This is a genomic window from Photobacterium piscicola (genome assembly GCF_046058925.1).
GTDB lineage: Bacteria > Pseudomonadota > Gammaproteobacteria > Enterobacterales > Vibrionaceae > Photobacterium > Photobacterium piscicola.
In genome coordinates this window covers 2,133,845-2,249,187 of the sequence record NZ_CP175534.1, presented here as the reverse complement: position 1 = coordinate 2,249,187, position 115,343 = coordinate 2,133,845, and the positions used below count along the sequence as shown (strand labels likewise).

111 protein-coding genes and 5 tRNA genes (2 of these 116 running past the window's edge) are annotated in these 115,343 nt (G+C 38.2%); 65 read left to right on the top strand and 51 right to left on the bottom strand.

All coding sequences use genetic code 11. From position 1 onward, the window contains the following. On the bottom strand, positions 1 to 1,593 hold the 5' portion of the coding sequence (locus ACJZU6_RS10710) for a methyl-accepting chemotaxis protein (RefSeq protein WP_408900943.1). 375 nt of this gene lie to the left of the window's left edge; only the first 1,593 of its 1,968 coding nucleotides appear in the window; the start codon lies at positions 1,591 to 1,593; the stop codon falls past the left edge of the window. A 389-nt stretch (positions 1,594 to 1,982) separates the two neighbouring features. Between ACJZU6_RS10710 and hinT the strand changes: the two genes are divergently transcribed. The 6 genes from hinT to ACJZU6_RS10680 all read left to right on the top strand — a co-directional run bounded on the left by hinT (position 1,983) and on the right by ACJZU6_RS10680 (position 6,729). Continuing rightward, positions 1,983 to 2,333: a purine nucleoside phosphoramidase gene (hinT, locus tag ACJZU6_RS10705; protein WP_080156687.1), complete on the top strand. Its 351-nt coding sequence runs from the start codon at positions 1,983 to 1,985 to the stop codon at positions 2,331 to 2,333. Positions 2,334 to 2,530: 197 nt separating this feature from the next. Next, entirely contained in the window at positions 2,531 to 2,926 is a 396-nt protein-coding gene (locus ACJZU6_RS10700) for a YcfL family protein (protein WP_408900248.1), read from the top strand. A gap of 33 nt (positions 2,927 to 2,959) precedes the next feature. Continuing rightward, entirely contained in the window at positions 2,960 to 3,553 is a 594-nt protein-coding gene (gene lpoB / locus ACJZU6_RS10695; RefSeq protein ID WP_080156685.1) for a penicillin-binding protein activator LpoB, read from the top strand. Between the two features lie 35 nt (positions 3,554 to 3,588). Then, positions 3,589 to 4,506 carry a phosphotransferase gene (locus tag ACJZU6_RS10690; RefSeq protein WP_080156684.1) on the top strand — a complete coding sequence of 306 codons (918 nt, stop codon included), beginning with the start codon at positions 3,589 to 3,591 and terminating at the stop codon, positions 4,504 to 4,506. 215 nt (positions 4,507 to 4,721) lie between these two features. Further along, positions 4,722 to 5,261, top strand: coding sequence for an alpha/beta hydrolase YcfP (gene ycfP, locus ACJZU6_RS10685; RefSeq protein ID WP_045039371.1), 540 nt, complete (start codon positions 4,722 to 4,724; stop codon positions 5,259 to 5,261). A 178-nt stretch (positions 5,262 to 5,439) separates the two neighbouring features. Next, a complete protein-coding gene (locus tag ACJZU6_RS10680; protein WP_080156683.1) occupies positions 5,440 to 6,729 on the top strand; it encodes an NAD(P)/FAD-dependent oxidoreductase in 1,290 nt (429 codons plus the stop codon). Positions 6,730 to 6,814: 85 nt separating this feature from the next. Here ACJZU6_RS10680 and ACJZU6_RS10675 read toward each other — a convergent pair whose 3' ends face one another. The 5 genes from ACJZU6_RS10675 to ACJZU6_RS10655 all read right to left on the bottom strand — a co-directional run bounded on the left by ACJZU6_RS10675 (position 6,815) and on the right by ACJZU6_RS10655 (position 12,404). Then, positions 6,815 to 7,288, bottom strand: a complete 474-nt coding sequence (locus ACJZU6_RS10675) for an FKBP-type peptidyl-prolyl cis-trans isomerase (protein ID WP_080156682.1) — start codon at positions 7,286 to 7,288, stop codon at positions 6,815 to 6,817. Positions 7,289 to 7,385: 97 nt separating this feature from the next. After that, positions 7,386 to 7,634, bottom strand: a complete 249-nt coding sequence (locus tag ACJZU6_RS10670; RefSeq protein WP_080156681.1) for a YecH family metal-binding protein — start codon at positions 7,632 to 7,634, stop codon at positions 7,386 to 7,388. 100 nt (positions 7,635 to 7,734) lie between these two features. Beyond that, complete coding sequence (locus tag ACJZU6_RS10665) at positions 7,735 to 8,286, bottom strand: GNAT family N-acetyltransferase (protein ID WP_080156680.1); 552 nt, start codon at positions 8,284 to 8,286, stop codon at positions 7,735 to 7,737. Positions 8,287 to 8,371: 85 nt separating this feature from the next. After that, the gene (mfd, locus tag ACJZU6_RS10660) at positions 8,372 to 11,830 is read right to left on the bottom strand and encodes a transcription-repair coupling factor (RefSeq protein WP_107275425.1); all 3,459 of its coding nucleotides are present in this window, start codon (positions 11,828 to 11,830) and stop codon (positions 8,372 to 8,374) included. Then, positions 11,820 to 12,404, bottom strand: coding sequence for a PilZ domain-containing protein (locus tag ACJZU6_RS10655; RefSeq protein ID WP_080156678.1), 585 nt, complete (start codon positions 12,402 to 12,404; stop codon positions 11,820 to 11,822). Before ACJZU6_RS10655 ends, mfd begins: the two co-directional genes overlap by 11 nt. A gap of 242 nt (positions 12,405 to 12,646) precedes the next feature. On the opposite strand from ACJZU6_RS10655, the gene lolC reads away from it, so the two are divergent. The 4 genes from lolC (at position 12,647) to ACJZU6_RS10635 (ending at position 16,949) form a co-directional block, all read left to right on the top strand. Next, positions 12,647 to 13,855, top strand: a complete 1,209-nt coding sequence (gene lolC / locus ACJZU6_RS10650; RefSeq protein WP_408900247.1) for a lipoprotein-releasing ABC transporter permease subunit LolC — start codon at positions 12,647 to 12,649, stop codon at positions 13,853 to 13,855. Continuing rightward, positions 13,848 to 14,537 carry a lipoprotein-releasing ABC transporter ATP-binding protein LolD gene (gene lolD / locus ACJZU6_RS10645; RefSeq protein ID WP_080156676.1) on the top strand — a complete coding sequence of 230 codons (690 nt, stop codon included), beginning with the start codon at positions 13,848 to 13,850 and terminating at the stop codon, positions 14,535 to 14,537. The genes lolC and lolD overlap by 8 nt, the downstream gene beginning before the upstream one ends. Then, positions 14,537 to 15,781: a lipoprotein-releasing ABC transporter permease subunit LolE gene (gene lolE, locus ACJZU6_RS10640; protein WP_107275426.1), complete on the top strand. Its 1,245-nt coding sequence runs from the start codon at positions 14,537 to 14,539 to the stop codon at positions 15,779 to 15,781. The genes lolD and lolE overlap by 1 nt, the downstream gene beginning before the upstream one ends. Before the next feature lie 616 nt (positions 15,782 to 16,397). After that, a complete protein-coding gene (locus ACJZU6_RS10635; RefSeq protein ID WP_394165457.1) occupies positions 16,398 to 16,949 on the top strand; it encodes an outer membrane beta-barrel protein in 552 nt (183 codons plus the stop codon). A gap of 104 nt (positions 16,950 to 17,053) precedes the next feature. On the opposite strand, the gene ACJZU6_RS10630 is transcribed toward ACJZU6_RS10635, so the two are convergent. From ACJZU6_RS10630 to ACJZU6_RS10615, 4 genes are all read right to left on the bottom strand, one after another. Beyond that, on the bottom strand, positions 17,054 to 17,719 hold the full coding sequence (locus tag ACJZU6_RS10630) for a DedA family protein (RefSeq protein WP_408900246.1): 666 nt from the start codon (positions 17,717 to 17,719) through the stop codon (positions 17,054 to 17,056). Next, positions 17,712 to 18,134 (bottom strand): hypothetical protein, encoded by a 423-nt coding sequence (locus ACJZU6_RS10625; RefSeq protein ID WP_080156672.1) that lies wholly within the window; start codon positions 18,132 to 18,134, stop codon positions 17,712 to 17,714. The genes ACJZU6_RS10630 and ACJZU6_RS10625 overlap by 8 nt, the downstream gene beginning before the upstream one ends. Positions 18,135 to 18,311: 177 nt before the next feature. Then, positions 18,312 to 18,869, bottom strand: a complete 558-nt coding sequence (locus ACJZU6_RS10620; protein WP_080156671.1) for an HdeD family acid-resistance protein — start codon at positions 18,867 to 18,869, stop codon at positions 18,312 to 18,314. A 302-nt stretch (positions 18,870 to 19,171) separates the two neighbouring features. Next, positions 19,172 to 19,696: a DUF2062 domain-containing protein gene (locus ACJZU6_RS10615; RefSeq protein WP_080156670.1), complete on the bottom strand. Its 525-nt coding sequence runs from the start codon at positions 19,694 to 19,696 to the stop codon at positions 19,172 to 19,174. Between the two features lie 29 nt (positions 19,697 to 19,725). On the opposite strand from ACJZU6_RS10615, the gene ACJZU6_RS10610 reads away from it, so the two are divergent. The 5 genes from ACJZU6_RS10610 to kdsB all read left to right on the top strand — a co-directional run bounded on the left by ACJZU6_RS10610 (position 19,726) and on the right by kdsB (position 25,870). Beyond that, complete coding sequence (locus ACJZU6_RS10610; protein WP_408900245.1) at positions 19,726 to 22,029, top strand: DNA internalization-related competence protein ComEC/Rec2; 2,304 nt, start codon at positions 19,726 to 19,728, stop codon at positions 22,027 to 22,029. Between the two features lie 140 nt (positions 22,030 to 22,169). Further along, complete coding sequence (gene msbA, locus ACJZU6_RS10605) at positions 22,170 to 23,927, top strand: lipid A ABC transporter ATP-binding protein/permease MsbA (protein WP_080156668.1); 1,758 nt, start codon at positions 22,170 to 22,172, stop codon at positions 23,925 to 23,927. Between the two features lie 2 nt (positions 23,928 to 23,929). After that, positions 23,930 to 24,964, top strand: a complete 1,035-nt coding sequence (lpxK, locus tag ACJZU6_RS10600) for a tetraacyldisaccharide 4'-kinase (RefSeq protein ID WP_369924842.1) — start codon at positions 23,930 to 23,932, stop codon at positions 24,962 to 24,964. Beyond that, positions 24,945 to 25,124 carry a Trm112 family protein gene (locus ACJZU6_RS10595; protein WP_408900244.1) on the top strand — a complete coding sequence of 60 codons (180 nt, stop codon included), beginning with the start codon at positions 24,945 to 24,947 and terminating at the stop codon, positions 25,122 to 25,124. Before lpxK ends, ACJZU6_RS10595 begins: the two co-directional genes overlap by 20 nt. Then, positions 25,124 to 25,870, top strand: coding sequence for a 3-deoxy-manno-octulosonate cytidylyltransferase (gene kdsB, locus ACJZU6_RS10590; protein WP_408900243.1), 747 nt, complete (start codon positions 25,124 to 25,126; stop codon positions 25,868 to 25,870). The genes ACJZU6_RS10595 and kdsB overlap by 1 nt, the downstream gene beginning before the upstream one ends. 89 nt (positions 25,871 to 25,959) lie before the next feature. Here kdsB and ACJZU6_RS10585 read toward each other — a convergent pair whose 3' ends face one another. Together ACJZU6_RS10585 and elyC are read right to left on the bottom strand one after the other, a co-directional pair. Next, positions 25,960 to 26,196, bottom strand: coding sequence for an RNA-binding protein (locus ACJZU6_RS10585; RefSeq protein ID WP_080156665.1), 237 nt, complete (start codon positions 26,194 to 26,196; stop codon positions 25,960 to 25,962). A 214-nt stretch (positions 26,197 to 26,410) separates the two neighbouring features. Then, the gene (gene elyC / locus ACJZU6_RS10580) at positions 26,411 to 27,217 is read right to left on the bottom strand and encodes an envelope biogenesis factor ElyC (protein ID WP_080156664.1); all 807 of its coding nucleotides are present in this window, start codon (positions 27,215 to 27,217) and stop codon (positions 26,411 to 26,413) included. A 119-nt stretch (positions 27,218 to 27,336) separates the two neighbouring features. Between elyC and cmoM the strand changes: the two genes are divergently transcribed. The 9 genes from cmoM to ACJZU6_RS10535 all read left to right on the top strand — a co-directional run bounded on the left by cmoM (position 27,337) and on the right by ACJZU6_RS10535 (position 40,256). Continuing rightward, positions 27,337 to 28,170: a tRNA uridine 5-oxyacetic acid(34) methyltransferase CmoM gene (gene cmoM / locus ACJZU6_RS10575; protein ID WP_080156663.1), complete on the top strand. Its 834-nt coding sequence runs from the start codon at positions 27,337 to 27,339 to the stop codon at positions 28,168 to 28,170. Beyond that, positions 28,167 to 29,489: a chromosome partition protein MukF gene (gene mukF, locus ACJZU6_RS10570; RefSeq protein ID WP_080156662.1), complete on the top strand. Its 1,323-nt coding sequence runs from the start codon at positions 28,167 to 28,169 to the stop codon at positions 29,487 to 29,489. The genes cmoM and mukF overlap by 4 nt, the downstream gene beginning before the upstream one ends. Beyond that, positions 29,470 to 30,216 carry a chromosome partition protein MukE gene (gene mukE / locus ACJZU6_RS10565; protein WP_080156661.1) on the top strand — a complete coding sequence of 249 codons (747 nt, stop codon included), beginning with the start codon at positions 29,470 to 29,472 and terminating at the stop codon, positions 30,214 to 30,216. Before mukF ends, mukE begins: the two co-directional genes overlap by 20 nt. Next, complete coding sequence (mukB, locus tag ACJZU6_RS10560) at positions 30,216 to 34,679, top strand: chromosome partition protein MukB (RefSeq protein WP_408900242.1); 4,464 nt, start codon at positions 30,216 to 30,218, stop codon at positions 34,677 to 34,679. The genes mukE and mukB overlap by 1 nt, the downstream gene beginning before the upstream one ends. A gap of 216 nt (positions 34,680 to 34,895) precedes the next feature. Further along, positions 34,896 to 35,066 carry a periplasmic nitrate reductase, NapE protein gene (locus tag ACJZU6_RS10555; protein ID WP_080156659.1) on the top strand — a complete coding sequence of 57 codons (171 nt, stop codon included), beginning with the start codon at positions 34,896 to 34,898 and terminating at the stop codon, positions 35,064 to 35,066. Positions 35,067 to 35,106: 40 nt separating this feature from the next. Then, complete coding sequence (torC, locus tag ACJZU6_RS10550) at positions 35,107 to 36,291, top strand: pentaheme c-type cytochrome TorC (protein WP_080156658.1); 1,185 nt, start codon at positions 35,107 to 35,109, stop codon at positions 36,289 to 36,291. Positions 36,292 to 36,323: 32 nt separating this feature from the next. Then, positions 36,324 to 38,804: a trimethylamine-N-oxide reductase TorA gene (gene torA / locus ACJZU6_RS10545; RefSeq protein WP_080156657.1), complete on the top strand. Its 2,481-nt coding sequence runs from the start codon at positions 36,324 to 36,326 to the stop codon at positions 38,802 to 38,804. Between the two features lie 100 nt (positions 38,805 to 38,904). Then, entirely contained in the window at positions 38,905 to 39,360 is a 456-nt protein-coding gene (locus ACJZU6_RS10540; protein ID WP_408900241.1) for a group II truncated hemoglobin, read from the top strand. A gap of 116 nt (positions 39,361 to 39,476) precedes the next feature. Then, positions 39,477 to 40,256: a TSUP family transporter gene (locus ACJZU6_RS10535; protein WP_408900240.1), complete on the top strand. Its 780-nt coding sequence runs from the start codon at positions 39,477 to 39,479 to the stop codon at positions 40,254 to 40,256. On the opposite strand, the gene ACJZU6_RS10530 is transcribed toward ACJZU6_RS10535, so the two are convergent. Next, positions 40,207 to 41,052, bottom strand: a complete 846-nt coding sequence (locus ACJZU6_RS10530; protein WP_408900239.1) for a LysR family transcriptional regulator — start codon at positions 41,050 to 41,052, stop codon at positions 40,207 to 40,209. The genes ACJZU6_RS10535 and ACJZU6_RS10530 overlap by 50 nt on opposite strands. 297 nt (positions 41,053 to 41,349) lie before the next feature. On the opposite strand from ACJZU6_RS10530, the gene ACJZU6_RS10525 reads away from it, so the two are divergent. Further along, a complete protein-coding gene (locus ACJZU6_RS10525; protein WP_080156653.1) occupies positions 41,350 to 41,679 on the top strand; it encodes a hypothetical protein in 330 nt (109 codons plus the stop codon). Between the two features lie 50 nt (positions 41,680 to 41,729). On the opposite strand, the gene ACJZU6_RS10520 is transcribed toward ACJZU6_RS10525, so the two are convergent. After that, complete coding sequence (locus tag ACJZU6_RS10520; RefSeq protein WP_080156652.1) at positions 41,730 to 42,236, bottom strand: MarR family winged helix-turn-helix transcriptional regulator; 507 nt, start codon at positions 42,234 to 42,236, stop codon at positions 41,730 to 41,732. A gap of 479 nt (positions 42,237 to 42,715) precedes the next feature. Between ACJZU6_RS10520 and ACJZU6_RS10515 the strand changes: the two genes are divergently transcribed. From ACJZU6_RS10515 to uhpC, 6 genes are all read left to right on the top strand, one after another. Continuing rightward, positions 42,716 to 44,380, top strand: a complete 1,665-nt coding sequence (locus ACJZU6_RS10515) for a murein L,D-transpeptidase (RefSeq protein WP_408900238.1) — start codon at positions 42,716 to 42,718, stop codon at positions 44,378 to 44,380. A 201-nt stretch (positions 44,381 to 44,581) separates the two neighbouring features. Beyond that, positions 44,582 to 45,136 carry a DUF882 domain-containing protein gene (locus ACJZU6_RS10510; protein ID WP_408900237.1) on the top strand — a complete coding sequence of 185 codons (555 nt, stop codon included), beginning with the start codon at positions 44,582 to 44,584 and terminating at the stop codon, positions 45,134 to 45,136. 79 nt (positions 45,137 to 45,215) lie between these two features. After that, entirely contained in the window at positions 45,216 to 45,869 is a 654-nt protein-coding gene (locus ACJZU6_RS10505) for an MBL fold metallo-hydrolase (protein ID WP_080156649.1), read from the top strand. Positions 45,870 to 46,077: 208 nt separating this feature from the next. Beyond that, complete coding sequence (locus ACJZU6_RS10500) at positions 46,078 to 46,686, top strand: response regulator (RefSeq protein WP_408900236.1); 609 nt, start codon at positions 46,078 to 46,080, stop codon at positions 46,684 to 46,686. Then, positions 46,686 to 48,185 (top strand): signal transduction histidine-protein kinase/phosphatase UhpB, encoded by a 1,500-nt coding sequence (gene uhpB, locus ACJZU6_RS10495; RefSeq protein ID WP_408900235.1) that lies wholly within the window; start codon positions 46,686 to 46,688, stop codon positions 48,183 to 48,185. Before ACJZU6_RS10500 ends, uhpB begins: the two co-directional genes overlap by 1 nt. A gap of 94 nt (positions 48,186 to 48,279) precedes the next feature. Further along, positions 48,280 to 49,575 (top strand): MFS transporter family glucose-6-phosphate receptor UhpC, encoded by a 1,296-nt coding sequence (gene uhpC / locus ACJZU6_RS10490; protein ID WP_080156646.1) that lies wholly within the window; start codon positions 48,280 to 48,282, stop codon positions 49,573 to 49,575. Positions 49,576 to 49,577: 2 nt separating this feature from the next. Here uhpC and ACJZU6_RS10485 read toward each other — a convergent pair whose 3' ends face one another. Beyond that, on the bottom strand, positions 49,578 to 50,240 hold the full coding sequence (locus ACJZU6_RS10485; protein WP_408900234.1) for a DUF2982 domain-containing protein: 663 nt from the start codon (positions 50,238 to 50,240) through the stop codon (positions 49,578 to 49,580). A gap of 307 nt (positions 50,241 to 50,547) precedes the next feature. Between ACJZU6_RS10485 and ACJZU6_RS10480 the strand changes: the two genes are divergently transcribed. Together ACJZU6_RS10480 and ACJZU6_RS10475 are read left to right on the top strand one after the other, a co-directional pair. Next, the gene (locus tag ACJZU6_RS10480; RefSeq protein WP_080156644.1) at positions 50,548 to 50,928 is read left to right on the top strand and encodes a MarR family transcriptional regulator; all 381 of its coding nucleotides are present in this window, start codon (positions 50,548 to 50,550) and stop codon (positions 50,926 to 50,928) included. A gap of 207 nt (positions 50,929 to 51,135) precedes the next feature. After that, positions 51,136 to 51,441, top strand: a complete 306-nt coding sequence (locus ACJZU6_RS10475) for a hypothetical protein (RefSeq protein ID WP_080156643.1) — start codon at positions 51,136 to 51,138, stop codon at positions 51,439 to 51,441. A gap of 79 nt (positions 51,442 to 51,520) precedes the next feature. Here the strand turns inward: ACJZU6_RS10475 and ACJZU6_RS10470 are convergent, their stop codons facing one another. From ACJZU6_RS10470 to queE, 5 genes are all read right to left on the bottom strand, one after another. Then, on the bottom strand, positions 51,521 to 52,711 hold the full coding sequence (locus ACJZU6_RS10470; protein WP_408900233.1) for an amino acid aminotransferase: 1,191 nt from the start codon (positions 52,709 to 52,711) through the stop codon (positions 51,521 to 51,523). Positions 52,712 to 52,888: 177 nt separating this feature from the next. Further along, entirely contained in the window at positions 52,889 to 53,830 is a 942-nt protein-coding gene (locus ACJZU6_RS10465) for a GGDEF domain-containing protein (RefSeq protein ID WP_408900232.1), read from the bottom strand. A gap of 513 nt (positions 53,831 to 54,343) precedes the next feature. Beyond that, positions 54,344 to 55,636 carry a GGDEF domain-containing protein gene (locus tag ACJZU6_RS10460; protein WP_408900231.1) on the bottom strand — a complete coding sequence of 431 codons (1,293 nt, stop codon included), beginning with the start codon at positions 55,634 to 55,636 and terminating at the stop codon, positions 54,344 to 54,346. Between the two features lie 200 nt (positions 55,637 to 55,836). Further along, positions 55,837 to 57,237 (bottom strand): asparagine--tRNA ligase, encoded by a 1,401-nt coding sequence (gene asnS, locus ACJZU6_RS10455; protein ID WP_080156639.1) that lies wholly within the window; start codon positions 57,235 to 57,237, stop codon positions 55,837 to 55,839. A gap of 263 nt (positions 57,238 to 57,500) precedes the next feature. Then, positions 57,501 to 58,181 carry a 7-carboxy-7-deazaguanine synthase QueE gene (queE, locus tag ACJZU6_RS10450; protein ID WP_162841595.1) on the bottom strand — a complete coding sequence of 227 codons (681 nt, stop codon included), beginning with the start codon at positions 58,179 to 58,181 and terminating at the stop codon, positions 57,501 to 57,503. A 274-nt stretch (positions 58,182 to 58,455) separates the two neighbouring features. Between queE and ACJZU6_RS10445 the strand changes: the two genes are divergently transcribed. Beyond that, the gene (locus ACJZU6_RS10445; RefSeq protein WP_408900230.1) at positions 58,456 to 59,658 is read left to right on the top strand and encodes an ROK family protein; all 1,203 of its coding nucleotides are present in this window, start codon (positions 58,456 to 58,458) and stop codon (positions 59,656 to 59,658) included. A gap of 8 nt (positions 59,659 to 59,666) precedes the next feature. Here ACJZU6_RS10445 and ACJZU6_RS10440 read toward each other — a convergent pair whose 3' ends face one another. The 7 genes from ACJZU6_RS10440 to bioA all read right to left on the bottom strand — a co-directional run bounded on the left by ACJZU6_RS10440 (position 59,667) and on the right by bioA (position 67,924). Next, a complete protein-coding gene (locus ACJZU6_RS10440; RefSeq protein WP_080156636.1) occupies positions 59,667 to 60,569 on the bottom strand; it encodes a LysR family transcriptional regulator in 903 nt (300 codons plus the stop codon). A 144-nt stretch (positions 60,570 to 60,713) separates the two neighbouring features. After that, the gene (locus ACJZU6_RS10435; RefSeq protein WP_408900229.1) at positions 60,714 to 61,457 is read right to left on the bottom strand and encodes a lactate utilization protein C; all 744 of its coding nucleotides are present in this window, start codon (positions 61,455 to 61,457) and stop codon (positions 60,714 to 60,716) included. An 11-nt stretch (positions 61,458 to 61,468) separates the two neighbouring features. Next, entirely contained in the window at positions 61,469 to 62,884 is a 1,416-nt protein-coding gene (locus tag ACJZU6_RS10430; protein WP_408900228.1) for a LutB/LldF family L-lactate oxidation iron-sulfur protein, read from the bottom strand. Between the two features lie 12 nt (positions 62,885 to 62,896). Further along, positions 62,897 to 63,616, bottom strand: a complete 720-nt coding sequence (locus ACJZU6_RS10425) for a (Fe-S)-binding protein (RefSeq protein WP_080156633.1) — start codon at positions 63,614 to 63,616, stop codon at positions 62,897 to 62,899. 99 nt (positions 63,617 to 63,715) lie between these two features. After that, complete coding sequence (locus ACJZU6_RS10420; RefSeq protein ID WP_080156632.1) at positions 63,716 to 65,299, bottom strand: L-lactate permease; 1,584 nt, start codon at positions 65,297 to 65,299, stop codon at positions 63,716 to 63,718. A gap of 613 nt (positions 65,300 to 65,912) precedes the next feature. Next, the gene (locus ACJZU6_RS10415; RefSeq protein WP_080156631.1) at positions 65,913 to 66,476 is read right to left on the bottom strand and encodes an LON peptidase substrate-binding domain-containing protein; all 564 of its coding nucleotides are present in this window, start codon (positions 66,474 to 66,476) and stop codon (positions 65,913 to 65,915) included. A 167-nt stretch (positions 66,477 to 66,643) separates the two neighbouring features. Continuing rightward, on the bottom strand, positions 66,644 to 67,924 hold the full coding sequence (gene bioA, locus ACJZU6_RS10410; RefSeq protein ID WP_408900227.1) for an adenosylmethionine--8-amino-7-oxononanoate transaminase: 1,281 nt from the start codon (positions 67,922 to 67,924) through the stop codon (positions 66,644 to 66,646). A 199-nt stretch (positions 67,925 to 68,123) separates the two neighbouring features. Between bioA and bioB the strand changes: the two genes are divergently transcribed. From bioB to bioD, 4 genes are read left to right on the top strand one after another with little or no spacing between them, the layout of a single operon-like run. After that, positions 68,124 to 69,176 carry a biotin synthase BioB gene (bioB, locus tag ACJZU6_RS10405; RefSeq protein ID WP_408900226.1) on the top strand — a complete coding sequence of 351 codons (1,053 nt, stop codon included), beginning with the start codon at positions 68,124 to 68,126 and terminating at the stop codon, positions 69,174 to 69,176. Further along, positions 69,163 to 70,302 (top strand): 8-amino-7-oxononanoate synthase, encoded by a 1,140-nt coding sequence (gene bioF, locus ACJZU6_RS10400; protein WP_408900942.1) that lies wholly within the window; start codon positions 69,163 to 69,165, stop codon positions 70,300 to 70,302. The genes bioB and bioF overlap by 14 nt, the downstream gene beginning before the upstream one ends. Continuing rightward, on the top strand, positions 70,292 to 71,116 hold the full coding sequence (gene bioC, locus ACJZU6_RS10395) for a malonyl-ACP O-methyltransferase BioC (protein ID WP_107276168.1): 825 nt from the start codon (positions 70,292 to 70,294) through the stop codon (positions 71,114 to 71,116). The genes bioF and bioC overlap by 11 nt, the downstream gene beginning before the upstream one ends. Then, entirely contained in the window at positions 71,109 to 71,786 is a 678-nt protein-coding gene (gene bioD / locus ACJZU6_RS10390; protein WP_408900225.1) for a dethiobiotin synthase, read from the top strand. Before bioC ends, bioD begins: the two co-directional genes overlap by 8 nt. Positions 71,787 to 71,852: 66 nt before the next feature. Here the strand turns inward: bioD and ACJZU6_RS10385 are convergent, their stop codons facing one another. Next, complete coding sequence (locus ACJZU6_RS10385; protein ID WP_162841594.1) at positions 71,853 to 72,017, bottom strand: hypothetical protein; 165 nt, start codon at positions 72,015 to 72,017, stop codon at positions 71,853 to 71,855. 383 nt (positions 72,018 to 72,400) lie between these two features. On the opposite strand from ACJZU6_RS10385, the gene htpX reads away from it, so the two are divergent. The 6 genes from htpX (at position 72,401) to ACJZU6_RS10355 (ending at position 78,805) form a co-directional block, all read left to right on the top strand. Further along, complete coding sequence (htpX, locus tag ACJZU6_RS10380) at positions 72,401 to 73,285, top strand: protease HtpX (RefSeq protein ID WP_080156627.1); 885 nt, start codon at positions 72,401 to 72,403, stop codon at positions 73,283 to 73,285. 1,508 nt (positions 73,286 to 74,793) lie between these two features. Continuing rightward, complete coding sequence (locus ACJZU6_RS10375) at positions 74,794 to 75,942, top strand: polysaccharide export protein (RefSeq protein WP_408900224.1); 1,149 nt, start codon at positions 74,794 to 74,796, stop codon at positions 75,940 to 75,942. A gap of 537 nt (positions 75,943 to 76,479) precedes the next feature. Continuing rightward, complete coding sequence (locus ACJZU6_RS10370; RefSeq protein WP_408900223.1) at positions 76,480 to 77,319, top strand: TPR end-of-group domain-containing protein; 840 nt, start codon at positions 76,480 to 76,482, stop codon at positions 77,317 to 77,319. Between the two features lie 109 nt (positions 77,320 to 77,428). Beyond that, a complete protein-coding gene (locus tag ACJZU6_RS10365; protein WP_408900222.1) occupies positions 77,429 to 77,818 on the top strand; it encodes a hypothetical protein in 390 nt (129 codons plus the stop codon). Between the two features lie 21 nt (positions 77,819 to 77,839). Next, positions 77,840 to 78,634, top strand: coding sequence for a phosphorylase (locus ACJZU6_RS10360; RefSeq protein WP_408900221.1), 795 nt, complete (start codon positions 77,840 to 77,842; stop codon positions 78,632 to 78,634). Between the two features lie 80 nt (positions 78,635 to 78,714). Next, positions 78,715 to 78,805 (top strand) — tRNA-Ser (locus ACJZU6_RS10355). Positions 78,806 to 79,178: 373 nt separating this feature from the next. On the opposite strand, the gene ACJZU6_RS10350 is transcribed toward ACJZU6_RS10355, so the two are convergent. After that, on the bottom strand, positions 79,179 to 79,550 hold the full coding sequence (locus tag ACJZU6_RS10350) for a hypothetical protein (protein WP_080156622.1): 372 nt from the start codon (positions 79,548 to 79,550) through the stop codon (positions 79,179 to 79,181). Between the two features lie 288 nt (positions 79,551 to 79,838). Between ACJZU6_RS10350 and ACJZU6_RS10345 the strand changes: the two genes are divergently transcribed. Continuing rightward, positions 79,839 to 80,120, top strand: a complete 282-nt coding sequence (locus tag ACJZU6_RS10345) for a lipoprotein (RefSeq protein ID WP_107276164.1) — start codon at positions 79,839 to 79,841, stop codon at positions 80,118 to 80,120. 124 nt (positions 80,121 to 80,244) lie between these two features. After that, entirely contained in the window at positions 80,245 to 80,748 is a 504-nt protein-coding gene (locus tag ACJZU6_RS10340; protein WP_408900220.1) for a carbohydrate-binding protein, read from the top strand. Positions 80,749 to 80,798: 50 nt separating this feature from the next. On the opposite strand, the gene ACJZU6_RS10335 is transcribed toward ACJZU6_RS10340, so the two are convergent. Further along, complete coding sequence (locus ACJZU6_RS10335) at positions 80,799 to 82,109, bottom strand: hemolysin family protein (RefSeq protein WP_080156619.1); 1,311 nt, start codon at positions 82,107 to 82,109, stop codon at positions 80,799 to 80,801. Positions 82,110 to 82,363: 254 nt separating this feature from the next. Here ACJZU6_RS10335 and ACJZU6_RS10330 point away from each other — a divergent pair, with 254 nt between their 5' ends. Then, entirely contained in the window at positions 82,364 to 82,792 is a 429-nt protein-coding gene (locus ACJZU6_RS10330) for a lysozyme inhibitor LprI family protein (RefSeq protein ID WP_408900219.1), read from the top strand. A gap of 83 nt (positions 82,793 to 82,875) precedes the next feature. Continuing rightward, the gene (locus tag ACJZU6_RS10325) at positions 82,876 to 83,718 is read left to right on the top strand and encodes a DMT family transporter (RefSeq protein ID WP_297483187.1); all 843 of its coding nucleotides are present in this window, start codon (positions 82,876 to 82,878) and stop codon (positions 83,716 to 83,718) included. 68 nt (positions 83,719 to 83,786) lie between these two features. On the opposite strand, the gene ACJZU6_RS10320 is transcribed toward ACJZU6_RS10325, so the two are convergent. Further along, positions 83,787 to 84,170: an AzlD domain-containing protein gene (locus tag ACJZU6_RS10320; RefSeq protein WP_080156616.1), complete on the bottom strand. Its 384-nt coding sequence runs from the start codon at positions 84,168 to 84,170 to the stop codon at positions 83,787 to 83,789. Between the two features lie 11 nt (positions 84,171 to 84,181). After that, on the bottom strand, positions 84,182 to 84,967 hold the full coding sequence (locus ACJZU6_RS10315) for an AzlC family ABC transporter permease (protein WP_408900218.1): 786 nt from the start codon (positions 84,965 to 84,967) through the stop codon (positions 84,182 to 84,184). 327 nt (positions 84,968 to 85,294) lie between these two features. Between ACJZU6_RS10315 and ACJZU6_RS10310 the strand changes: the two genes are divergently transcribed. Both ACJZU6_RS10310 and ACJZU6_RS10305 read left to right on the top strand, forming a co-directional pair. Next, the gene (locus tag ACJZU6_RS10310) at positions 85,295 to 85,675 is read left to right on the top strand and encodes a Rid family detoxifying hydrolase (RefSeq protein WP_080156614.1); all 381 of its coding nucleotides are present in this window, start codon (positions 85,295 to 85,297) and stop codon (positions 85,673 to 85,675) included. A gap of 50 nt (positions 85,676 to 85,725) precedes the next feature. Further along, positions 85,726 to 87,015, top strand: coding sequence for a serine dehydratase subunit alpha family protein (locus ACJZU6_RS10305; RefSeq protein ID WP_408900217.1), 1,290 nt, complete (start codon positions 85,726 to 85,728; stop codon positions 87,013 to 87,015). 73 nt (positions 87,016 to 87,088) lie between these two features. Here ACJZU6_RS10305 and ACJZU6_RS10300 read toward each other — a convergent pair whose 3' ends face one another. After that, positions 87,089 to 88,489 carry an APC family permease gene (locus ACJZU6_RS10300; RefSeq protein ID WP_080156612.1) on the bottom strand — a complete coding sequence of 467 codons (1,401 nt, stop codon included), beginning with the start codon at positions 88,487 to 88,489 and terminating at the stop codon, positions 87,089 to 87,091. A 358-nt stretch (positions 88,490 to 88,847) separates the two neighbouring features. Between ACJZU6_RS10300 and ACJZU6_RS10295 the strand changes: the two genes are divergently transcribed. Genes ACJZU6_RS10295 through ACJZU6_RS10280 form a run of 4 tightly spaced genes read left to right on the top strand, consistent with a single transcriptional unit; the run spans position 88,848 to position 92,534 of the window. Continuing rightward, on the top strand, positions 88,848 to 89,504 hold the full coding sequence (locus tag ACJZU6_RS10295; protein WP_408900216.1) for a TetR/AcrR family transcriptional regulator: 657 nt from the start codon (positions 88,848 to 88,850) through the stop codon (positions 89,502 to 89,504). A 42-nt stretch (positions 89,505 to 89,546) separates the two neighbouring features. Beyond that, positions 89,547 to 90,509, top strand: a complete 963-nt coding sequence (locus ACJZU6_RS10290; protein WP_408900215.1) for an HlyD family secretion protein — start codon at positions 89,547 to 89,549, stop codon at positions 90,507 to 90,509. Further along, complete coding sequence (locus tag ACJZU6_RS10285; RefSeq protein WP_408900214.1) at positions 90,502 to 91,428, top strand: ABC transporter ATP-binding protein; 927 nt, start codon at positions 90,502 to 90,504, stop codon at positions 91,426 to 91,428. The genes ACJZU6_RS10290 and ACJZU6_RS10285 overlap by 8 nt, the downstream gene beginning before the upstream one ends. After that, positions 91,425 to 92,534, top strand: a complete 1,110-nt coding sequence (locus tag ACJZU6_RS10280) for an ABC transporter permease (protein ID WP_080156608.1) — start codon at positions 91,425 to 91,427, stop codon at positions 92,532 to 92,534. The genes ACJZU6_RS10285 and ACJZU6_RS10280 overlap by 4 nt, the downstream gene beginning before the upstream one ends. Positions 92,535 to 92,631: 97 nt before the next feature. Here the strand turns inward: ACJZU6_RS10280 and ACJZU6_RS10275 are convergent, their stop codons facing one another. Then, complete coding sequence (locus ACJZU6_RS10275; RefSeq protein WP_408900213.1) at positions 92,632 to 94,209, bottom strand: alkaline phosphatase; 1,578 nt, start codon at positions 94,207 to 94,209, stop codon at positions 92,632 to 92,634. A 247-nt stretch (positions 94,210 to 94,456) separates the two neighbouring features. On the opposite strand from ACJZU6_RS10275, the gene ACJZU6_RS10270 reads away from it, so the two are divergent. Continuing rightward, a complete protein-coding gene (locus ACJZU6_RS10270; RefSeq protein ID WP_408900212.1) occupies positions 94,457 to 95,518 on the top strand; it encodes an FAD:protein FMN transferase in 1,062 nt (353 codons plus the stop codon). Between the two features lie 83 nt (positions 95,519 to 95,601). On the opposite strand, the gene ACJZU6_RS10265 is transcribed toward ACJZU6_RS10270, so the two are convergent. The 12 genes from ACJZU6_RS10265 to ACJZU6_RS10210 all read right to left on the bottom strand — a co-directional run bounded on the left by ACJZU6_RS10265 (position 95,602) and on the right by ACJZU6_RS10210 (position 103,064). After that, positions 95,602 to 95,946, bottom strand: a complete 345-nt coding sequence (locus ACJZU6_RS10265) for a hypothetical protein (protein WP_327766003.1) — start codon at positions 95,944 to 95,946, stop codon at positions 95,602 to 95,604. Between the two features lie 143 nt (positions 95,947 to 96,089). Then, positions 96,090 to 96,166: transfer RNA gene (locus ACJZU6_RS10260), tRNA-Val, on the bottom strand. A 44-nt stretch (positions 96,167 to 96,210) separates the two neighbouring features. Then, a tRNA-Val gene (locus tag ACJZU6_RS10255) sits at positions 96,211 to 96,287 on the bottom strand. 44 nt (positions 96,288 to 96,331) lie between these two features. Next, positions 96,332 to 96,408, bottom strand: a tRNA-Val gene (locus ACJZU6_RS10250). A 45-nt stretch (positions 96,409 to 96,453) separates the two neighbouring features. Then, positions 96,454 to 96,530 (bottom strand) — tRNA-Val (locus ACJZU6_RS10245). Positions 96,531 to 96,760: 230 nt separating this feature from the next. After that, on the bottom strand, positions 96,761 to 97,021 hold the full coding sequence (locus ACJZU6_RS10240) for a DUF5062 family protein (RefSeq protein WP_036795114.1): 261 nt from the start codon (positions 97,019 to 97,021) through the stop codon (positions 96,761 to 96,763). Between the two features lie 93 nt (positions 97,022 to 97,114). Next, positions 97,115 to 98,173 carry a DUF3080 domain-containing protein gene (locus ACJZU6_RS10235; protein ID WP_408900211.1) on the bottom strand — a complete coding sequence of 353 codons (1,059 nt, stop codon included), beginning with the start codon at positions 98,171 to 98,173 and terminating at the stop codon, positions 97,115 to 97,117. A gap of 108 nt (positions 98,174 to 98,281) precedes the next feature. Beyond that, entirely contained in the window at positions 98,282 to 99,652 is a 1,371-nt protein-coding gene (locus ACJZU6_RS10230) for an MATE family efflux transporter (RefSeq protein ID WP_394167447.1), read from the bottom strand. A 207-nt stretch (positions 99,653 to 99,859) separates the two neighbouring features. After that, positions 99,860 to 101,014, bottom strand: a complete 1,155-nt coding sequence (locus tag ACJZU6_RS10225; RefSeq protein WP_408900210.1) for a hypothetical protein — start codon at positions 101,012 to 101,014, stop codon at positions 99,860 to 99,862. Next, the gene (locus ACJZU6_RS10220; protein ID WP_080156601.1) at positions 101,011 to 101,391 is read right to left on the bottom strand and encodes a GtrA family protein; all 381 of its coding nucleotides are present in this window, start codon (positions 101,389 to 101,391) and stop codon (positions 101,011 to 101,013) included. The genes ACJZU6_RS10225 and ACJZU6_RS10220 overlap by 4 nt, the downstream gene beginning before the upstream one ends. A gap of 27 nt (positions 101,392 to 101,418) precedes the next feature. Further along, entirely contained in the window at positions 101,419 to 102,417 is a 999-nt protein-coding gene (locus ACJZU6_RS10215; protein WP_080156600.1) for a glycosyltransferase family 2 protein, read from the bottom strand. Then, complete coding sequence (locus ACJZU6_RS10210; protein WP_408900209.1) at positions 102,414 to 103,064, bottom strand: riboflavin synthase subunit alpha; 651 nt, start codon at positions 103,062 to 103,064, stop codon at positions 102,414 to 102,416. The genes ACJZU6_RS10215 and ACJZU6_RS10210 overlap by 4 nt, the downstream gene beginning before the upstream one ends. A 227-nt stretch (positions 103,065 to 103,291) precedes the next feature. Between ACJZU6_RS10210 and ACJZU6_RS10205 the strand changes: the two genes are divergently transcribed. Next, on the top strand, positions 103,292 to 103,897 hold the full coding sequence (locus ACJZU6_RS10205) for a riboflavin synthase subunit alpha (protein ID WP_408900208.1): 606 nt from the start codon (positions 103,292 to 103,294) through the stop codon (positions 103,895 to 103,897). 5 nt (positions 103,898 to 103,902) lie between these two features. Here ACJZU6_RS10205 and ACJZU6_RS10200 read toward each other — a convergent pair whose 3' ends face one another. After that, positions 103,903 to 104,106: a CPXCG motif-containing cysteine-rich protein gene (locus tag ACJZU6_RS10200; protein WP_408900207.1), complete on the bottom strand. Its 204-nt coding sequence runs from the start codon at positions 104,104 to 104,106 to the stop codon at positions 103,903 to 103,905. Between the two features lie 179 nt (positions 104,107 to 104,285). Then, complete coding sequence (locus ACJZU6_RS10195) at positions 104,286 to 105,155, bottom strand: fructosamine kinase family protein (RefSeq protein ID WP_080156596.1); 870 nt, start codon at positions 105,153 to 105,155, stop codon at positions 104,286 to 104,288. 284 nt (positions 105,156 to 105,439) lie between these two features. Between ACJZU6_RS10195 and yqfB the strand changes: the two genes are divergently transcribed. From yqfB to rplT, 5 genes are all read left to right on the top strand, one after another. Further along, positions 105,440 to 105,766, top strand: a complete 327-nt coding sequence (gene yqfB, locus ACJZU6_RS10190) for a N(4)-acetylcytidine aminohydrolase (protein WP_327770750.1) — start codon at positions 105,440 to 105,442, stop codon at positions 105,764 to 105,766. A gap of 200 nt (positions 105,767 to 105,966) precedes the next feature. After that, a complete protein-coding gene (thrS, locus tag ACJZU6_RS10185; protein WP_080156594.1) occupies positions 105,967 to 107,898 on the top strand; it encodes a threonine--tRNA ligase in 1,932 nt (643 codons plus the stop codon). 3 nt (positions 107,899 to 107,901) lie between these two features. Then, positions 107,902 to 108,453, top strand: coding sequence for a translation initiation factor IF-3 (gene infC, locus ACJZU6_RS10180; protein WP_080156593.1), 552 nt, complete (start codon positions 107,902 to 107,904; stop codon positions 108,451 to 108,453). A 101-nt stretch (positions 108,454 to 108,554) separates the two neighbouring features. Then, the gene (rpmI, locus tag ACJZU6_RS10175) at positions 108,555 to 108,749 is read left to right on the top strand and encodes a 50S ribosomal protein L35 (RefSeq protein WP_005367387.1); all 195 of its coding nucleotides are present in this window, start codon (positions 108,555 to 108,557) and stop codon (positions 108,747 to 108,749) included. 46 nt (positions 108,750 to 108,795) lie between these two features. After that, the gene (rplT, locus tag ACJZU6_RS10170) at positions 108,796 to 109,149 is read left to right on the top strand and encodes a 50S ribosomal protein L20 (RefSeq protein WP_036795101.1); all 354 of its coding nucleotides are present in this window, start codon (positions 108,796 to 108,798) and stop codon (positions 109,147 to 109,149) included. A gap of 109 nt (positions 109,150 to 109,258) precedes the next feature. Here rplT and ACJZU6_RS10165 read toward each other — a convergent pair whose 3' ends face one another. The 3 genes from ACJZU6_RS10165 to ACJZU6_RS10155 all read right to left on the bottom strand — a co-directional run bounded on the left by ACJZU6_RS10165 (position 109,259) and on the right by ACJZU6_RS10155 (position 110,597). Continuing rightward, positions 109,259 to 109,741 carry a GNAT family N-acetyltransferase gene (locus ACJZU6_RS10165; RefSeq protein ID WP_107276153.1) on the bottom strand — a complete coding sequence of 161 codons (483 nt, stop codon included), beginning with the start codon at positions 109,739 to 109,741 and terminating at the stop codon, positions 109,259 to 109,261. Between the two features lie 152 nt (positions 109,742 to 109,893). Then, complete coding sequence (locus tag ACJZU6_RS10160) at positions 109,894 to 110,145, bottom strand: phenylalanyl-tRNA synthetase subunit alpha (protein WP_080156591.1); 252 nt, start codon at positions 110,143 to 110,145, stop codon at positions 109,894 to 109,896. 179 nt (positions 110,146 to 110,324) lie between these two features. Continuing rightward, positions 110,325 to 110,597 carry a hypothetical protein gene (locus ACJZU6_RS10155; protein WP_408900206.1) on the bottom strand — a complete coding sequence of 91 codons (273 nt, stop codon included), beginning with the start codon at positions 110,595 to 110,597 and terminating at the stop codon, positions 110,325 to 110,327. Positions 110,598 to 110,891: 294 nt separating this feature from the next. On the opposite strand from ACJZU6_RS10155, the gene pheS reads away from it, so the two are divergent. The 4 genes from pheS to ACJZU6_RS10135 form a co-directional block, all read left to right on the top strand. After that, complete coding sequence (gene pheS / locus ACJZU6_RS10150) at positions 110,892 to 111,875, top strand: phenylalanine--tRNA ligase subunit alpha (RefSeq protein WP_080156589.1); 984 nt, start codon at positions 110,892 to 110,894, stop codon at positions 111,873 to 111,875. 20 nt (positions 111,876 to 111,895) lie between these two features. Then, the gene (pheT, locus tag ACJZU6_RS10145) at positions 111,896 to 114,295 is read left to right on the top strand and encodes a phenylalanine--tRNA ligase subunit beta (RefSeq protein ID WP_408900205.1); all 2,400 of its coding nucleotides are present in this window, start codon (positions 111,896 to 111,898) and stop codon (positions 114,293 to 114,295) included. Between the two features lie 457 nt (positions 114,296 to 114,752). Further along, on the top strand, positions 114,753 to 115,049 hold the full coding sequence (ihfA, locus tag ACJZU6_RS10140; RefSeq protein WP_036795089.1) for an integration host factor subunit alpha: 297 nt from the start codon (positions 114,753 to 114,755) through the stop codon (positions 115,047 to 115,049). A gap of 220 nt (positions 115,050 to 115,269) precedes the next feature. Then, positions 115,270 to 115,343, top strand: partial view of a succinylglutamate desuccinylase gene (locus ACJZU6_RS10135; RefSeq protein WP_107276152.1) — the beginning only. 988 nt of this gene lie beyond the right edge of the window; only the first 74 of its 1,062 coding nucleotides appear in the window; it begins with the start codon at positions 115,270 to 115,272; its stop codon lies off the right edge, out of view.

The following is a 115,343-nucleotide window of genomic DNA, read 5'->3' as shown; positions in this document are numbered from 1 at the left end:
GGCTAGTACACGTACTTCATCTGCGACCACGGCAAATCCTCGTCCTTGTTCTCCTGCTCTTGCTGCTTCAATAGCGGCATTAAGGGCTAATAAGTTTGTTTGATCCGCAATATTACGAATAACATCCAAAATGGAGCCAATATTACTGCTCATTTTTTGTAATTGTTGAACAGCCTGAACGGATTCATCCAAACGAGTAGAGAGTTGATGGGCGGTATTGATATTACTGGTCATTACCTCACGGCCTGTTGCTGATGCTTGCTCTACTTCATTTACGCGCTCCATGGTGATTTGCGCGCTTTTTGATACATCAGTTACAGAGTGTTCCATTTCAATCATGGCTGTTGCTGCAGAAGCCGTTTGTTGACGTTGGTTATTTAACCGTTGCTTTGCTTCAGCTGTTGTGGCGTGGTTCTCCGTTGCAACGGTGCTTAATTCTGATGATGTGTGGCTAATTTGGGTTAAAATTTGTTGTAAGTTCTGCGCCAGCATATTGATGTGATGGTTAAGTTGACTAAATTCAATAAACGTACTGGCTGCTGTTCGCTGTGTCATATTGCCAGCGGTGAGTGCTTCTAACGTTTTTAATATCGCCATTAGAGGCTGACGCACACTACGAGCTAAATACCAGCCGACGGTAATAGCTAACAAGATTACTGCTATACCAATGATAATAGCTTTTGTCACCACTTCAGAGTAGGTCGTATCTGCTGTTGCAATCGTATTACTCATCTGGCTATTTGCTTGTTTATTGAAATCTCCAACAATAGTCATAGATTGGTTAATTTCTTTCGCTAACGTTGCAATATTACTGTAAAGGCGGTGTTGTGCCTGAATGTATTCAAAATGCTGGTCGAGAACGCCACCAGTACGACCAATATCAAGTCCATATTGTTCTACTGATTTGCCGAAAGCTTGCGTTAATTCTGGTTGTAATATAGATAAAGAACGAAAGGTGTTTTTAAGGTGATTAACGCTAATTTTGTTACTTCTAATAGCTTTTTCGATCTCGGCAGTATTATCAGATGCTAGGGCATCTAAAGTGATCGTTTCTGTTTCTTTTAATTTTAAGAAATAGTTTTTAGATAACATTTTAACGGTAAGGTTATCTTGCTCATTAATAAACTCTTTCATACCAATATTCAATTCTGTTTGTAGTTGCTGAAATTGACGCGCAGATTGTTGGCGTTCATTGGTGGCAAGCAGTAATAAGCGGTAATTGGTCATGGCAATAGTGGCTTCAGTAAAATAACGTTGTTCTAATTCGGTTAATGCCAGAATCGATTTTTCTAATTGAGGATTATTTTTTGTCACTTGTTGTAATTGATTTCGAGCTTGTTGAAAGAGGGTAGTTTGTTGTTCAAATTCTACACTATAAGCTGCCATTGCTGTTGGATCTTGGCTGGTCAGGTAATCTTTAAAAATTTTATCAGCGACAAGCAGTTGCAGACTAACATTATGTGATGCTGAAACTAGGGGTAAGGCACCAGTTGTAATGGACTTTAATTGATTGTGAATACGATCAACGCCATCAAGCATAAACATAATAGTAATAACAAATAGTGCTACTAAGATAGCGAAGCCTAAGTACATACGACGTATGACAGAGGTTTGAGATTTCTTTTTCATAATATCCCTAATTTCATAAAGTCCGAGAATTGCGCCGTTAATGATCGTAATATCGCTTTATAGCGATGGCGATTGGTATAAAAGCAACTCTAAAAGTGATTGATTTAATTGTTATAATTGATATTTGTAATATTACGTTAGTTTGATTTATCTATCGTCTTGAACTTCAAAATCTTAACTTTTTGATGATGGTATTGATGAATATTTTGATGGTTGTTGCAAAAAAAAACGGTAAAACATGAAATGAGGTGCGAAAAAAGTGTTTAAAACAGTGTTCAATATTGCCCTCTAGACGTGGGTAGCGCATACTTAGCTCAGAACTAATATAAGCTGATTATTTAATGGAGTCAGGTATGGCTGAAGAAACTATTTTTAGTAAGATTATTCGCAAAGAAATTCCAGCAGATGTTTTATATCAAGATGAGTTAGTGACCGCATTTCGTGATATTAATCCTCGTGCGCCAAGCCATATTCTTATTATTCCAAACAAATTATTGCCAACAGTTAATGATGTTGAAGCAGAAGATGAATTGATGATGGGACGTATGTTTACGGTTGCACGTAAGCTTGCAGAAAGTGAAGGCGTTGCTGAAGATGGTTACCGCTTGATTGTTAACTGTAATCCTTTTGGTGGCCAAGAAGTGTACCATATTCATATGCATTTATTAGGCGGCCGCCCATTAGGGCCAATGATTGTTAGCTAATAAGTCATCAATTCTTAGCATCAAGTTGCAATAGAATAAGTTGAGAATGAAGCTTGAGTAGTAAAATGGCTAATCTGCTAATAATGATGAGCTGTTGGTCACTCAAGCTTTTTTCATTTTATTGAGTAGACTTATAATATTAATTTATAATCCATTGAAATGTAGGAGGCTACAGCCTAGCTGTATATTAATGTAGCATGAAATATATATTTATATTGTTGATATTGTTTGTCACACTTATTTCAGGGTGTAGTGGTTCAGCAATATCAACGATCAGTCTTGAAAATAGTAACCATCATGTTGTTATTGGAAATACGGTATTAGCCAATAAACTTCAATTTAGTCATTCGAAAACACAACGGAATGACGGTTATTTGCATGCATCTGTTGAAGTCATGAATAAAACTGACGTAACCATATCATTGAACTATCACTTTTATTGGTATGATGCGAATGGATTAGAAATAAATCATTCACCGTCAGCATCACAAACATTGATCATTAATCCTCATCAAGTTTTGTTATTGCAAGGTCTTGCTCCTAATACAGCGGCAACGCAATATCGTATTGTTGTGGGTGAAACATACAATTAACGAATAAGAATAGTGACATTAAAGGTAGTGAAAATGAAAAAGAGTGTAATGGCCTTGTTAGCAGCAGCAACGTTATTAGGGGGTTGTGCTCAACCGATTAATTACGGTGGTGGATTACATGGACTTGAAAGTGCGGTAACTAACTTTGGATCCAATGATTTAGAGAAATTATCATCATCAATGGTTGATAAAATGTTAGCGTCATCGGCTGTGCGTTCTATGACAGCGAGCGGCGAACCCATTGTTGTGGTTGATAGTATTAAAAACCAAACTCGTCATCATGTTGATACACAAGATTTAACGGCGATAATTACTGAGCGTTTACAAGATTCTGGTAAATTTAAATTTGTTGATCCTGCCCGCGTAAAAGCGGTGCGCCAACAGTTAAATTTCCGTGAAGATGATCGTTTTGTAAATCAAAGTACGGCTATTCAATTTGGTAATATGGTTGGTGCTCAATATATGTTGTATGGCCATGTATCGACGGTAATGAAATCAACATCAAATGGCAAGCAAGCTTATTATAAAGTGACAATGCGTTTGATGGATTTGAAGTCAGGTGTGATTGAGTGGTCTGATCAAGATCAGGTTATTCAACGTGCATCAACCAATAGTGCCGCTTGGTAATTATACTGCTTTAGTATCAGGTGAGGAGTAGCAATATGGCTGATTATAAACATTTTGATTGTGATCTTTTAATTGCCTTACCTGATACTGAATTGATATCAGCATGTGAACTCACGGGAGGATTGACAAATCGATGTTGGAAACTCTCCTTATTTCACCCGTCAATCAAGCAGACTAAGCAGTATGTCTGGCGGCCATTTTCTATATCTGCGCAAGCATTTGGTATTGAACGCCAGCATGAGTATCAATTATTGTCGCTGATTGCTGATACTAAATTAGCACCACAACCATTACAGTTAGTTGTAAGTACAGACAAACCGACACCGCAAGTGATAGGGTTGGTGGTTGAATGGTTATCTGGCGTAGAAGCGACCACGACATTTTCTGATCAGAGCCTGTGTCAGTTACAAGCAAAAGTACATCAACTTCCCTTACCTTGGTGGCGATTGGATGTACATCAACGTGCCAAACAGTATTGGCAACACCTCCATACTGACCACCACACCTCGTCTCTAGTTTCAATCTACCATTTTTTTCAGAGCCAGCCATTGCCAGTCGCATTTGATGATTGTTGCTGTCACTTTGATCTCGGACGCTATAACGTTATCGTGCCATCGATTAATACCGACACTATTGCCAGTGCCAAAATTATTGATTGGGAATATGCAGCTGCAGGGGATCCCAGTTTAGATTTAGCGATGACTATTATTGCTAATGAATTAGATATTGAACAAGTAGTTAATGATTATTGTGATTATCGTGCGCTTATCAATGACGAAACGGTATTTAATAAACAGCAGTGGTTAGCGGCTGTTATCGCGTGGCAGCCATGGTGTCAGTATTTGGCATTATTATGGTATTTGGTTGGCTACGACATTTGGCAGCAACCTGAGTATTTACGACAAGCTTCGCAATTACAGCAGCAACTCATTGAATATATTAATAACTGTTGATTGATATATACAATTATTGTGTATCAAAATAATCAGTAACTTATGATAAGTAATACACAAACAGAGATGGTGCTTTGGGGCTTGAATCTGTTTTTGTAGGCGAGATCATGTTTTTTGTTTTAAATTTGTTAAAACATTACTTGGATTATGGATTTAACTCGTCGATGTCGGTATAGATAGTAAGTAAAATTATTACTAGATAGCGAGAGATAACAATGATTATTTATTTACATGGCTTTGATTCAACAAGCCCAGGTAATCACGATAAAGTATTGCAATTGCAGTTTATTGATTCTGATGTTCGTTTTCTAAATTACAGCACACTTCATCCCAAACATGATATGCAACATCTTCTAAAAGAAGTGCATAAATTGCTTGAAACCAGTAATGATCCTCAGCCTTTAATTTGTGGTGTTGGCCTTGGCGGTTATTGGGCGGAACGGATTGGATTCTTATCAGGTATAAAGCAGGTCATGCTAAATCCTAATCTGCATCCTGAGCGTAATATGGAAGGAAAAATAGACCGTCCAGAAGAATATGAGGATATTTTGACAAAGTGTGTAACAAATTTTCGTAAAAAAAATACAGGAAATTGTCTTTGTATCCTTTCAACTCATGATGAAGTGTTAGATAATCAGCAAACAAAAGATGCGCTAGATCAATTTTACGACATTATTTGGGATGAAAAAGAATCCCATAAGTTTGCAAAAATATCACAGCATCTACAAAAAATAAAAGCGTTTAAAGCGCAGTAACAACGGAACCATTACCTCCTACATATCACAGACGGGTCGTAGATCCGTCTGCCTACATGCGTGAGCTAATACTTTTTCGCCTAGCAGTCTTTATGCGTGATTATTTACTATCAGCAGACTGCTATGCAATTCAGTCTTTGTCAGTTTTTAAAAATCATAAAATAGAGAGGAAGCTATCTTGACACGTATAATCGTTGTGGGTGGTGGTGCTGGTGGCTTGGAGTTAGCTACTAAATTAGGTCGTACATTAGGCCGTAAACGTCGTGCAGAAATCACATTAGTTGATCGTCGTGCTAGTCATTTATGGAAACCGTTGTTACATGAAGTAGCAACAGGCTCATTAGATGCAGGTGTTGATGCGATTAGTTACCGCGCACATGCTAAAAATCATTCGTTTGATTTCCAGATGGGATCATTACAAGATATTGATCGTGAAACAAAAACGATCACATTAGCAGCATTATATGATAAGCAAAATGAGCTATTGGTACCTGAGCGTTCGTTAGAATACGATATTTTAGTCTTAGCGCTAGGTTCGACCTCAAACGATTTTAATACTCAAGGTGTACGTGATAATTGTATTTTCCTTGATAGCCCCGAACAGGCACACCGTTTCCGTAGTGAAATGAATAATCAGTTCATGAAGTTACATGCTAATAAAGATCAAAAAACGGTTGATATTGCGATTGTTGGTGCAGGCGCAACGGGCGTTGAACTGTCTGCTGAGTTACATAACGCTGTTCAAGAACTTCATAACTACGGTTTTGGCGATCTTGATAGTTCACGCTTAAACATTAACTTAGTGGAAGCGGGTGAGCGTATTTTACCTGCATTGCCACCACGAATCTCACAAGCGGCACATAATGAGTTAACTAAATTAGGTGTAAATGTTCGTACTGCAACCATGGTGACTAAAGCTGATGAAACAGGCTTAACAACTAAAGATGGCGAACATATTCCGGCACAAATTATGGTTTGGGCAGCGGGTATTAAAGCGCCTGATTTTATGAAAGATATCGCGGGTCTTGAAACTAACCGTATTAATCAACTTGTCGTTAAACCAACGCTACAAACCACCCGTGATGATAACATTTACGTTATTGGTGATTTAGCATCATGCGTGCAAGAAGATGGTTCGTTTGTACCACCACGCGCTCAAGCTGCACACCAAATGGCAAGTCGTTGTTTCTCTAATATCGTGGCTAAATTATCAGATCGTGAGCAAAAACCTTACATCTATAGTGACCATGGTTCATTAGTATCATTGAGCCGTTTCTCTACTGTCGGTAGCTTAATGGGTAACCTGTCTAAAGGTTCGATGATGGTTGAAGGGCGTATTGCTCGTATGGTTTACATTTCATTGTATCGTATGCACCAAATGGCGTTACATGGCATGTTTAAAACCGGTTTGATTATGTTAGTTGGACGTATTAATCGTGTACTTCGTCCAAGCTTAAAACTGCACTAAGATTTTTTCATGCAATAAAAAACGCCAGTATGATAAACGCTTGTTAATTGAGCGTCATACTGGCGTTGTTATTAGTGCTGATTATTTAGTTAATCTTAAATAATTCAACATCAAAAATAAGTACAGAGCCAGGTGGAATACTACCTGCACCATTATTACCGTAAGCAAGATTTGCGGGAATAAAGAAACGTACTTTTTCACCAACAACCATATGTTGTAAGCCTTCGGTCCATCCTTTAATTACTCGGTTTAATGGGAACGAAATTTTTTCGCCACGATCAACTGAGCTATCAAATACAGTACCATTAATTAATGTACCGTGGTAATGCACAGTTACTGTATCCGTTGCTTTTGGGTGTTCAGTGCCAGTACCTTGTTGTAGAACTAAATATTGCAAACCAGACGCAGTCGTTTGTACGCCTTCTTTTAGTTTGTTTGCAGCAAGAAATTCCTGCCCAATTTTAATATTTTCTTGCGCTGCCTGTTTGTTGCTGTAAGAGCGATAAAGAAAAAATGCAACTAATGCAGCGATAACGACTGCGATAATAATTTTTGGCACGAGTGTGTCCTTACTTAATAAAATTGATTTATCTTACCATTACTCGCAATAGCAAACTCGCAAAATTATCTGCCTTTTAAATCAGAGATATTATTTATTAATGGTGACAGATTTTATCTCGATTTGTGTGTAAGTTTTCACCGTCAAGTGTGATTTTATTACGAGATAGAAGGAAAGTAATCAACGCATCTAATGATAGATCATTTAATTTACAGGTATGAAAGTGGAGGTTAGTTCCCCAATGTTGTTCAACATACGCGTGTAATGTTTTGATGGTGAAAGGTATTGATGTATCTGCAATAAGGTTTAGTACATCGTGACCATGGCGACTTGCTGTTGTATTCATAATGAGTAACTATTTTTTTTTGAATAAAGAATAAGCAATGTTAGCTGAAATTGAGGTGCTAAAGATTGATGTATACCAATATCAATACAGTTAACGCTACTTAATATAAATCTTGTGGTATGAGTGAATATACATAGCCATTAATGGGTATATTTTGATAAAAAATACGGTTTCTCGCCTCGCATTCAAAAATGGCATTACACGCAAGTGCAGTTTTTTGACTGGCATAATTATCTGTATGGGTAATTATTTCTAAACGGGTTAGACCTAACATTTGAAAAGCAAATTGAATAATAGCGAGACTTGCTTCAGTCGCCATACCTTGGCGATGATAATTGTGGGTGATCCAATAACCGAGATTTGCGGAATTAAATAATGGCACAATGGCACTTAGTGAAACTGCGCCAATAAAGTCATCATTAAATCGATCAAAAATAGCAAGCTCATAACTGTAATCATGTTGCCAACTTAAACGGCTAGCTTCGATCCATTCGTGAGCTTGTTGTTGATCAAAATCAGCATCACACCATTCTAACCAAGGTTGAAGATACTCACTTGATTGGGTGACAGCGTCAACAAAAGCATTTAAATCTGCAGTCTTAAATGGACGTAAAATAAGTCGAGGCGTAGTAAGTTCAAAGTCAATTTTCATGATAATTCTAGTTTATGATGTAGTTGTGGTAATTTATGACAATCAAGAAATCGCCCCAGATGCTATGTCTAGGGCGAGAGGAGGGTTAAATCATATTTTCTCTAAACTGATTTAGTAGATCTTCAATAAATTTAACTCTCTTTTTACGATCTGTTTCATTTGATACGATTTTTAACTTTGTTGGTCCTTCCATTCTGAAATGCTGAGGCTGTGTTTGCAGTAAACCAACCAGAAAGTGAGGGTTAATGGCTGCATCTTGTTTAAATTCAAGATAGCCCCCTTTTTCATTACTCTCAACTTTCTTAACACCAATAATAGCGGCTTTAAGTTTAAGGCTATTAACGGTAATTAGGTTGATAGCAGCATCAGGTAAAAGACCAAATCGATCAATTAACTCTACTTTAATTTCATTAAGCTCATTATCATCTTTTGCACTAGCAATACGTTTATAAAGTGATAAACGGGTATTAATGTCCGGAATATACTCATCAGGTAGTAATGCTGGAATACGCATTTCAACTTCAGCTTGTTGTTTGAGTAGATCATCGAGTGTCGGCTCTCTACCTTCGCGCAATGACTCTACTGCTTGTTCTAGCATTTCCATAAAGAGGCTAAAACCAACAGATTGAATTTGACCACTTTGCTCATCACCTAATAGTTCACCTGCGCCCCGAATTTCTAAATCATGGGTGGCAAGCGTAAAGCCTGCACCAAGATCTTCTAGTGATGCAATGGCTTCTAAACGTTTCACCGCATCTTTGGTCATACGCTTTGGATGTGGTGTTAGAAGGTAAGCATATGCTTGGTGGTGAGAACGACCGACACGCCCACGCAATTGGTGTAGTTGTGCTAGGCCAAGATTATCTGCACGATCCATGATAATAGTATTGGCTGTGGGGACGTCAATTCCGGTTTCAATAATGGTGGTACAAACGAGTACATTAAAGCGTTGATGGTAAAAATCACTCATGATTCTTTCCAGTTCACGTTCGCGCATTTGGCCGTGAGCAAATGTTACTCGTGCTTCTGGAATTAATTTGGCTAAATCTTCTGTGGTTTGTTCAATACTATCGACTTCGTTATGCAAGAAATACACTTGTCCACCACGGCTAATCTCACGCAAGATGGCTTCGCGAATAATATTTTCATCACTTTGACGTACAAACGTTTTAATCGCTAAGCGACGTGCAGGTGGTGTGGCAATAATTGATAAGTCTCGCATGCCGCTCATCGCCATATTCAGTGTTCGAGGAATTGGGGTTGCGGTTAGTGTTAAAATATCAACATCAGCACGAATAGCTTTGATCTTTTCTTTTTGACGAACACCAAAGCGGTGTTCTTCATCCACAACCAATAGTCCGAGATCATGGTAATTAACGCTGCTATTGAGCAGTTTGTGAGTACCAATAAGAATATCAATCTTACCTTCTTCAACATCAGCTAGAATTTGTTTTTGTTCTTTGGCTGTTTTAAAGCGCGATAATACTTCAACGCGAACGGGCGTATTGGCAAAACGGTCTCGGAAATTTTCGAAATGCTGCTGTGCCAATAATGTTGTTGGTACTAAGATAGTAACTTGTTTGTTGTTATCTACTGCAACAAAAGCGGCTCGCATTGCGACTTCTGTTTTACCAAAACCGACATCACCACAAACCAAGCGATCCATGGCTTTTGGTTGGCACATGTCAGATAGAACAGCATTAATGGCTAATGCCTGATCATAAGTTTCTTCGTATGGGAAACTGGTGCAGAAATCAGCATAGCTTTCGCGATCAAGCTTGAATTTAAAGCCCGGTTTGAGCTCACGCATAGCATAAACTTCAAGTAACTCGGCGGCAACATCACGCACTTTTTCTGCCGCTTTTCGCCGTGCCTTAACCCACGCTTCACCGCCTAATTTATGAATGGGCGCTGTTTCTTCTGCGCCGCCGGAGTAACGGCTAATAAGGTGCAATGAAGCCACTGGGACATAAAGCTTAGCACCACCTTGATATTCAAGAGTGACATATTCGGTTTGAATCCCACCAGCTTCAAGAGTTTGAAGTCCTTGATAACGACCAATACCATGGTCGATATGAACTACGGGTTGTCCTACCTGTAATTCAGCAAGGTTACGAATGATGGTATCAGCATTAACTGTGGTTTTTTTATCATTACGACGGCGCTGTTGAATACGCTCGCCAAGTAAATCGCTTTCACAAATAAACGCGACCGCTGGCTTTTCAAGAATAAAACCATTTTCAGCAGCACCAATAACGAGACAATGTTTAGCTTTATCCGCCATTGCAGCATCAAGGTTATCAAAAACGGTTGGACGTAGTTTTATGCGCGCTAATAGATCAAATAATGCTTCTCGACGACCTTCCGAGGCGACAGAGAAAATGATTTTCCCTTTAAATTGCTCAGTAAAGTGACGTAACTCAGCTAACGGCTCTTTGAGTTGATGATTAATTGTTATAGCTGGGACGGGGGTTAAAGCTGGGTTATAGCGACCTGCTTTGTCTGCATCAATTACTTCACGTTGTATACGTACACGAGGCAGTTGCTTAAAGCCAGCAAACATTTCATCTTTAGTTAGCCATAATTCTTTAGGCGCAAGTAAAGGTCGTAGCGGATCAACGCGACGTTGGTCATATCGATACTCTGCATCATGTAAGAAAGTGTCGACCGCAGGCTCTAAATCACCGAGTGTCACTAATAGCGCATTGGTTGGTAAATAATCAAACAGAGTATCGGTATGATTAAAAAATAGTGGCTGCCAATATTCGATACCAGTTGGCCATATTTTTTTACTAACCTGCTGATAGATAGATTCAGGCTCTCGACGCGCTTCAAAACGTTCGCGCCATCGCATACGGAAGTTTTCTATTGCTAGCTCATCGGTTGGGAACTCATGCGCTGGTAGTAGATCTATGGTATTGATTTCAGCTGTTGAGCGTTGATTTTCAGGATCAAATTGACGAATAGAGTCTACTTCATCATCAAAGAAATCAATGCGGTATGGTGCGTTACTGCCCATTGGGAACAGATCAACCAATGAACCACGGCTAGCATATTCACCGTGCTCCATCACTTGATCAACGTGACGATAACCTGATGCTTCTAGTTGTAATCGCAGTTTTTCAAGTGAGATACGATCGTCTTTTTTAACGATTAACGCATGTTGGTGAATGAATTCTTTAGGTGTTAATCGCTGCAAAAGTGTGCTGATAGGGACTAAGATAATACCATTTTTTTGTGTTGGCATTTTATATAAGCGAGCTAAGCGCTCAGAGATAATATCTTGATGTGGAGAGAAATTATCATAAGGTAATGTTTCCCAATCAGGGAAAACATGGACGTCAAGATCACAAAATTGGCTGATCTCTGGCTGTAGTTTTAACGCAGTTTGCGTATCTGCAACAACGGCAAGTATAGGACCATTATATTTAGTGGCTATTTCTGCTAATGACAATGCCAACGCAGAACCAGATAAATTACCGATGTAACGATTATCCCCAGATTTTTTTGGTAAGGGGATTGAGAGTAATGTTTTATTCGTCATTGTTATTATTCATGTTTCGTTGTTGGGCCCGCTGACGTAAAAGCTTTTGTTGGCAATGCAGTGCAGCACGGATTAATAAATCACGATCTTCTTCTAACAGTCGCATATAGCGTAACTGAATTAAAAAACGATCATCTAAAGCGGAGCAATTAACCACTTCAGCATAACAATAAATTGCAGCTGCTGGGTGATCTAAAAATAGTTTAACGGTGACATTTTGCCCAAGAGTAAAAGGCTGTGGGCTATGAAAGCTCAGATTACTAGCACCAAAAGTTTCGGTTATATAACGATAATTAGCATTATCTTGTTGAGATAGCACGTAAGATAACAGCAGGTTTATTTTACTATTTTGAGCACTAAGATAATCAATTAATGCTTTACTGTCTTCTTTTCCAAAGTTGGTTAATAGACGTTCTGCATTTTCTTCGAGCGTGTTACATTCGCGGGCTATACGAAACAGTGGTGGTATTTCTGCACTGAAGGTATCGGCATTGGGAAGAGGCTTACCATCTGCTAATGGTTCGACATTGATTGTTAGTCCTAAGTGAACTGAAAAATATTCATCTTGTCTCATTGCTTACTCACTGCCAGTTAATTGTCATCGAGTGTGTCACTGTTGAAGGTTATCAAACTAAAAATAATAGCGGTGACATTTGTGTTAATTATTACTTAGTGCGTACCTTCGAGCAAGCGATCTCAGTAAAGTGGAGAACTTTTACTCTCTGTTTTTACATTACATTTACCTTGCTAGATGGTAAATAGACCCGTTAACGCGTATTCTTGAGCTATCAAATAAAGGAGTGGTTTTTCAATCCTATGTTTCATCCTGTATCTTTTTTTATTGGCTTACGCTACTTACGTGGACGTTCAGGTGACCGTTTTAGTCGCTTTGTTTCCTACATGTCAACTGCGGGCATCACAGTGGGGGTGATGGCATTAATTACAGTAATGTCCGTCATGAATGGTTTTGAACAACAACTTAAAGATCGCATTTTAGGTGTGTTACCACAGGCAATTGTTACTAACACTGATGGTCGAGTACCACTTTCCGAGCATGTGCCAAATGTTTTAAAACAGCTACCGCATGTGACTAAAGTGACAGCCATAACGCGTGGTGAAACGATTATTCAGAGTGCGAATTCATTAGCAGCTGGCATGATGATTGGTATTGAACCTAATCAATATGATCCTATTGCTGATCATTTGATGGTTGGATCACTGAAAGATCTACAACCAGGTAGCTTTAATGTCATTATTGGTCAATCACTTGCCGTTGAATTAGATGTTCAGCCAGGGGACAAGATTCGATTAATGGTAACCAGTGCCAGTCAATTTACACCATTAGGACGCTTACCAAGTCAGCGTAATTTTACTGTGTCTGGTATTTACGATACAGGTTCTGACGTTGATAAACAGCTAGTATTCACTAATATTTCTGATGCTGGACGGTTATTGCATTACAAATTGGATCAAATGTCGGGGTGGCGTTTATATCTAAATGATCCGTTTGCGGTAACAGAGTTAGCTAAAACACCATTACCAAATGATTGGAAGTGGTCAGATTGGCGTGAACAGCGTGGTGAGTTATTTCAAGCGGTTAAAATGGAAAAAAACATGATGGGACTGATGCTTGGATTGATTATCGGTGTTGCTGCATTCAATATTATTTCGGCACTGATTATGGTGGTAATGGAAAAACAAGCTGAAGTTGCGATTCTAAAAACTCAAGGGATGACCCATCGACAAGTCTTGACATTATTTATGGTGCAAGGCTCAAGTAGTGGTGTTATTGGTGCTCTATTGGGTGGCGTATTTGGAGTCATCGTGTCGCATTACTTAAATCCAATTATGGCATTCTTTGGGGTAAATCTTGCTGTTATTGGGGGTTCTCTTCCTGTGGACTTTGAACCAATGCAAATATTGACTGTTATCGTTGGCGCTATTCTTTTGAGCTTATTAGCGACTATTTTCCCATCTTATCGTGCGGCAGCTGTCCGTCCGGCTGAGGCTCTTCGTTATGAATAATGCATTATTATCTTGTCATCAATTATGTAAAACATATCAAGAAGGCGAGTTACAAACCGAAGTTTTAAAACAAGTAAATATTGATATTGCTGATCATGAATTGGTGGCTATTGTTGGTTCTTCAGGATCAGGTAAAAGTACTTTATTACATATTCTTGGGGCGCTGGATGAACCGACCGATGGTGAGGTGTTTTTTAAGGGGCAGCGTTTAGATACCTTAAGTTCAAATAAACAGGCGAAAATTCGCAATCAAGATATTGGTTTTGTGTATCAATTTCACCATTTGTTAGCTGATTTTACAGCCACTGAAAATGTTGCCATGCCACTATTAATTGGTGGGGTAGCAATCAATGAAGCCCGTACTCGTGCACAAGATATGTTAACAATGGTTGGATTGGATCACCGCTTTGAACATCGGCCATCAGAATTGAGTGGCGGCGAACGTCAACGGGTTGCTATTGCACGCGCGTTGGTCAATAACCCTGCGATTGTATTAGCCGATGAGCCAACAGGTAACTTAGATCATCAAACCGCTTTAGATATTTATGATCTGATGCGTAAGCTCAATGCAGAATCGGGTACCGCATTTTTAGTGGTGACTCACGATACTAAATTGGCATCAAAACTTGATCGCTGCATGCATATGCAAGATGGTATTTTAGCTGAGGTTAAGGAGAAGTAATGTTTCGTCCGTTATCTCTCTATATTGGCAGCCGTTTTAATCGTTCTAAAAAACGAAATCGTATGGTGTCGTTTATTTCTTTGTCTTCAATGCTCGGTATTGCCGTAGGCGTTGCGGTGATCATTATTGGCTTATCTGCCATGAATGGTTTTGAACGTGAGTTACAAACTCGAGTACTTTCCGTTATTCCTCAAGGTGAATTACAAGCGGTACAACCACCATTGAATAATTGGAAACCGTTATTAAAGCAAGTAGAACGGCATCCTCATATAACTGCCGCCGCGCCTTATGTTGAATTTACAGCCTTGCTTGAAAGAGGCACTAAACTTAAAGCGGTTGCTGTTCGTGGTATAGATCCGAAAGAACAACTTAAAGTCAGTGAGTTACCGCGTTATGTTAAAGATAATGCATGGTCACGATTTTCAGCGGGTAAGCGTGAAGTTATTTTAGGTCAAGGGGTTGCGACTAAACTTCAATTGAAGGTTGGTGATTGGATCACGGCAATGATTCCAAATACTGACCCGCAAATGAAGCTCCGTGCGCCTAAACGCATTCGATTACAAGTTGTGGGTTTGCTTGCTTTAGGTGGACAAATTGATCACAGCCTTGCCATTGTTCCATTACAAGATGCTCAACAATATTTAGATATGGGGCAGGGTGTTTCGGGCATCGAAATGAATGTTGATAATGTGCTTAATGCCCAGCAAATTGTCAAAGAAGTGGGTGATACATTACCTGTTTATGTTTATCTGAAAAGCTGGACGCAAAAATACGGTTATTTGTATAGAGATATTCAGATGGTTCGTACCATTATGTATTTGGTTATGGTACTTGTTATCGGTGTTGCTTGTTTTAATATTGTTTCAACATTGATGATGGCAGTGAAAGATCGTGCGGCGGATATAGCAATATTACGTACCATGGGGGCAAGTGATAGATTGATTAAATCTATCTTTGTCTGGCATGGAGTATTATCAGGTGTATTAGGCAGTATTATTGGTTCATTGTTTGGTTCATTAATTGCAATCAACCTAACACATATTGTCCGTGTCATAGAGAAAATTATTGGTCATCGGTTCTTGTCTGGTGATATCTATTTTGTGGATTTTTTACCGACACAATTAGCTTGGCAGGATGTAGCAATTGTTACGGCTACCGCAATTGTCTTGAGTTTGATTGCTACATGGTATCCAGCGACACGAGCAAGTCGATTACAGCCAGCACGAGTATTAAGCGCTAAGTAGTAATGAATCGAATGTGTTCTGTTTAATGTAAACTGAAAAGCGGAGCCTATGGTTCCGCTTTTTTGTCTTTGTTCTTTTATGGTGAGCTACAGATACTCATTTCTGTAATTATGTGTTTTTTGATGGTTAATTCGTAATAAGTTCAATTGGCGTTGATAAATAAATATAAAAGTAAGTTAAAAAAGCGCTTAAGTTGACTTAAAATAATACGGGTAGGTTAATTTTTAGCCGTAAATGTGAATATGATTATAACGATGTGTTCGTTTTTTTTTATTTTCTATTTTTTTATTTTATCATTTACTAATGATGTTTCATAAAAAAAACAACACACGTCAGTGCTGATGCCGCTTGAGGTTTGCCTGAGTTTTCTGAGATTAGTTTATCTAGCAGATAAATAACGAACACTGTTCTTTTTTTTGTGAATTTATATTGTTTAATTTAACACGGCCATTTTTACATGATAATTTGATGTCACTTTAAAAAAGCAAATGTGCTGTAGTCGTTATTAGACAGGATTTATTCTGCATCGATATGACGGTTATTCTATAATCGATATGACTGTCATTCTATAAATAGACAGCGATTTGTTAATAAATAAAACAATTAGGAATATACAATGAAAAAGAATGCACTAGGTTTATTAGTAGCTTTTGCTGTAATGGCGCCTGTTGCTGCACAAGCAGCGGTTCAACTTCCAGCTGGTACACAAGAGCTTGGTATTCAAGGTAATGCTAAACTAGGTAGCGGTTGGGATCTAAACCTAAACGGTTCTTACGGTACATTCGTAAAAGATAACTGGGAAGTTGGTGGTACTGCATCTGTTGCTGCTAAAGATGAAAACGATGCATTCAGTGGTAAGATTGGTGTATTTACAGAATACAACTTTGTTAACTCTACTAACTGGGTTCCTTACGTTGGTGCTGCTACTGAACTTGCTGGTCTAAGCTACGACAACACTAACGGCACTTCAGGTGACCTAGGTGAGAAAGGCGATTCTTGGGCGCTTAACATTAAACTAGCGGCTGGTGTTAAATACTTCATCAACCCTAATGTTGCTCTAACAGCAGAAGCTAACTACAACATCGCAACTGACGATATTGACTTCTCTGGCGACAAAGCTAAAGATAGCCTAACTAACATCGTATTCGGTACTCGCTTCTACTTCTAAGTTTAAGCCCGTTTATTGATGAAAAAAAACCCGCTGATTAAGCGGGTTTTTTTATAGCTATTGATTTGTAAATCGGTTCTGTAACGTAATGTTGTAAACAGAGGTTAAGCGATATTATTATTTTTAATACGCTTAATTAGCCAACTACTCAATAAACTAATGATGGCAATACCTAAGGTAACAAATGGTGCCACCATTAATATCATGGTTGTTACTCGAGCAATATTCTCTGGTAATAACGTCAATAAATACCCTAAGCCTGTGAGTAATAGTATCCAAGCTGTAGCACTTAACCAGGCAAAGCGGAAGAAGTGGGCTTGATTCTTAATTCTAAATCCCATCACCAATGGTAATAGTGGACGTACGACAGGAATAAAGCGCGCTGTAAATAAAGCCACAATCCCATGTCGAATAAGTAATTTATCAACAGTCTCCATTCGATGAGGCGGTACCATATCTACCCATCGTTTTACTTTTGGTAAATGATCAAGCCAGCGGCCTTGTAAATAAGCGAGCCAACTACCAATAGCCGCCGCCATAATTAACAAAAATACGATCAATTTAAAATCAATGATCCCCATTGCACCTAATGTGCCAGCTAAAATAACAATGCTGTCGCAAGGGAGTGGAGCTGCGGGTAAAAATGCACTTTCCAGCCAAATAACAAAAGTGACACAAAAATAGATCATTACAATACTTTCAGGGTTTTGTAATGCTGCAAAATCTTGATGCCATAGCGCTGAAAAAATAGATACAAATGAATCAAGCATCTATGTAGTCCTTGTAGTCAGAGTCATAATTAAAGTAAATGTCGTGGTCATTGAGTAACATTAACTGCCTACGACTGTGAGTAAAACGGTATTGAAAGTTAGCAAGAACAAGATGTGGATACCGTTGATGCTTAAAACAATGACTTGTTATTTGATGTGGTTGTCGAATGACATTGTGGTCACAATGCAGTGCAGGAACAAAATTCTTTTTTTCTGTTTTTGATAACTGTCGTGTTTTATGGCTATTGCTCGATAAAATAATGACATTATCGTTCCAGTTTTCTTGATGATTAGTAGCGTTAAAGACTGAAGCTGGATGTAAAGCATATTGAGACCATGCAATAGGCTCAGCCGAACTTGTTGCGCTTACTAGCAATGTATTTAGTAGCAAGCTAAAGAGAGTGAAGTAACTCATCAACAATATCGCTCAAGTATCAAAAACACACTTTTACTCAAAATTATAACCAAAGGCAATGTTTTTATAAGAAATTGTTATGAAATAATGGTGGGCTATGTTTCTGTGGAGTGCTTTTTATAAAAAAAGCTTCAGTGGTTAGCTGAAGCTTTAATCGTTATTGTTTATTCAATGTATTTATTTGATTAGGGCTTTTTTCATTTGTGAGCCAATGAAAATAAAGCTGATACCTTCAAATATTAAAGAGACACCAACAAAAATGCCCAATAGTGACATTGAGAATTGAGGATTGTGCATTAAATTAAAGAAATAGATACCAATGATTGTTGATAATAAACCACTGAAAACAATCCAACGCCAGCCAGCAAGGTGCTCTCTGCTGCTAAAACCAAACATCATTCGTGTAATACCATTAAATACCATAGTGGCAATCATAAGCACGGTAATGGTAACTAAGCCAATGAATGGTTGCCCTAAAATGAATAAGCCGCCAAGAAGGTAAAAGAGAGCACTGATGACATACCAAATTTTAGTTTTCCATTGTGGAATACTAAAGGTGTGATAAACCTGTACTAAACCGATGACTAAGAAGATCACGCCAATAATAGTTGTAATTGTCATGCCTGCGGCGACAGGTAAGCTAATTGCAAAAATACCGGCTAAAGCAACAATAACACCAACGACAACAAACCACTTCCAACCTTTTGTGAGTAAATTCTTTACTGGATTTTCCATTTCATTTCCCTTTATTCAAAATATTAATGCTTATTAGCTGGCAATAAGTTACTGCTATTTAAGGCTCTATTCTATTTTTAAATAGTAGTCTGAACAATAATAATTACTAGGCATTAAATGCAACTAATTAGCAATATAAGTTTTTGCTGCGGTTATAGGAAAAATAAATGCGGGTTAGATCGAATAATCATAAGAAAAAGCGCATGAAAAAGGGAAAATAATGGAGGGAGAGTCTCAAAAAAATGGCAGTTAACAATAAAACTCCATAAGCATGAAGTTTTATTGTTATAACAAAGTAATGGTTAGCGTGTTTTAGGAATTCGGAATTTACGTTTATTCCAACTGCGTACGACTGAATAGCGCCATAGCCATCGAATACCAAAATAGCCGATGGATGCACTTAATACACTACAAATAAAGCATCCCAATAAGAATGGGGGGCCAATTTGACTCATTTGATTTAATAGGAAATCCCATGTTAATTCAAAATGAAAGCCAACATCAGGGCTATGTAATACCCAAGCACCTAGCTTGTAAGCGCCATAGAAGAGTACTGGCATTGTTACCGGGTTACTGACCCAGACTAGTGCAACGGATAACGGTAAATTAACACCAAACATAATAGCGAGACCCGCCGCCATTAACATTTGACTAGGAAGAGGAACGAAAGCCATAAATAATCCGACAGCAAATGCGCCAGATGCTGAACGACGGTTTAAGCACCATAGATTTGGGTTATAAAGTAGATTCCCGAATATCTTTAACGCTTTTTGGCGTTTAATCACTTCATGGCTAGGCAGAAATTTTTTAATGAAATGTCTTGGCATAATAATTTTTTTTGACTGGCTAAGGCCATATGGTTCAAATATTTATAGCAAGCATAAGCGGTTATCTATCGTTACATTTTTTTAACGCCTTACCACCGTATTGGTTTTTACTATTAATAATAGTCATCGGCGCTATATTGTTCATGATGTATCGAAGTCTTATTTTTATTTGCTTTTCACTTGCTATATTCTGGGTTGTTTTTGATGCTAATCAATATATTAACAATATTGATAACATTCCAATAAACAGTACTAATGTTACCATAGATGTAAGCATTAGTACGCTTTTTAATGAAAATATACCCTCTGAGTATTTTGAGGTAAAAGTACTGAATTTACATTCTGCCAATGTTGATTTTGTCTCTCCATTACAGTTAATGGTGTTTTGGAAAGATGCGCCAAGATTAAAGCAAGGACAAATATGGCGTTTACCTGTTAGGTTGAGCCGTATTGTTGGACGTGTTAACCAAGCCGGTTTTGATCGTGAACAATATGCATTAAGCCGCAGTATTCATGGTCGTGCTGTTGTTACTGGGGGAAAGCTTTTACCGACACGATTATCCTCTTCGATATCTTTACGTCAGCAATGGTTAGATAGCGTTACTCCATTATTAAAAAATACTCGCCATCAAAGTTATTTAACCGCTCTAACCTTTGGATTAAGGGAGGGGTTAGAGGCGCAGGACTGGATAAATTTACGTGACAGTGGGCTGGCGCATTTATTAGCGATTTCAGGGTTACATATTGGGTTGGCGATGCTGATCGGATGGTGGTTTGGTTACTTATTGCGGTTATGCTTACCACAAACGGGTTATTGGTTATGGCTACCTTTGCTTTGTGGGCTGTTATTTGCCTTTGGATATGCATGGCTTGCAGGGTTTAGTCTGCCGACTATTCGTGCGTTATTAATGTGTTTAATCGTTGGTGTTCTGCGTATTACTGCAATTAATTGGCGACCTTGGCAAATTTTATTAGCAACATTAAGTTTGTGTTTGCTATGGGATCCTTTTGTGAGTTACAGCGCAGGCTTCTGGTTATCGTTTGGTGCAGTTATTATCTTTTTAATGATGGTTATTATTGGTAATTCACCAGCATTAGCCGATTTACCTTGGCAGCTGCGGTGGTATCAACACTTAAAGCAGTTGTGTAAAGTACAAGGGTATCTCCTGTTATTAATGTTACCTATGCAGTGGTGGTGGTTTGGTGGCGTCTCTCTAGCTGCACCATTGACTAATTTAATGGCGGTACCTTGGCTTAGTGTGATAACGGTGCCGTTAGTCTTGATTGGCGTTATAACAGTATGGTGGCCAGGGTTGTCTGCATTATTTTGGGGACTGGCTGATGTTTCATTAATGCCTGTTTTACATATTGCAGCGTGGAGTAATGGAGCATGGATGATGTTACCTGCATCAATTACACCATTATTGGTCATTATTACGGTAATAACGGTTGTATGGCCTTTATTACCTTTAGTGTATTTCCGCTGGTTGTACATGAGTATTATTTTTATTGTTCTCAGTTGGTGGTGGAAGCAACATCATAATAATCACAGCTCACCAATGTGGACGATAACAGTATTAGATGTTGGGCACGGATTAGCTATTTTAATAGAGAAACAACAGCGAGTATTTATTTATGATACTGGTAATGCTTGGGATGAAAAAAGTATTGCTCAGTCAGTCATTGAGCCAATATTAGCCTATAAAGGAATATCAGCTGTTGATGGGCTTGTTTTAAGTCATTCTGATAATGATCATGCTGGCGGCAGTGATTATCTTATACAGCGTTATCAACCTCTGAAAAAATACAGTAGCGATCAACGAGATGGCTTTTCAACTTGTGTTATGGGGCAAAAATGGCAATGGCAGGGGCTTGAGTTTACGGTTAAATGGCCACCAACAACTACGATTCGAGCCACAAATTCAGATTCCTGTGTTATTCATGTTCAAGCATTAGGAGGTAAGGGGCCGCGTGTATTATTAACTGGGGATATAGATGCCAAATCTGAGTTAGTGATGTTGACGCAAGCACAGACAGAGCAAGCCGATATTATTGTCGTACCACACCATGGTAGTAGTACCTCATCAACACAAACGTTACTGGATACTATTCAACCTTCGGTCGCGATAGTATCGATTGGATATTTTAATCCATGGGGCTTACCATCTGCTGCGGTTAAGCGGCGTTACCAAGCCAATAATATTGATTGGATCAGTACCCAAGATAGTGGTCAAGTCACGATCAATATTCATCAGAATAACTACCAAATAAAACAACAACGCTATCATTATTCTCAGGCTTGGTATCGACCGCAGTGGCTAGCCTTAAAATAAAAAACGCCTGATTAATGATTATTGATGTTGTTTTTATGAGCATAAAACGTGGTTTAAGAAAAAAGGATTGTGGACAAATTTGGTTGATAGCAATGTTAAGGGTAGAATAGAGAGATTGTATTTTATCAAAATTGGCATTCATGACGCAATTAACAGAAAAATCAACCAAAGATACTTATAAAAGACTGTGGCCTTATATCAAGATCTATAAAGCGGGCATTATTGTCGCGGTTATTGCGCTGATCATAAATGCGGCTGGTGATACCTTGATGTTGTCGATGATTAAACCGCTACTTGATAAAAGTTTTGGCGGGTTTGATAGTATGGATTCGGGTTTTCTTGCCATGATGCCTATCTATCTTGTTGGCTTAATGATCATGCGTGGTGCGAGCGGCTTTGTATCAACCTACTGTTTATCGTGGGTGTCAGGCAATGTCGTAATGAATCTTCGTCGGCAACTATTTCAGCACTTTATGAAAATGCCGGTGGCGTTTTTTGATAAAGAAGCTTCTGGTGCATTATTATCACGTATTACTTATGACTCAGAACAAGTGGCTTCTGCGACCAGTAGTGCTTTGGTGAGCATTGTTCGTGAAGGGGCATCGATCATTGGCTTAATGGTATTGATGTTTTGGAATAGTTGGCAGCTATCGGCTATTTTGATTGTTATCGCCCCTGTTGTTGCTATTAGTATTAGTGTTGTTTCAAAACGATTCCGTAAAATCTCACGTAGTATGCAAGATGCAATGGGTTCTGTGACCTCATCTGCAGAGCAAATGCTAAAAGGCCATAAAGTTGTATTAAGTTACGGTGGTCAAGGTGTTGAGAAGCAACGTTTTGATGAAGTAAGTAATTTAATGCGTCGCCAAACCATGAAATTGGTTTCTGCACAGGCGATAGCGAACCCGATTATCCAACTTATTGCTTCTTCAGCATTGGTTGTGGTGTTGATTCTTGCTAATACGCCATCATTACGTGATTCATTAACACCAGGTACATTTGCTGTCGTATTTGGTGCAATGTTTGGTTTAATGCGTCCACTTAAATCTTTGACCAGTGTTACATCTCAATTCCAACGTGGTATGGCGGCATGTCATACACTGTTTGATTTGATGGATTTAGAAACTGAAAAAGATAATGGTAAGCATGAAGTTGAGCGTGTTAGAGGTGATGTATCAGTCAAAGATGTGACCTTTACTTACCCAACTAAAGACACGCCAGCGCTGCGTAATGTCAGTTTTGAACTGCCAGCAGGTAAAACGGTAGCGCTTGTGGGACGTTCAGGTTCAGGTAAAAGTACCATTGCCAATTTACTTACACGTTTCTATGATATCGACTCAGGAGACTTGCGTTTAGATAATGTTGAAATTCAAGATTATACCTTATCAAACCTACGCTCTCAGGTTGCTGTAGTCTCACAAAATGTACATTTGTTTAATGATACCATTGCCAATAATATCGCTTATGCAAGTGGCGATATGTTTACTCGTGCTGATATTGAACGAGTAGCAGAGCTTGCTTATGCGATGGACTTTATTAAAGATATGGAGCACGGGTTAGATACCGTTATTGGTGAAAATGGTGTGAGCTTATCAGGTGGTCAACGTCAGCGTCTGGCTATCGCTCGTGCATTATTACGTAATGCGCCAGTATTAGTACTCGATGAAGCAACATCAGCGTTAGATACTGAATCTGAGCGTGCGATTCAACGCGCACTTGATGAATTACAAAAAGATCGCACAGTGTTAGTCATTGCTCACCGTTTATCTACAATCGAAAATGCTGATCAGATTTTAGTTGTCGATGACGGTGAAATTATTGAACGTGGTACGCATGGTGAGTTAATTCGTCTTAATGGTGCTTACGCGCAACTTCATCGTATTCAATTTGGTGATTAATTGTGGCTGCTTTCATTGAAGCTATGTGGTACCAGTCAGCATTAAAAGGTAAAACTCGCATTGCTTATTATCTGTTGTGGCCATTATTGTGGCCACTCAGTCAATTGTTTGGTGTATTAAGCCGTCGAAAACGGAATCAATATACAACAGGCAAGAAAATGGCATATCGAGCGCCAGTACCGGTAGTTATTGTTGGTAATATCACCGCTGGTGGTAATGGCAAAACACCGGTAGTGGTCTGGTTGGTGGAACAACTTTTGGCTCAAGGATTAAAACCAGGTGTTGTTTCACGTGGTTATGGTGGCAATGCACCGCATTATCCGTATTTTGTTGAGAGTGATACTAGTACGGATATTGCTGGGGATGAGCCGGTTTTAATTCGTCGTCGAACGGGAGTACCCGTTGCGGTTGCTCCCGTTCGAAGTGATGCGGTAAAGTTACTATTAGAGCATGATGTTGATGTCATTATTACAGATGATGGTTTACAACATTATGCTCTCGCACGAGATATTGAATTAGTTGTAATTGATGGTAAACGTCGGTTTGGTAATCAACAACTATTGCCATTAGGCCCATTACGAGAATCATGTCAGCGCCTTAATGAGGTTGATTTTCTGATTTGTAATGGTGGTGTTGCTGATGCCAATGAAGCGACAATGTACTTAGCTCCGTCAGCGTTGATTAACGTTAAAACAGGCGCGCGTTGTGATGCCTCGTCTTTATCATCTGTTGTTGCAATGGCGGGGATTGGTCATCCACCACGATTTTTTGCAACATTGAATGCGTTAGGAGTAAAGCCTGTTGCATGCCAGCCTTTTGCTGATCATCAACCCTTTACTCATCAAACATTATTAAGTTTAGCCCAACAAGGGCAACATTTAGTGATGACTGAAAAAGATGCGGTAAAATGTTACCCATTTGCTGAGGATAATTGGTGGTATCTGCCTGTCGATGCGGTTATCTCTGAACCACAAGCATCAGCTATCATTAAACAGATTATAGAGGTTAAGGAAAAGTATGGATCACCGTCTGCTTGAAATTGTTGCTTGCCCTGTATGTAAAGGCAAATTAAATTTCGATAAAGAAAAGAATGAATTAGTGTGTAAGTTTGATCGTCTTGCTTATCCTATCGATGACGGTATTCCAGTCCTACTTGATTCAGAAGCGCATACATTAAGTTCTGACGAGGTTAAGTAATGGCCTTTACTGTTATTATTCCTGCACGTTATCAATCAACCCGTTTACCGGGTAAACCGTTAGCTGATATTGCAGGTAAACCAATGGTGCAATGGGTTTACGAACAAGCATGTAAATCTGGTGCAGATCAAGTTATTGTTGCAACTGATGATCAGCGTATTGTCGATGTGGTACAAGGTTTTGGTGGTGAGGTGTGTTTAACTCGCACTGATCATCAATCAGGTACTGAGCGCTTGGCTGAAGTGGTTGAGAAATATCAACTTACTGATGATCATATCGTGGTGAATGTTCAAGGTGATGAGCCGCTTATCCCTGATACAATTATTCGTCAAGTTGCCGATAATATTGCGCATTTTAATGCACCGATGGCAACATTAGCGGTAGAGATTGATCATCATGATGAAATTTTTAATCCTAATGCTGTAAAAGTGGTTACTGATAAAGACGGCTACGCATTGTATTTTAGCCGTGCCGCCATTCCTTGGGATCGGGATAATTTTGCTCAGCAACCGCGTATTGTGCATCATAATTTACTGCGCCATATTGGGATTTATGCTTACCGTGCTGGGTTTATTAATACTTATATTAATTGGCAACCAAGTCCGCTGGAGCAAATCGAATCATTAGAGCAACTTCGTGTGCTTTGGTATGGTGAGAAAATTCATGTTGATGTTGCTATTGATGCGCCACCAGCAGGGGTTGATACCTTAGATGATTTGGAAAAAGTACGGCAGTTAGTTAGTTAACAAAACAGCGAGTTGATATCCGTTATCTCAATAATAAAAAACCGAGTATTACTTACTCGGTTTTTTTATGGGTAAATTAATTGCTGTAATTATTCAGCAATTTTTACACGGATACGGCTTTTATCAACCATCATTTCATGAAGAGCTTTCATTGCGCGAGTTGCTTGTTCATCATCAGCCATTTCAACAAATGCAAATCCTTTTGATTTGCCTGTTTTGTCGTCTAATACAAGGTTACAAGCACTAATTTTACCAAATTCTTCAAACATTTTGTGAATTTGAACTTCAGTTGTGCTGCGAGAAAGGTTACGGATTAAAAGTTTCATGAATTTAATTCTTTCTTAAGTAGTAAGCCATTATTTTATCATGAAATACAGTAAAGCATGCTGAGATTAAAGTGAAATAATACGATAAAAAGAAATTTTAAAATTGTATGATCTTAATAGTTATGCAAACTGCTGTTAAAGTTTTAAAAAAGCCAGTGCGTATCATATCGCAACTGGCCTTAAAATAATTAACTAAAACATGACATTGGAAATCTTATAATGTCTCAGGTTTTACTTTTTCTGCTTGTTGATGTTCAATTTGCGGGTTTAATAGCTCGCTAGTAATACGCTGCCATAATTGCCCTAAACGCTCATGCTCAACAATTTCTATTTGAGTAAGGAATCTTGAATCAGGAACAAAATCACGCATTTGATTACTGGCTCTAAAGTTTGTCGGCGCTGGAATAGGGTGTAATCCCGCTTGATGGAAATAGTAAAGTGCACGTGACATTTGGCTGGCTGATGTTACCAAAATCATATTTTTATCTTTAACGACATCAGCGGCTTGAAATGCTTCTTCTTTGGTATCTTTTGTTGATTCAAATAACAGAATATCCCGTTTATTAACCCCCAATGCGATAGCTAAATGTGCCATTAATCGTGCGTGGCTAATACCATGAGAAGCTAAGCCCCCAAAGCCAGAGAGAATTAATTTAGCATCAGGGTACATGCGGAAGATACGAATGCCTTCAACTAAGCGTGTAATGGCTGTTGGCGATAATTCTGAGGTAATAGGAAACGTTTTATCGATAACTTGGCCGCTGCCTAAGACCATGACATAACTAATTGGTTTGGTGGTACTCACAAAGGCGGCGTTTTCTTGCTCTAATGGGCGTAGCAATGCAGTCGTGATAGGTTGGAATGAACATAAAAAAATGCCAATTAAAGAGATACTCATCAAGATAGAGGCTAATTTTTTTCGACGTGTAAACCACAACACGCATAAACCTATAATGCCCACTAGTAACAGGAAGGGTAGCGGCATCAGTAGCGCTGATATGATTTTTTTAAGTATAAACATAATATGTCGTCCGAAATTTCAGCAGTTGAGCTCTAAAATCGATCACAAGCCTTTATTCCTTTACTGCTTGTGAGAAAATAAGCCATATTCTAGAGTCGCTATCATAACGTAAATGAGCCATGAAAAAAGACCGAAATTTTGACGATTTGGCGAAAAAGTTCGCTGACAATATTTATGGCACAGCGAAAGGCCAAATACGACAAGTTGTTGTTTGGCAAGATATTGAATATATATTGCAACAATTGAATGATGCTTCACCCCTGCAAGTATTAGATGCTGGTGGCGGTATTGGGCAAATATCTCAAAAAATAGCGGCTCTTGGACATCAAGTGACGTTATGTGATCTTTCTAGCGAAATGTTGACACTAGCTGAGCAAGAAATTGCTAAAAATGGCTTAATTGAGCAATATCGGTTAGTGCATTCACCAATTCAAGAAATTAGTAAGCATATAGAGGCACCCGTTGATTTAATTCTCTTTCATGCGGTTATGGAATGGTTGGCTGATCCGATTACAACATTAATGGGTTTATTAGATAACGTAAAACCCGGCGGTGTTATCTCGGTTATGTTTTATAACTATAACGGATTGTTATTTAAGAATCTGATTTGTGGTAATTTAACCCATATAGAACAAGGTATGCCACACCGTAAACGATTTAAATTACAACCTCAGCAAGGAATAAAGCCTGATGATGTATATCAGTGTCTAACTGATGCTGGGTTTGACATAATGGGTAAAACCGGTGTACGCACATTCCATGATTACATGCATCATGATCGAATGGGTGATTACAGTTTCGAACAAGTTCTTGATATGGAGCAAAAGCTTTGTCGTCAGGAACCTTTTTTGTCATTAGGTCGTTATATCCATGTGTATGCGCGTAAGCCATTTACAGAAGTAACACCCACGGTAGTGACAAATTTAAATGATAGCAATAAGGACAAGGGATGAGTGAAGTTACCCAGACTGTTCCTGAGTTAGTAAATTGGGTCAAAAATAATGAATTTGCCCTTAATTTACCAACAGAACGGCTGGCGTTCTTGTTAGCGATTGCAGTGTTAAGTGGTGATCGCTTTGATGAAGAATTAGGGGAAGGTGAGTTGGTCGATGCATTTCGTATTGTGAGCGATATGTTCGGCCAAACCAAGGAAACCCTGGCATTTCGCGCCAATAACGCCATTAATGAATTGGTAAGACAGCGGTTAATATCACGCTTTACCAGTGAGGTTACTGACGGTGCTAGCATTTATCGATTAAGTCCGTTAGCGCTCGGCATCACTGACTATTACGTGCGCCAACGTGAGTTCTCAACGCTAAAATTATCGATTCAGTTAGCAATGGTAGCCGATGAGATCAATAAAGCGGCGACTGCAGCACAAGAAGGCGGTAATGAAAAACATTGGCGTCAAAATGTGCATGCGGTTTTAAAATATTCCGTCGCTGAAATCTTTGATCGAATTGATTTAAACCAACGCGCAATGGATGAGCAGCAACAACAAGTTAAGCTCGATATTGCTGAGTTATTAAATCAAGATTGGCAAGCCGCCATCAGTAGTTGTGAAGTCTTACTTGATGAAACATCATCAACACTGCGTGAATTACAAGATACGTTGCAAGCCGCAGGTGATCAGCTTCAAAGTCAGCTACTTGCGATTCAAGAAGAGATTCAAGGACGTGATGATCTCGATTTTGTTGATGGTATGATTTACATCCTGCAAATGAAGTTAGATCGCATCATCAGTTGGGGACAACAAACAATTGATTTATGGATTGGCTATGACCGCCACGTACATAAATTTATTCGTACCGCAATTGATATGGATAAAAACCGTGCCTTTAGTCAACGATTACGCCAATCGGTTACCGATTACTTCGATGCACCATGGCTACTGACATTTGCAGATGCTGAACGCTTACTTGATATGCGTGATGAAACCTTAATTTTACGGGATGATGAAGTAACTGGTATCGTCCCTGGTGAAATGGAATTTGAAGAACTTGATTTGGTTAACGATCAATTGGCTGAGAAAGTCGGTTTGATGTTAAAAGCACATAAAGCAACAGGTGCACCAATCAACTTGAGTGTTTTACTTAAAGATTATTTGGCACAACATCCGTATGCACAACATTTTGATTTAGCGCGGATTGTGATTGATCAGGCTGTGAGGATGGGGTATTCCGAAGCTGATTTCAATGCCATTCAGCCTGATTGGAAAGCAATTAACGAATACGGAGCCAAGGTACAAGCCCATGTCATTGACAAATATTGAAGAATTTATGCCGGAGAAGTTGGCTAAAGCCATTGCTAACCCACTTTTCCCTACGCTAGATAACGCTTTGCGTTCTGGTCGCCATGTTTCAAGTGAAGATTTAGATAGCCACGCTTATTTAATTGAGTTTGAGAAAGAGTTAGCGATGTTTTACCGTCGTTATAATGCAGAACTTGTACGTGCACCGGAAGGTTTTTTATACTTGCGCCCACGTTCGACCTCATTGATTGGTCGCTCAGTATTATCTGAAATTGATATGCTCGTTGGTAAAGTCTTATGTTTTCTTTACCTTAGCCCTGAGCGTCTAGCTCACGAAGGTATCTTTACTAACCAAGAATTATTTGATGAGTTGTTGGTATTAGCAGATGAACAAAAGCTAATGAAACTTGTCACCAACCGCGCTTCAGGTTCAGATCTTGATCGTGAAAAGCTGTTTGATAAAGTAAAAACAGCGTTACGTCGTTTACGTCGTTTAGGAATGCTTATTCCTATTGGTGAAAATGGCAAGTTCCGTATTAGTGAATCTGTTTTCCGCTTTGGTGCTGATGTACGTACGGGTGATGATGTTCGTGAAGCACAGTTACGATTGATTCGTGACGGTGAAGCCGTGGTTCACCAGCAAGCGTCAAGTCAATCAAGTCTGCTTGATGATATTGACACTAATAATCAAGAAATGCTTGAAATGCAACAAGATGTAGAGCAAGCGGGACAGGAGAGTAGTATTTAATGGAACGCGGCAAGTATCAATCGCTCACCATGATCAACTGGAACGGCTTTTTTGCGCGTACTTTTGATATTGATAATTTGGTGACAACGCTTTCAGGCGGTAACGGTGCAGGTAAATCTACCACAATGGCAGCGTTTATCACGACATTGATTCCAGACCAAAGCCTCCTTCACTTTCGTAATACCACTGAAGCGGGAAGTTCAAATGCTTCTCGTGACAAAGGCCTTCACGGTAAATTAAAACCCGGTGCCTGTTACGCCGCTCTGGATGTGGTTAACTCAAAGCAACAGCGTATTATTTTTGCGGTTAAATTACAGCAAGTAGCTGGCCGCGATAAGAAAGTAGATATTAAGCCATTTTTGATTCAAGGCTTACCATCGCATATTAAACCTGCTGAAATATTAGTTGAAACGATTTCTGAAAATCAAGCCCGTGTTCGTCAGCTTAACGATGTCAAAGATCTTGTTAGTCAGTACGAAGGGGTGCAGTTTAAAACATTTAACTCGGTAACGGACTACCATGTACAAATGTTTGAAATGGGCGTATTACCGAAAAAATTACGTAATAGCCAAGATCGTTCAAAATTCTATCGTCTGATTGAAGCTTCTTTATATGGTGGTATTTCAAGTGCGATCACCCGTTCATTGCGTGATTATTTATTACCGCATAACTCTGGGGTGAAAAAAGCGTTCCAAGATATGGAAGCCGCCTTACGTGAAAACCGTATGACGTTAGAAGCGATTAAATTAACTCAAAGTGATCGTGACTTATTTAAGCATTTGATTTCAGAAGCAACTAATTATGTTGCAGCTGACTATATGCGCCATGCTAATGAGCGTCAGCAAAAATTAGAACAAACCCTGCGTTTACGTGGTGAGCTCATGGGTTCACGCCAAACGCTGATTGATCAGCAGTCATCGTTAAATAACATGAATGCTGAGTTAGCGGAGCTAACGGATCAAGAAAGTGCATTAGAACAAGATCACCAGTCAGCGTCTGATCATTTACAGTTAGTTCAAGCAGCAGTTCGTCAAGCTGAGAAAATTGAGCGTTACAAAGAAGATCTTGAAGAGCTAACAGAGCGTCTTGAAGAACAAGTGATGGTGGTTGAAGAAGCGGCAGAGCAATTAGCAATAGCCGAAGAACAATCACAGCTAACAGAAGAAGAAGTTGATAGTTTAAAAACCCAGTTAGCAGACTACCAGCAAGCATTAGATATGCAGCAGACACGTGCGCTGCAATATCAACAAGCATTACAAGCATTAGAAAAGGCGCGCCAGCTATCTGGTGATCCTCAAATGCTGGCTGATCAAGCGCCACCGTATTTATCGCAGCTTAAACAACAACAGGAACAACAAACAACGGCTTTATTGGCATTAAAACATAAGCTTGATATGTCATCAGCTGCCGCGCAGCAGTTTGAAAAAGGCTTAGCGATTGTGACGACAATTGCCGGTGTTGTCGATCGTACTAATGCGAGTGATAAAGCGCGTGAGCTAATAGAGCATGGACGTCAACTTCGTTCTGTTTCTGAACGTGGTGATCAACTTAAAGCGCAATATCGTGATTTAGAGCGCAGTGTTCGTAGCCAACGTCAAGCTATTGAGTTAGCTGGCGCGTATACGAAAAAGTTTGCGATTACTATTGATGGTGAATTGGCATTAGCTGAAGAACAAGCGCGCCATGAAGCAACCTTAGAAAGCTTAGAGCAAGATCAAGCAAGCTTAGTCGAGCAGCGTAATAACATGCGTCATAACGAGCAAGGCTTAGCTGTTCGTATTACTGCACTTGAAGCTTCAGCTCCTGCGTGGATTGCTGCATCAGATGCATTAGAGACACTTTCTGATCAAGCCAATGTTGAGTTAATTAGCAGCCAAGCTGTTATGGATGCGATGCAAGCAACACTTGATAATGAACGTCAAGTATCAGCGCAGCGTGATAAATTAGCGCAACAGAAGCAAACTTTAGAGCATGATATTGAGCATTTGGCACAGCCTGGCGGTAGTGATAATTCAGGTTTACGTGCATTAGCTGATACGCTTGGCGGAACCATGTTATCTGAAATTTATGATGACATTACGCTTGCTGATGCGCCTTATTTCAGTGCGATGTATGGTCCATCGCGCCATGCTATTATTGTGCCTGATTTAAGCGGTATTAAAGAAAAGCTGATTGCTCTAGATGATTGCCCTGATGACCTTTATATCATTGAAGGTGATGCTGACTCATTTGATGATAGTGGTTTTGATGTTGATGAACTTGAGAATGCGGTATGTGTACATCTCAATGATCGTCAATTGCGTTACTCGCGCTTTCCTAAAGTACCACTGTTTGGTCGAGCTGCACGTGAACAACGGTTAGAGTTTTTACGTGATGAACGTGATCAAGTGGTAGAAGATCATGCAAAAGCGGCATTTGATTCGCAAAAGCTGCAACGTTTATACCAAAGTTTTAATAGTTTTGTGGCAACCCACATGGCGATTGCATTTAATGCCGATCCTGAGGTTGAACTAAAACAAGCTCGTGATCAGCGTAATCAGATCATGCGTCAGTTAGCAGAGTCACAAGCACAAGAGCAACAACAACGTAGTCAACTGGCCGCAGCACGTGAAGGCTTAACCTTATTGGGTAAATTAAACCCAATCGTGACATTGCTTGAAGATGAAACGCTAACTGAACGTTTTGCTGAAGTTGAACAGCAACTTTCGCAGATGGATGAAGCACGTAATTATCTGGATCGTTACGGTAAAGCATTAATTGAACTTGAAGGGTTAGTATCAGCACTTGATGCCGATCCTGAGCAGTTTGATACATTACAAGCTAATTACGAAGCGGCTGATCAAAAACTGCAACAATTGAAAACATTAATCTTTGCGGTTGCAGATTTAGCTGAGCGTCGTCATCACTTTAGTTATGCTGATTCAGTTGAGTTATTGAATAAGAGTTCAGAGCTTAATGAACAGCTAAAACTAAAATTAGCGACAGCAGAGCAGCAACGTAATACTGCTCGTGCAAGTTTGAAGCAATCACGTGCGCAAACCAACCAATATAATCAGTTATTGGCATCACTGAAAAGTTCGCACCAGGCTAAGAATGAAACTGTGCTTGAGTTTGAACGTGAACTGCAAGAGTTAGGTGTGCGTGCAGATGTTGAAGCTGAAGAACGTGCATTAGTACGTCGAAATGAACTCAATGAACGTTTGCATAGTTCACGTAATCGTCGTAGTACATTAGAAAAATCAACCACGTCAATTGAGCTTGAAATGAAAGGCTTGATGAAGCGTTTACGTAAAGTGGGTAAAGATTACCAAGACTTCCGTAAGTTGGTTGTGAATGCTAAAGCGGGTTGGTGTGCGGTATTACGTCTTGCGCGTGAAAGTGATGTTGAACGTCGTTTACATCGCCGTGAAATGGCATACATGTCAGCTGACGAATTACGTTCATTATCAGATAAAGCGCTAGGTGCGTTGCGTCTGGCGGTGGCTGATAACGAAAACTTACGTGATGCATTACGTGCCTCAGAAGATGTGGCGCGTCCTGAGCGTAAAGTGTTGTTCTATATCGCCGTGTATCAGCATCTACGTGAGCGTATTCGTCACGATATTATTCGCACCGATGATCCTGTTGAAGCTATCGAAGAAATGGAAGCTGAGCTTGGTCGTTTAACAGAAGAACTGACCGCTCGTGAACAACGTTTAGCCATCAGTTCAGATTCTGTAGCGAATATTATTCGCAAAACAATTCAGCGTGAGCAAAATCGTATTCGTATGCTTAACCAAGGCCTACAACATGTTGGTTTTGGACAGGTATGTGGTGTACGTCTTAACGTTAAAGTACGTGAAACGCATGAATCGTTACTGCTTGGGTTACTTGATCAAAAAGACCAACATAACGATTTATTTGGTAATCAGCGTCTAACGTTCTCAGAAGCGATTGCGAAATTATTCCAGCGTTTAAATCCACATATTGATATGGGTCAGCGCTCACCGCAAATTCTAGGTGAAGAGTTACTGGATTACCGTAACTACCTTGAGCTGAATATTGAAGTTAACCGTGGTACTGATGGTTGGCTACAAGCAGAATCAGGTGCGTTATCGACGGGTGAAGCGATTGGTACAGGTCAAGCCATTCTATTGATGGTTATACAAAGCTGGGAAGAAGAATCTCGCCGTTTACGCGGTAAAGATATTATTCCTTGCCGTTTATTGTTCCTCGATGAAGCAGCGCGTTTAGATGGTAAGTCTATTGCGACCTTATTTGAGTTATGTGAACGTCTAGATATGCAATTATTGATTGCGGCCCCTGAAAATATTAGTCCTGAAAAGGGCACGACCTATAAATTGGTACGTAAAATATTTAAAGACCGTGAGCATGTGCATGTGGTGGGTTTACGTGGTTTTGGTAATAAACCCAAGGTTGCTGAAATGCCAGTACAAACATTATTGGATATTGAACCTGTGTAAACACACTTATACCAATAGAATCTAGTGAGTTGTTATAAAAAGCCAGCAGTGATGCTGGCTTTTTTTATGGCTGTTATTTAAGTGAGTAAGTCCAAATTGGCGGAACTTATTTGTAGTTTGATCGTGAAGGTTAATTATCATTGACTATAATTTCATCAACCCATTGTTATTCGTGAATGGTATATCGCTATTGTAATGATTATTTAGAGGTCGATTATGGCTAGTACTGAGATTACCGAGCAAGAACGAGGTCGCTATGAATGGTGGGCCTTTTTATTCATTATTATTCTGTTATTTCCGTTGTTATCCATAGCATTAGTCAGTGGTTATGGTTTTACGATATGGGCGTTACAAGTGTTTGTTTTTGGTCCTCCAGGGCATGGGTAGGTTGTAATGTTTCGATGAAATAAACAACGGAGGGAGAACGATGGTGACGTTTATAAAAAAATTATGGTTAACCTTTTGGCGTCCTGCTGCGAAGATAAGTCTTGGTGTACTGACCCTTGGTGGGTTTGTTGCTGGTGTTATCTTTTGGGGTGGGTTTAATACTGCGTTAGAAGTGACTAATACTGAAAAATTTTGTATTAGTTGTCACTCAATGCGCGATACCGTTTATCCAGAATTACAAGGCACCATTCACTGGGAGAATAATGCAGGAGTGAGGGCAACGTGTCCTGATTGCCATGTTCCCCATAATTGGACCGATAAAATAGCCCGTAAAATGCAGGCCAGTAAAGAAGTGTTTGGTGCAATTGTCGGCACTATTGATACCCCTGAAAAATTTGAAGCGAAGCGGTTGGAGTTGGCTCAGCATGAGTGGAAGCGATTTGCGGCGAATAAATCTTTAGAATGTAAAAGCTGCCACAGTTACGACAGTATGAAATGGGATGAAATGTCGCCACGGGCACAAGTACAGATGAAGCAAGCGGCTGCAAAAGATCAAAGCTGTATTGATTGTCATAAAGGGATTGCCCACCATTTACCGTCAAATATGGATTCATCAGGCGGTATGATTTCTGAATTAGCGGCTGTAGCACAAAATACAGATTATGAGAACGGTAATACTTATTACAGCATGCAGTTTATTCCTATGTTTGAAGATGAGGCAAAAACCCAAGATGGTGGTTCATTAGAGCCTGCATCGGGTGTCAAAGTTGTCGCTGTTAAAGATGACATGCTACAAATTGAGATCAGCGGTTGGCGTAAGGAAAAAGGGTTTGGCCGCGTTATTAATCAAGATTTTGGGATGAATATTCCTACCGCAGCATTAAGCAAAACAGCAGCTCAAAATAAAGATATTGTTAAAGGGACGACCGAAAAAGAAGATGATGTTACCGGGCTTAAATGGCAACAAGTCACAGCGACGCTATGGGTAGAAAAAGCGAAGTTTGTGAGTAATGTTAATGATATTTGGTCAGTTGCCCAATCAGCTTATAAAACTAATTGTAGTGTCTGTCATACTCAACCTGCCGAAAATCATTTTGATGCCAATACGTGGCCGGGAATGTTTAATGGCATGTTAGCTTTTGTGAATTTTGATACCGACAGTGAAGCCATTGTTTTGAAATATTTACAAAATCATTCATCAGATTTTGCAAAAGACAAACATTGATAGCGTATCCCGTTTAAAAAGAGGAAAGATCTATGTCTTTGAGTCGGCGTAAATTTTTACAAGGGTTAGCGACAACCAGTGCCGCTTCTGTGATTGGCCCAGGGTTATTATTACAAGTTGCACACGCGAGTGATACTAATACGCCAACAGCCGATGCGCCGGGCATTTGGAAAGTATCGGGCTCTCATTGGGGTGCATTTCGAGCACGAATATATAATGGCCAAGTTGCTGAAATAAAACCGTTAGAATTTGATAAAAATCCTACCGATATGTTAAACGGGATCAAAGGCTTAATTTATAGTCCTTCACGGGTGCGCTATCCGATGGTGCGCTTAGATTGGCTTAAGAAAAATAAATATAGCGGTGAAACTCGTGGTAATAATCGCTTTGTACGGGTGACATGGGATGAAGCATTAGATTTATTTTATCAAGAATTACAACGGGTACAGAAAGATTACGGTCCTTGGGCATTGCATGCTGGTCAAACAGGATGGCGAGAAACAGGACAGTTCCAAAGTTGTACGTCACACATGCAACGAGCTGTGGGTATGCATGGTAACTTTATTAAGAAAGTCGGTGATTACTCAACCGGTGCAGGCCAAACCATTTTACCTTACGTATTAGGCTCAACAGAGGTTTATGCCCAAGCAACCACATGGTCAACCATACTTAAAGATTGTAAGACATTGATATGGTGGTCAAATGATCCGATTAAAAATAGCCAAGTAGGATGGCAATGTGAAACCCATGGTTCTTATGCTTACTATGAGCAATTAAAACAGAAAGTGGCTGATGGCAAGATCCGCATGATCTCGGTCGATCCTGTGGTATCAAAATCGCAACAATATTTTAATTGTGAACATCAATACGTTAATCCTCAAACTGATGTGCCTTTCATGCTTGCCATTGCGCACACATTGTATAAAGAAGATTTGTACGATAAGCAATTTCTAGAAATGTATACACTTGGCTTTAATGAGTTCTTACCTTATTTATTAGGCACAGGTAAAGACAAAATAGCTAAAACGCCAGAGTGGGCTGAACCTATTTGTGGTGTTAAAGCTGATGCGATTCGAGAATTTGCGCGTAATTTAGTGAAAGATCGTACTATGTTGATGTTTGGTTGGGCAGTGCAACGTCAACAGCATGGTGAGCAGCCGTATTGGATGGGGGCGGTGTTAGCCTCCATGCTAGGTCAAATTGGTTTGCCTGGAGGTGGTGTGTCTTACTCGCATTTTTATAGTGGGGTTGGATTACCTTTTAGTACTGCGGCCGGGCCGGGTGGCTTTCCGCGTAATGTCGATGAAGGTCAGCAGCCTATCTGGAATAATACTGATTTTAAAGGTTATAGCTCAACTATTCCCGTTGCTCGATGGATTGATGCCATTATGGAACCGGGTAAGAAAATTCAATATAACGGCAGTGATGTCGTATTACCTGATATTAAAATGATGGTGTTTAGCGGCTGTAATCCATGGAATCACCATCAACAACGTAATCGTATGAAAGAGGCATTTAGAAAGCTGCAAACGGTGGTGAATATTGATTATACATGGACACCAACGTGCCGTTTTTCTGATATTGTTTTACCGGCTTGTACACAATTTGAACGTAGTGATCTTGACCAATATGGTACTTACTCAACCAGTGGTATTCTAGCGATGCACAAATTGGTTGATCCATTATATCAATCAAAAACCGACTTTCAGATATTCACTGAATTAACAGAGCGTTTTGGGAAAAGTAAGCAATATACCCGTGGTATGACTGAAATGCAGTGGATAGAACAACTGTATAATGACTGCCGCAAAGCAAATAAAGATAAACATGAAATGCCAGAGTTTAGTCAGTTTTGGCAGCAAGGATTAGTGGCGTTCCCAACCGATCAAACCTACGTTAGTCACGCGGCTTTCAGAGAAGATCCTGAGATTAATAGTTTAGGTACACCTTCAGGCTTTATTGAGATTTATAGCCGTAAAATTGCGCGTTATAACTATGAACATTGCCAAGGTCATCCGATGTGGTTTGAAAAAGAAGAACGTTCACACGGTGGGCCAAAATCAAATAAATTCCCATTTTGGTTACAATCATGCCATCCCAATAAACGTCTACATTCACAGATGTGTGATTCTGAAGACTTCCGTAATACCTATGCCGTAAAAGGGCATGAACCCGTTTATATCAATCCTGATGATGCGAAGAAAAAAGGCATTAAAGATGGCGATATTGTGAGAGTGTTTAATGATCGTGGGCAGTTATTAGCCGGCGCTGTACTTTCAAGCCATTATCCAACAGGGGTGATTCGTATTGAAGAAGGAGCATGGTTTGGGCCACTCAATAATGATATTGGCGCTATAGATACTTATGGTGATCCTAATACATTAACCATTGATATTCCAACCTCAGAGCTTGCTCAAGCAACCAGTGCTAATACGGTAGTGGTTAATTTTGAAAAGTTCACGGGCAAAGTACCTCCTGTTACCTCTTTTAGTGGGCCTTTGTATGTGAGTTAATTAAAAATGTGATCAACAATAAATAATAAAGAGTGGCTATGGCTGCTCTTTATTTATTTCTTATACTATAAAAAAAGGATTTTAATAAAGTGATAATGAAATGGTTGATAAAGTTGAGTTCCCCGAAGGTGATGATTTTTCAGGTGTAAAAAAGCGTAATGTCCCGAAGTTTGAACAAGGAGAGAGCATTTTACAGGCGGCGGGTGGTGAGATCGGTGTACAACAACTTGTTACTGATTTTTATTACTATATCGAGAGCTTACCTGAAGCGGCAACGATACGTGCTATGCACAGTGATAATCTGACTGAAGCTCAGCAGAAATTAACTACATTTTTAATTGGTTGGATGGGTGGGAAAGATAATTATGTTGAGCGATATGGGCGTATGAACCTTGCTAGTGCTCATCATCGTCATTCTATTGGTTTAGCTGAAAAACAAGCATGGCTTATGTGTATGCAAAAAGCCGTTGATGACCAACCGTATGATGAGTTATTTAAGCGGTTTATTATGGTGCAATTGTCTTTTCCTGCTGAGATCTGCCGTAATCAAAATTAGGCTTCATAAACCCATTCCAAACCGGAATGGGTTGCTATCCTAGCTTTCACTGTTCGATATACTTAATCACCGTTATTATTCTGCTATTAGTATGTTGATTAATAAAGTGATCGTAAATGGAATTAGGTATAGATGTATTAGTTATTTTATTTTGTGTGGCGTTAGCGGCCGGATTTATTGATGCAATCGCTGGTGGTGGAGGAATGCTCACAGTGCCAGCTCTCTTGTCTGTTGGGATTCCACCAGCTCAAGCATTGGCAACCAATAAATTACAAAGCTCATTTGGTAGTTTTTCAGCATCTTGGTATTTTGTCCGTAATGGATTAGTTAATCTTAAACAAATGCGATTGGCTATAGGCTGTACGTTTGCAGGTTCAGCTACGGGGGCTGTGTTAGTGCAGTATATTGATGCGAGCATACTGACAAGCCTTATTCCTATTTTATTAGTTTGCATTTCACTGTATTTTTTATTTTCCCCTAATATTGGTACCGGGGGAGGCACTCCTAGATTATCAGAAGCGGCTTTTGCATTTTCAGTAGGTACAAGTATCGGTTTTTATGATGGTTTTTTTGGCCCAGGCACAGGTTCATTTTTTACAATTTGTTTTGTTGTTATTGCTCAATTAGGGCTAGTAGAAGCGACCGCTCGTACTAAAGTTTTAAATTTCACCTCTAATATTGCAGCGTTAATATTGTTTATTTTGGCTGGATTACCTGTTTGGAAGGTGGGGTTAATAATGGCTGTGGGTGGTTTTATGGGGGCGCGATTAGGCGCACATGTTGTTATTAGTAAAGGTCAGCGTTTTATTCGACCAATGGTTGTTATTATGTCGATGGGAATGGCGATCAAGTTGTTGTGGCAACAGCACCCGCAATGGTTTCAATTAGTTTTTTAACACGCGGTAATTTATAACTATTTTGACGGTAGATTAGATGGATTGGCCGAGTTAGTTCTGCTAATTCTTCAAATTCAAAACAGAATTTAGCGTGAATGTTTAAAGTTTTGACTATTGAATTAGGCACTAGAGCAGGTAACATACCTGCTAGTGCCAATTGTGCAGCAGCTGTGTAAGAGTCCATTTCCATTATTGGCATGATCCCTTGCTTTTGCAGTATTGCAGCCTGAGAGATATTGGATGGGTTTTTTAAATCATTGGTAACAATAGCGGTCGGCAGTGTAAGTAGTGGTTGATTAAAAACCACTTTAAAAGGCTCATCCATCAAATGCTCTGCAATAAAGCGCGAGTTAGCTGGTAAGTGCCCCGCACAAAAGCCAATCGATGCCTTACCTGATTGAATGTTTTCAACAATGATTGGTGTATGATGCGTTGTAATCGCAATGTATTTATCATGTTGAAAATACTGTCCGAGTGCATGTGATAAATATCCTGCCACTAAGGTTTCAGAGCAATCAATCGTAATAATACTTTGATCGTCTATATTTTGATGTTCAAAAATCAGCCCTCGAATTTCATTAAAACTAGGCCCAACGTTTTTAATTAATGCATACGCATCGGGGGTTAGTTTTATTAACCTTCCTGCTGGAATAATCAACTTTGTTCCTAACGTTGTTTCTAATTTAGCAATCCGTTTGCTTACTGCTGATTGGCTAATATACAGCCGACTGCCAGTGCGACTCATAGTACCTTCTTCCGCGAGTACTAATAACGTTTCAATACCTTCAAGTAACATTGGTTGATTCCATTGATGAAAGAGAGGAATCAATAATACGGGATGATAGCGACTGAGGCTAGGTGAGAAAAAGAATAGTGTGTTATGGAACGTATAATGTTTTAAAGATGTAAGTTGAGTGTATAGAGGTGATGTTATTGCTGTTTGGTTTATCAGTAATAATAACAGGGATTAATAAGTAAAATATTGTCTAACTCTATGTAATATCTATTATTTGATCGCGTTAACAACTTGCTGATTAAATATGTATTACTATAAATTAATGTTTATTTTTCATTGATAAATAAGGATATTACAATGATAAAATCCCCACCATCGTTACTTAATTCGATTTGCACTTTAGATTTGCTAAGTCAGCAATTAAGTATTTTGAGTCATGCTCAGAACACTGATTCAAACGCACAAGTTATTACTCAATTAGCGTTATCAGAACAGGAACAAATACTGCTCATTCGTATGAAAGTTGAGGCAATAAAACAGGCTTTGGATTGTGCTTTATCAGCGGTTGAGGTACATGATGAAACAGCAATTAAACAAGCATTATTATTAGCAATGTATGAGTTAACTCAACAACAAGTGCCATCAACGTTGATGAAGTATCAGGTTGATCCTGTATTAGCGGGATAACTTTTATTCAGTAAAATAAAACCGACAACAATGTCGGTTTTTAATTGCTGTTATTCGTCGTCAGAGCTATCTACATGCAATTTTTCTTGCTTTGTAATACTACCAACTTCTAATAATGGTGCGGCATCGAGGTGCTCTGCATTCATCATAGTTGAAATACGTTGCACGGAAGAAAGTAGTAGTGATTGTTCCCAATCTTCTAACTCTTGATATTGAGAAATAAAGCTGTCTTGTAATGGTAATGGTGCTTTATTAAGTAACGTTACGCCAGCCTCTGTCAAATGAGCGTGGACTTTGCGTTTATCAAGTACACTCCGTTGACGAACAACTAAGCCTCGTTTTTCTAAACGGTCAAGAATTGTTGTTGCTGTTGCTTGACTCATATTGGTGTTATTAGATAGCTGACGAATAGTAATCTCGCCTGATCCACGAATTGCACGCATTAATACTAACTGTGGACCAGTCAGTCCGGCATTCTTATTCAACTTTCTAGAATGTAGGTCAATTGCTCGAATAATTTGTCGCAGAGCAATCAATACTTCTTCGTGCCTATCCATCTAACTCTCCAATTAAATCTGTATGTAATAACGCTATAAAATCATTCTAATGTAGAAGGTACTTTCATGATGAGAGTATACAAGAATTATAATGTTTTCATTGGTCTTTATCTGTATCTAGTTAATTTATTTATAGATAAAAGGAATTATGTGTCATTGATTTTACATTTAAGTGTTTCAAGGTTGTAAATTCAAGCTGTTTATGAAAATGAGAGCTATTCTTATTCTTGTATCGAGGGGGACATTACATACAATATGAGATAACGCAGTGAGGTTAATTGACTGGATATTGTTATTGTACTGTTGATGTGCATAACACGCACTTTTAGGCTTTAAGATTAATCTTCAATGAAAAGAAATTGTTATTCTAAATATTGAATAATATTTGTATTTCTAAGATTTGCGAATATGTTTTTATTCTATATTTAATCATCAAATATAGTTTTACTTTCATGCTGACGTGTGAATAGGGGTATTTAATGACATTTATTAAGAATGCTTTTTTTATTGTCATATTAGTATTTATCAGCTTTTACTTACAAGTACAATATGCCTATTCTCAACAACTTGGAGATAATCGTGAACAGACCTTATTAAATATAAATAACCCATCGTCCTCATTAGTGACTATCAATAAACCGACAAATATGCTTAATGGTGCCCAACGATGGGTTGCAGATGCTAATGCAAATAAAGCACGTCTTAAATATCCTTCAATATTAGTTGAATTATATTTATCAACCGGATTTCGTCAATTTTGGGAGAGCAAACAAGTAATAAATGATTTTATAGATCAACTTCGTATTCTTAGTCTATCTGAAACAAATAAAGAATTAACCGCTAGATACCATTTATTGATTCAATTACAACAACAAAGAAACTGGCAACAATATGATGTTATAGCAACAGATACCTTATTAATCTATATCAGTTTTATTGAACAGTTACATGGTAAAGGTAAATTGTGGTTGTTTGGTGAAACCGCTCCTTCAACATTACCACCACCTAGTCGTGTAGCGATTGAAAATATGCTTGATAATTATGAGAATCATCGTTTTAATCAATTTATTGTTCGCTTAAAACCACAGCTTTCAGAATATAATCAATTAGTCGCATCAATCAATAAATTGGATTCTCAACATGCATTCCGTTGGCCAGTATTGAGGTTTAATGGCAAAGTTGATCCAGGAAAAAATATTACCTTTATACCCAGTTTACTTATAATACTTGAACGATTAGGTGACATATCACCTCGTGAAGCTAAGCGTTACCAGCAACAGCATAAATCGCTATATACTGGTACATTGGTGTTGGCAATAAAACGCTTTCAAGCGAGGCATGGCTTAAAACGTGACGGTGTTATTGGCTCGCAAACACAACAATGGTTAACATTAAATCCCACTCAACGTGTACGGCTATTAGCATTAAATGCACAACGGTTACGGTTGTGGTCGACTAGTCTTTATACGGGTATTGTTGTGAATATTCCAAGCTATTATATGAAGTTATGGCTGAATGGTCGTTGGGTTATGAGCAGCAAGGTGATTGTTGGCAAGCCATCGCGGCAAACCCCGATTTTTAACTCTGTGGTTAATTCTGTGGTCTTTAATCCCTATTGGAATGTACCCAATTCAATTATGAAGAAAGATATATTACCGAAGGTGAAGCGTAGCCGGAGTTATTTGAGACGCCATAATTATGAAGTTATTCGTAGTTGGAGTAGTACTGAAAAAATAAATATAAATTCAATTCCTTATGATTTATTTTCGCCAAATAAATTCCCATACCGTTTACGCCAAAAACCAGGTAAAAAAAATGCGTTAGGTTTATATAAATTTAATATTCCCAATAACCAAGCTATTTATCTGCATGATACATCATACCCGGTATTATTTAATAAGCATGACCGTGCACTGAGCTCTGGTTGTGTACGTGTGCTGGAATCAAAATCATTGGCTTTGGCATTATTACAATATTCAGGAAAAAATGAATCTCAATTTAACACATTTTCTAGAAGTAAAAAAACGCGCACAATTAGTCTTAATAAAGGAAAAAAAGTGCCAGTTGAAATTATTTATCAAACGGCATGGGTTAATGATGAAGGCGCGGTCAATTACCGTTTTGATATTTATGAATATGACTAATGACAACAAATAATGTGCTATTAATTTCTTCTTACAATAATAATTTCGTGTAAGTTAATGATATTTAAAAATAGATTTATCAATTTGATATTATGTGACTTGTGTATTTGACTGCTTAATTAACTGAAGATAATGTTTTGCAACATTGGTATATGAATTGCTTTAGCAATAGATAACATTATTTTTTTGGTTGTGTAAGTTATGTCAAATTTAGATATTAGTCGCCGTAAATTTTTAACATTAAGTGGAATCGCTGTTGGTGCATGCATGCTTCCTAATATTGCTCAAGCAAGTTATTTTCAAGCAACAACACCTCGAACAATGTTATTGCGCAATTTGCATACAGGTGAAGAATTAGAAACGAAGTACTTTAATGGTAAAACGTATGTGGGAAAAGAAGTTCGACGCTTAGATCACCTTTGCCGTGATTTCCGTCAAAATGAAATTGCTCGTATAGATCGTCGTTTATATGATGCTATTGCACAAATTCAATCTTACCTTGGTCATGAAGGTTATGCGCAATTATTTTCAGGTTATCGCTCATCTAAAACCAATAAGATGCTAGCAAAACGCGGTGGTGTTGCAAAGAAGAGCTATCATATGAAAGCGCAGGCTATTGATTTTAATCTTGAAGGTGTGCCTTTAGCTAAAATACGTAAGGCGGCGTTAGATTTAAACATTGGTGGCGTTGGTTATTATCCAAATAGTCAATTTGTTCATATTGATACTGGCCCCGTCCGTAATTGGAGAGGGTAGTTTATTGTTGTGTTATCTGTATTTTTAAGGATATTCGTGGCATGCTTCGCTAAATAGTGTCTCCGTTTAGGAAGTATGAATGAGTCTTCAATATAAAATAGTACCAGTAACACCGTTTCAACAAAATTGTTCTATTATCTGGTGTGATGAAACACATCAAGCTGCGATTATTGATCCCGGTGGTGATATTGAGCAACTTCAAAAAGAAGTGGCAGCATTGGGTGTTAACGTTACTCAATTATTACTTACCCATGGGCATTTAGATCATGTGGGTGGCGCTGAACCTCTTTCTCAGATCCTTGAGGTTCCGGTGATTGGTCCGCAACAAGATGATGAATTTTGGCTACAAGGTTTACCTCGTCAAAGCGAAATGTTTGGCCTTCCAATGACAGAAGCATTTTCGCCAACTCAATGGCTTAATGATGGCGACATGGTAACTGTAGGTAATCAAACGTTACAAGTACTCCATACTCCAGGTCATACGCCTGGACATGTAATTTTTTACAGTGCGAATGCGAAAGTTGCATTTGTCGGAGACGTATTATTTAAAGGGGGTATCGGTCGTACTGATTTCCCTCAAGGTAATCACCCAACATTGATTACTTCGATCAAAACTAAATTGTGGCCTTTAGGTAATGACGTAACGTTTGTTCCCGGGCATGGTCCATTATCTACTTTTGGTCATGAGCGAGTGACTAACCCGTTCGTAGCCGACGAAATGCCACTATATTAAACTAACTGTGTGACTTGACCGTTAGTTGTACAGTACAGATAAACTAAGTTAATAACCACTGGTGATTTTATTGGCAGTGGTTTTTGCGTTTTTTAAAACCAAATAAACATTTAATGGGCTAGAGCTTGCATGAATTTATTTCAAACGGTACTTTATGTCGATTAAGACTTCTTTTGTTGTTTTTTAATGCTTATGGGTATGTCTCGTTATGATTACAATCGCTTTAGTTGATGATCATGTCATTGTCCGTTCTGGTTTTGCTCAATTATTATCGTTAGAACCAGATATGAAAGTTATTAACCAATTTAGTTCGGCACAAGAAGCGCGTAATGGCTTAGCTAAGCAAGCTGTTGATGTCTGTATTATTGATATTTCAATGCCAAATGAAAGTGGTTTAACATTACTCGAAGATGTAGCCAATAGTGCGGGTTGTATTATGTTAAGCGTGCATGATTCAGCAATAGTGATAAATAAAGCATTAACAACGGGCGCAAAAGGGTATCTAAGTAAGCGCTGTAGCCCTGATGAACTTGTTCAAGCCGTACGAAAAGTTGCAAAAGGCGAATCTTATTTAGCATCTGATATCGAAATGCAATTAGAAACCACAGATCCTTACCAACAATCTATTGCATGTTTAACCAAACGTGAGCGCCAAATTAGTGAAATGTTGGCTGCTGGATTAGACGTTAAAGCGGTTGCGGTTGAATTAGGGTTAAGCCATAAAACTGTTCATGTGCATCGTGCGAATGCAATGGACAAACTTAATGTGAGTAATAATGTTGAGTTAGTTAAATATTTTCCGCTAGAAATATTGTAATGCGTCATTATGTATTGACGTCATTAGGCGGGGGATTATTTTTTATTTGTAGCTGGTTTTGCTTGTGGGTTATTGCTTTTTATTTTCTTGTTGACCCTGCATTAGCTATTTTGTTTTTCCCTTTTGCATTGAGATTAGGAATAACACTGCATACTGCTAGCCGCTATTGGATTGTCATTTATGGCACTGAATGGGGGCTGATTTTATTATTGGCAAAAGCGCTTAATGATATTCCGTGGTGGCCCATTTTAATTGCGAGTATTTTATCATGGCCCGTATTGTGGTTTGCTCGCCGTTATTATTATGGCGATCAATGGCGGCAGTTATTCATTATGGCAGCAGTTATTGTCTCCACTGCGGTGATTAATGTTGTTATGGTGATGGGATTTCGATCTATCGTTCAACTACCGCTATCACCAATGGGTATGATCTTTCTAATCAGCGTCACTGGTGGATTAATGCTAGTGCCTACGTGTTATTTATTATGGAGTTTCTTGTTTAATCGGTCATGGATTCCACTTACCGTCGCTCTTATTTCTAAGCCATTAGAATTACGTCACCGTGATCTGTGTTTATATGCCTTACTTTTTATTGCTAATATCTTATTACAAGTAAATTTGCCTGATGAGCTTAGCCGTTTTGCTCCTTTTTGCTTAGCCATACCTATTATTGTGCTTGCCTTTCGTCATGGGTGGCAAGGTGCATTACTTGGAACATTGCTTAATAGTATTGCGTTAATTGCAGCTCGAAGTGATGTTAGTAATATGGAAATTACGGATTTATTATTATCACTCTCAGCACAAAGTTTAACGGGAATTCTGTTAGGTCTTGGCATTCAACGGCAACGAGATCTTAATACCAAATTATCATCAGAGTTAGGTCGAAATCAGGTTTTATCGCGTCAATTAATTAAGACAGAAGAGTCTGTTCGACGAGATGTAGCTAGAGAATTACATGATGAAATAGGCCAAAATATTACCGCGATCAGAATGCAAGCCAGCATTTTGAAACGGGTGGAGTTAACGCCGGTTACTCAGCAATGCTCGTCGACCATTGAGCAATTATCGCTTAATATTTATGACACAACCAAAGGCTTATTATCACGGTTACGTCCAAAAACATTAGATGATCTTGGTTTAGCTAAAGCTGTAGAGCAAGTTGTGTGTGACTTAAAACTAGAAGATAAAGGGATTGAGGTTGCTATGGCATGGGGGCGTCATCAGCCACCATTGTGTGATACGACAAGTGTAACGCTATACCGTATTTGCCAAGAAGCATTGAATAATATTGCTAAATATTCACATGCCACAGAAGTTATTATTGAATTACAAATTGATCAACAAATTAGATTACAAATTGAAGATAATGGGGTTGGATTTAAAGCAGAAGATGCTTTTAAAGGTTTTGGTCTTCGAGGCATTCGTGAGCGGGTTGAAATTCTAGGAGGACAGTGTTCGATAGTCAGTCACCACCGTGATAGTTTCCAAGAAAACGCCTAACAAAAACACATTACAAATACGGGTACAACACTAGCCATTATTTTACCTTTAACATAATGACAACCTTTAACTCCTTTATATAATCAGGTACCACATGGCCGTATTATCAGATCCAACCGTTGATCAACGCTATAAATATTGGCGGTTGCATATCATGGTCAGCATGTATATTGGTTATGCGGGATTTTATTTAACCCGTAAAAATTTTACTTATGCAATGCCAACCATGATTGCTGATTTAGGTTGGGATAAAGCCGATATTGGTATGATGGGCACGTTATTCTATCTGACGTATGGGTGTTCAAAATTTATTTCAGGCATGATATCAGATCGCTCTAACCCTCGTTATTTTATGGGAATAGGGTTAATTGCGACAGGCATTATAAATATCTGTTTTGGCTTTTCCAGCTCAATCGTTGCGTTTACGTTATTGTGGATAGCCAATGCATGGTTTCAAGGGTGGGGTTGGCCTGCTTGTTCTAAGTTATTAACAACGTGGTATTCACGCTCTGAACGTGGCTTATGGTGGTCATGTTGGAATACTGCTCATAATGTTGGTGGAGCATTTATTCCATTACTGGTGGGGTTTTTAACCGTGCATTATGGCTGGCGCTACGGTTTTTTTATTCCCGGTATTATTGCTATTGTGATTGGTATTGGTCTCTGTTGGCGTTTACGAAATAAACCGACGGCGATGGGGCTACCTAGTGTTGGTTTATGGCGTAATGATTATTTAGAAGTTGCCCAAGAAAATGAAGGGATTGGCCTCACTCAGCGACAAGTTTTATTTAAGTATGTCTTAACCAATAAGTATTTGTGGTTACTCGCAGTAAGTTATGTGCTGGTTTATATCGTTAGAACAGCGATTAATGACTGGGGTAATATTTATTTAACGGAACAGCACCATTATAGTCTGTTGTCTGCAAATGGAGCGTTATCACTTTTTGAGATTGGTGGTTTTTTAGGATCTCTTGTGGGAGGCTGGGGCTCAGATAAATTATTTGGTGGTAACCGTGGTCCAATGATCCTGCTTTTTTCTATGGGCATCTTTTTGGCGGTTGCTGCGTTGTGGTTAATGCCTGTCACTAATTATATTTTGCAAGCAGGTTGTTTTTTTGCAATTGGCTTTTTTGTTTTTGGTCCGCAAATGCTAATTGGTATGGCTGCCGCAGAGTGTTCTCATAAAGATTCAGTCGGCGCTGCAACAGGTTTTGTTGGCTTATTTGCCTATATGGGGGCTGCATTAGCGGGATATCCACTGGCTATTATTATGAATCATTATCATTGGACAGGCTTTTTTGTTGTTATTTCCGTCGCTGCAGCATTAATTGGGTTGTTGTTATTGCCTTTCCTTAAAGCTCAAAAGGTTACTACTGCTGTTTCATCATGAAATTAAGCTGCAGCTTTATAGCGACGTAATAGGCCAATAAAATCGTTTACAGGGCGATCAAGCACATCATCCGCAATAAAAAAATCAAACCCTAGTAATTCTCGATTATAACGCATTCGATTGGCAAGCATTGCTTGAAGTCCTTGAAATTGTTCACCGCTACTGGTTATAAATGGATCATCATCAAATAATATATTCTCAAGTTGATGGGTTGGGTGAGCGCTGTGCCTAAGTTCCATGACCAGTAAAATACGTTGTTCTAGTAACAGTCTAGATGCAACGCGTGGGCAGATAGTTCGAATAAAATCATCATAACTTTTTAAACGAATGCCAATCCAAGGTAAGGGAAGATGCCATCCATCTGATGACAGTGTCACGTTCCCTATATGCTGAATATTATGCCATGTTGTTGACCAACCCCCATAGTGGCTATGAAATTGGCAATGCATAAAGGTCAATGTGAAACTCATGGTCGATGGATTGAAGAAGGTGGCAGTAAATAGCAAAATACACCCAAATGATATAGCGATCATCAAGAGGCTTATTGTTGGTAATTGAGTATTAAAATAACTTAATAAAGCAAAGGTGAGAGTGGTAAATATTATTGCTATCCAGATAAAATGTTTTGTGGTCAGTTTTTCCGTATGAATATGAAGCGTTTCCATCACAGCCTCCTAAACCATTCAAACGACGATGATGATGTTATTATCGCGATCAAATATATATTATAGATGTATTTGTCTAAAAAAGAATTCCGATGAAAATGATGAAAATGATGAATTTGATGCATACTTTTACTAAAAATGCGTCCAAATTCGCAATTATTTGATGTTCGTTTGTGAGTGATCATATTTATCGGCGGATAAATAACCGTTTACTGGTAATTGTTACATAACCTTGGTATAAAACGCGCTCACTTTTTCTCGATGAAAAGAGTGGAGATTGAAAAGTAGTGTAACGGAGTAAAAAGTAATGAGAATTTCTCACAAACGTAATGTTCAACGTAAACTGCATAAACAGAAACCTCTTTTAAGCAATACAGTCTTAGCAGTTCAAAAGATGCCAGAAGTTGAATTAGTTATTGATACGGCAGTGGTTACTGACCCTATTATTTCTAAGCCAACGACTGTTTCTAAGCCAATTGCAACGCTGACACCTAAGCAGCAACAAGTACTAGATATTGTTGTAAGCCATACTGATGGTTTAAATCCAAAAGGTATTGGTTTACAAGCAGGCCAAGAAGAGGCTAAAGCGGCTTCTTGGGCTACTGGTGCGCTAAAAAAACTAACAGAAGAAGGGTTAGTTGAGCGCATCCAATTGGCAGGGAATAAAGTGTTATATAAAGCACTTTAAGATATGCTAATCCCGCTTCTCTTTAAGAAGCGGGGATTTCTTCGTTTGATTATGATTTTTCTCCTCTTTTGTCCCCTTATCACAACTATTGTCTATACTATTATTATCTTTAAGACATAAAACCGACGCTTTTTTTTTACTCTGCTATAACTATAAACAAGGAGAGTAATTCTCAAGGAGTACGCAGAATTCGGAGAAACTGATCTTATGACGATGATAAGTGCAAAGGAATTTTCTGGTTGGCTACTTGAACGATTTGCAGATGAAACACAGGGAGTATCCCTCAGTCGCGAAGATATTAATATGTTAACAGGGAGACAAAGTTTTTCTCTTGGTTATATTCACGATATACATTATGAAGTGATGCGGCATGGAATGGCGTTTGTAACTGATACCACAAGAGAAATGTTTTATCTTGTACCAATATCAGAACGGCCTTGGCGTAAGCAATTAGAGAAGCATTATGAACATGATCTTTATTGTAATGTATTACCATTGAATAAATCAGGCTAATAATATTTTTATCATATAACAGTAAAAAAAAGAGGATAATCATCCTCTTTTTTTATGGGTATAGTTTATTTTTTATGCGTTACAGAACAGCAGCAATACCTTGGCATAACGGTAACATATTTGATTTGGTCATACCGGCAACGCTGATACGACCAGAGCCTACTATATAGATAGCAAATTCTTCTTTGAGACGTTTTACTTGGTCTTTATTAAGGCCTGAAAATGAGAACATACCATTTTGACGCTCAATAAAGCTAAAGTCGGTATCAACACCACATTGTTTTAGTGTTGCTACAAATAATACGCGCATTTCTTGAATACGATCGCGCATTTCTGTAACTTCTTGTTCCCATTCAGCACGTAATACAGCATCGTTTAGAATCTGTGTCACAATAGCCGCACCGTGAGCGGGTGGGTTAGAGTAAATAACACGTGCAATAGATTTCACTTGGCTGAATGAAGTCACTGCTTGCTCAGTGTTCTTGGCAACTAAAGTAAAAGCACCTACACGCTCATTGTAAAGGCCAAAGTTTTTAGAGAATGAACTAGCAACGAGGAGTTCTGGCATTTGATCGGCAAAGATACGCAGTCCTTGTGCATCTTCTTCAACACCTTGAGCAAAGCCTTGGTAAGCAAAGTCAAACATTGGCAGTAATTGTTTTTCTAGGCAGAGCTTAGCCAGTGTTTGCCATTGTTGATTAGTTGGATCTATACCTGTTGGGTTATGACAACAGCCGTGGAATAAGACGACATCACCTGCATTTGCTTGATTTAAATCTGCCACCATCGCATCAAAATCGATATTTTTTGTGTGGGCGTTATAGTAACCGTAAGTCTTCGTCTCTAGGCCGGCGGCACCAAAAACACCATGATGGTTTGCCCATGTAGGATTACTGATCCAAACCGTAACATCCCCTAACTGGCGTTTAATAAATTCAGCAGCAACGCGTAATGCTCCTGTACCGCCAGGGGCTTGTGCCGTTTGAACTCGTTTTTCTGCAATAAGTGTAGAATCAGTACCAAAGAGTAGTTGCTGCACTGCTAAGCCATACTCAGGCGTTCCTGGAATGCCTAAATAAGATTTTGTTGTTTCTTGTGCTAATAAAATGGCTTCTGCTTTTTTTACAGTAGCTAAAACAGGTGTGTTACCTGCTTCATTTTTATAAATACCCACGCCGAGGTTAATTTTATGTGTTCTAGGATCAGCTTTAAATTCGTCTGTTAAACCGAGAATAGGGTCTGCGGGTGCTGCTGTAATCTTTTCAAACATATCGATCATCCATGGGTAGTTAAAGAGTTATGTTCCTATTTATACCCTTAGTGATAGAAGTTTGACAAGAGGGTGTAACAAATTTATGAATTTATAATTATGTTTTGTTATTGCATGCCTATGATCTTTAGCTCAACAACTATGGGCTATTTTGTATAGAATCAATTTAATTGTTATCTAAACAATGGTAGCTTGATTACGGCCATTATTTTTAGAGTGATAAAGTGCTTGATCTGCTACTTTATAGGCATCATTAAAATGCATGTTAGTTGTACTGGTTCCACCAATAGAAATTGTAATATTAATGTCTAATATAGGACAGCGAGAAATTGAGTCACATATATTTTTGGCTTTTATTGTTAGTTGTTCTTTATTCATATCTGGAAACGATAATATAAATTCTTCACCACCCCAACGAATGGCGATATCTTTTTTCCGAATACAATTATTAATACGCTTAGTGACAGCACGAATAACGTCATCACCCACTTCATGACCATAGGTGTCATTTACATTTTTGAAGTGATCAATATCGATAATTAATAAATTAAAATTTTTCTGATTAATTAATTTACTTTCATAGTAGTCACGGCGATAAAAATGTGTCATTTGATCGTAGCGTAAAATGAAATTTTTATTAGCAATTAGCTGCGTTAATGAATGATATAAAAACATTAATAAAAGAGAGGGTAAAAAGGTGGCTTTTAAAAGAGTATAAAAATTAATCCCTAAGTTAATGGGATCAACGGTTGAACATGGTAATAACTCACTTGTGTGATAAATATTATTATTATCCATGCTAATAATTGTTATCTTGTTACTATTAAATTTAGCTAAGGTGTTTTTAAAAGCAGAGTTATTAATATCTATTGCCAAAAGAGAATCCAATTTTTTATTATTATAGATTGGATAATAAATAGTACGAATTATTTTATTAGTTCCTGGTTCTTTATATATATCGGTTAACTTTATATTACAGCCATAAAATGAACGATAAGTATCCATCAAGTCTTCATTTTTAACGATAGTATTAATGGCTATTTTATCATAACCTTTTAAATAAGCTGGTCTAAGAGGATCAAAGTGTGAATAATCTGATGCGGTTTCAAAAACGGCCACTGTCCATATATTATTATTAGTAAGTTGGTTGATATTTGAACGTAATTGGTTTATTCCTGTTGATAATATTTTAGCATTGGTTGGTGTGTTGACGATAACCGAGACACCATTAAAAATGTATGTCCCTTTATTTAAGGCAACAGTACTTGTATTGTTATAAAATTAACCAAACCGACGAGCAACAGAATAAACATTATTTAATGTAGTGATATACATATTTTGTAGTTTTTCAATATTGCATATATTATAAATAAAATATGCACTAGAACAGATCATGAAAAATAAGGTAAAAAGCTTTAAGTGAATTAACGTTTTTTTTAAAATACTATTTATAATTATACTCATTACTATCCAGAGATATTAGAACACGATATCATATTCTATATATTCCTTTTACAGATTAAAGTGAAAGATATACATCTTAACAATAAAATGTTTCTATTGATAGTTGAAAGTTAATCACCTGTGGTTATGCTTTATGATGATAAATATTCTTTGTGCTTTCTCACCTTTTTAGACAATAGTGTATTGGTTGCGTCCATTATTTTTAGAATGATAGAGTGCTTTATCTGCTAATTTATAAGCATCATTAAAATGACTATTGGTTGTACTTATGCCACCAATAGATACTGTGACATTAAGCGATAGTATAGGTTTCGAGTCAATCAAAGAGCAAAGATCCTTAGCTTTAATATGTAATTCTTTATTGCTTATATTCTGGAAGTTAATGATGAATTCTTCACCGCCCCAACGAACAGCGGTATCTGTAGGATCAATATAATTATTAATACGTTTTGCAATATGCCGAATAACTTCATCACCAATTTCATGTCCATAGTTATCATTGATTTTTTTAAAATGGTCGATATCAATAATTAATAAATTAAATTTTCGTTGTTTTAACCATTTTTTTTCATAAAAATCGCGACGATAAAAATGTGTCATCAAATCTCGTTGAATATTGTGTCTTTTTTTAATTAGATGAATTTTAAAATAGCCATATATTATACTTAATAGTAAGGCTGGTAGAAAAGTAACTCTAAATATAGAAAATAAATTAAATCCCATGTTCATTGGATGAATTTTTGAGCAGGGGAGTAATTCTTGTTTTGTATAAAAATTATTACTGTGATTGATATTAATAACCGTTAAATATTTTTTATTATATTGCTGTAGTGAGTCAGTAAAATCTTTACTTTTTATATCAATGGCTAATAAAGCATCAAGCCGCTTATTATTGTAAATAGGATAATATATAGTTCTAATCTGAGTATCAGAACAATCATCAGTATAACTTTTAGTTAATTTTAAATTACAACCATAAAAAGATTGATATGTATTAATTAAACCTTCACGCACAACAATTTGATGCATAGGATTATTTTTAGCATCGTTATTAAGTTTATTTGAATGTTTGGGTTTAATGGGACAAAAATGAGCATTATTCGTTGAGTTTTCAAAAACAGAAATTGCAGATACATTATTAGTGAGCTTATCTAACTCTGAGCGTAATAAACTAATTCCTTTTGATAGTTTTTTTACTTTTCCTGGAGTATTAATAATTATTGAAACATTGTCTATTTGATAATCATCTTTAAGCTTATGTTCTTCAGATGCGTTGTTATAATAAGATCCAAAGCGACGAACATAAGAATATACTGTTTGTATTCTAGTTATATAGCGTTGATTGAATTTCTCAATATGATAAATATTGTATATAACATAAAAGCTAGAGAATAGAAAAAAAAGTAAAATAAAACTTTTTAATAGGGTTATAAAGTTATAGTTCGTATTATTTATTCTCATGGGTGTGCTTTTATTTATCGCTAGGTTTGTATTCTTTTGGTGAATATACTTTTAAACATAATCCATTTTCAAAATGAAATCAATATTTATAATACGAAAGAAGTATAGTGTTATAATGTAGCTTATATAAGTAATGATAATTGTGTTATAAAAAAAACCATCCGAAGATGGTTTTTTTTACGACTAATTACACTGGGTATTTAGAAGTTTGCAGAACGTGGTGTACGTGGGAATGGAATTACATCACGGATATTGCTCATGCCCGTTACGTAAGATACTAGGCGTTCAAAGCCTAGACCAAAACCTGAGTGTGGTACTGAACCATAACGACGTAAATCACGGTACCAGCCCATGCTTTCAGGATTTAGACCCATTTCAATCATACGTGCATCAAGTTGTTCTAAACGCTCTTCACGTTGTGAACCACCGATAATCTCACCAATACCAGGTGCAAGTACATCCATTGCTGCAACAGTTTTGCCATCTTCGTTCATACGCATGTAGAACGCTTTGATGTCTTTTGGATAGTTCTTCACAATTACTGGTGCTTTGAAGTGTTGCTCAGCAAGGAAACGCTCGTGCTCAGAAGACATATCAATGCCCCACTCAACATCGTTCTCAAACTGACGACCAGAATCTTGAAGAATCTTGATTGCATCAGTGTAGTCTACTTGTGCAAAATCAGACGTTACAAATTGCTCTAGACGAGTGATAACGTCTTTATCAATGCGAGAAGCAAAGAATTCAAGATCGTCACGACGCTCTTCAAGTACTGATTTAAATACATATTTCAGCATATCTTCAGCTAGTTTTGCTACATCATTTAGATCAGCAAAAGCTACTTCAGGCTCAACCATCCAGAATTCAGCTAGGTGACGACTAGTGTTTGAGTTTTCAGCACGGAAAGTTGGACCAAATGTGTATACTTTGCTTAGAGCACAAGCATAAGTTTCAGCATTTAATTGACCAGATACAGTCAGGAATGTTTCTTTGCCAAAGAAGTCTTTGTCAAAATCCACTTCGCCTTTGTCTGTCATTGGCAGGTTTGCCATATCTAGCGTAGACACACGGAACATTTCACCAGCACCTTCACAGTCAGACGCTGTGATAAGTGGTGCAGACATCCAAATGAAGCCTTGCTCGTGGTAGAAACGGTGAATAGCTTGAGACAGGCAGTTACGAACACGAGCAACAGCACCAATTACGTTAGTGCGTGGGCGTAGGTGTGCAACTTCACGTAAGTACTCAATAGAGTGACGTGTTTTTGCCATTGGGTATGTTTCAGCATCTTCTACCCAGCCAACAACTTTAACTGCTGTTGCTGCTAATTCGAAATCTTGACCTTTAGCAGGAGAGGCAACAATTGTACCTGTGACTTCAACAGAGCAACCAGTTGTTAATTTAAGAACTTCTTCCTGGTAATTATTTAACTCATTAGAGACCACGGCCTGAATCGGGTCGAAACAAGAGCCGTCATAAATGGCAAGGAAAGAAATTCCAGCTTTGGAATCACGACGTGAGCGAACCCAACCGCGAACAGTGACTTCACTGTCTATAGCTAGTTTGCCGCTTAATACGTCTGTTACAGGCGCGTAAGTCATGTTTAAGTTATTCTCCGTTTAGGCACTTCACTTTGGAATTAAAGTATTACGTGCTTAAAGATATCGTTGTATAAGTAATATTACCTTTCTTACGTCAAGCATCAAGCATTGATCTCATTAGATTGATAAATTGATGTGGGAAAGTGGGATTTTACACAGAAGGTTGGTCAAGAAATGATCATTTTAGCAATGATAAGCAAATACTGTCTTATCATTGCGTTGTTATTCTTTGATGCTATAGCATGAGATGAAAGTGCTGCGGGTTAAGCAATTGCTAAATATTTATGGGTTTGGATCGATAAACGCCAATTACGCGCGATGCATGTTGAAATGCATAGTTCTGTTGCTCGTGGTTTTTGACTGATGGGTTGGAGTGCTATGGTGACATCAGTACGCAGCGTGACTGGCGCCAATAAAGTCTCTAATTGTTCTATGTCTTTATGAGTGCCTACGGGATGTTTGATCTCATTTGCACGTGCTAACGCCGAAGATAATACAGGCAATTTTGCTTTCATATTGATTTTAGGTGATACCGTTACCCACGTTTGGTCACTGGTTAATATCTCTGAAGTACCACTGGTTTCAATTTGACAGTTAAAGCCCGCTTTTTCTAAAGCAGTTGTTAGTGGACGTAGATCATAAATACATGGTTCTCCACCGGTGATCACCACATGTTTGGCGGTATAGCCTTGATCAACTAATAGATTAACGATGCCATTCGCATCGAGTTGGGTCCAAAGTGGAGAGTCTTCTGTTTTAATCATGATACGTTCAACGCTGACTAAATCTTCAGTTTCAGCTGTCCATGTCTGTTTGGTGTCACACCATGAACAACCAACAGGGCAGACTTGTAAACGGACAAAAATAGCAGGAACACCAGTGAATACACCTTCACCTTGAATCGTTTCGAAGACTTCATTAATTTTGTACACGCAGAACCTCATACTTCTCTTATCGCTACTTTTGGATATCGTAATCTAGCTGCCACCTGTGAATGACGTTTAGCAAAAGCACGGAGGAGATTAAATTTACTCATTGAATTTATACTCGGCGAAATGCCGATTTATCATTATGTCAGAAGCGAAAGCGGAAGTCTTTAGGGATTCCTCGTGACGGCTGTCACGTCCTGAGTACAAGAGACTTCACAATTACTTCGCAAAGTAAAAAAATTGAAAATCGAATGATATTTATCGCTGTTTTTCCTCAAGGAGTATCGACATGTATGTCGCTCAGCCAGGTCATATTGATCATATAAAAAGAAATAATGCCGGGAGCGTATATAAACTTATTGATCTGTATGGACCTATTTCGCGGATTGAATTATCTAAACGTAGCCAATTAGCGCCAGCTAGTATTACTAAGATCACGCGTGAATTAATTGAGGCACATTTAATAAAAGAAACACAATATCAAGAATCTACTAGTCGTGGACGACCTGCGATTGGACTTGTTCCTGCTAATGAAGGTTGGCAATTTTTGTCGATTCGATTAGGACGTGGTTATTTAACGATCGCTTTACACTCATTGAGTGGTGATATTTTAGTGGAAGAGCGACAAAATATTAATCAAGTTGAGCAAGATGATGTTGTCACTAAATTATTAACAGAAATTAATACATTTTTTGCCAATCATGTTAGTGCCCTTGACCGTATTTCAGCGATTGCAATCTCACTACCTGGGCTAGTAAATGCGGTTGAAGGTATTGTTTTACAAATGCCGCATTACACCATCAAGGACCTACCGTTAAGCGATATTATTCATCAGGCAACAGGGTTACCTGTATTTGTTGGCAATGATACTCGTTCATGGGCATTAGCTGAAAAGTTGTTTGGTAATTCACGTGGTATTTCGAACTCGATTCTAGTCTCTGTGCACAATGGTGTAGGAGCAGGCATTATTTTAGATGATACGGTGCTGCAAGGCCGTAGTGGTAATATTGGTGAGTTGGGTCATATTCAGGTAAAACCTTATGGTAAGCGCTGTTTTTGCGGTAATCATGGTTGTTTAGAAACGGTAGCAAGCTTAACTGCTGTTTTAGATCAAACCTTAACCCGTTTACAAGAAGGGCATCCATCGATATTAACGGCATCAACTCTGACTATTGAGGCGCTTTGTGATGCAGCGGTTGCGGGCGATTCTCTTGCTCGTCAAATTATTATCGATCTGGGGCATCACCTCGGCCAAGCAATAGCGATTATGGTGAACTTATTTAATCCTCAGCGTATTTTAATTGGTGGTGAATTAAATCGCGCTAAAGCCGTGTTATACCCCGCAATTATGGAGTGTGTTATTTCTCAAACACTGCCTATTTATAATCGCGATCTTGAACTTCAAGAAAGCCGTTTCTATACCCAAGCTACGATGCCAGGTGCGGCATTAGTGAAACAAGCTCTTTATGATGGGCATTTATTGATGAAATGAATTGATGGTTAAAATTGTTCTTTAATTTCCATATAGCTTTCGCGAATATGTTCAATCAGTGCCTGAATACGTTTTGCAGGCTTTCGTGTGTAGGGATAGACGGCATAAATACCAACGACTTTTCCTGCATGTGAGGCTAATACTTCAACTAATTGGCCTTGTTGTAATTCGTTATAAACTAAACAAGTAGGTAAATAAGCAATTCCGTTGCCAGCGAGTGCGACTTTTTTCAATGATGCGGCATTATCTGATGAAAAGTTACCACTCACTTTATGGGTATAGATTTTATTTTGACGAATAAATTGCCAGTCAAAAGGACCTGAGCTTTGAGGGTTATAACCTAAACAATTATGGCTATTTAATGCCTTAGGTGTTTCAGGTATACCATGTTGCTCCAAATAAGCGGGTGAAGCACAGATAACCCAACGTGAATTAAAAATATGACGAGCAATAAGGCTTGAATCTTCCAGATAACCGGTACGGATCACCAGATCATAATTATCCGCAACCAGATCAACAAAATGATTGTTAAGTGACATATCAACCATTAAGCCTGGGTGTTTTTGACAAAAGGTAGAGACAGCATTAGCCAGTACTAATTCACCTGAAATGGTGGGGACTGACATGCGAATTTTGCCTGATAGCGCTTCACTATAACCTGTTACTGAGTCAAATGCGGTTTGTGCAATATTGCTGATGCTCTTGGCGCGATGATAAAGCACTTCGCCTGGCTCGGTCAGTGTTAGCTTACGGGTTGTACGATAAATAAGTTGTAGCCCCAAGCTAGTTTCAAGCTTACTGATGCGTTTACTCACGACAGATTTGGTGATGTTATTTAGTTCAGCAACTTTACTGAATGAACCATACTCAATCACTTGAGTAAAAAGAACGAGATCATCAATAGCAGGCATGTCAATATTCCAATAGTCTGTTTAGAGCTGAATTATACGCGAAAAAAAACGCAGTCCGATAACTGCGTTTTTTCGTATTCCCGTTTAAGTGCTTAACCACTAGCATCCTGCTAGTTTGTTTATCACTATTGGTGATAGGTAAAATTACATATCATCAATAATGATGTAGGTGGCAAAGACGGGCCCATGCACACCAACAACTTTGATCAGTTCGATATCTGCTGTCGAACTAGGACCTGAAATAAAATTCACACATGATGGAATACGTTCACCATTTTGTGCTTTTTGATGTAATAGTTCTGTCGCTTGTGTTAAACGAGGAACGATATTGCTTTTAGGTACAATGAAAACAGAGGCTTCAGGGAGCAAACTAACGGCTCGACCTTGTGCTGCTTGGCTATAAAGTACCATAGTGCCTGATTCAGCTAATGCCTGTTCTGCGAATACTACGCCGACTTTAGCGCGCTCTGCAACAGCAATGTTTGCATCGTAACCTGCACTATGATCCCAGATGTAGACACCATGTTGCTTTTCAGCTAAATCTTTCGGATTTACTATATCTAACAGACGATTATCCGCAGTAAAGATAGTTTCTCCGATAGGATTAAGGCCTTCACCATCATCAGTGCAATAGTGAAAACATACATTACGTAATGTTTCTGTTAGCTTATCTTTTGTTGTAACCAATGCCTGAGAGGCTAATGTTGTTTCAGCGTAATCAACTAAAATAGCTTTTAATTCATCTGGGCTCTTGTCTGCAAATACATCTTTGTGACAGTTATATTTAAGGTTTGGGCGTGCTACGGGTGCAGTAATACGCTCACGGCCAAGTTGTTTTGCGATATTATCAAGGAAACTATCGCGGTTAAAAATACGTTGCTCTGACATGCGGAAGCCCCTTATTTGTCATCTCTGTTTTTGAACCAGCTACGGAATGATTGACCTGTTGGTGAGGGTAAATCACGCGTTTGTGTCCATGCATTAAGCAAACCCACTTTAAAGGGAAGCTTGCCATCTTTAATCAGTTTTCCAGCCATAATTGCGCCGATTTTAACTGTTTTATCCCAGATGAAAGGGTGTGAATTAACAAAGTTAAAACCAGTGATTGCTGCACGTTCTGATGACGCGGTGATTTTTTCTTCACCCATGATCTGGCGGTGTTTTAGTAACAAATCAGACAGTGGAATTTTTACTGGACACACATCATGACAAGCACGACATAAACTACAGGCATTAGGTAGGTCTTTAAAATCTTCATAGCCACCAAGTAGTGGTGATAATACTGCACCAATTGGACCTGAATAGATTGAACCGTAAGATTGACCACCAATATGACGGTAAGCAGGGCAAGTGTTAACACACGCAGCACAACGGATACAGCGTAGAATTGGGCGGAATTCTGAGCCTAGAATTTTTGAACGACCATTATCGACAATAACAAGGTGGAATTCTTCTGGACCATCACAGTTATCACCTTCACGTGGACCCGTTAACGCGGTTACGTAACCTGTTAATGGTAGACCAACTGCACTGCGACATAATAGGCTAGCAACAATATCAAACTCTTCAAAGGTTGGAACAATACGCTCCATACCCATGACAGCGATATGTGTTTTTGGCAAGCTGGTGGCTAGACGTGCGTTACCTTCGTTTGTTACTAAAGTAACGGTACCTGATTCTGCAATCGCAAAGTTGCACCCAGTAATACCGATTTCGGCTTCAAGGAAATCATGACGAATATGCTCACGGACAAAGCGGGTCATGGCTTCAGGATCTGAGGTGCCGTCATAACCGAGCTTTTCTTTGAACACTTCGCGAATTTGGGTGCGGTTTTTATGTAATGCAGGTACAACAATGTGAGATGGAGCATCACAATCATCGACTTGTAGTATATATTCACCTAAATCGGTTTCGATGATTTCGCAATTATTGCGCTGAATCATCTGGTTCATGCCGATTTCTTCAGTCACCATTGATTTAGATTTTACGATTTTTTTGGCGTTCTTTTTCTTTACAATCGTTTCGATGTAGTTAGTTGCATCTTCAGCGGTTGCAGCAAAGAAAACATGACCACCATTTTTTTCTACATTTTCACTCAGCTGTTGCAAGTAGTAATCAAGATTTTCAAGTACATGGTTACGAATATCCATGCCCATTTCACGCCATTCTTCCCAGTTACCGAGTTTTTCAGCAGCAACTGCACGGCTTTTAAACATACGTTCTTGTGCGTTGGCAACGGCGGCACGCATAGATTCGTCTTTCATTTTTAGATGAATACGATCTTTAAATTTAACGTTGCTAGTTTTCATTGACATAATAATGACCTCTTAACGACTCATCAGCACATCAACAATGTGCATTACTTTAATAGGTTGACCTTCACGGCTAATACGACCACCAATATTTAATAAACAACTAATATCGGCACCAATTAAGAAGTCAGGTTTAACTGCGCTAATATGCTGTACTTTTTCAGTCACCATTTCGCCTGAAATTTCAGACATCTTGACGGAGAAAGTACCACCGAAACCACAACAAGTTTCTTGGTTATCGATAGGTAACAGCTCAAGGCCTTCAACATTATTAAGTAAAATAAGTGGCTCTTCGCGTACGCCTAATTTACGAATAAGACTACAAGATGGATGGTAAACGCCTTTACCTTTAAGACGTGCACCGACGTTTTCTACACCTAATTGACGAACGACAAATTGAGTTAATTCAAATAAGCGGTCAGCCACTTTTTGTGCGCGGGCAGCCCATTCAGGCTCATCTTCTAAATAATGTGGGTATTTCTTCACAGAAGCGGCACACGAACCAGCAGGCGTCACAATCGGATAATCATTGATTTCAAAAGCTTCGATCATGCTTTTCATTGCAGGCTTGCTTTTTTCGATATAACCACTGTTTAATGCGGGTTGACCACAACACCCTTGGCGTTCAGGAAAAATCACTTCACACTCTAACTGCTCAAGCAGTTGTACCGTCTTTTTAGCAACTTCTGCTTTTACAGTATCGCCAAGACAAGTGACAAAAAAGTTTACCTTCATTTTATTGCTCCAATGGCGTAAAGGCGCCTGAAATGTTGACGTTAAACTAGCGGTTGGCATCTACTTACACAGTATGCCAACCTATTTTTTATTTAGTGGTTAAAGAAACGTACTCACTATCGCAACAATTACGCCATATAAGATCATTGGCATAACAGTTCGTTTAATGATGTAGCCTTCTTTATTTGCAATACCAAGTATGGCTGACACTGCAATAATATTATTGATACACACCATATTACCCATTGCGCCACCGACCGATTGTAATGCCAGAATGATTGTTTCTGGCAGGCCGACTGTGTGAGCAATACTTTGTTGAATTGCACCAAAAGTTAGGTTGGAAACGGTTGCAGAGCCTGAGAAAAATGCGCCTAATGCCCCTAAATAAGCGGCACAATATTGCCAATTTTTACCCAGTAAATGTGCAAATGCGTTACCTGTTGTCATAATGGGTGAGTGCTCACCGCCAATCATCATGAATTTCACCATAATCAATGCACCAACTAGGGCGATAAACGGTGTTTTGATTCGTGATGCTGTGTCGCTAAATACTGTTGTTACTTGGTGTCTATTCATCTTTAAAAAAGGAATCGACACGAAAACAACCAAGAAAAAAGGAATTAACGCTGGCACATATAGCGTTTTGTATGCCCATGCGGTGTCAGTACCTAAAATTTGACTAATGTGAATAATTAACGCTTGGCTTATGTGTAAGTCGGCAAAACCTAAGTGGAAATTCCACATTGGGGTTGCGTCATTCAGCATGCCTTTTAACCCTAATTGTTTAATGCGGGTTACAATTAAAATAACGATCAGTAACAGGGTAGGAGCCATGGCTTTAAACACGCGCCCAAATGGCAAAGTAACCGTTGTTTTTTCTGTATCTATTGGTACTTTCTTTTCTAAGCCGATGTTATAGCGTGCAAATAGTATTGATAATGTTAAGCCAATAGCACCACCAATAAGTGCTGGAAACTCATAGTTCCATTGTGCAAGCCATACATACGGCAATGTACATGACCAAATACTTAGCTGAATAAAAATAATATTGCGACGAATTTGTTGCCAACTAACAATAAAGGTTAAGGCAATAACTGGAATAACTATCGCCGCAGCTGTATGCATAATGGCAGATAAGCTACCTACGTGTAGCAGTTCTGCATCAGACAGCCCTAAGTTACCTAATCCGAACCATGTTGGTGTTCCTACTGCGCCAAAAGAAACGGGAACTGAATTCATAACTAACGCTAACATGGCGACCCGTAAAGGGTTAAAGCCGAGTCCAACAAGAATTGGAGCCGCAATGGCAGCGGGGGTGCCAAATCCTGAAGCACCTTCAATCATAAAAGCAAATGCCCAACCAATGATCATTAACTGACCGACTTGGTTTTTACTAATGCCTTCTAACCATTGTTTAATGACATCTTCACAGCCTGAAATTGAGAGGGTCCGATTTAATAAAATCGCACCAGCAATAATAGAGATAGGTGTAAGTGCTGATAAAGAGCCTGAAATAATGTTTGCGGCTAATAATCGGCCGCTAGTGCCAAAATAAATTAATTGTAAGATACCAATAAGTAATGCTGTTAAAGGTAGTGCAACATGTGAAGGTAGCGCATTTTTTTTTGTCATCATCCAAATTAATAATAAAATTGGAATGACAGATATTGCTAGATTAAGCATGTTTTTTTCCCTGGCTGAGTCGTCTTATTCCGTATTCAAATAGACGAATTTTATTTCTAATTATTATTACTATGTGAATAGTATTTTTTGTACTGATTACCTCAGTGGGGAGATTATTGTAGGCATGAAAAAGAAACTTTCTATCTATTTTTTTTCTGTATTTATCATACTTATTAATTAAATGTGATGTGAATATAAATTCGGTTAGCAATAAAATTAAAAATACTTATAAAAAATCAATCTGTTATGGAGAGTATATAAATAAGCCGATAGTGTGATTAGAACAATATTGGAAACAATATGTTTGCATACATAAGCTAATGTTTTAAGTGATTATTTTAATTAATAAAACTATTCCTTGTCATTAAGGATAATGATTATCAGTACAGTGATTATTTAACCATAAATAATTGAACATCTACGACTAATAATGCATTTAATGTGCTTGATTGAAATATAATAAATACTATTTGGTTATTTTTAAATATATTAATTGAATTAAATAATAATATATTAATACTATTTTGATTGATTGTGACATTTACTATTAAACATAATAAATATTCACTCATAACTGAGTGTGTAGTTATGGGGTGATTATTAAGAATAGGGTCTATTCTAAGTTTGAATTAGTATTAATCACTGTATGTAAGAAAGATAATGCAGCACTACAATCGTTACGGCTCATGAACCATTGTTTCTGATTAACTTCTAATGGCAAAATCTCAAGCCATCGTTGACACACCCAAGTAATATCATCAAATTTTGGATCAGGGTAATAACTGGCATGATCTGGGTGCTGCTGGAACAGTTGTTTTAAGTTATCTGAAATGTTTTGATCAATGAAGGTGATGTTTTTACTATGCCAGTTAGGCACGGGTGAAGTATCACCGATATGAAGACGATCGTTATCTTGCCAATGATTATTAATCAAAAACATTTCGGTACCTTGAATTGTGATACTCATAAAGCCATTGGGTAGTGGATCAAAATCAGTAATAATGACTCGAGTGCCAAAATGACAAAGATTATCATCAATTTTCATACAGAGGCCAAAACCATGATGGTTAGCTGTGGCGAGCTTTACTAACCGAATATAACGTTGTTCGTAAATCTGTAATTTGCAAATACCGTTAGGTAGTAAGTAAATATCAACGGGGAAAAGTGGTAGTTGCATAATAATAACCTTAAGACATACATAGTGATTAATGAGGAAATCGTCGCTCGATATATGGTTATTATTATGTTGGTCGGGCACCTTTAATCAGTATAAGCAGACTAAAATAGAACAATGTCTGCTTTATGATACTAAGGTAAAATAAAAGGTTGTTTAGCTACATAGCATTATGTATTTAATACTTTGTATATTGCCTGAGTTAAACATGAGAGTTGTGTTGATGTAATAATATAAGGCGGCATAATATAGACAAGTTTTCCAAAAGGACGTATCCATACGCCAGCATTAACAAAAGCCTGTTGTATTTCAACCATATTGACGGGTTGATGTAATTCAATCACACCAATGGCACCTAACCAACGTACTTGTTTTACTTTATCAAGTGCTGCTATTGGGGGTAATTCAGCTGCTAGTTGTTCTTCAATTGATGCAACTTGTTGTTGCCATTGGTTTTGTTCTAGTATTTCAAGGCTAGCATTAGCAACGGCACAGGCGAGAGGGTTGCCCATAAATGTTGGACCATGCATAAAACACCCCGCATCACCACTGCATATTGTATCTGCAATTTTTTTATGAGTGATGGTCGCTGATAATGTCATATATCCGCCAGTGAGTGCTTTACCTACACACATAATATCAGGGCTAATATTGGCATGGTCACAGGCAAACAGTTTTCCCGTACGACCAAAACCGACGGCAATTTCATCTGCAATTAATAATACGCCATAATTATCACATAATTCACGTACTCGACATAAATAGGTTGGATGATATAAACGCATTCCTCCCGCACCTTGAACAATCGGCTCTAAAATAACAGCGGCAATCTGTTGGTGATGTTGAGCTAATTTTTCAGAGAAATCATTAATATCATCTTCATTCCATTCATCCCTGAATCCACATTGGGGAGAATCTGCAAAAATATGTTCAGGAACAAAGTCTTTATAAAGACTGTGCATCGAGTTATCAGGGTCGGTTACTGACATAGCAGCAAAAGTATCGCCATGATAACCATGTCTAAGGGTTAAAAACTTAGCGCGAGATTGGCCTTTAGCATGCCAATATTGCAATGCCATTTTCAGTGCAACTTCTACGGCAACCGAACCAGAATCGGCCAAAAAAACAGTATCTAAGCCTTGTGGTGTCATTGATACTAATTTTTTACAGAGATCAACCGCTGGTTGGTGAGTGATACCGCCAAACATAACATGTGACATTTTATCCAGTTGATTTTTAGCCACTGCAGTCAGGTGTGGGTGACTATAGCCATGAATTGCAGACCACCATGAAGCCATACCATCAATTAATTGAGTGCCATCTTCAAGGGTAATATATACCCCATTAGCATTAGTTACAGGGTAACATGGAAGCGGATTGATAGTTGATGTGTAAGGATGCCAAATATGACGTTGATCGAATTCAATATCGATTGCGAGTTCTTTATGCACACTAGTAAACCCAAATTATTATTCAAGGTTGACAGTCTACGTACTATTAGTAGACTAGCCAACAACTAAAGATGAGCAAATCTCTATTTGGTTAAATTTTATACGAGTGATGTCAGTATAAAAGCAGCTCTACATCGTTTTTATACTTATCAACAATAGAGTGTTTTTGAATAATAAAAATAGAAAAGAGGGATGTATTGTGGACGTTCGTAGCAATTGGACTGTTGAGGAAGTACAAGCTTTATTTCAGAAACCATTTATGGATTTAGTTTTCGAAGCACAACAGGTTCATCGTCAATTTCATCAACCGAATCAAGTGCAAGTCAGTACATTACTTTCTATTAAAACAGGTGCTTGCCCTGAAGACTGTAAATATTGTCCCCAAAGCGCACATTATCGTACTGATATAGAAAAAGAGCGTTTATTAGAAGTTGATCGTGTGTTGGATGCTGCACTGAAAGCCAAGCAATCAGGAGCAACACGTTTTTGTATGGGAGCTGCATGGAAAAACCCTAAAGATCGCGATATGCCATATTTGCTTGATATGGTGCAAGGCGTTAAAAAACTGGGACTAGAAACATGCATGACACTGGGTATGATCACGACCGATCAGGCTCTGACATTAGCGGCGGCAGGGTTGGATTATTACAACCATAATCTTGATACGTCTCCTGAGTATTATGGCAATATTATTACCACACGGACTTATCAAGACCGATTAGATACCTTGGCACATGTGCGTGATGCAGGAATGAAAATTTGTTCTGGTGGCATAATCGGAATGGGAGAAAGCACGCGAGATCGTGTCGGTTTGCTAGTGGAATTAGCCAACTTGCCCGTTCATCCTGAAAGTGTGCCTATTAATATGCTGGTTAAAGTAAAAGGGACGCCATTGGAAAATGCAGAGAATGTCGATCCATTTGATTTTATTCGTATTATTGCAGTTGCTCGAATCATCATGCCACAATCAGCGGTAAGGCTTTCTGCGGGACGAGAAGATATGAATGAGCAAATGCAGGCCTTGTGTTTTATGGCGGGTGCAAATTCTGTGTTCTATGGTTGTAAGCTGTTAACCACACCAAACCCAGGTGAAGATAAAGATATGCAACTCTTTGCTAAATTGGGGATTAACAGCCAACATCAAGTAGCAAAACCTGATGATATTCAAGCTCAAGAATTATTAGAACAAGTCGTAGAGCGGGTTGTGGCACGTCCAACAAAAGATGACATATTCTATGATGCCTCTCTTTAATCAACGCCATAAACAAGCACTTATCACACGTCAGCAACAAGGGCTTTATCGGCAATTACAGTGCCATGATGTTAATTCAAAAATATTAAATTTTGCTAGTAATGATTATCTTGGGTTAGCACAAGAGCCTAAAATTATCACTGCTTGGCAGCAAGGGTTGGCGAAATATGGTGCGGGTAGTACGGCTTCACCTTTAGTGACTGGTTTTCAACCGCCACATGTGGATTTAGAACAACAATTAACTGAATGGTTGGGGTATCAACGCGCGTTATTATTTAATAGTGGTTTTAGTGCTAACCAAGCGGTGCTTTTTACGCTATTACAATCCCAGGATCAATTGTTTCAAGATAAGCTTAATCACGCTTCTTTAATTGAAGCGGGCATGTTATCACCTGCAAAGATGAAGCGTTTTGCTCATAACGATATGGCAGTGTTACAACAACAGCTCTCAACGATAAAACGGGAAGTAGAAACTGCATCATTGGTGGTGACAGAAGGTGTTTTTAGTATGGATGGCGATTGTGCGCCGCTAACATCATTACGAGAAATAACAACTCAACACCATAGTTGGTTGATGGTTGATGATGCACATGGCTGTGGTGTACTAGGAGATGAAGGACAAGGGAGTTGTCATCAAGCAGGTATAAAAGCTGATATATTGATTATTACTTTTGGTAAAGCCTTTGGTATACAAGGTGCTGCGGTATTGTGTAATCAAGACACCGCGGAATATCTAGTGCAATTTGCTCGTCATTATATCTATTCAACAGCTATGCCTCCAGCTCAAGCGACTGCATTAAGTCAAGCTTGCACCTTAATTCAGACACAATCTTGGCGTCGAGAAAAGTTACAGGCATTGTCTGAGTCTTTAAATCATTATCTTGATAATAGTTGGAGTCTTATACCGACGATCACACCTATTAAACCAATGATTATTGGTGATAGTTGCCAAACAATGGCGATCGCTGCTCAATTACAACAGCGGGGTATTAAAGTGGGGGCTATTCGTCCACCAACCGTTGCACCACACAGTGCGCGTTTACGAATAACACTGACAGCCAATCATAATGAAAGTGATATTCATCAGTTGGCTCTGGCTATGAATGAGGTTATCGATGCTGGATGATAAACAAACTAATGCTGCATTTTTAATTGAACAATCAAAGAAGTTGTCGATAGCGAATGCTTTTGGACGTGCCGCCCCGCATTACGATAAATCAGCTGCATTTCAACGCCAAGTTGGGCATCAATTAATTGCATTAATGCCAAAGCAGCAGGTGCAACCCGCTAAACTATCAGTGATTGATGTTGGGTGTGGAACTGGATATTTCAGTCATGAGTTACACCACCAAGGATTTGAAGTAACGGCGGCAGATATCTCTGCTGAAATGTTATTACAGGCGCAGCAACGATGTGGCGTTCATTGCCAGTATTTATATACCGATGCTGAAAATATTGTGATGGCAAATGATAGCTATGATTACGCATTTAGTAATTTAGCATTACAATGGTGTGATGATTTAAGTGTGCCGTTACGAGAGTTACAACGAGTTGTTAAATCAGATGGTGCTATTTTCTTTACCACATTAATTGAAGGTTCATTAAATGAGCTTAAACACGCATGGTCACAGATTGATGATAAGCCACATGTTAATAGGTTTAAGACACAACAGCGCATTGAAGCTGAAATTGCACAATCGGGCTTAATGATTGAAACATTAGAATGTAACTCAGTAACAGTATATTACTCCTCCGCAATGAAATTGATGCGAGATTTAAAAGGTATTGGTGCTACCCATTTACAGCAACAGCGTCAAGCGGGGTTAATTGGGCGACAAACGTTCATTGAGTTAGAGCATGCCTACGATTATTTTCGATTAGATAACGGATTATTGCCTGCAACCTATCAGGTGTGTTTTGGAGTATTAAAAAATGCATAAAGCGTATTTTGTGACAGGAACAGATACCGATGTCGGTAAAACTGTTTGCAGTTGTGCCATTTTGAATGCTGCGGAGCAGGCAGGTATCGCGATGGTAGGGTATAAACCCATTGCTTCTGGTTGTGATAGAACACCACAAGGATTACGAAATAGTGATGCTTTATTACTGCAACAAGCATCATCGGTTAGCGTGACTTATGATGAAGTTAATCCTTACCGTTTTTATCGCCCTGTATCTCCTCATATTGCAGCAGCAGAAGAACGCAAAATCATTGAGTTTAAAATATTATCGCAAGGTTTAGCACACCTTAAAACTAAATCTGATTGTGTGCTGATTGAAGGAGCGGGAGGGTGGCGAGTACCTGTAAATAACACCGATTATTTGTCGTCGTGGGTAAAGCAAGAGCAGTTACCTGTGATTATAGTGGTAGGTATCAAACTTGGTTGCTTAAACCATGCGTTATTAACAGCAGAAGCAATTCAAGCTGATGGACTAACAATCGTAGGATGGATTGCAAATTGTACCGAACCTAAAACGGATAATTATACAGCGATGATAATGTGGTTAGAGCAACAGTTACCAGGTAAGAAAATAGCTGAAATTCCTTACTTACCTGATAATCAAGCGGTAAATCTAGGTGTATATATTGATTTGGCAACATTGAGCTAAAAATAGCGATAATAAAAATAACAAAAGGCACGTTATGTGCCTTTTGTTTTAATTGATAGAGATAAACTAATTAGGTGAATTAAGCCCAATCAGTATTTCTGGTGTTTCTGTTGTTGGCGTTGGATTCGCCGCTTGATCAAGGCCTAGTTCTTTACGTGCTTCATCCATGGACATTCCAAGATGGCAACGTAAAATATCTATAGCAACTTGATAACTTTCATTATTAACCATGAACCCTCCCTGTTTCATTTTTCTTTGTGTGTGCTGTTTCATAACAATACATCAACAATAATCGACTTATGCTATGAAAGCAATACGACCAAAGTCTAATCAACCTTTATTTTAATAATTATGTGGATCTAAAAAGATTAAGTGTAATTTAATTGTTAGTTTTTAATGGTTACTAGCTATATTTTATACTTATTTTGTCGCTATATAAGATAAATTCGAATTTAATAAGAATTAGTAACAATTTAACACTTTAATTTACAGCCATATTATTCGAATATAGTAGGTAATAGTTGCTTGAATGTACCAAGACGATGAGAAAACAGAGTCTTATAAGGTATAAATCCAAACAAATAATATCCTTTCAAATGGAGTAGATAATAGATATGAAACGTATTGCTTTGTTTCTAGCAACAAACCTTGCCGTAATGTTGGTGTTCAGTATTGTACTTAACATTGTTTATGCGGTAACAGGAATGCAACCAGGCAGCCTTTCTGGATTGTTAGTAATGGCGGCTTTGTTTGGTTTCGGTGGTTCATTAATTTCTTTAATGATGTCAAAGTCGATGGCTTTACGCTCAGTAGGTGGTGTTGTAATTGAACACCCGCGTAATGAGACTGAACATTGGCTAATCAATACTGTTGCTCGTCAAGCAGAACAAGCGGGTATTGGTATGCCTACCGTGGCTATTTATGATGCGCCAGATATTAACGCTTTTGCAACTGGAGCAAAACGTGATGATTCGTTAGTTGCTGTATCAACAGGTTTACTGCATAGCATGACACGTGATGAGGCTGAAGCTGTATTAGCCCACGAAATCAGTCACGTTGCTAATGGTGATATGGTAACGATGACCTTAATGCAAGGTGTGGTAAATACCTTTGTCATCTTTGTTTCTCGTCTTGTTGCTGGTGCTATTAGTGGTGTTAATAGTAATAGTGAAGATGGTGAGGGTGGTGGTAGTTATATGACCTACTTTATCGTATCTTCAATTATGGAAGTGTTGTTTGGTTTCCTCGCGAGTATTCTGACAATGTGGTATAGCCGTCATCGTGAGTTTTATGCTGATGCGGGTTCTGCAAAGTTAGTGGGTCGTGACAAAATGATTGCAGCACTTGAGCGTTTAAAAGTGAGCCAAGAGCCACATTTAGAAGGTTCAATGATGGCATTTGGTATTAATGGTAAGAAGTCATTATCTGAACTATTTATGACCCATCCGCCGTTAGAAAAACGTATTGATGCGTTACGTCGTGGTGAGTACGTAAAGTAATTATTCATTGATTTAACTATCGCTCAACAAAAAGCCCTCAGTTAAAACATTTTCTCGCTGAAAGTATTTTAACTGAGGGCTTTTTATGTTTATTACTTACTCATTTCTTGGCTTCCTACATACCAGAAATTAAGTTGAATAACTTCTTATAATTTGAATAAGTATTGAACAACAGCAATGATTAAAGTTGCTTTAATAAATACAATAAGCCGTCATAAAACACCGGCAAGAGCATATCTGTGCCTGTTTTTTGCCAAGTTATCGGTTTACTTCGTCAAGCTATTACCTACAAAAATATGTTGTATTGATTATTTGAATTCACGTTTAATACTGACAAAGACATTCAAATAAATGATGGTTGATGTGTTGACTGAGTTAGATGTTAGCACCTAATTATGATGAGTGTTTTTGTATAATATAAAAGTTAAAGCATATCGAAAACACTCAAAAAATAATAAGTAGAATAAATAGGAAGTATAAAACTAAGTTGTTATTGGCTTATGTAACAAGGTCGTAATTTGTAAACAAAAATTTCAAATTGATAGGCAATGGTAATTTGGAATTATTTATATACATAATTACTATTCTGTTATAGCAAGCTATAAATGACTTTGTTTTTATCGTATATATTTAAATTTAAGGTGTATTTTAGAATATATGGGTCATCGACGGGTGTATAAAATATAGGCGTTGTGTTTTTATAACAGATATAACAATAACCATTATATCATTGGTAGTTATTGGTGGTTATGGTTGGATTTGATTTTGTAATGTATTAAGCCTGATTTAATCTGAAAATCAGAAAAATTGGGATGATAGGGATTAAGTGTTATTGGGGTGTGTTTTTCCTTTTTTATATTGAATGTTGCGTTAACTATATGTTTTTATTTGTTTTTATTTGTTTTTTTGATTGTGATAAATGTGCTTTTTATTTTATTTTAATTTAATATTTTAATTTAATGGCTGTTTTTTAACTAATATAATATTATTAGGCTCAGATTTAAAAAGTATTTTACAACATTGCTGGTACACATTAAGAGAGTGTATTTGTTTAACTTATAATTACAGTAAATTAGTTTAATTGTTGTTATGAGGTGACATGTTTATATAGTAAATGTTTTATGGTGCATGAGTTTGAATTTTAATAATACAAAGTTATTACGGATTGCTATTTTGATATTTAAATGTTGATCCATTAAGGTATGAGTGTCGGTGTAAAAAAGATAAAATATGGGTTTGGTTATTTGCTCATTTTTATATGATTTATAACGAACACTAATTTACCTAGCATAAGCTTAATGGGGATATCTATTCAGTAATGTAGCTGGATCCCCAGGTTTTTTCGAAATTGAAATCATATTAAATTTGATAAGAATAAAACTTTAGGTATTAATCATCGTAATCAATAATTGATCTATAGTTATTGTAGTCATACTGCTATTGCTGAATAATTATTCACATAGAAGTGGATTACGGTAGTTTATTTTAACAACATATGTGAATTTATAATGGATTTAACAAAGAAAATTCTAATAGCAGCATTAATCTCATCGACGTTAGCTGGGTGTACTGTTCCGGGTTCAAACTTATCGCTTGATGGTAAGCATGTTGTGGCTGTTGCTGATGGTGATAGCACTGACTTATCTGATCGTGTAAATGTTTATCCTCTGACGGCTAATACTGTAAGCCAGTATCGCCTTCCAAAGGTAAAAGCTGAGCAAAATCCACGTTTGGAAGCTGAGTTAGCAAATTATGAATACCATATTGGCTCTGGCGATATTTTAAACGTTACTATTTGGGATCACCCTGAATTAACTATTCCTGCTGGCGCATATCGTAGTGCAAGTGAAGCCGGTAACTGGGTGCATGCTGATGGAACTATCTTCTATCCATATATTGGCAAAGTATATGTAGAAGGTAAAACAGTTTCTGAAGTACGTAAGATCATTTCTAATCGCTTATCCGCTTATATTGAAAGTCCTCAAGTAGATGTGAACGTAGCATCTTTCCGATCTCAAAAAGCATATGTTACTGGTGAAGTTAAAACACCAGGGCAACAACCTATTAGCAATGTACCTCTTACATTACTTGATGCGATCGATAAGTCAGGCGGTTTAGCTGCTGACGCTGACTGGCGTAATGTGACATTAACACGTGATGGTAAAGACCAGAAAATTTCACTATACGCGTTAATGCAACGTGGTGATTTACTTGAAAACCGCTTATTGAAAAATGGCGATATTATCCATGTGCCACGTAATGATGATCAAAAAGTCTTTGTGATGGGCGAAGTTAATCAGCCTAAGTTACTGAAGATTGACCGTGCAGGTATGAGCTTAACAGAAGCATTAAGTAACGTTGGTGGTATTAATGAGCTTGAAGCTGATGCTACTGGTATCTTCGTTATTCGTTCAACTCGTAACGCGGCTAAGACCAATGCGAAAGATAAGACTATTGCAGATATTTACCAATTAAATATTAAAGATGCAACAGCCTTGGTTATTGGTACTGAGTTTGAATTGCAGCCATACGATATTGTATATGTAACAGCAGCACCAATCGCACGTTGGAACCGTGTTATTCGTCAGATTGTTCCTACTATTGATGGCTTTAACAATCTATCAGAAGGTCTTAACTATTACACCAACCTTAAATAGGTTAGTACGAAATAGTTAATGATATATAAAAAGGGATGCTTAGATAGCATCCCTTTTTTTATGTATTGAAAGAGAGCGGATGTCATTATTGAGTCTGTATATAGTCGATAATAAAAAAAGAAACAGAAAAGTCTCTAATGATGACGTTACATCATAGGAATCAGTATAATAGAGCCTAAAAGTGCGATTAATAAGCTAATGCTCACTGGAATTAACCATAATGATTTATCCGTTTTATTCTTCATATACTCTCCTGTATATCCATATCTAAAAGGTTAATTGTTAGTATTAATAAGCCTAGAACGTATTTTTCATTTGATAGTAATTAATCATCAATCCTTGATACTTTTTTGCTAAAACGAGATTTTGCTGCTAATTTTTTTTAAAATATGATGTTTTTTCGTGTTTTATTGATTTTAAATCTAAATATGACAATGTAAAAAATGAAAGATGTTATGTTTATTTATCATTTTATTGTCATGCTTGTTTATTAGTGAAAGGTTGTCGTTTATGTTTAAAGTGCTGTTAGGAATTGTAATGCTTTGTTTTATGCTTCCAGTGTCGGTTGTTCATGCTGCTAATGGCGATGAAGCAAAGCCTTATTCCGAACAGAGTATTTATGAAAAGCCAATGATTGAACGGTATGTACTTGATGAATTGAAGTCTCTTCGAATGGATCAGCAAGATCTTGAACGACGAATTACGCGAGATATAACGGATAGAGAATTATCTGTTGCTGATAAATCAATGAATTATGCGAATGTTACCGTCACTTACTTTTTCTATATTATTGCTGGTGTTGCTTCACTCATCGCGCTTATTGGCTGGCAATCAATGCGTGAAATAAAAGAAAATACTAAACGTATGGCAGAAGTACAATTAAAAGATATTTCTGAAAGTTATGAGCAAAAATTTAAAGCGCTAGAACGGGATTTAAAGCGTAAAACGCGCATTATTAGTGAAAATAACCGTGAAATAGAAAAAATCAACGAAGTACATAATTTATGGCTTCGAGCGCAAAGCTCTCAAACACCAGAGCAAAAATTAGAAATCTATGACGAAATATTAAAAGTTCGTCCTGGTGATTTAGAAGCATTAACTTATAAAGCTGATGCCACAATGGAAATGCGAGAGTTTCACTGGGCATTAAGTATGTGTAATCGAGTCTTAGAAGTTGATGATACAAACGCTCATGCTTTATATCAACGAGCTTGTGCCTATGCCTGTTTAGGCGTGGAAGAACAAGCCATATCAGATCTTGAACGTGCGATTAAAGATAGTACATCATTACGGGAATTGGCCGCTGATGAAGATGATTTTGAAAATTTACGAGGCAATGAACGGTTTGAGTTATTACTCGTGGGTACTGAAGATTAATAATAGATGGGTATCGGTAATTACAACTCAACATTGCATTTTTAATGCTAGTAAAAACAAGTAAATAAGCATAATTTTATAAGTAGAATGGAATTTAAGGAAAACGAATATGACTAACTTCCAGTTTTACACTTATGAACTGCCTTGTTTTAACTGTCACGTACATCAGGCTAAAACTGATCTTGGTTGGTTAACGCCAAGCATGAAGGCTGATATTGTTGATCAAATTGATGTAATGCTGAAGCAACGTAGTAGTGATTACAAACCCTATTTTACCGTACAGGTTATTTGTACAGCAGATGAAGCGAAAGATTACCTACTTTTAAATTATTATAACTATTCTGAGCCTGAAATTAATCACGGCAAGGTTAAATCAACGGTGATTGCTGATATTGATGATCAAATATCAGAGCACATGACAGCTGAAGGTGTCGTTGTTTTTAATCATGAAATAGAACTGCAAAATTGTGACGATTGTTTTCAAGAAAGCGACGCGTAATGTAAAAGTAGGAATAAGATAATGCTTTGGAATGCTTGTGAGGAAAAAACGAAAGTAGCGCTTGGTAGTGGTGATTTATTACCTTTAACGAGCGACGATATTATTTATCAGCAACAAGGAGTTAACTATATTGTTAATTTACTTACTGATAATATGAAAATTAAACATTCTCCTGCTGTTTCGGCACAAGATCCTTTTGTTGCACCATATACTCATTGTGATTATATAACGGATATGGATAAGGATTATGTGTGTTTATTAAATCGTTTTCCAATCGTAGTTCCTCACTTATTGGTTTGTGCCAAAGATTATATACCACAAACATCGGTGCTAACTTTAGCTGATTTTACGGCGTGGGCTAAAGGTATCACTCGTAGTGATGTGCTGGGTTTCTTTAATGCAGGGCATGATGCTGGTTCTAGCCAAATGCATCGTCACATGCAGCTTGTGAGAACAGCTATTCCTTTAGAATCTCAGATAGTCAATGGACTGTTGCCGTTTAAACATGTGGTGTTTGTCTATACAGATCTGAATCCAAAACAACTCTATGCTGATTATTTGGTTGCAATGGAATCTCTACAGTTAAATACCATTAAGTTAGTGAATGGACTCGCTGAATGTCTACCTTATAATATTTTACTGACTGAACGTTGGATGTTGATTATTCCACGGGTTAAGAACCAAGTAGAAACCTTGTCGGGTCATGGTGTTAACTTTAGTGGTCGTTTTTTAGTCAGCTCTGAACAGCAATTAGCATGGCTAGAAAACTATGGCTTTATGCGATTTTTAACTGATTGTGGTTTTGAAAAAAAATAACCGCATAATTGTCTGATATTTAAGCGGTTACGCTATAAAGACTTTACAATTGATAAGGTTATTATTACTATAGCGGCCATGGAGAGATGGCTGAGCGGTTGAAAGCACTGGTCTTGAAAACCAGCATACGTTTATAGCGTATCTAGGGTTCAAATCCCTATCTCTCCGCCACACATTAAAAAGCCGCTATTTATTAGCGGCTTTTTTTCGTTTACATAAAAGCGGGTTCAAATCCTCTAATGCCACTTCAGCGGCTCCGCCACAACATTAAGAACTATGTTTATACATTGAATATCCAAACTAACCACGCGTCATTCCCTACAGTGAGGTTACGAACGAGATAGGGAATCTACTATTAGCATGTCGTAGTGTTATTGTTTGGCTTGATATTTCAGCTAATTTTTTAATGATGTCTCTAATGCTCAAACGTGCGGTGAATAGATTGTAGATGATTATCCGTGTCATTCTTTGTGATAATGATTACGATATAAAAAAAGCTGCTAGTAAGCCTAACAGCTTTATTGTTTGGCGCTATAACCGATAGTTACTCACAAGCACTACAAGCTTGTAGAGCGATTTCATGCTCTAAAGTCACTTGGCCCAATGCTGTGGTACTCGCCGCGATTTCTTGTTCAATATCTTTAAGATCATCAGCATCAATGCCGCTGGATGTTAACTCATCTTCAGTGTAACCAAATGCATTTAACAATAGGTAGTCACGTGCCTCTTCTGGGCTACAAGTTATAACCACTGTAAGATCATCACCAAATGCGGCATTACCCGTGATAATTGCTGTAATTTGTTGTTGAATGCTATCGTGCATTGTTGGTGTTAACCAACCTAAATCAGCTTCAGCAGTATTTTTACGACAATCAAAGCAAGGAAGGAGCTGAGAATAGCTCTGAAAATTGTTCATGGAAAGTATCCTGATCACGGTATTAATATTGCTTCGCAACTTATGCTAATTTACGCTTAATTACTAGCGTAAAAGTGAAATTTTTATTCCAATATGAGCAATTATATCCAATCTTAAAATATACCTTATAGCGTATTTTTATTGTCAGATTTTATTGGCGTAAGAGAGATGATAATAGATTCAGTTGTTATAGTGTTGCTCTGTAGACTAAGATAACAGCATATAAAAAATAGCTATTAGCATCATAGAGATAATATTGTCGTAGATGGATGGCGTAAGGGGATAAGTATGAAAAAGATAATAATAGCAGCAGCTATAGCAATTACAGTAGCAGGATGTGCAGGAACACCATCAAATAGTTATACCGTTGATAATGCAGCTGGCGTGTCATCTTGGGAATTATGCAGAAATATTGGTTATCATGAGTTTTTTAATCGTACTCAAAAAGCACAGCAATTAACTCATTATGTAGTTAACCGTGGTGATGTTGATCCTCAAGCTTGCCAAGCAGCCGCTGCGGACGGAAAGAAATTTGCTGAAGAGGAATACAGTAAAACGGGTGGTTACTAATCGTTTAGATACGCTTACTTACAATATTGTTTGCTGATTATCTATTGGTATCAGTTATAATTTATAAAATACGAATGGTGATTATTTCACCATATTTTTATTGTAAGTAGGGATCACTATTATTATGAAAAAAAGCGCATTGCTTGTTATGTGTGTATTAAGCACATTATCACTGACTACTGTTTCATCGGTAGCACTTGCAAATGATCGTCCGACGATCTTACCGAGTGGACAATCAGGATTGCAGACATGGAATAAAGAGTCTGTATATAACAAAGGTGATAGCGTACGTTATGTTGGACGATTGTGGGTCGCTAAATGGTGGACGCAAGGTGATCGTCCTCAGCGTAATAATGAATCTGACCCATGGAAGTTAATTCGTCTTAATGGCAATGATAATAATTATGACGATAATGACTACAATGATAATGATTATACTAAGCCCAATAGTTTTAAAGTGACGCGTTATCGTGAAGGCTTTAAATACAGTGCGGGCGATAGAGTACGTATGCCAAATGGTAATGTGTACCGTTGCCGTGATTGGCCTGCAACACCATGGTGTGAGTTGGCAGGGTATGCTCCTGGTAAAACACAACACTGGCGTGATGCGTGGTCTCGAGTAAAGTAAGACTATTGTACTGAGTATCTGCTGTGCAAGCAGATACTCATTGATAGTTTTTATTTGTGAGGTTGTTTCGTTGATGGACGTAGAGACACATTCACTTTTTCAATACGGTTGTGTTCAATGACGAGGATTTCAAAACGCCATCGTTGCCAATTAATGATGTCACCATTTTTAGGTAATCCACCTTTAATCCACATTAACATGCCATTTAATGTTTGATAGCCATTTTGATCTTCATCGGGTAATTTTTTTAAATCTAATAAGTCTTTTACAACTGTGATTGGAATTAATCCATCGAGATGCCAATTATTATCAGCTATTTTTTTCGACCACACGTCAGTAGGATCTTGCGAGTTAAATTTGCCTGTCAGTGCTTCAAGTATATCTCGTGGTGTGACTATTCCTTGAATATCACCGTATTCATCGACGACAAATGCAATTTCAGCACCAGAATCTTGGAACATATCTAGCAGGTCTGTACCTGTCCATGTTTCAGGTATAAAGAGTGGTTGAGTAACATAATCAATAATATTTTTAGGTGTGTCTTTACTGTTGTCGAGTTCAAATTGTAGTAATTGTTTAGCTGTGATCGTGCCTTTAATATCGTCGATTGTGTGGCTGCAAACGGGTAAACATGAGAAAGGACTCGCCAGTAATTTTTGCTGATAACTTTCTACGGTATGGTCAAGATCAAGGTAACTAATCGCGTTTCTAGGTGTCATCATTGATGAAATTTTACGATCATCAAAATGGAACACATTACGCACCATAGTATGTTCTTGCTGGTGAATAATACCGGTTTGAGAGCCTTCAGTTATAATGGCTTTGATATCTTCTTCTGTTAAATGAGTACTGTTGGTGGTGCTTTTACTAAATATACGTAAAAATAACTCAGTAGATCCCGCTAATAAGATAATAAAGGGACGCGATAAGCTGGATAAAAAAGCAATGGGACGTGCAACACGTAGTGCTAATGGCTCTGCATTGACTTGAGCATAACGCTTCGGTATTAGTTCACCAATAACAATAGAGAAATAAGTGATGATAATAACAGCAATGATAGTTGCGGAAACTGATGCTGTATGGGCTTGAACACCAAAAGAGGTTAGCCATGACGAAATAGGCCCAGCAAGCGCTGCTTCACCGATAACACCGTTTAGAATACCAATAATGGTAATGCCAATTTGAATGGTTGATAGAAAAGTGGTTGGTTTATTGGCTAATTTTAATGCTGTAATTGCTGCAGTATTACCTTCGTCTGCAAGTACTTGTAGACGATTTTTACGTGAAGTAACAAGGGCTATTTCTGACATGGCAAACCAGCCATTTAGAATAACCAAGAAAATAAGGATTGCGATACTCATTAAAACTCCTAGCAATAAAATAGGCGAATTTATGATGAGAATCGATAAATAAGTCCGCCAAATAGGGTGAATCGCCTATGAGGCCACTTCCTCCATCATTATAACTCGCATGTGGAAATATAAAATCCACATTTCAGTTAAATAATTTATTAATTTTCAAATGTGTCATGATTTAGTGTTATCAGCCTTATTAATATAAAGAGATAGCTTAAAAATAGACAAATAAAAATTAGAAAAATAGGGAGAAGACAAACATGAAAACATTATGGGCAATATGTGTGCTAGTGATCTCTGGTTCAGTGATGGCATCAACACAAAACGCAACACTAAATTGTGATGAGGCGTATTCGACACTTGAAATTAATCAATGCGCTGAAGATAAATTAGCTCTTGCTGAACAGCAGTTACAAGTTTATTTAGCACAAAGTATTCATCAAAATAGTGCAGATAAAGCATTGGTTGATGCTATTAATATTGCACAAAAGCAATGGTTACTATATCGCAAGACAGAATGTAATGCGGTATACACACAGTGGCAACAGGGAACCATTCGTGGAGTGATGGCGTTATCTTGTCAATTAGCAATAACTCAACAACGAATACTGACATTATGGCAACACTACCTGCGTCCAATGGACAGTAGTACGGCAGTATTACCGATGCCAATTGTTGATAATGAGTAAGAGATAAATTAGCCAAACATGACTATTTTTTACTTCGCATTTGTTAAATACAAAAATCATTGCCCTATTTTAAGATTAAACTTATGAAATATTACTTATCTATACAAATCACCGCGATTCTTTTTGGGCTATCAGCAGTGATTGGTGAGCAACTTAATGTCAGTGTCATGACCATTGTTTTTGGTCGCAGTTTGTTAGCAGTACTAACTCTTATTATTTTATTGAAATTAGATCATCAATCTTTTTTTCCAACTGCAACAAAAAGTGCCATTTTTAAACTTATTTTAAATGGTTCGTTACTCGCAATACATTGGTTTTGTTTTTTTATGGGTGTAAAAAAAGGGGGCGTAGCAGTTGGAACGTTAGGGTTTGCTTGCTTCCCTTTATTTATCATATTAATTGAATCTGTGTTTATGGGGAAAAAAATTGGTCCAATTGATATATTGATATGTATTCTTATTGCAATTGGTTTAATTATTATTACCCCTCATTTCTCGTTTGATATAAATAATCTTGGTTTAGTGTGGGGTATTTTAGCGGCGATTACGAATGCCTTATTTATTATCTTTAATCGAAGTATCAGCCTTAAAATTCATCCATTACAATCAGCATTTGCTCAGTGTCTTGGCTGCCTTTTATTATCATTACCTTTTGGTATGACAGGAATGTTCACGTTACAGCCTATCGATATGTTATTGATGGTTATTTTAGGAGTGTTCTCGACCGCAATTGCACAAACATTATTGGTTTTTTCATTACAAGGGTTAAAAGCAAAAACAGTTTCAATGATCATCACTCTAGAGCCTGTTTATGCCATTATGTTTGTATGGATTTTATTTGCTGAAAAGCCAACAGTGACAACATTGTTCGGTATGTTATTTATTATTACAGCTGCAATATTTGCATCATTGAAAAAATACCGATAATTATTGATACATTAAAATAAAAAACCGAGCAAATGATGCTCGGTTTAATCAGGGGGTATTTTTATAAATTAACAACATGTGAGGTGATGAAGAAATTGTACAATAGGATCAAGGTATGTTTGGAATAAAATTAATGAAACTAGACCACCAATAACTACCCAAATAAGACCAAAACGTAGACTGATAATGGTACAAACAATTGCAGCTAATACTTTTGGGTTTTCTAGATTGAAAGCAAAATTTGAACCTTTCCCTAAAATTTCAACAGCAATAATCGCGGGTAAAACAGTAACCGGAACGAAACGTAATGTTTTCTTAAAACGTTCAGACATTGTAAAACGTCCCGCCATACCAATGACTGCAAAACGAATGATAAAAGTTGCAGCAATCATTGCAAGTGTTAAATAAAGAACATAATCATTGTTTAAAGCAAAATGTGGATGAGTATGCATGGTTATGGTCCTTATTTTTGGTTAACGGTAGTCGTTGATAAAAGAGGGCGTTGTTGCTCTTCTTCTAATTCTTTTAACAGTATTTTCTTTGTTTCTGCTTTTATTTTGTGATCCGTCCTTTCTGTTGAAATATCCATTTTGTAGCCAGCATAAACACCAATAACCGCCGCAATAACAAGACCTAATGAATAAGGTAAACCGGAGAGTAAGATCCCTGTTATTGTTGCTACCACGGCCGCCACAATACATTCTCGACTTTTAACTTGTGGTATTACAATTGCGATAAATGCTGCAACCATCGCAAAATCTAAGCCGTAATCTGCAATGTGGGGGAATGATGATCCAATCATGGCACCACAGAAATCAGCAATAACCCAGTTGACCCAAAAACCAAACATTGCCGCTAGATAAAACCATTGTCGCCCTGGTTTTTCTTGTTTCATCTCGCCAATCGTCGCGGCATAAACCTCATCTGTTAATCCGTATGACATCAGTATTCGTGTTGGCATGCTGTATTCTTTGACGTATTCAGATAGTGACGCGCTATAAAGGATATGACGTAAATTAATCACAAAAGTAGTAATGAAAATAACAATAATTTCTGTTGATGATTGGATTAAACCAAGTGCAACCATTTGTGCTGATCCAGCAAAAACAGTCAATGACCATAGAGTACTTTGTAGTACTGACATACCAGCGTTAATGCTGATAGCCCCAACAATGAAGGAAAAAGGAAAGGCTCCCACACAGAGAGGGAAGATCGCTTTTAGCCCTGCTTGTATTAATTGTTTCTTCATTACTGGCCTACTTTTAATAATTGTCATAAGTCAAAAATAATTGCAAAAAAATAATCTGTGCGACTTTTATATTATTTTCACAATGCAAATATATTTGATTATTTTTGGTTTTGCAAACTAATGAAACAAGTTGAGATGCCATGTGTTGTAACTTTAATTAGTTTAATAGCAACATTTGGCTAATTAAACTTATATTTAATAAGAGGTTGTAATTTTATATTCAAATGTGGAATTTATGATTCCAGTTAAATTTGCAAAAAAAATTGCATGCTCCATATTTCGATTGTTAAAATAAATTTGAATTTTAAGTAATGAGAGATAAAACACATGTCAAAAGTAATTACGTCAAAAACAGCTCCTGATGCAATTGGTCCTTATTCTCACGGTAATGCATTCGGTGATTTAATCTTTACTTCAGGTCAGTTACCTGTATGTAAAGAGAAAGGTGGCATTGTTGATGGTGGTGTTGCGGAACAATCATATCAGTCTCTAGTTAACTTACGTTCAGTTATTGAGGCTGGTGGTGGTGATATGGATACGGTTGTTAAAACAACCTGTTACTTAGCTAATATTAGTGACTTTGCCGCGTTTAATGAAGTTTATGCTCAGTTCTTTAAAACTGAATGTCCTGCACGTAGTTGTTTCGCGGTGAAAGATTTACCAATGGGGGCATTGGTAGAGATAGAGGCAATCGCATACCGTAAATAATATATCAACAATAATAGCTAAAATAATTAGAAGTACTAAGGGTCACCAATATGAATGCACAGTGGAAGCAATATACAAAAATCATTAATACTGTAGTGAAGCCGGCATTTGGCTGTACTGAACCTATTTCTGCAGCGTATGCGTCAGCAGTGGTTGCACAATTACTGGGGCAAGATGTTGAAGAATTAACGGTAAAGGTTTCAGACAACTTATTTAAGAACTCAATGGGTGTGTTTGTACCTGGTACGGGTAAAATTGGTTTGTCCATTGCTTCTGCTGTAGGTGCTATCGGCGGTAACCCTGATGGTGGCCTTGAAGTTTTAGTTAATATTACGTCAAATGATGTAGAAAAAGCTCAGCAATTGATTGATGCTGGCAAAGTACACGTAGGTCGTAAAGAGGTTGAAGAGTTTATCTATTGTTATGCAGAAGCAAAAGCTGGGCATAATATTGCAACGGTTGAAATTAGTGGTGGACACACACAAGTTATTAAGAAAACGTTAAATGGCGAGGTTGTATATGATACAACAATTCTAAATGACTGTGAGCAACAACAAAAATCAACGGCATCTGTGTGTGATGACATTGATATTTCTATTGCTGGTATTTATAAGTTTGCCACTGAAGCTAATTTTGCAGATATTGAGTTTATTCTAAAAGCACGTGAATTAACGGTTGCTTTATCTGATGAAGGTTTAAAAAATAAATACGGTCTACAGGTTGGGCGTACTTATCAAAAGAACATCGATAATGGTGTATTAAGTGATGACTTAGCACATCGTGCCGTTATGCGTTCCGCTGCTGCCTCTGATGCTAGAATGGGAGGGGCGACATTACCAGCTATGAGTAATTATGGCAGTGGTAATCAAGGTATTTGTGCTTCTATGCCGGTAATTGTTTTTGCTGAGCATTGTAAATCAACAGATGAACAGCTTGCTCGTGCACTTATTATGAGTCACTTAGGTGCGATTTATATGAAATCTTTTTATCCACCATTATCGCCATTTTGTGGTTGTGCTGTCACTAGTTCAGCGGCTTCAATGACGATGACTTACCTTCAAGGTGGTTCATTTGAAAAGATTTGTTTTGCGATTCAAAATACACTGAGTGATACCGTGGGCATGTTTTGTGATGGCGCAAAGTCGACGTGTGCAATGAAAGTAAAAAGTTCAACCAGCTCTGCAGCTTTAAGTTCATTAATGGCAATTGATAACCATGAGGCACATGGACAAGGTATTGTTGCTAATGATGTTGAGACGACTATTCGTAATATCGGGCGTATGGTGACGGAAGGCATGAAGAATACCGATAAAACGATCATTAATATTATGTCTGTATAATTTGATAATTAAAGAAAAGCCGCAGCATTTTTAATGCTGCGGCTTTTTTCTAAGCTTGATATAACGCTGCTATTTAAGTGTATTGTAATTGTTTTTTACGGTACATAATGGCGGCGATAGCGGGTAGGCTAAAGATAATAAAGCCAGAAATTAAGGCAATAGCTGCGGTATTTTTATCAATGCTTGCTGGTACATCAAAAGAAACAAAAATAGTAATGAAACAGCTGATTAATCCAAGCGTTGACGCTATAACCATACCGATTTTGCCACCAGGAACGCGGAATGGACGATCAATATGTTGATGCTTACGACGTGATGCTAAGAAACTGATAAAGATACAAATGTACATTACCATGTAAAGTTGCGTCATAAGAATGTTCAATAACCACATGCCTTGGTTGACGTTAGGTACTAATACAAAGACTAATGACAATAAGCTAACGATAGCCCCTTGTAACAGTAATAGTGGAACGGGGGCTTTATTACGGTTTTCTTTTGATAACCGTATTGGCATAAACTTATCTTTAGCTGCTACGTGTAAACTCTTTGTTGGTGCAATAATCCAATTATTTAAACTGGCAAGGCTACCAAATACTATCGCAAGTGCAATCACAGGCAATAAGAATGGTAAATTCATGTCTTCAAAGAAGGTTTTAAATGCGAGAATGATGCCTTCACTTAAACTTGAATTATTATGAGAAACAACAGCAGCAATGGATAGTGAACAAGCCGTAAGTGATAATAAAATCATCACCGTCGAAATGAGTAATGCTTTAGGATAGGCTTTTTGTGGGTTTTTCACTTCATTGGCATAAGCAGTCGTAATTTCAATGCCTGTTAGAGATAAAACAACAGCAGTAAAACTCGCGCCAATACCACTTTGTGAAAAGTCAGGTAACCAATCTGAAACATGGCGCAATGAAATGTGCGATGCTTCTGGGTTGGTATATGTCCAATATCCGCCTAATGCAATGATAAGTAAGATCGGAAAAATCAGACCAATCATACCAAAGACATTCGTAATTAGTGATGACAGACGTAGACCAAAAATATTGACTAAGGTCAGCGTCCAAAAGATAACGTTAATCATCACTAACATAAAAATATTATTTTCTGCTAGGTGTGGAAAAAATGGGTAGGTACCTGTCGCAACGATAAATGAGATCAGTGGTGGATAATAAACAATATTTTCAGCATATTGATACCACACTGTGACAAAACCAAAGTTATGTCCCAATGTCTCTTTACCCCAAAGGTAAACGCCGCCTTGTTTCGGGTAAGTGGTACTCATTTCGGCACAAACTAATGCTGTTGGTACAAAAAAGCATAAACCAGCAAGGACGAAAAAAGAAATAGCATGGCTGCCTAAGAGTGCTGCTCCCGGTAAATTACGGATACTATCGACCGAGGTTATCGTAATCATGATTATCGAGAAAACGCTTAACTTTGCAACAGATTTTGCGATATCGCCCATTAAAGGCCCTCAGGTTAAGTCCGCAAAATGTGTTATAAAACAGCAAGCAATGCGGTGTTCAAAAAGAAAAAGAGCAGCATTTTAGAGCCTATAGCCCACATGGGTATATAGGCAAAAATGGTATGTTTATTATCAAAAATGGTAATAAGCATTCAGTATAGTGAATGATAACGGCTTTATGGTTTATTTTTATGAATTAAACTGGTGTGTGTTTATCGTTAAAATAGCGAGATCATGGCTGTTAGGTACTCTTAAAATTAATTATTAATCAATTTGTACCTCTTTGAGTAATTATTTGTTTATAAAGCGAACAATATAGATCGTATAATTAAACAAATGATTAATTATCGAGGTGTGGATGAGCAGTGTAATAGATAAGCGACGTAGTGGACGTCCAATTATTGATCTTAATGCTCGCCAGTTATTAATTAATAATGCACGTGAATTATTTTCAGTGATGACTTACGACAAAGTATCAACACGTATGATCGCTCAAAAATCAGGAATAAATGTAGCGATGATTCGTTATTATTTTAATTCTAAAGAGGGACTGTTTGAAACGATGGTACGGGAAACTCTTGCACCTATTCAAGTATTGATACAGCAATTATTGGTCGAAAAAAATACCAACAGTTTATGTGAGTTGATGCGAACGTATTATCGCGTAATGACGGTTAACCCCAGCTTTCCACGATTGATTTTTCAATTAATGTATTTACCCAATACAAACAGTCAACGTCAATCGATGGAAAAAATATTTACTGAAATAACACAGCCATTACAACATCGAATTTTTGAACAGTTAGCGCAACAAAATATTATTCGCTCTGATTTAGATCCGCATCTATGCAAAATTTCTTTTATTAGTTTAATGGTTTTTCCTTTTATCGCACCACCTTCGATATTGAATATTCAAGGTGTTGAGACAAATGAAGCTTTTTTCGTAAATTTACTTGAGCATAATTTAAAAGTTATTACAGGTGGATTGTTATTACCGCTAAAAGAATCACTATAACGTAATTTTAATGGACATTATTTGACTTCAATGGAGTGGACCATGAAAGGTTTATTATCGAGCTACTGTATTTTTATTCCATTTTTGCTCGTTATTTCTGGCTGTAATGATCATCGAGATGCATTGGCTTTAGGTTCTACTGAGCGTGATCAAGTTGCACTGACGGCAACGGCAAATGAAATTATTACAACACAACCTGTTATGGAGGGTCATGTTGTTAAAAAAGGAGAGGTTGTCGTTACATTACAATCTCAACAACAGCAAACGAGGCTCACTAAAGCGCAAGCACAACAACAGCAAGCACTGGCTTACTTACAGCGTTTAACAAATGGCTCTCGCCCAGAAGATATTGCAGCAGCTCAAGCACAAGTAGAACAATACCAAGCTAATTTTAGAGATAAAAATACTGATAATTTACGTATTAAGCGGCTATTTTTAAAGAAAATGGTGTCTACGGCGGAACGAGATAGTGCACAGACGCAACGGGATATTGCGCACGCTGAATTACAAGCAGCGATTAATGAATTAGATAAATTGCTGCATGGCGAGCGTATTGAAGATATAAAACAGGCACAAGCGGCATTGGTGATGGCGGCGGCAGAAGTCGAGCTTCAGCAACAAATTCTTCAAGATTATACTATTGTCGCAACCCGTAATGGGATTTTAGAACATTTACCTTATCATGTGGGTGATCGTGTCGCTAAAGATGCGACGGTTGCAATTATCACTACCGAAACTGTCCCTTATGCACGTATTTATGTTCCAGAGCCTTATCGAGTCAATATAACGGCGGGAAAAAAATTAACCATTCATGTTGATGGCATTAAGAGCTCTTATCAAGGCATTGTACGTTGGGTAGCGACAATCCCTTCTTTTACGCCTTATTACACCTTAAATGGCAGCGATAAAGCGCGATTAGTGTATTTGGCTGAGGTTGTTTTTCCTGATAGTGGTCGTGAATTACCTGCGGGCGTTCCAGTGCAAGTGGAGATGCCTCATGAGTGAACAGGCTATTGTTGCAACCAATCTAAGCCGTAATTTTGGTGATTTTGTTGCCGTTGATAAACTTAATCTAACGGTACCCAAAGGGACTATTTATGGTTTTTTAGGCCCTAATGGCTGCGGTAAATCTACTACATTAAGAATGTTAACTGGGCTATTAACACCAACGACAGGCTCTGTAAATGTACTGGGGCTAGATATTCCACGTCAAGCAGAACAATTACGTTTACGCATTGGCTATATGACACAAAAATTTTCGCTATACCAAGATTTAACTGTTCAAGAAAATCTTGAATTTATGGGGCAGATTTTTGGTATACCTAAAGTGGAGCGTAAGCGACGAATTCAACAACAGTTAATGACATATGGGCTTGATCAACGGGCAAAACGCCGAGCAGGAAAGTTAAGTGGTGGTCAACGACAACGACTTTCTTTAGCCGCCGCAACAATCCACCAGCCAGATTTACTACTGCTAGATGAACCTACCTCGGCGGTTGATCCTGAAAATCGCCGTGAATTTTGGGAGCAACTATTTGATCTTTCTGATCAAGGTACCACCATTTTAGTCACAACCCATTATATGGATGAAGCTGAACGTTGCCATGGTTTAGCTATTATGGATGCTGGTGTGGTACGTGCTAATGGATCACCTTACGCGCTAATGGATGCGATGGCGGTAACAGTTGTTGAAATAGAAGCGCAGCAACTACGGCAACTTAAATCGCAAATGATACAACTTCCTCAGGTGAGATCAGCTGCACAATTAGGGATTCGATTACGGGTATTAGTGTCAACAGATATTAACGATCCCATCGCTTGGCTACAACTACAAATACCGACATTAGCACAAGCTGTTATGACTATCAGTCGACCAAGCCTTGAGGATGTTTTTGTAACCTGCACTGGGGAGAGACGACAATGATCACTCGCTTATGGTGGAGTCTGTTACGGATCAATGCAATTGTTAGTAAAGAGTTACGGCAGCTAAGTCGGGATCGTATCACCTTTGGTATGATCGTGATGATCCCGCTCATTCAATTGTTATTATTTGGTTATGCCATCAATACTAATGTTAGAAATGTTCCTACTGCGATAGTCGATCAAAGCCACTCAGCGACTGGCCGGATGTTGGTGGAATCGATTAAAGCTACGCAGGTCGTTGATGTGATCGCAAGTTACGCGACACCGCAACAAGGCCAACAAGCGATTATGGATGGCACAGTAAAAGCGGTATTAGTGCTTCCGTCTGATTTTCAACGTCGAATAGGCCAGCAGCAAGTGATTGGGCAATGGCTTGTTGATGGATCGGATGCATTGATTAGTTCTACCATTATGCAATTACAAAAAATGCCATTAACAGAAGTTATTCCACAACGAAAAGTACAGCCAAATAATTTTGAAGTAACGTTATATTTTAATCCTGAGCGTCGGTCTGCAATTAATATTATTCCTGGATTACTTGGAATTATATTAACCATGACAATGATTCTATTTACTTCTGTAACGATTGTAAGAGAGCGTGAGCAAGGCAATTTAGAGTTATTGATTACCACGCCAATTCAACCATTAGAATTAATGCTCGCTAAGATAACACCGTATATTTTTATCGGTATTATTCAATCAATCATTATTTTAGGATTAGGGTATGTCATTTTTGATGTACCAATCAATGGCTCGTTAGTACAAATTTTTCTAGGAACCGTGTTATTTATTCTGGCAAGTTTAACGCTCGGCTTAGTGATATCAACAAAGGCAACAACGCAGTTACAAGCCATGCAAATGACAATATTTATATTATTGCCGTCTATTTTGCTGTCAGGATTTATGTTTCCGTATGAAGGTATGCCTGTTGTTGCTCAATGGATTGCGGAGGTATTACCAACGACACACTTTATTCGTATTATTCGCGGTATTGTGTTGCGAGGGGCTGATTTGGTTGATCTGTGGCGAGATACGTTATGGTTAGTCATATTTACCATTATTGGGTTAATTATTGCGTCAATTAGGTTTAAGAAAACGTTAGATTAGTGATTCTATTTATTGAACGAATACCGGTTATATTGCCAATAAGCCCTCAATGACAATGAGTATAATCAAAGTCATTGAGGGGGTTAAATAAGATAAGTTACTTAACTTGGTTTTTAATGAACTCACCTAATTGTGAGTGATGCATGATTTTAGACACAGGTAAAATGGTTGCGGCAGGTCCCCATGCAAAGACATTAACGGGAGTATGGGTGTGAGTACCTGTTCCCCAGACAATATTTTGTTGGGTTGCTTGAGCACGAGCAATCAGATTAGCGCGATCGTTATAAGGGTAGAAAGCATCAAAATCGTGAATAGCAGGAATATCTGTTGCGGATAAATAACTGTGATCATCTTTGTGATAAGGGTTGATTTTATCAGTTAATATTGCTTTAGCTTGAGCTTCTGTTATTGGAAACTCGCTATTGTTATTAATAATCGAAGCTAAGTTTTGCGGTGTTTGTTGATCTTTGTTGAGTGTATTTAATGTTGCTAACATATTGGCATAACTCATTTTTTGTTTATAAAGATCATCGAGTACGGTAAATGCACCAAAATTAAAGTTAGGAGCATAATCTTGTTGTTTAAATGCTTCACCACTGCGTTTTTGTGGCTTTGGTAATTGGTAACCAGAGTAACTAAAGCCAAATGAGCCTGTTTCATGATCTGCGGTAACAATAATTAAGGTGTCATCACGGCCTTGTGCCCATTGATAAACAGATTCAACCGCTTGATCAAATTTAATCATTTCATGCAGCATAGTACCTGCATCATTACTGTGCCCAGCCCAATCAATTTGACCACCTTCAACCATTAAGAAAAAGCCATCTTTGTCTTTTGATAGAATATCTAGCGCCTTATCTGTCATTTCTTTTAATGTCGGTTGCGTACGTTGAGGATCATTTACTGTCGCACTGTTTTGAATACCGTCATTCATTCCTGAACTTGCAAATAAACCTAATAATTTCTCTGTTTTTGATTGTAGCAACATCTCTTTGTTAAAAGCTAAAGCGTAGCCTTGTTGCTGAGCCTCTAAGAGTAAATTACGGTCATCTTTACGTTTTGACTTTAGAGAAAGATCAGTAGCTGATAGCGAAGGTAACTGTTTTGATATTGCACCTGCAGCGTCTGCTGATTGTGGTAACCAATTCCGTAATCCCCCCGATAGCATCACATCAACGTTTGCAGATAATAAGTCTGAAGCGATTTCATTTTCCAATGAACGATGGGGCTGGTGGGCAGCAAAAGCAGCTGGGGTTGCGTGAGTGATACGGGTGTCTGAAACTAATCCCGTTGCTTTACCCATGCGCTTTGCTTTTTCTAATACCGTCTCAACACTATTACCATCAGCATCGATACCGATAACCTCTGATCCTGTCATAACGCCGGTGGCTAACATGGTTGCTGAACATGCTGAATCGACAACAATGGCATCATTAGGGTGGGTGAGTGACGCGCCGATAACACCTTGCTGAGCTAATTTATACAAAGCTGTCTTCTGACCGTTATAAATGGAATGCGGCGCAAGGTCGGCATAGCTTTCTAATAAACCCACCTGTTGAGGACCCATACCGTCACCAATCATTAGAATAATATTCTTAATTTCGGTTGCCTGTACTGGCGATACGAGCGCTGCTGAAATAACGATAGTGGTAAGAGATTTAATTAATGTAGTCACGTTTAACCCTTGTTATGCAAGTAATTTTCCGTAATTACAACAGGGTTTGATGACAAAAATATGGCAGTTTTACTGTGGAAATAAGATGGTTTGAAGACAAATTGAAGATAGGGTAAAAGAATGAATGATTCATGCTTGTGCTAAAAGGATAATAATATAGCTTATTATTCTCTAGGTGTATCTTTCTGGTATTGCTTGGTTGCTATTGTTAGACTGCGGGCATTGTTTAGATAGGTAAGGCCTTTTTATGTTCACCCGTTCGCCACAGTTATTATTAAAGCGAAGCTATATTGCTGCGTTGTCGTTATCAGCTATTGTTGTATTGTCTGGCTGTAGCCAAGCGCCAAAGTTACAAAAGATCTCTGGTTTTGCTGAAGGTACTACTTACCATGTGACATATTGGTCAAAACAGGATGTACCCGTTGCAAAAGTAACAGAGCAATTTAATAAAAAGTTGGCAGCGATTGATAAAGAATATTCTACCTATCGGAATGACTCGTATATTTCTGAGTTTAACCACAGTACATCGACTCAATGGCAACCCGCGTCTAAAGATTTCATATATATGTTGTCGTTAGCCAAAAAATTAAATAAAGATAGCCATGGATGTTATGACCCAACAATTCAGCCATTATATAAATTATGGGGCTTTCAAGGGGATACTTTGCATGTTCCTACACCACAACAAATAGCGTCGATTAAAAAAGACATTGGGATTGATAAGATTGAAATAGATCCTGTGCATTTACGGATTAGAAAAACCATTCCTCAAGTACAAGTGGACTTATCCTCAATGGGCGAAGGCTATGCCATTAGTCAGCTAAGCAAAATTTTAGAAGCCGATGGTGTTAATAATTATTTGGTTGAGTTTGGCGGCGATATGAAAATTAAAGGTCGCAAACTGGAAGGGCAAAAGTGGCGAGTTGCGATTGAACAGCCGATAGCATTAAAAGACGGTATTCGTCCTTATACTATTGTTAATATTAATGCTGACGATGGTGTTTCATTAAATACATCGGGCACCTATCACCATAACTTTAAGGATGGTGAAAAAGATTATTCTCATATTTTAGATACTCGTACAGGTGCACCTGTAACGCATAATTTGGTATCAGCATCAGTATTTGGTCATGATCCTGTTGTTGGGGATGCGTGGGCAACCTCCATGTTATGTTTGGGGCCTGTAGAAGGGAAAGTTGTTGCCAATGAGCAGGACTTACCGGTGTATTTTATTCAAAGTGAAGGTAAAACATTTAAGAGCTCTGAAAGTGAGTCTCTTAAAAACTATCAGCGCATTACGTTAAGTTAAGCATATTTTAAATGAATATGAGATAGTGATAAGCCACTCAAATGAGTGGCTTTTTTATTTTATACAGATACCGACATTTTGCATTAGTGCTTGAATGTCGTCTTGTCATTGTCACTAGTGGCATTGATATCGCCAGCAGGATTAAGTAGGTGTGGTACGATTTTAGGCAAGTTCAATTCAATATCATTATCTGTGACTGGGTTAATTGCAGTGTTATACCAACCAAGTAAGCCTAAAACAGCATAACCAATAGCATCATCACTATCACGATGTTCAAGAATGATTTGTAGAAAACGTAAGATAGCTTTGTCGTTTGATTTAGCTTGAACTAACGTTTCATTAAAAACAGCCGTTGCTTCAGCCAATAAACCTTCAAATTCAGTATCAATAGATACTTTAAACGAGCCACCATCAACAGTAATTTTCATTGTTATATCGTCAATTATTATAATTGATATAAATATTACCTAATTACCAATCAGTTGTCGCCATACTGCGGTATTGATTAACATTGTTATGATCCAGATACAAAAAAGCCTACTAAAAAGTAGGCTTGGTTGTATCTAAAAGATGGTGCTCGCTACTGGACTCGAACCAGTGACACCTTGCATGTCATGCAAGTACTCTAACCAACTGAGCTAAGCGAGCAAATTATACAGCTATAAATCGCAATTAAGCCATTTATTTTAAGATGGTGCTCGCTACTGGACTCGAACCAGTGACACCTTGCATGTCATGCAAGTACTCTAACCAACTGAGCTAAGCGAGCAAATTGTACTGCTATAAACCGCGATTAAGCCATTTATTTTAAAATGGTGCTCGCTACTGGACTCGAACCAGTGACACCTTGCATGTCATGCAAGTACTCTAACCAACTGAGCTAAGCGAGCAAATTGTACTGCTATAAACCGCTGTTAAGCCATTTATTTTAAAATTGGTGCTCGCTACTGGACTCGAACCAGTGACACCTTGCATGTCATGCAAGTACTCTAACCAACTGAGCTAAGCGAGCAAATTCAGCTTCATTACTATTAAATCGTAATCAGCGAATGACAAGCATAGTAGCGAGTCACTTTCCTCTAGGCAAGTGTTTAAATAGACTTTTTTAGTAAATTCAGTGCGTTTGCTTGCACAATAGCCAGTTTGGTCAAATTTGGTGATGCTTAAATAGACGAATGTGATATTGCGCATGTTATTTGTGAGAAACGCCACCAGTATTTGCTGGTGGCTATGTGAAAAGAGTTATTGAAGCAGTTCGTGATTTTCCGGTAATAGACGAATAATCCACAATACCAATTTATGCTTCATATTGACGCCATCTTCTTTATCAACGGCTAATGGCGTAATTTGTTTACATTGCACTAATAGACGATAAATACATTCCACGCGGTCGGTCGAACCAACACCGCGATCTAAATCATTAAATCCTTGTTTTTTTGCAAAGGCGAAACCCAGTTCTAAGGCTTTTTTTAATAGTTTTGCTTCATTTTTGTGCTTTTTCATTTTTATCTCCCTGACCTCTACAATGTAGTGTAGTTTACCTATTCTCTAAATGAACGCATAGTAGCAAAAATGATAATTGAGGTTAGTAGCAACTTATTGATGTCCAACCTTAAATTGGCAGCGTTTAAAGAATCGTTGCCAATAGCGAACATGATTATGTGTTACTTGTTGAAATTGGTGGAGCAGTTCTCCTTGAAAATAATAGCGTGCATATATTGCCATTGCTTTTGGTGGGTTGATTTGTTGTTGAACTAGCATGGTGTAAATATTATTCAAATGTGGGCGTAATTGCTGGTATTGAGAATGTAATTTACTGATATATGGTTGAATATCATTGATATAATATTTATAGAAAACATTACGTAAATATTGCGCTTGTTGTTGATTGATATTTTTCCCACACATAACAGTTTGATCATGAGTAATAAGTTGACTTGTAATGGTGTTCATTACTGTTGTAATACGAGCAATAGAATAAAACAGCTGGCCAATATATTGGGTATTATGAATTTGTTGTTGATGGTGGAGTAGTTGATCAATATTGTTTGTTGTGAGTGAATGGTTAGTTGTCTGACTCGATAACATTGTTGTAGTTAATGTATCTAAATACTCAAATGCCGCTAAATTTTCGATATAGCCACCAAATTGTTGAGGCGATAGTAATTGATGCCCTAGAGTAAATTGTTGCTGCCATTCTTGACCTGTAAACACCATGTTCCATATGGCTTGTGGTAATTGCTGTTGTTTTTGATGATAAATATCTTCAAGTTGAAGCTGCAATGGATCTGTATTATTGAGAACATTTAGGCAATGTTCGATTTGTTTTAAAAACAATAACTCGTAATGTAGTCGACGTGTTTTATCCTGCACTTTTCCTAATACTGAATTACGCTCCGCAATTAATTGAAATAAACCACATTGGCGTAATTCATAAGCATTTAATAGCCCAATAGTTATATCTGCAATAGGTTGTTTTAGGGCATGAGTTCGAGGATAGCGGGGTATATCTAAGGACGGAATAGTGTCAGGCTCAACGCCTAATATATTAGTAAGACGTTGTTGGTAGGTGTCGAGTAAGGCATCGGTTGTGTTTTCTTTACAACCTATGACGAAAAAAAAACAAATAATGGCGGGTAACAATAAAATTTTCATCACACTCTACAATGACTAATCATTATTTAAGCATATGCTGCCTTTGTTAATTTAGATAAAAAAAAGCGATCCTAAGATCGCTTTTTTTAATAAGATACAATGTATGAGCTAGCGTAATGACATCTCAATTTGTTTTTGAGTATCAAGTTTATGAACCCAACGCATACGCATGCCTAACATTACCGCCGCTGATGTTAAGCCGATAATAAAGCCAATCCAAAAACCTTCAGGCCCCATTGGTTTAACGATCCAATCTGTCATACCTAGAATATAGCCAATCGGTAATCCGAGCAGCCAATAAGCGATAAAGGTGCAGAAGAAGATGGCACGCATGTCTTTATAACCACGTAAGGCACCAGCCGCCACAACCTGTACTGCGTCACTACATTGGTATATTGCCGCGAGTAGCAATAACTGGCCAGCAAACATAATAACTTCAGGGTTGTCTGTGTACAGTAATGCAATTTGTTCACGGAAAATAACCGTCAAAATTGCAGTACAAAAAGCAAGAGATGTACCAACAATTAATCCACAATGGCTGGCAATTTTAGCGCCAACAATATCTTCCTGTCCCATCTTATGGCCAACACGAATACTGACGGCTGCCGCTAAACTCATTGGTAACATATAGACTAAGGATGAAAAATTCATTGCAATCTGGTGTGATGCAACTTTCATTGGTCCTAGAGGTGATATCAATAATGCAATGACTGCAAATAAAGAGACTTCAAAAAATAATGAGGCAGCAACAGGAAAACCTAACTTAAACAAACGGCTAATAGCAGCAAATTTAGGCGGATAGATCGTACCAAAGACATTAAGGCTATTAAGTCGTTTATTAATTAATACGAATGCGAGCATGGCAAAGAACATAAACCAGTACACGATAGCCGTTGCGATACCACAACCGACACCACCCATCGCTGGCATGCCAAATTTACCGTAAACAAAAATCCAGTTGAGAGGAATATTGAGTAATAATCCTAAAAAGCCAATCACCATACCTGGAATAGTAAACGACAAGCCCTCAGAGAAGCTTTTCAGTGTTTGGAAAAAGAGAAAAGCAGGTACTGCAAATAATACCGCATGTAAGTAACCCACTGTCTTTTCTGCCAGTACGGGTTCTACATTCATGTAGTGGATTAATATGCCCGCATTGTAAAGAATCAACATGGTTGGAATTGAGATTAGCACCGCTAAAATAAAGGCAGTTTGAATTTCAAAAGGTATTTTTTCTTTTTTTCCTGATCCACTAAGTTGAGCAACGATAGGAACAATAGCCATCAGTAAGCCAACGCCAAATAGAATTGAGGGTAACCAAATGCTTGCTGCAACTGCAACCGCTGCCATATCTGTTGCACTTACGCCACCCGCCATTACAGTATCAACAAAACCCATTGATGTTTGAGCAACTGAGGCAATTAAAACGGGTATAGCAAGTTTGAGTAGTTGCGTTGTTTCTTTTCTGTAGTTTTGCACTCAGCAAGGCTCCAAAAATGAGGAAATAAGAGGGGAATAATCAATAGCTGTTAGTCACTATATAATGCATCCTAAATGGGGCTGGATTATATAAACAAAACCTACAAAGCCAAACATTATTTATCATTTAATGCACATAAAAATAAACAGCCTCGAACATTAAAGATCGAAGCTGTTACGTTACTTGTTAATTGGTAAAGAAATGTGTTAAACGGTAAAGAAATGATGCCCAAAGAACCCCATTGCAATAAAGGTACTTGCAGCACTAAAAATACATAACATGGGTGTTTTTATACTTGGGTAACGTTCAATTAATAAAGCTAATCCAAGGAAAGTTGGATAAAGCCCAAAAGCATAACGTGGCATTGCGTTAAGGCTTGAAGACAGTGGTAATATTAAACAAATAAACATAAATAATGCTTCGGCATAATATTTACGAACAATTAAGTAAATATTAAGCACAAAAGCCAGCAGTGCCATAATGGTAAGGTATAATTTAGGCCCGCCTGTTTCAAAACCAAATATTATCCAATGGAATGGATTAGTTAGCTGACGCCCCCACGCTATTTGAATATGTCCAAATGCTAGAGCATCCCCAACATGAAAATACATATAAGTCATAAAGCTAAAAAAGCCAATCGGGATCACCCAAATAGCGGCTAATACTTTTAGTGCGGGTGTTTTAAAGCGTAAGAAACTTTGAATACCGTAGTGTTGAATCGCAATAATTAATACAGGAAAAACTAAAAATACGCCCAAGTTACGCGTAACAGCGGCTAGCATGCCTAAAATAGCGACCCAAAACCATTGTTGGCGATAGCTAAATAAGAACACTCCGGCTACTAATGCAATAAACAATGGTTCTGTATAACCTGCAGAGGAATATACAGTGTAAGGCGAGAAACAAACAATCCATACCATTGCTGAGCGTGTTACTGCACTGATTTTTAGTTGTTTTAGTACCATTAACACCATTGGAATACTAAATAAAAACGCAAGGTTAGACGCAAATGCTAACCCAAAGCGATAATTATTAATGGGATCTTCAAAGGTGGTTAAGTGCGAGAATACCCACCCGAGCAAGGGCTGTAATGGCATAAATGCCCAATTGGCGGCATTTTTTTGACCTAACCATTGTGGAACAAGATCATAACCATTATCAATAATGCGGTAAAACCATACACAGTCAAAACGACATATGGTTTGTAATAATGGTTGTTCTGCATAATGTCCTGTCATGAACATATTTACGCCCCAAAGACCAAGAGCGTAGATCACAACACGACTAACGATGACAGCAAAGATCAGATTTAACCAGTCTTTACGAGTAAGACGGATATCTGTAAGTGATAGGGGATTCATTTAAAGACCCAGAATTTCGATAAAATAAAAGTAATAATTGGTACACATAAGGTTGAAATAGTGACGGCAATCCAACCTTTTATATGGGCTGTTTGTAACAGTGTCACCAAAATAATGTTATTGATTAAAAAACCAAATAAAGACACCGCTAAAAATTTAAAGAAAGAGCCTTTTTGAGCAAAGGTAAAATGCCGATGACCAAAATAGGACACTAAAAAAGCGATACTAAACCCGAAGATATTAGCGATATATTCAGATGGATGTGCTATTTGGAAAAAGTATAACCGTACCACTGACAAATGTACGGCAGTGGCTAATAATCCAACAATGGCAAAACGATTAAGCTGCCAAAAATGTTTTAGAAATGATTCATTCATAATGGTTGCTAGACTTGTTCAACGAGGTTAAAGGGATGGTTTAGATTTTGACGGTGCAGTTTTTTTTCTATAGTTACCGTACACATCTTCAACTAAATAAATTGGGCGATGCTTAAGTTCAGTATAGATACGACTGACATATCCACCGATAACCCCTAATGAGATTAATTGGATTCCACCTAAAAATAGCACCACAGAGATAGTAGAAGCATAACCTGGAGTATGAACACCAAAACATAACGCGCTAATAACGATATACATTAAAAAGATGAAAGATAAAAAGGAGATACCAAAACCAACAAAGCCCCAGACACGTAACGGCCATGCGGTAAAACTGGTAATGCCATCCATGGCAAAATTCCATAATTTCCAATAATTAAATTTTGTATCACCAACAAGACGTTCAGGGCGTTGGAAATTAACGCCTGTAGCGCGTAAAGATGACCATGCAAGTAAGCCTTTCATAAAACGATTACGTTCTGGCAATTGTTTAACAGTTTCAATTACACAGCGATTAATCAGTCTAAAGTCACCCGCATTTTCAGGTAGTGTTGTTTCAGCCGATAAGAAGTTGAAGAAACGGTAGAAGCCGCCAGCAGTTAATCGCTTGGTATAAGTGTCTTGTGAGCGATCAACCCGTACACCATAGACAGTGTCATAGTCACCAGTAAGCCATAATTCGACAAACTCAAGGATCACTTCAGGTGGATCTTGTAAATCAACATCCATAATAACGGCAGCATCACCTTGAACATAATCTAAGCCCGCCGTCATGGCTGCTTCTTTACCAAAGTTACGGGCAAAATTAATTAATGAGATACTTGAATCTTGTTCTATCATTTTATCAATAACATGCTGAGTATTGTCTTTACTGCCGTCATTAATAAACACAATATCTATGTGTGATCGAATACTACTTAGCTTGTCATTAATAGCATGTAAGAAGGGTTCGATAGCCACTTCTTCATTGTAAACTGGCACAATAAGCGATAAACGATAATCAAGCGGGTTTGGTTTCTGATTCATTTTAAGTTCCCAATGTTTTGATTAATAGAGCCAGTGTTATGTGGCAGCGATAATGTGTTGGTATCAATTGGTGTTAAGTTAATTGATGTTACTTGTAATGGTATTGGGACAGTTAATATCAAAGATTGTAATTGTTGTGGCGAAGATAAAAATTGCTGCTTTGGTAATTGCGCTGTTAAGGTTTTGCCTTGATCTTGCGGTAACAATGAACCTTGATAATGGTTAAAAGTGAATGCTATCGGTTTTAACTGCAACGGTGCTTTTGCTAAGGTAAATGTAATCGTAACATTAGCCGTAGGCGCTGTGGGTAATGTGAAATATAAGCCGCCTTGTTGAGTAAGCTCACGCATATTATTATTGGCATCAATGTTCCAACCTGCACGAGATAAATTAGGAATATTACTTGTTGTTTCTAATGTCGTCGGTAAGGCTAATGCTAAATTTGGTTGCTTTGGTTGCCAATATAATGTCTGATTTTTTATATAATAAGCCTTATAAGCAAGGCTGACATTGGGTGTTATTGCTTTATAAAGTACCCAAATATAATACCCAGATAACACCACTAACAACCCGATAAGCAGTATTCGTAAAATAGGTTGTGGTTGTTGTAAAGACGGTGAAACTGTAGATGAGGCGTTAGCGGTCATAGTGTACCTTTAATACGTATTATTTACTGGTGCGGTATTATTGTCATACAAGTAATACGCTTATCGTATTGTAGAGTGTCACTTTAATGTAAAAAAATAGAAAATGACAAAAATAGCGACGAAATTGTTGCATAATTAAACGCATGAAAACTCTAAGATGGAATATCTTTGGGTGATCCAAGATCTTAATAATAGGTCAATTAAGTTAATTAGACATAAGGATGGATATGTTTACTGGAATTATACAAGGCATTGCGCCGGTAGTGAAAATTCATAAAAAAATGAATTTCCAGACCCATGTTATTCGGTTACCAGAAAATTTAATGCAAGGATTAACCTTAGGTGCATCTGTTGCACACAATGGTTGTTGTTTGACTGTTACTCATATTGAACAACAATTAGTCTCGTTTGATTTAATGCAAGAAACTTTAAATGTGACTAATTTAGGTCTGCTCACGGAAGGGGATTATGTCAATATTGAACGTGCCGCAAAGTTTGGTGATGAAATTGGTGGTCATGCGATGTCTGGTCATATTTCGGCAACAGCCACAGTCAGTCGCGTAAATATCTCTGAAAATAATCATCAAGTATGGTTTTCTGCCCCAACGCAATTAATGAAATACATATTTGCTAAAGGGTATATTGGTATTGATGGTATCAGTTTAACGATAGGTGAAGTTGAAAATAATTGCTTTAATGTCAATCTTATCCCTGAAACATTACACCGAACAAATATTAAAAATCGTACTGTAAATGATGTGATTAATATTGAAATTGATCCGCAGACACAAGCAATTGTGGATACGGTTGAACGTGTAATGGCAACAAAATAAGTATTTTAAAATATTTGTTCATCATCAGCATCAACAAACAGATTAATCGTCTTATGCAGTTCATCAACTTCCATTGTTAAGTGAATAGGATTACAGCAAATAGGACAATCATCATAAAAATTTTGACTACCATCACTGGCATCAAGAGGAATACTGATTGTATGGCCACAGTGGGGACAGTTAACGTTTTGTGTTGAGTATTTGTTCATAACAGATCCTTATTATAAGTAATCAGAGATCGTGTTGGATTAATGGTGTTGTTTATTATTATAGAACCTTGTGGTGAATTAGCTTCGCGGCGAGTTATTCAGGTTGTGAATTGCTTCGGTATGGTACACCAACACTGAGTGGCAACAGTGCTGGTGTGCTATCAATTAAATCACCGTGGCTATTCGTCCCATAACATAAGGTTGGCAATAATATGTTGCGCTTGCCCCATATATTCTCCTCCGAACAGATTACAGTGGTTAAGAATATGATAAAGATTATAAAGATCTTTACGATCTTGATACCCTTCGTCTAATGGATAAACAGATTGATAGCCTTCATAGAAACTAGCAGGAAAACCGCCAAATAACTCTGTCATTGCAACATCACATTCACGATCTCCCCAGTAAGTCGCAGGATCAAAGATGATCGGGCCAGAGACGGTTAATGCCGTATTGCCATGCCATAGGTCACCGTGGAGTAATGATGGTTTTGGCTGATGATTACTTAGACGTTGAGCGACATTGGCTGTTATTGTGTCAATATCACCAAAGTGGAGGCCTTTTTCTTCACATAGTTGTAATTGCCATTCAATACGTTGTTCTGCAAAAAATTTATCCCAGCGACGACGCCATTTATTAGGCTGGGGTGTTAAACCAATATAGTTATCAAAATCAAATCCAAATTCAACTTGCTCACCCCATAAGTGCAATTGAGCCAGTTGTTGGCCGAGTTTATAACCCGCGTCGTCATCAATGGTTTTGGTTGGAAGGTAATTTAGAATAAGAAAGGATTTGTCTCGGCATGTACCGAGGTGAAAATATTGTGGCACTTGAACACAATTAGCTTCGTTGAGGATACGTAAACTTTCGGCTTCTGTTTTAAAGACAGCAAGTTGTTCTTTATCATTGAGTTTAACAAAAAAACGTTGCTCGTCATCACCAATACAATAGCATTGGTTAACATCGCCGCCTTGAATAGCCTCACGTTCATTAATTTTGAACGGTCGACCAAGTACTTCTGACAACTGGTGAGAAATAGCCTGCCACATAGCATCCTCCACGCGTTAAATTGGACTAGATAAAACTTGTCTATCAACATCTTAGTCCATTTTATTTAGATATATCTGTGAAGTCGATGCTATTTTAATGAATTAACAATTTAATAAAGGATAGGTTGATGAAATTAAAGGATATATTATTTTTAATATTAAAGGTTTAGTATTGTTGCTGTTAATTTAATGTTTATTTTCTTTCGCTTTGCTATTGCTCGTTTACTTTTGAACATAAGCGGTTACTCTATGCCGAAATTTATTAGGTAATAAAGGACACCATAATGAGCTCGACTATAATCCCGACGGAAATGACATTTTTCTCACGTTTTGAAAGTGACATCTTGTCAGGAAAAAAAACAATCACTATTCGTGATGAAGCGGAAAGCTATTATGTTCCAGGTACGACGGTTGATGTATCGACATATGAAGAGGGGCGTTGGTTTTGCCGCTTAAATATTTTAACCGTTGAGCCAATCGCATTTAATGATCTTAATGATTTTCATGCACAACAAGAAAATATGACGTTACCTGAGTTAAAAGCAGTGATTAATGATATTTATCCTGGTATCGAAAAGTTATATGTTGTGAATTACGCCTTAGTAAAATAGAAAATATAAAAAAGTAGGGTGATCCTTTGCAATATCTTGTTACCGTTTGTATAGTGTCCCCCTGTTTTTACCTTAGCATGTAGCTCTGTATTGCGGCATCAAAGTAAAAACATTTTTATTAATAGAAAGCTTCTCTTAAAAGCTTTATTAACTCAACATGTGCTACTTGGTGTGTGGCACCACTGTTTAAGGATATTTAAATGCCAGTTATTACTCTTCCAGACGGTAGTCAACGTCAATTCGATGACGCTGTATCAACTATGGACGTTGCACTTTCAATCGGTCCTGGTCTTGCGAAAGCAACCATTGCAGGGCGTGTTGATGGTGTTCGTGTTGACGCATGTGATCTTATTGAAAACGATGCGAGCCTAGAAATCATTACAGTAAAAGATGATGTTGATGGTCTTGAAATCGTTCGTCACTCATGTGCACACTTGCTAGGCCATGCAATTAAACAATTGTACCCTGAAGCAAAAATGGCGATCGGTCCGACGATTGACAATGGTTTTTACTACGATATCGATCTAGAGCAATCTTTAACACAAGAAGATCTTGATGTTATTGAAAAGCGTATGCTTGAATTAGCAAAAACTAAATATCAAGTAGTGAAGAAAAACGTAAGCTGGCAAGAAGCGCGTGATGCGTTTGATGCACGTGGCGAAACGTACAAGATTGAAATCCTAGATGAAAACGTTGCTCGTGACGATCGTCCAGGTCTTTACCATCATGAAGAATACATTGACATGTGTCGTGGTCCACACGTACCACACATGGGTTTCTGTCAAAACTTCAAACTATTAAGTGTTGCTGGTGCTTACTGGCGTGGTAATAGCGACAATAAGATGCTTCAACGTATCTACGGTACTGCATTCCACGATAAGAAAGCCCTGAAAGCGCACCTAACGCGTTTGGAAGAAGCGGCAAAGCGTGATCACCGTAAGATTGGTAAGCAACTTGATCTGTTCCACATGCAGCAAGAAGCACCAGGTATGGTATTCTGGCACCATAACGGTTGGACTATCTTCCGTGAGCTAGAAGTATTTGTTCGTGAAAAATTGAACGAATATGATTACCAAGAAGTAAAAGGTCCATTAATGATGGACCGTGTGCTTTGGGAGCGTTCTGGTCACTGGGATAAGTATGCAGAGGCAATGTTCACTACAAGTTCAGAGAACCGTGAATACGCAATTAAGCCAATGAACTGTCCTGGTCACGTACAGATCTTTAACCAAGGCCTTAAGTCATACCGTGATTTACCGTTACGTATGGCTGAGTTTGGTTCTTGTCACCGTAATGAGCCTTCTGGTTCACTTCACGGTATTATGCGTGTTCGTGGTTTCACCCAAGATGATGCGCATATTTTTTGTACAGAAGCACAAGTACAACAAGAAGTTACATCTTGCATCGAAATGGTGTATGATACTTACAAGACATTTGGTTTTGATAACATTGTTGTTAAATTATCGACTCGCCCAGAAAAGCGTGTAGGTTCTGATGCAATGTGGGACAAAGCTGAAGCCGATTTAGTTACCGCGCTTGAATCAATGGATATTCCATTTGAAATTCAAGAAGGTGAGGGTGCATTCTACGGTCCTAAGATCGAGTTTACACTTCACGATTGCCTTGATCGCGCATGGCAGTGTGGTACTGTTCAGCTTGACTTCGCATTACCTGAGCGTTTAGGCGCTACATATGTAGGTGAAGACAACGAACGCCATACACCGGTTATGATTCACCGTGCAATTCTTGGTTCATTAGAGCGCTTCATCGGTATTCTTATCGAAGATTACGCAGGCTTCTTCCCAACATGGTTGGCGCCTCAACAAGCTGTAGTGATGAATATTACTGACTCTCAAGCAGAATATGTGCAAGAAATTGTAGAAAAATTGAAAAAAAGTGGAATTAGAGTCAATGCGGACTTGAGAAATGAGAAGATTGGCTTTAAAATCCGCGAACATACTTTGAAGCGAGTGCCTTTTATGCTCGTTTGTGGTGACAAAGAAGTCGAAGCAGGCGTAGTAGCAGTTCGTACTCGCAAGGGTAAAGATCTGGGTAAATTTAAGATTGATGAATTAATTGCATTTATGCAAGAAGAAATCAGCAATCGTAAGCTCAATGTTGTGGAGGAATAAGGTATTAAAGGCGGAAAAAGAACCCAAGCACCAGTTAAGCAAAACGCGCATCGTCTGAATGAAGAAATTCGTGGCGTACGTGAAGTTCGTCTAACTGGCCTTGACGGCGAATCAGTCGGTGTTGTTTCTATTGAAGAAGCAATGAATGTTGCTCTTGATGCTGGTGTGGATCTAGTTGAAATTAGCCCTAATGCCGAGCCACCAGTCTGTCGTGTGATGGACTATGGTAAGTACTTGTTCGAGAAGAGCAAGGCTGCTAAAGAGCAAAAGAAGAATCAGAAACAAATCCAGATCAAGGAAGTTAAATTCCGACCTGGTACAGACGAAGGCGATTATCAGGTAAAACTACGCAACCTGAGTCGCTTTTTAGAAGAGGGCAACAAGGGCAAAGTCACACTACGTTTCCGTGGTCGTGAAATGGCCCACCAAGGCATTGGTATTGAGCTTCTTAATCGTATTAAGGCAGAACTTGAAGAGATTGCGGTCTGTGAAAGTTTCCCTAATCGTGTAGAAGGTCGTCAAATGACCATGATGCTTGCCCCAAAGAAGAAGTAATAACGGCATTCAAGTAGCTAAAAAGCGCTGCTTTAAGTAGCGCTTTTTGTTCGCCCTATTACTATGATTATTAACTATCAACAATGCGGAGTTATCATCTCATGCCAAAGATGAAAACAAATCGTGGCGCTGCTAAGCGCTTCAAAAAAACAGCTGGTGGCTTTAAGTTTAAGCACGCTACTAAGCGTCACATCCTGACTAAACGTACTACTAAGAACAAACGTCAGCTTCGTCCAAATGCAATCCTTCCTAAGTGTGAAGTGGCTGCAGTTGCTCGTATGCTTCCGTTCGCTTAATCGTTTTTAGTTTTATATTTTTTTTAATTTTAGTTAGGAGTCTCCTATGCCTCGCGTAAAACGTGGTGTACAAGCGCGTGCACGTCACAAGAAAGTTCTTAAACAAGCTAAAGGTTACTACGGTGCACGTTCACGTGTTTACCGCGTAGCTTTCCAAGCTGTTACTAAAGCTGGTCAATATGCTTACCGTGACCGTCGTCAGAAGAAACGTACTTTCCGTCAACTTTGGATTGCTCGTATCAACGCTGCTGCACGTCAAAATGGTATGTCTTACAGCCGTCTAATCAACGGTCTTAAGAAAGCGTCTATCGAAATCGATCGTAAGATCCTTTCTGATATCGCTGTATTTGACAAAGCTACTTTCACTGTTCTTGTGGAAAAGGCAAAAGCTGCACTGTAATTTATCAGTCTAGTTTTATGTTAAAAGGAGAGCCTCGGCTCTCCTTTTTTCGTATATGATGTTATTTTTTCTTCTTCTTCTCTATTCGCTAAACAAATATTTCTTTTTTCTAGAGCTGTTTTAACATCCAGACGTCACAACCGCCATGTTGAGTGCCTGTTAATGGCATATCAAGGTGAGTAAAGCCTAGAGCTTCATATAAGCGTATTGCAGATTGCATGCTCGATAGTGTATCGAGATAACATTCTGTAAAGCCTTTTGTTTGTGCGTATGTTAAACATTGAAGGGAAAGTTTTTTGCCTAATCCAAGTTTGCGCCCATCGGGTAACAGAAACAGTTTTTTTAATTCACATGTTGTTTTACTGTTATTGAAAGGAGCAATACCGCAGCCACCGACAAGTTTGCCATCAACCAAAGCCACTAAATATAAACTACTGACACCATCATGATAAAAGTGGCTCATATTTAACACTTCAGCATCTGATGGACCAAACCCTTCACCTACCGCTCCAAACTCAGCGCCGACTTGCTTAATTATTTTGCAGAGTTCCACATCAAAATCTGCGTTGATAGCGATCACATCAATATCCATGACTGGTGGTTCCTGTTATTACTAATGGGGCTGGTGTTTTATAACCATATTGAAACTCATATTTTGCGTATGCAGAAATACAAGACATAAAAAAGCCAGTCATTTATATAGCAGAATGACTGGCTTTTAAAATAGAATCGAGTGGTTAGCGGTTATGCTCGCGCATAACGTTGATTACGCTTTTTGTTTGCTGTTGCTAGCGTTTTCAGTAAGAACGCTAGGAAAGTAACAAATAACGTATTGAAACCCATAAAGAACACAAGATTAATAAAATTAAAGCCGTCTTCTGGCGCAATCGGCATTGCTGATGCTAAGCCATAATTACCAAGCAGTAATAGGGCAGTACAAAGAATCGCTGCGATAGTTGAGATTTTAGATAGAGCGGCAAGATCTTGAGTATTCATTATGAAGTCCTAACATTGATTTTGATCATAACTTACACTGAAAAGAGTAATTTTAAAACAAAATTGATAAAAAATATCTGAAATGTAGGTGAGTTGGGTCGCATAACAAACCATATTTTTATATTTAATAATAACGTAGTTTGTTATGGCTTAGAAAAGGGAGTATTGAATGCGGATGTTTATTGGTGTTGAGCTAAATAAACTTTCATTTGTTGTTTTGAATGTTTAAGGCCAACTAACAAATAAGCAAGAAAACCAACAAACATGAAATTAAACCCTACATAGTAGATTATATGAATGAAATCGATGTGTGTTTGATTACTTAGGTTATCTTTCATTTCAATTGGCATACTTGAGAACATGCCATAATTACCGAGGATCACCAGCCCAAAGCAGAGTAAGGATGCAAAAGTGCTCATTTTAATTAAGGCTGAAAAAGATTGGGTGTTCATGCTAATTATTCCAAATTAAATATAGCTGAAATTTACTTTTTTTGGCTTGTTTTAGAAAGAGAGAAAAATGGAATATAGGTGTGCGAAATCTGTTTTATAGTCAATCCAAATTATTTTCAGTGTGCTTAAAAAGTACAATTTCATATTTTAATGGGCAAAGACGTTTTTTTTTCGTCCAAACTTACTGTTTTATTACGATTCAATTTGGATTTAGACGCTGCTTTCTTTAGTATGTATCGTTATGCGATTTTATATCTCCCTTAAGGACGCCACCTGTGGGTGGATGAGGATACGATGCAACATCTAGACGAGATTATTGCCAACGCAACGGCAGCTATTGAGCAGGCTGATTCATCAGTCGCTCTGGACGAAGTTCGAGTTCAATTCTTAGGCAAGAAGGGTCATTTAACTCTTCAACTACAAGCCCTAGGTAAATTACCACCAGAAGAGCGTCGCACTGCTGGTCAAGAAATTAATAAAGCGAAACAAGTAGTACAAACATTACTTGTTGAGCGTAAAGATGGTCTACAGCGTGCAGAGCTTGAAGCAAAGCTTGCCGCTGAGACTGTTGATGTTTCTTTACCTGGTCGCCGTATTGAAAATGGTGGTCTTCACCCTGTGACTCGTACCATTGAACGCATTGAAAGTTTCTTTGGTGAGCTTGGCTTTACAACTGAAGCGGGTCCTGAAATTGAAGATGCTTTCCACAACTTCGATGCACTAAACATTGCAGAAGATCACCCTGCACGTACTGACCACGATACGTTCTTCTTTAACCCAGATCTAATGCTACGTACGCATACTTCTGGTGTTCAGATCCGTACGATGGAAGCGGGTAAACCACCATTCCGTTTCATCGCACCAGGTCGTGTTTACCGTAATGACTACGATCAAACTCACACACCAATGTTCCACCAAGTGGAAGGTATGTTAGTTGATGAGAACGTAAACTTTGCACAACTTAAAGGTATTCTTCACGATTTCCTTTGCAATTTCTTTGAAGAAGAAGTTGAAGTGCGTTTCCGTCCTTCATTCTTCCCATTTACTGAGCCTTCAGCTGAAGTTGATGTAAAAGGTAAGAACGGTAAATGGTTAGAAGTACTCGGCTGTGGCATGGTACACCCTAATGTTTTACGTTCAGTTAACATCGATCCTGAGAAGTATTCAGGCTTTGCATTTGGTATGGGCGTTGAGCGTCTAACTATGCTTCGTTACGGTGTTAACGATTTACGTGCGTTCTTTGAGAACGATTTACGTTTCCTTAAACAGTTCAAGTAAGCACTAGGGGCTAGAAAACTATGAAATTCTCTGAATCTTGGCTACGCGAGTGGGTTAGTCCTGCAGTAAACAGCGAAGAACTAGCTCACCAAATCACAATGGCTGGTTTGGAAGTTGATGGTATTGAAGCAGTTGCTGGTGAATTCACTGGCGTTAAAGTAGGTCAGGTTGTTGAGTGTGCTCCACACCCAGACGCTGACAAACTACGCGTAACAAAAGTTGATATTGGCGCTGAAGAGTTGCTAGATATCGTTTGTGGCGCATCTAACTGTCGTCAAGGTATCAAGGTTGCAGTTGCAACTGTTGGTGCTGTTCTGCCTGGTGATTTCAAAATCAAGAAGGCAAAACTACGTGGTCAACCTTCTCACGGTATGCTTTGTTCTTTCACAGAACTTGGTATTGATATTGAATCAGATGGCATCATGGAATTAGCAGCAGACGCTGTTCTTGGTACTGATTTCCGTGAGTTCCTAGGTCTTGACGATGTTACTATCGATGTAGACCTAACGGCTAACCGTGCTGACTGTCTAAGCATTGCTGGTCTTGCTCGTGAAGTTGGCGTATTGAACCGCGCTGAAGTGACTGAGCCTCAGTTTGATATTATCGCACCAACAGCGGCTGATACGATTTCAATCGAAGTTAAAGCACCTGTTGCATGTCCACGTTACCTTGGCCGTATTGTTCGTAATGTTAATGCGCAAGCTGAAACACCATTATGGATGCAAGAAAAACTACGTCGCTGTGGTACTCGCTCAATTGATGCAATCGTAGATATCACTAACTACGTATTGCTTGAAATGGGTCAGCCAATGCACGCTTTCGATCTTGCTAAGATTGATGGTGGTATTGTGGTTCGTATGGCAGAGCAGGGCGAAAAGCTGACTCTTCTTGACGGCAACGAAGCGGAATTAAACGACAATACACTAGTGATTGCTGATAACAAGCAAGCACTAGCGATTGCGGGTATTTTCGGTGGTCAATTCTCTGGCGTTAATGCTGAGACTAAAGACGTACTACTTGAGTGTGCATTCTTTGCACCTGATGCGATCCGTGGTCGTGCTCGTAGCTACGGTCTACATACTGATTCTTCTCACCGCTTTGAGCGTGGTGTTGATGCAACACTACAAATGAAAGCAATGGAGCGCGCAACTGCACTTCTTGTTGAAATTTGTGGTGGTGAAGTAGCACCAATCGTTGAAGCTGAATCAGAAGCTGATTTACCTAAAGCTGCAACAATTGAACTACGTCGTTCTAAATTAGATCGTCTATTAGGCCATTCAATTGCTTCTGAAGAAGTAGTAGAGATCCTAACGCGTCTTGGCTGTGATGTTGAAACAACAGATGCTGGCTGGAAAGCAACGGCACCTGCATGGCGTTTTGACATGGCAATTGAAGAAGATTTAGTGGAAGAAGTGGGTCGTATTTTCGGCTACAACAATATCCCTAATCAATCGCCTGTTGCTGCACTTAGCATGAACTTACATAAAGAAGCGAATTTACCGCTTAAACGTGTACGTGATTTGCTTGTTGGCCGTGGTTTCCAAGAAGCTATTACTTACAGCTTTGTAGAGCCTGAGCAACAAAAACTTATCGTGCCTGAAATTGAACCATTGATTCTGCCATTCCCAATTTCTGCGGATATGTCAGCAATGCGTTTGAGCTTATGGACTGGCCTACTAAATACAGTAGTATTCAACCAAAAGCGTCAACAGCCACGTGTACGTTTATTTGAAGCTGGTTTACGTTTTGTACCTGAGCAAAATGCTGAAAACGGTATGCGTCAAGATATGATGCTTGCAGGTGTTATTGCTGGTACACGTAGTGATGAGCATTGGGACATTGAAACTAACACTGTTGATTTCTTTGATCTTAAAGGTGATTTAGAAGCCGTTCTTGAGCTAACAGCAAAAGATAGCTATAGCTTTAAAGCCGCTAAACACCCAGCACTTCACCCTGGCCAAACAGCAGCAATTGTTGTTGATGCCGGTCTTGAAACTGAGCGTGAAGTTGGCTTTATTGGTACTGTTCATCCTGAGCTTGAGCGTAAGTTTGGTCTTAATGGCCGTACTATTGCGTTTGAAGTTGAGTGGGATGCTATTAATAAGCGTGACTTACCAGAAGCAGTAGCACTGTCTAAGTTCCCTGCTAACCGTCGTGATATTGCTGTTGTTGTTAATAATGATGTAGCTGCAAATGATATTATTGCAGCATGTCGTGATAACGGTGGCGAGTTATTAAGAGCAGTTAATCTGTTTGACGTTTACACTGGCAAAGGTGTTGATGACGGTCAGAAGAGTCTTGCAATTGCGTTAACGTTGCAATCAACTGAACGTACATTAGAAGAAGCTGATATTGCAGCAGCAGTAGAAAGTATTGTTAATGCATTGGCTGAAAAATTTGATGCATTACTTCGTGATTAAAAAAACATCATAATTAAATTTAAGTCTTTGTTTTCGAAAAGCAGCCTTTAGGGGCTGCTTTTTTTTGATCTAGATCTAAAAAATAATAACAGTTTGATAAATAGTTATATTTTCTATTTTAGCGTTATGAATTAGAGTTTTTAACTATATATTTTTAGTTTTTTAGTGATTTAGCACTGTTGAGTATAAAAACAAGATCAACTAGATGCATTGTTATAGTAAAATTTAGCAACTAAAATGGCGTTATTTGACATGAAGTTAACGTAAAAAAGTTGGCGAAAATCAGCGAGTTGGCTTAGACTGAGTCTAGTTAATAGTGAGAGGGATAATATAGTCCCGTAGTTTTGAATGTTTAAAATTACATCTCTAATTAACATATACCTTATTCACAGTGGCATACTTTTTATATTGTAGGTATGGACACTATCTATTCAACATAGTCTTGAGGGAGTTATCTATGGCGCTCACAAAAGCCGATTTGGCTGAGAACCTGTTTGAAAATGTTGGATTAAGCAAACGGGACGCCAAGGATACGGTGGAAGTCTTCTTTGAAGAAGTTAGGAAGGCTCTAGAAAATGGTGAGCAAGTTAAATTATCTGGTTTTGGTAATTTTGATTTGCGTGACAAAAATGAGAGACCTGGAAGAAACCCTAAAACAGGGGAAGATATTCCTATCTCAGCACGCCGTGTCGTTACATTCCGTCCTGGTCAGAAGCTGAAGGCACGTGTCGAAAGTTTAGAAGTTAATAAATAAATCTTTCGCAAGTTTGCTGATCCGAACCGAAACCCAAGTAAATGTATTTTTGCTTGGGTTTTTTATTATCTTATTTTTGCGATTGTGTTGATGGGAGGGCTATATTGAGAGAAAGGGACATTGAATAATTAGAATAGTAGTGGTGGTTATTATAAGGATGAAAGAGAGAGCAAAGATAAGACGAAGGATTGTTTAACATAATGAACATGGAGGTAGTGAAATGACATTAATTGAGCAGATCAAACGAGGGCGATTCCTTGATGCGACGTGTGATTTCTCGCAACCATTTATAGC

Excerpts from the sequence above, each read along its gene's own strand:
- ACJZU6_RS10290 (WP_408900215.1), top strand. The coding sequence starts at position 89,547 with ATGAAAGGTTTATTATCGAGCTACTGTATTTTTATTCCATTTTTGCTC.
- uhpC (WP_080156646.1), top strand. The coding sequence starts at position 48,280 with ATGGCCGTATTATCAGATCCAACCGTTGATCAACGCTATAAATATTGG.
- queE (WP_162841595.1), bottom strand. The coding sequence starts at position 58,181 with ATGAGGTTCTGCGTGTACAAAATTAATGAAGTCTTCGAAACGATTCAA.
- ACJZU6_RS10460 (WP_408900231.1), bottom strand. The coding sequence starts at position 55,636 with ATGAGAATAAATAATACGAACTATAACTTTATAACCCTATTAAAAAGT.
- ACJZU6_RS10365 (WP_408900222.1), top strand. The coding sequence starts at position 77,429 with ATGACTAACTTCCAGTTTTACACTTATGAACTGCCTTGTTTTAACTGT.
- lolD (WP_080156676.1), top strand. The coding sequence starts at position 13,848 with ATGAATAATGCATTATTATCTTGTCATCAATTATGTAAAACATATCAA.
- lolE (WP_107275426.1), top strand. The coding sequence starts at position 14,537 with ATGTTTCGTCCGTTATCTCTCTATATTGGCAGCCGTTTTAATCGTTCT.
- ACJZU6_RS10200 (WP_408900207.1), bottom strand. The coding sequence starts at position 104,106 with ATGAACAAATACTCAACACAAAACGTTAACTGTCCCCACTGTGGCCAT.
- ACJZU6_RS10585 (WP_080156665.1), bottom strand. The coding sequence starts at position 26,196 with ATGAAACTTTTAATCCGTAACCTTTCTCGCAGCACAACTGAAGTTCAA.
- ACJZU6_RS10475 (WP_080156643.1), top strand. The coding sequence starts at position 51,136 with ATGACGATGATAAGTGCAAAGGAATTTTCTGGTTGGCTACTTGAACGA.
- ACJZU6_RS10500 (WP_408900236.1), top strand. The coding sequence starts at position 46,078 with ATGATTACAATCGCTTTAGTTGATGATCATGTCATTGTCCGTTCTGGT.
- hinT (WP_080156687.1), top strand. The coding sequence starts at position 1,983 with ATGGCTGAAGAAACTATTTTTAGTAAGATTATTCGCAAAGAAATTCCA.
- ACJZU6_RS10485 (WP_408900234.1), bottom strand. The coding sequence starts at position 50,240 with ATGGAAACGCTTCATATTCATACGGAAAAACTGACCACAAAACATTTT.
- ACJZU6_RS10205 (WP_408900208.1), top strand. The coding sequence starts at position 103,292 with ATGTTTACTGGAATTATACAAGGCATTGCGCCGGTAGTGAAAATTCAT.
- ACJZU6_RS10305 (WP_408900217.1), top strand. The coding sequence starts at position 85,726 with ATGAATGCACAGTGGAAGCAATATACAAAAATCATTAATACTGTAGTG.
- htpX (WP_080156627.1), top strand. The coding sequence starts at position 72,401 with ATGAAACGTATTGCTTTGTTTCTAGCAACAAACCTTGCCGTAATGTTG.
- ACJZU6_RS10535 (WP_408900240.1), top strand. The coding sequence starts at position 39,477 with ATGGAATTAGGTATAGATGTATTAGTTATTTTATTTTGTGTGGCGTTA.
- ACJZU6_RS10625 (WP_080156672.1), bottom strand. The coding sequence starts at position 18,134 with ATGAGTTACTTCACTCTCTTTAGCTTGCTACTAAATACATTGCTAGTA.
- ACJZU6_RS10385 (WP_162841594.1), bottom strand. The coding sequence starts at position 72,017 with ATGGTTAATAATGAAAGTTATCAAGTTGCTATAGATATTTTACGTTGC.
- ACJZU6_RS10340 (WP_408900220.1), top strand. The coding sequence starts at position 80,245 with ATGAAAAAAAGCGCATTGCTTGTTATGTGTGTATTAAGCACATTATCA.
- ACJZU6_RS10470 (WP_408900233.1), bottom strand. The coding sequence starts at position 52,711 with ATGTTTGAAAAGATTACAGCAGCACCCGCAGACCCTATTCTCGGTTTA.
- kdsB (WP_408900243.1), top strand. The coding sequence starts at position 25,124 with ATGGCCTTTACTGTTATTATTCCTGCACGTTATCAATCAACCCGTTTA.
- ACJZU6_RS10530 (WP_408900239.1), bottom strand. The coding sequence starts at position 41,052 with ATGTTACTTGAAGGTATTGAAACGTTATTAGTACTCGCGGAAGAAGGT.
- bioD (WP_408900225.1), top strand. The coding sequence starts at position 71,109 with ATGCATAAAGCGTATTTTGTGACAGGAACAGATACCGATGTCGGTAAA.
- ACJZU6_RS10690 (WP_080156684.1), top strand. The coding sequence starts at position 3,589 with ATGGCTGATTATAAACATTTTGATTGTGATCTTTTAATTGCCTTACCT.
- ACJZU6_RS10215 (WP_080156600.1), bottom strand. The coding sequence starts at position 102,417 with ATGAATCAGAAACCAAACCCGCTTGATTATCGTTTATCGCTTATTGTG.
- ACJZU6_RS10235 (WP_408900211.1), bottom strand. The coding sequence starts at position 98,173 with ATGAAAATTTTATTGTTACCCGCCATTATTTGTTTTTTTTTCGTCATA.
- ACJZU6_RS10440 (WP_080156636.1), bottom strand. The coding sequence starts at position 60,569 with ATGCCTGCTATTGATGATCTCGTTCTTTTTACTCAAGTGATTGAGTAT.
- ACJZU6_RS10515 (WP_408900238.1), top strand. The coding sequence starts at position 42,716 with ATGACATTTATTAAGAATGCTTTTTTTATTGTCATATTAGTATTTATC.
- uhpB (WP_408900235.1), top strand. The coding sequence starts at position 46,686 with ATGCGTCATTATGTATTGACGTCATTAGGCGGGGGATTATTTTTTATT.
- ACJZU6_RS10520 (WP_080156652.1), bottom strand. The coding sequence starts at position 42,236 with ATGGATAGGCACGAAGAAGTATTGATTGCTCTGCGACAAATTATTCGA.
- ACJZU6_RS10325 (WP_297483187.1), top strand. The coding sequence starts at position 82,876 with ATGAAATATTACTTATCTATACAAATCACCGCGATTCTTTTTGGGCTA.
- msbA (WP_080156668.1), top strand. The coding sequence starts at position 22,170 with ATGACGCAATTAACAGAAAAATCAACCAAAGATACTTATAAAAGACTG.
- mukE (WP_080156661.1), top strand. The coding sequence starts at position 29,470 with ATGTCATTGACAAATATTGAAGAATTTATGCCGGAGAAGTTGGCTAAA.
- ACJZU6_RS10505 (WP_080156649.1), top strand. The coding sequence starts at position 45,216 with ATGAGTCTTCAATATAAAATAGTACCAGTAACACCGTTTCAACAAAAT.
- bioF (WP_408900942.1), top strand. The coding sequence starts at position 69,163 with ATGCCTCTCTTTAATCAACGCCATAAACAAGCACTTATCACACGTCAG.
- lpoB (WP_080156685.1), top strand. The coding sequence starts at position 2,960 with ATGAAAAAGAGTGTAATGGCCTTGTTAGCAGCAGCAACGTTATTAGGG.
- ACJZU6_RS10425 (WP_080156633.1), bottom strand. The coding sequence starts at position 63,616 with ATGAAGGTAAACTTTTTTGTCACTTGTCTTGGCGATACTGTAAAAGCA.
- rplT (WP_036795101.1), top strand. The coding sequence starts at position 108,796 with ATGCCTCGCGTAAAACGTGGTGTACAAGCGCGTGCACGTCACAAGAAA.
- ACJZU6_RS10540 (WP_408900241.1), top strand. The coding sequence starts at position 38,905 with ATGGTTGATAAAGTTGAGTTCCCCGAAGGTGATGATTTTTCAGGTGTA.
- ACJZU6_RS10270 (WP_408900212.1), top strand. The coding sequence starts at position 94,457 with ATGTTCACCCGTTCGCCACAGTTATTATTAAAGCGAAGCTATATTGCT.
- ACJZU6_RS10635 (WP_394165457.1), top strand. The coding sequence starts at position 16,398 with ATGAAAAAGAATGCACTAGGTTTATTAGTAGCTTTTGCTGTAATGGCG.
- torA (WP_080156657.1), top strand. The coding sequence starts at position 36,324 with ATGTCTTTGAGTCGGCGTAAATTTTTACAAGGGTTAGCGACAACCAGT.
- ACJZU6_RS10610 (WP_408900245.1), top strand. The coding sequence starts at position 19,726 with ATGGTTCAAATATTTATAGCAAGCATAAGCGGTTATCTATCGTTACAT.
- ACJZU6_RS10480 (WP_080156644.1), top strand. The coding sequence starts at position 50,548 with ATGAGAATTTCTCACAAACGTAATGTTCAACGTAAACTGCATAAACAG.
- torC (WP_080156658.1), top strand. The coding sequence starts at position 35,107 with ATGGTGACGTTTATAAAAAAATTATGGTTAACCTTTTGGCGTCCTGCT.
- ACJZU6_RS10430 (WP_408900228.1), bottom strand. The coding sequence starts at position 62,884 with ATGTCAATGAAAACTAGCAACGTTAAATTTAAAGATCGTATTCATCTA.
- elyC (WP_080156664.1), bottom strand. The coding sequence starts at position 27,217 with ATGTTTATACTTAAAAAAATCATATCAGCGCTACTGATGCCGCTACCC.
- asnS (WP_080156639.1), bottom strand. The coding sequence starts at position 57,237 with ATGACTTACGCGCCTGTAACAGACGTATTAAGCGGCAAACTAGCTATA.
- ACJZU6_RS10670 (WP_080156681.1), bottom strand. The coding sequence starts at position 7,634 with ATGAATACAACAGCAAGTCGCCATGGTCACGATGTACTAAACCTTATT.
- ACJZU6_RS10240 (WP_036795114.1), bottom strand. The coding sequence starts at position 97,021 with ATGAAAAAGCACAAAAATGAAGCAAAACTATTAAAAAAAGCCTTAGAA.
- yqfB (WP_327770750.1), top strand. The coding sequence starts at position 105,440 with ATGAGCTCGACTATAATCCCGACGGAAATGACATTTTTCTCACGTTTT.
- ACJZU6_RS10350 (WP_080156622.1), bottom strand. The coding sequence starts at position 79,550 with ATGAACAATTTTCAGAGCTATTCTCAGCTCCTTCCTTGCTTTGATTGT.
- mukF (WP_080156662.1), top strand. The coding sequence starts at position 28,167 with ATGAGTGAAGTTACCCAGACTGTTCCTGAGTTAGTAAATTGGGTCAAA.
- ACJZU6_RS10445 (WP_408900230.1), top strand. The coding sequence starts at position 58,456 with ATGTATGTCGCTCAGCCAGGTCATATTGATCATATAAAAAGAAATAAT.
- lolC (WP_408900247.1), top strand. The coding sequence starts at position 12,647 with ATGTTTCATCCTGTATCTTTTTTTATTGGCTTACGCTACTTACGTGGA.
- ACJZU6_RS10375 (WP_408900224.1), top strand. The coding sequence starts at position 74,794 with ATGGATTTAACAAAGAAAATTCTAATAGCAGCATTAATCTCATCGACG.
- ACJZU6_RS10435 (WP_408900229.1), bottom strand. The coding sequence starts at position 61,457 with ATGTCAGAGCAACGTATTTTTAACCGCGATAGTTTCCTTGATAATATC.
- ACJZU6_RS10415 (WP_080156631.1), bottom strand. The coding sequence starts at position 66,476 with ATGCAACTACCACTTTTCCCCGTTGATATTTACTTACTACCTAACGGT.
- ACJZU6_RS10225 (WP_408900210.1), bottom strand. The coding sequence starts at position 101,014 with ATGAATCCCCTATCACTTACAGATATCCGTCTTACTCGTAAAGACTGG.
- ACJZU6_RS10630 (WP_408900246.1), bottom strand. The coding sequence starts at position 17,719 with ATGCTTGATTCATTTGTATCTATTTTTTCAGCGCTATGGCATCAAGAT.
- ACJZU6_RS10655 (WP_080156678.1), bottom strand. The coding sequence starts at position 12,404 with ATGAGACAAGATGAATATTTTTCAGTTCACTTAGGACTAACAATCAAT.
- ACJZU6_RS10360 (WP_408900221.1), top strand. The coding sequence starts at position 77,840 with ATGCTTTGGAATGCTTGTGAGGAAAAAACGAAAGTAGCGCTTGGTAGT.
- ihfA (WP_036795089.1), top strand. The coding sequence starts at position 114,753 with ATGGCGCTCACAAAAGCCGATTTGGCTGAGAACCTGTTTGAAAATGTT.
- ACJZU6_RS10330 (WP_408900219.1), top strand. The coding sequence starts at position 82,364 with ATGAAAACATTATGGGCAATATGTGTGCTAGTGATCTCTGGTTCAGTG.
- ACJZU6_RS10335 (WP_080156619.1), bottom strand. The coding sequence starts at position 82,109 with ATGAGTATCGCAATCCTTATTTTCTTGGTTATTCTAAATGGCTGGTTT.
- ACJZU6_RS10700 (WP_408900248.1), top strand. The coding sequence starts at position 2,531 with ATGAAATATATATTTATATTGTTGATATTGTTTGTCACACTTATTTCA.
- ycfP (WP_045039371.1), top strand. The coding sequence starts at position 4,722 with ATGATTATTTATTTACATGGCTTTGATTCAACAAGCCCAGGTAATCAC.
- ACJZU6_RS10155 (WP_408900206.1), bottom strand. The coding sequence starts at position 110,597 with ATGAACACCCAATCTTTTTCAGCCTTAATTAAAATGAGCACTTTTGCA.
- ACJZU6_RS10595 (WP_408900244.1), top strand. The coding sequence starts at position 24,945 with ATGGATCACCGTCTGCTTGAAATTGTTGCTTGCCCTGTATGTAAAGGC.
- ACJZU6_RS10220 (WP_080156601.1), bottom strand. The coding sequence starts at position 101,391 with ATGAATGAATCATTTCTAAAACATTTTTGGCAGCTTAATCGTTTTGCC.
- ACJZU6_RS10510 (WP_408900237.1), top strand. The coding sequence starts at position 44,582 with ATGTCAAATTTAGATATTAGTCGCCGTAAATTTTTAACATTAAGTGGA.
- ACJZU6_RS10370 (WP_408900223.1), top strand. The coding sequence starts at position 76,480 with ATGCTTTGTTTTATGCTTCCAGTGTCGGTTGTTCATGCTGCTAATGGC.
- ACJZU6_RS10210 (WP_408900209.1), bottom strand. The coding sequence starts at position 103,064 with ATGACCGCTAACGCCTCATCTACAGTTTCACCGTCTTTACAACAACCA.
- pheS (WP_080156589.1), top strand. The coding sequence starts at position 110,892 with ATGCAACATCTAGACGAGATTATTGCCAACGCAACGGCAGCTATTGAG.
- ACJZU6_RS10615 (WP_080156670.1), bottom strand. The coding sequence starts at position 19,696 with ATGCCAAGACATTTCATTAAAAAATTTCTGCCTAGCCATGAAGTGATT.
- ACJZU6_RS10285 (WP_408900214.1), top strand. The coding sequence starts at position 90,502 with ATGAGTGAACAGGCTATTGTTGCAACCAATCTAAGCCGTAATTTTGGT.
- mukB (WP_408900242.1), top strand. The coding sequence starts at position 30,216 with ATGGAACGCGGCAAGTATCAATCGCTCACCATGATCAACTGGAACGGC.
- cmoM (WP_080156663.1), top strand. The coding sequence starts at position 27,337 with ATGAAAAAAGACCGAAATTTTGACGATTTGGCGAAAAAGTTCGCTGAC.
- rpmI (WP_005367387.1), top strand. The coding sequence starts at position 108,555 with ATGCCAAAGATGAAAACAAATCGTGGCGCTGCTAAGCGCTTCAAAAAA.
- ACJZU6_RS10195 (WP_080156596.1), bottom strand. The coding sequence starts at position 105,155 with ATGTGGCAGGCTATTTCTCACCAGTTGTCAGAAGTACTTGGTCGACCG.
- ACJZU6_RS10315 (WP_408900218.1), bottom strand. The coding sequence starts at position 84,967 with ATGAAGAAACAATTAATACAAGCAGGGCTAAAAGCGATCTTCCCTCTC.
- ACJZU6_RS10665 (WP_080156680.1), bottom strand. The coding sequence starts at position 8,286 with ATGAAAATTGACTTTGAACTTACTACGCCTCGACTTATTTTACGTCCA.
- ACJZU6_RS10265 (WP_327766003.1), bottom strand. The coding sequence starts at position 95,946 with ATGAAAATTACTGTTGATGGTGGCTCGTTTAAAGTATCTATTGATACT.
- ACJZU6_RS10310 (WP_080156614.1), top strand. The coding sequence starts at position 85,295 with ATGTCAAAAGTAATTACGTCAAAAACAGCTCCTGATGCAATTGGTCCT.
- pheT (WP_408900205.1), top strand. The coding sequence starts at position 111,896 with ATGAAATTCTCTGAATCTTGGCTACGCGAGTGGGTTAGTCCTGCAGTA.
- ACJZU6_RS10345 (WP_107276164.1), top strand. The coding sequence starts at position 79,839 with ATGAAAAAGATAATAATAGCAGCAGCTATAGCAATTACAGTAGCAGGA.
- ACJZU6_RS10525 (WP_080156653.1), top strand. The coding sequence starts at position 41,350 with ATGATAAAATCCCCACCATCGTTACTTAATTCGATTTGCACTTTAGAT.
- ACJZU6_RS10555 (WP_080156659.1), top strand. The coding sequence starts at position 34,896 with ATGGCTAGTACTGAGATTACCGAGCAAGAACGAGGTCGCTATGAATGG.
- ACJZU6_RS10620 (WP_080156671.1), bottom strand. The coding sequence starts at position 18,869 with ATGGAAAATCCAGTAAAGAATTTACTCACAAAAGGTTGGAAGTGGTTT.
- ACJZU6_RS10165 (WP_107276153.1), bottom strand. The coding sequence starts at position 109,741 with ATGGATATTGATGTGATCGCTATCAACGCAGATTTTGATGTGGAACTC.
- ACJZU6_RS10300 (WP_080156612.1), bottom strand. The coding sequence starts at position 88,489 with ATGGGCGATATCGCAAAATCTGTTGCAAAGTTAAGCGTTTTCTCGATA.
- ACJZU6_RS10320 (WP_080156616.1), bottom strand. The coding sequence starts at position 84,170 with ATGCATACTCATCCACATTTTGCTTTAAACAATGATTATGTTCTTTAT.
- ACJZU6_RS10420 (WP_080156632.1), bottom strand. The coding sequence starts at position 65,299 with ATGCTTAATCTAGCAATATCTGTCATTCCAATTTTATTATTAATTTGG.
- thrS (WP_080156594.1), top strand. The coding sequence starts at position 105,967 with ATGCCAGTTATTACTCTTCCAGACGGTAGTCAACGTCAATTCGATGAC.
- ACJZU6_RS10160 (WP_080156591.1), bottom strand. The coding sequence starts at position 110,145 with ATGAATACTCAAGATCTTGCCGCTCTATCTAAAATCTCAACTATCGCA.
- ACJZU6_RS10295 (WP_408900216.1), top strand. The coding sequence starts at position 88,848 with ATGAGCAGTGTAATAGATAAGCGACGTAGTGGACGTCCAATTATTGAT.
- ACJZU6_RS10280 (WP_080156608.1), top strand. The coding sequence starts at position 91,425 with ATGATCACTCGCTTATGGTGGAGTCTGTTACGGATCAATGCAATTGTT.
- bioC (WP_107276168.1), top strand. The coding sequence starts at position 70,292 with ATGCTGGATGATAAACAAACTAATGCTGCATTTTTAATTGAACAATCA.
- mfd (WP_107275425.1), bottom strand. The coding sequence starts at position 11,830 with ATGACGAATAAAACATTACTCTCAATCCCCTTACCAAAAAAATCTGGG.